This window comes from Herbaspirillum sp. GW103 (genome assembly GCF_000261365.1).
Taxonomy (GTDB): domain Bacteria; phylum Pseudomonadota; class Gammaproteobacteria; order Burkholderiales; family Burkholderiaceae_D; genus Herbaspirillum.
On the sequence record NZ_AJVC01000002.1, the window covers coordinates 340414 to 455756 of the forward strand.

90 protein-coding genes and 1 pseudogene (2 of these 91 only partly in view) are annotated in these 115343 nt (G+C 63.8%); 62 read left to right on the plus strand and 29 right to left on the minus strand.

Going from position 1 to position 115343, the window contains the following annotated elements; translation table 11 throughout:
* Positions 1 to 1024: the start of an ATP-dependent DNA helicase RecG gene (gene recG, locus GWL_RS03085; RefSeq protein ID WP_008326564.1), read on the minus strand. Its footprint begins 1085 nt before the window's first position; 1024 of the gene's 2109 nt are visible here — the first part of the coding sequence; the start codon lies at positions 1022 to 1024; the stop codon falls past the left edge of the window.
* Between the two features lie 223 nt (positions 1025 to 1247).
* Between recG and queA the strand changes: the two genes are divergently transcribed.
* Entirely contained in the window at positions 1248 to 2264 is a 1017-nt protein-coding gene (gene queA, locus GWL_RS03090; RefSeq protein WP_008326565.1) for a tRNA preQ1(34) S-adenosylmethionine ribosyltransferase-isomerase QueA, read from the plus strand.
* A gap of 28 nt (positions 2265 to 2292) precedes the next feature.
* A complete protein-coding gene (gene tgt, locus GWL_RS03095; RefSeq protein WP_008326566.1) occupies positions 2293 to 3423 on the plus strand; it encodes a tRNA guanosine(34) transglycosylase Tgt in 1131 nt (376 codons plus the stop codon).
* Between the two features lie 33 nt (positions 3424 to 3456).
* Here tgt and GWL_RS03100 read toward each other — a convergent pair whose 3' ends face one another.
* From GWL_RS03100 to GWL_RS03115, 4 genes are read right to left on the minus strand one after another with little or no spacing between them, the layout of a single operon-like run.
* Complete coding sequence (locus tag GWL_RS03100) at positions 3457 to 4938, minus strand: PAS domain S-box protein (protein ID WP_008326567.1); 1482 nt, start codon at positions 4936 to 4938, stop codon at positions 3457 to 3459.
* Positions 4925 to 5893: an HDOD domain-containing protein gene (locus GWL_RS03105; RefSeq protein ID WP_008326568.1), complete on the minus strand. Its 969-nt coding sequence runs from the start codon at positions 5891 to 5893 to the stop codon at positions 4925 to 4927. Before GWL_RS03105 ends, GWL_RS03100 begins: the two co-directional genes overlap by 14 nt.
* Positions 5890 to 6927, minus strand: a complete 1038-nt coding sequence (locus tag GWL_RS03110) for an HD domain-containing phosphohydrolase (RefSeq protein ID WP_008326569.1) — start codon at positions 6925 to 6927, stop codon at positions 5890 to 5892. Before GWL_RS03110 ends, GWL_RS03105 begins: the two co-directional genes overlap by 4 nt.
* The gene (locus GWL_RS03115; RefSeq protein ID WP_237713515.1) at positions 6924 to 9107 is read right to left on the minus strand and encodes an ATP-binding protein; all 2184 of its coding nucleotides are present in this window, start codon (positions 9105 to 9107) and stop codon (positions 6924 to 6926) included. Before GWL_RS03115 ends, GWL_RS03110 begins: the two co-directional genes overlap by 4 nt.
* A gap of 370 nt (positions 9108 to 9477) precedes the next feature.
* On the opposite strand from GWL_RS03115, the gene GWL_RS03120 reads away from it, so the two are divergent.
* Complete coding sequence (locus tag GWL_RS03120) at positions 9478 to 9777, plus strand: hypothetical protein (RefSeq protein WP_008326577.1); 300 nt, start codon at positions 9478 to 9480, stop codon at positions 9775 to 9777.
* 16 nt (positions 9778 to 9793) lie between these two features.
* Here GWL_RS03120 and chrA read toward each other — a convergent pair whose 3' ends face one another.
* Positions 9794 to 11038, minus strand: a complete 1245-nt coding sequence (gene chrA / locus GWL_RS03125) for a chromate efflux transporter (protein ID WP_008326579.1) — start codon at positions 11036 to 11038, stop codon at positions 9794 to 9796.
* Between the two features lie 308 nt (positions 11039 to 11346).
* Here chrA and yajC point away from each other — a divergent pair, with 308 nt between their 5' ends.
* The 4 genes from yajC to tcdA all read left to right on the plus strand — a co-directional run bounded on the left by yajC (position 11347) and on the right by tcdA (position 15698).
* Positions 11347 to 11625, plus strand: coding sequence for a preprotein translocase subunit YajC (yajC, locus tag GWL_RS03130; protein WP_008326581.1), 279 nt, complete (start codon positions 11347 to 11349; stop codon positions 11623 to 11625).
* A gap of 165 nt (positions 11626 to 11790) precedes the next feature.
* Complete coding sequence (gene secD, locus GWL_RS03135) at positions 11791 to 13695, plus strand: protein translocase subunit SecD (RefSeq protein WP_008326583.1); 1905 nt, start codon at positions 11791 to 11793, stop codon at positions 13693 to 13695.
* An 86-nt stretch (positions 13696 to 13781) separates the two neighbouring features.
* Complete coding sequence (gene secF / locus GWL_RS03140; protein ID WP_008326585.1) at positions 13782 to 14726, plus strand: protein translocase subunit SecF; 945 nt, start codon at positions 13782 to 13784, stop codon at positions 14724 to 14726.
* Positions 14727 to 14840: 114 nt separating this feature from the next.
* Positions 14841 to 15698, plus strand: coding sequence for a tRNA cyclic N6-threonylcarbamoyladenosine(37) synthase TcdA (gene tcdA / locus GWL_RS03145; protein ID WP_008326586.1), 858 nt, complete (start codon positions 14841 to 14843; stop codon positions 15696 to 15698).
* 20 nt (positions 15699 to 15718) lie between these two features.
* Here tcdA and GWL_RS03150 read toward each other — a convergent pair whose 3' ends face one another.
* Entirely contained in the window at positions 15719 to 16657 is a 939-nt protein-coding gene (locus GWL_RS03150) for a DMT family transporter (RefSeq protein WP_008326588.1), read from the minus strand.
* Positions 16658 to 16808: 151 nt separating this feature from the next.
* Complete coding sequence (locus GWL_RS03155; RefSeq protein ID WP_008326590.1) at positions 16809 to 17369, minus strand: DUF4337 domain-containing protein; 561 nt, start codon at positions 17367 to 17369, stop codon at positions 16809 to 16811.
* Positions 17370 to 17948: 579 nt separating this feature from the next.
* Here GWL_RS03155 and katG point away from each other — a divergent pair.
* Both katG and GWL_RS03165 read left to right on the plus strand, forming a co-directional pair.
* Positions 17949 to 20198: a catalase/peroxidase HPI gene (gene katG / locus GWL_RS03160; protein ID WP_008326591.1), complete on the plus strand. Its 2250-nt coding sequence runs from the start codon at positions 17949 to 17951 to the stop codon at positions 20196 to 20198.
* A gap of 164 nt (positions 20199 to 20362) precedes the next feature.
* Complete coding sequence (locus GWL_RS03165) at positions 20363 to 20953, plus strand: phosphonate degradation HD-domain oxygenase (protein ID WP_008326592.1); 591 nt, start codon at positions 20363 to 20365, stop codon at positions 20951 to 20953.
* Here GWL_RS03165 and GWL_RS03170 read toward each other — a convergent pair.
* From GWL_RS03170 to GWL_RS23240, 3 genes are all read right to left on the minus strand, one after another.
* Complete coding sequence (locus tag GWL_RS03170) at positions 20929 to 21696, minus strand: AraC family transcriptional regulator (RefSeq protein WP_008326593.1); 768 nt, start codon at positions 21694 to 21696, stop codon at positions 20929 to 20931. The genes GWL_RS03165 and GWL_RS03170 overlap by 25 nt on opposite strands.
* A 188-nt stretch (positions 21697 to 21884) precedes the next feature.
* Positions 21885 to 22667: a 3-hydroxybutyrate dehydrogenase gene (locus GWL_RS03175; protein WP_008326594.1), complete on the minus strand. Its 783-nt coding sequence runs from the start codon at positions 22665 to 22667 to the stop codon at positions 21885 to 21887.
* A 9-nt stretch (positions 22668 to 22676) separates the two neighbouring features.
* A complete protein-coding gene (locus tag GWL_RS23240) occupies positions 22677 to 23162 on the minus strand; it encodes a hypothetical protein (protein WP_157174187.1) in 486 nt (161 codons plus the stop codon).
* Between the two features lie 3 nt (positions 23163 to 23165).
* On the opposite strand from GWL_RS23240, the gene GWL_RS03180 reads away from it, so the two are divergent.
* From GWL_RS03180 to GWL_RS03205, 6 genes and pseudogenes are all read left to right on the plus strand, one after another.
* Positions 23166 to 23933: a GNAT family N-acetyltransferase gene (locus GWL_RS03180; protein ID WP_008326596.1), complete on the plus strand. Its 768-nt coding sequence runs from the start codon at positions 23166 to 23168 to the stop codon at positions 23931 to 23933.
* Entirely contained in the window at positions 23930 to 24820 is an 891-nt protein-coding gene (locus GWL_RS03185) for a UDP-2,3-diacylglucosamine diphosphatase (RefSeq protein WP_008326597.1), read from the plus strand. Before GWL_RS03180 ends, GWL_RS03185 begins: the two co-directional genes overlap by 4 nt.
* A gap of 50 nt (positions 24821 to 24870) precedes the next feature.
* A complete protein-coding gene (locus GWL_RS03190) occupies positions 24871 to 25920 on the plus strand; it encodes a glycosyltransferase family 1 protein (protein ID WP_008326598.1) in 1050 nt (349 codons plus the stop codon).
* 235 nt (positions 25921 to 26155) lie between these two features.
* A pseudogene (locus GWL_RS23815) lies at positions 26156 to 28093 on the plus strand (methyl-accepting chemotaxis protein).
* 319 nt (positions 28094 to 28412) lie between these two features.
* Positions 28413 to 30149 carry a methyl-accepting chemotaxis protein gene (locus GWL_RS03200; RefSeq protein WP_008326601.1) on the plus strand — a complete coding sequence of 579 codons (1737 nt, stop codon included), beginning with the start codon at positions 28413 to 28415 and terminating at the stop codon, positions 30147 to 30149.
* 391 nt (positions 30150 to 30540) lie between these two features.
* Complete coding sequence (locus GWL_RS03205; protein ID WP_008326602.1) at positions 30541 to 32301, plus strand: methyl-accepting chemotaxis protein; 1761 nt, start codon at positions 30541 to 30543, stop codon at positions 32299 to 32301.
* Between the two features lie 133 nt (positions 32302 to 32434).
* On the opposite strand, the gene sixA is transcribed toward GWL_RS03205, so the two are convergent.
* Together sixA and ppk1 are read right to left on the minus strand one after the other, a co-directional pair.
* The gene (sixA, locus tag GWL_RS03210) at positions 32435 to 32914 is read right to left on the minus strand and encodes a phosphohistidine phosphatase SixA (RefSeq protein ID WP_008326603.1); all 480 of its coding nucleotides are present in this window, start codon (positions 32912 to 32914) and stop codon (positions 32435 to 32437) included.
* A 41-nt stretch (positions 32915 to 32955) separates the two neighbouring features.
* Positions 32956 to 35076, minus strand: coding sequence for a polyphosphate kinase 1 (ppk1, locus tag GWL_RS03215; RefSeq protein ID WP_008326604.1), 2121 nt, complete (start codon positions 35074 to 35076; stop codon positions 32956 to 32958).
* A gap of 417 nt (positions 35077 to 35493) precedes the next feature.
* Between ppk1 and pstS the strand changes: the two genes are divergently transcribed.
* The 8 genes from pstS to GWL_RS03255 all read left to right on the plus strand — a co-directional run bounded on the left by pstS (position 35494) and on the right by GWL_RS03255 (position 44633).
* A complete protein-coding gene (pstS, locus tag GWL_RS03220; RefSeq protein ID WP_008326605.1) occupies positions 35494 to 36543 on the plus strand; it encodes a phosphate ABC transporter substrate-binding protein PstS in 1050 nt (349 codons plus the stop codon).
* A 140-nt stretch (positions 36544 to 36683) separates the two neighbouring features.
* Positions 36684 to 37721: a phosphate ABC transporter permease subunit PstC gene (pstC, locus tag GWL_RS03225; RefSeq protein WP_008326609.1), complete on the plus strand. Its 1038-nt coding sequence runs from the start codon at positions 36684 to 36686 to the stop codon at positions 37719 to 37721.
* The gene (gene pstA, locus GWL_RS03230; protein ID WP_008326611.1) at positions 37721 to 38617 is read left to right on the plus strand and encodes a phosphate ABC transporter permease PstA; all 897 of its coding nucleotides are present in this window, start codon (positions 37721 to 37723) and stop codon (positions 38615 to 38617) included. The genes pstC and pstA overlap by 1 nt, the downstream gene beginning before the upstream one ends.
* A 35-nt stretch (positions 38618 to 38652) precedes the next feature.
* Complete coding sequence (gene pstB / locus GWL_RS03235) at positions 38653 to 39453, plus strand: phosphate ABC transporter ATP-binding protein PstB (protein WP_008326612.1); 801 nt, start codon at positions 38653 to 38655, stop codon at positions 39451 to 39453.
* 179 nt (positions 39454 to 39632) lie between these two features.
* The gene (phoU, locus tag GWL_RS03240; RefSeq protein ID WP_008326613.1) at positions 39633 to 40340 is read left to right on the plus strand and encodes a phosphate signaling complex protein PhoU; all 708 of its coding nucleotides are present in this window, start codon (positions 39633 to 39635) and stop codon (positions 40338 to 40340) included.
* Between the two features lie 93 nt (positions 40341 to 40433).
* Positions 40434 to 41111 carry a response regulator gene (locus GWL_RS03245; protein ID WP_008326614.1) on the plus strand — a complete coding sequence of 226 codons (678 nt, stop codon included), beginning with the start codon at positions 40434 to 40436 and terminating at the stop codon, positions 41109 to 41111.
* Positions 41112 to 41200: 89 nt separating this feature from the next.
* A complete protein-coding gene (phoR, locus tag GWL_RS03250) occupies positions 41201 to 42511 on the plus strand; it encodes a phosphate regulon sensor histidine kinase PhoR (RefSeq protein WP_034349884.1) in 1311 nt (436 codons plus the stop codon).
* A 481-nt stretch (positions 42512 to 42992) separates the two neighbouring features.
* Entirely contained in the window at positions 42993 to 44633 is a 1641-nt protein-coding gene (locus tag GWL_RS03255) for a methyl-accepting chemotaxis protein (protein ID WP_008326616.1), read from the plus strand.
* A 157-nt stretch (positions 44634 to 44790) separates the two neighbouring features.
* Here the strand turns inward: GWL_RS03255 and GWL_RS03260 are convergent, their stop codons facing one another.
* The 4 genes from GWL_RS03260 to GWL_RS03275 all read right to left on the minus strand — a co-directional run bounded on the left by GWL_RS03260 (position 44791) and on the right by GWL_RS03275 (position 51127).
* A complete protein-coding gene (locus GWL_RS03260) occupies positions 44791 to 45543 on the minus strand; it encodes an SDR family NAD(P)-dependent oxidoreductase (RefSeq protein WP_008326617.1) in 753 nt (250 codons plus the stop codon).
* Positions 45544 to 45688: 145 nt separating this feature from the next.
* Positions 45689 to 46534, minus strand: coding sequence for an ureidoglycolate lyase (locus GWL_RS03265; RefSeq protein ID WP_008326618.1), 846 nt, complete (start codon positions 46532 to 46534; stop codon positions 45689 to 45691).
* A gap of 351 nt (positions 46535 to 46885) precedes the next feature.
* Complete coding sequence (locus tag GWL_RS22685; protein ID WP_008326620.1) at positions 46886 to 50029, minus strand: autotransporter domain-containing protein; 3144 nt, start codon at positions 50027 to 50029, stop codon at positions 46886 to 46888.
* Positions 50030 to 50215: 186 nt separating this feature from the next.
* On the minus strand, positions 50216 to 51127 hold the full coding sequence (locus GWL_RS03275) for a LysR family transcriptional regulator (protein ID WP_008326621.1): 912 nt from the start codon (positions 51125 to 51127) through the stop codon (positions 50216 to 50218).
* A 109-nt stretch (positions 51128 to 51236) separates the two neighbouring features.
* Here GWL_RS03275 and GWL_RS03280 point away from each other — a divergent pair, with 109 nt between their 5' ends.
* Together GWL_RS03280 and GWL_RS03285 are read left to right on the plus strand one after the other, a co-directional pair.
* Complete coding sequence (locus GWL_RS03280) at positions 51237 to 52007, plus strand: SDR family oxidoreductase (RefSeq protein ID WP_008326622.1); 771 nt, start codon at positions 51237 to 51239, stop codon at positions 52005 to 52007.
* 39 nt (positions 52008 to 52046) lie between these two features.
* On the plus strand, positions 52047 to 52955 hold the full coding sequence (locus tag GWL_RS03285; RefSeq protein ID WP_008326623.1) for an SDR family oxidoreductase: 909 nt from the start codon (positions 52047 to 52049) through the stop codon (positions 52953 to 52955).
* Positions 52956 to 52992: 37 nt separating this feature from the next.
* On the opposite strand, the gene GWL_RS03290 is transcribed toward GWL_RS03285, so the two are convergent.
* Positions 52993 to 54510: a lyase family protein gene (locus GWL_RS03290; protein WP_008326633.1), complete on the minus strand. Its 1518-nt coding sequence runs from the start codon at positions 54508 to 54510 to the stop codon at positions 52993 to 52995.
* A gap of 234 nt (positions 54511 to 54744) precedes the next feature.
* On the opposite strand from GWL_RS03290, the gene GWL_RS03295 reads away from it, so the two are divergent.
* The 14 genes from GWL_RS03295 (at position 54745) to GWL_RS03360 (ending at position 79194) form a co-directional block, all read left to right on the plus strand.
* Positions 54745 to 57069: an ATP-dependent DNA helicase gene (locus tag GWL_RS03295; protein WP_008326643.1), complete on the plus strand. Its 2325-nt coding sequence runs from the start codon at positions 54745 to 54747 to the stop codon at positions 57067 to 57069.
* 592 nt (positions 57070 to 57661) lie between these two features.
* A complete protein-coding gene (gene bcsQ / locus GWL_RS24070; RefSeq protein WP_008326656.1) occupies positions 57662 to 58975 on the plus strand; it encodes a cellulose biosynthesis protein BcsQ in 1314 nt (437 codons plus the stop codon).
* Positions 58976 to 59019: 44 nt separating this feature from the next.
* Positions 59020 to 61311 carry a UDP-forming cellulose synthase catalytic subunit gene (gene bcsA, locus GWL_RS03305; protein WP_081486021.1) on the plus strand — a complete coding sequence of 764 codons (2292 nt, stop codon included), beginning with the start codon at positions 59020 to 59022 and terminating at the stop codon, positions 61309 to 61311.
* A complete protein-coding gene (gene bcsB / locus GWL_RS03310) occupies positions 61311 to 63623 on the plus strand; it encodes a cellulose biosynthesis cyclic di-GMP-binding regulatory protein BcsB (RefSeq protein ID WP_008326658.1) in 2313 nt (770 codons plus the stop codon). The genes bcsA and bcsB overlap by 1 nt, the downstream gene beginning before the upstream one ends.
* Positions 63616 to 64839, plus strand: a complete 1224-nt coding sequence (gene bcsZ / locus GWL_RS03315; protein WP_008326659.1) for a cellulose synthase complex periplasmic endoglucanase BcsZ — start codon at positions 63616 to 63618, stop codon at positions 64837 to 64839. The genes bcsB and bcsZ overlap by 8 nt, the downstream gene beginning before the upstream one ends.
* Complete coding sequence (locus GWL_RS03320; RefSeq protein ID WP_008326660.1) at positions 64815 to 68855, plus strand: cellulose biosynthesis protein BcsC; 4041 nt, start codon at positions 64815 to 64817, stop codon at positions 68853 to 68855. The genes bcsZ and GWL_RS03320 overlap by 25 nt, the downstream gene beginning before the upstream one ends.
* A gap of 33 nt (positions 68856 to 68888) precedes the next feature.
* A complete protein-coding gene (locus tag GWL_RS03325) occupies positions 68889 to 69560 on the plus strand; it encodes an SGNH/GDSL hydrolase family protein (RefSeq protein ID WP_008326661.1) in 672 nt (223 codons plus the stop codon).
* On the plus strand, positions 69557 to 70225 hold the full coding sequence (locus GWL_RS03330) for an alginate O-acetyltransferase AlgF (protein ID WP_008326664.1): 669 nt from the start codon (positions 69557 to 69559) through the stop codon (positions 70223 to 70225). Before GWL_RS03325 ends, GWL_RS03330 begins: the two co-directional genes overlap by 4 nt.
* 30 nt (positions 70226 to 70255) lie before the next feature.
* Positions 70256 to 71674 carry an MBOAT family protein gene (locus GWL_RS03335; protein WP_008326667.1) on the plus strand — a complete coding sequence of 473 codons (1419 nt, stop codon included), beginning with the start codon at positions 70256 to 70258 and terminating at the stop codon, positions 71672 to 71674.
* A gap of 7 nt (positions 71675 to 71681) precedes the next feature.
* Positions 71682 to 72869, plus strand: coding sequence for a cell division protein FtsQ (locus GWL_RS03340; RefSeq protein ID WP_034349886.1), 1188 nt, complete (start codon positions 71682 to 71684; stop codon positions 72867 to 72869).
* A gap of 191 nt (positions 72870 to 73060) precedes the next feature.
* Positions 73061 to 74398 carry a hypothetical protein gene (locus tag GWL_RS03345; protein WP_008326677.1) on the plus strand — a complete coding sequence of 446 codons (1338 nt, stop codon included), beginning with the start codon at positions 73061 to 73063 and terminating at the stop codon, positions 74396 to 74398.
* The gene (locus GWL_RS03350; protein ID WP_034349888.1) at positions 74391 to 75110 is read left to right on the plus strand and encodes a hypothetical protein; all 720 of its coding nucleotides are present in this window, start codon (positions 74391 to 74393) and stop codon (positions 75108 to 75110) included. The genes GWL_RS03345 and GWL_RS03350 overlap by 8 nt, the downstream gene beginning before the upstream one ends.
* Complete coding sequence (locus GWL_RS03355; RefSeq protein WP_008326681.1) at positions 75110 to 77923, plus strand: ATP-binding protein; 2814 nt, start codon at positions 75110 to 75112, stop codon at positions 77921 to 77923. Before GWL_RS03350 ends, GWL_RS03355 begins: the two co-directional genes overlap by 1 nt.
* 128 nt (positions 77924 to 78051) lie before the next feature.
* Positions 78052 to 79194 carry a DUF2399 domain-containing protein gene (locus GWL_RS03360; RefSeq protein ID WP_008326686.1) on the plus strand — a complete coding sequence of 381 codons (1143 nt, stop codon included), beginning with the start codon at positions 78052 to 78054 and terminating at the stop codon, positions 79192 to 79194.
* A 37-nt stretch (positions 79195 to 79231) separates the two neighbouring features.
* Here GWL_RS03360 and pcaD read toward each other — a convergent pair whose 3' ends face one another.
* From pcaD to GWL_RS03375, 3 genes are all read right to left on the minus strand, one after another.
* Positions 79232 to 80017, minus strand: a complete 786-nt coding sequence (gene pcaD / locus GWL_RS03365) for a 3-oxoadipate enol-lactonase (RefSeq protein ID WP_008326687.1) — start codon at positions 80015 to 80017, stop codon at positions 79232 to 79234.
* A 77-nt stretch (positions 80018 to 80094) separates the two neighbouring features.
* Complete coding sequence (gene catC, locus GWL_RS03370; protein ID WP_008326688.1) at positions 80095 to 80382, minus strand: muconolactone Delta-isomerase; 288 nt, start codon at positions 80380 to 80382, stop codon at positions 80095 to 80097.
* A 175-nt stretch (positions 80383 to 80557) separates the two neighbouring features.
* A complete protein-coding gene (locus tag GWL_RS03375) occupies positions 80558 to 81511 on the minus strand; it encodes a LysR family transcriptional regulator (RefSeq protein ID WP_008326689.1) in 954 nt (317 codons plus the stop codon).
* Between the two features lie 144 nt (positions 81512 to 81655).
* On the opposite strand from GWL_RS03375, the gene GWL_RS03380 reads away from it, so the two are divergent.
* The 13 genes from GWL_RS03380 (at position 81656) to GWL_RS03440 (ending at position 95087) form a co-directional block, all read left to right on the plus strand.
* Positions 81656 to 82849 (plus strand): muconate/chloromuconate family cycloisomerase, encoded by a 1194-nt coding sequence (locus GWL_RS03380; protein WP_008326690.1) that lies wholly within the window; start codon positions 81656 to 81658, stop codon positions 82847 to 82849.
* Between the two features lie 49 nt (positions 82850 to 82898).
* Positions 82899 to 83834, plus strand: coding sequence for a catechol 1,2-dioxygenase (catA, locus tag GWL_RS03385; protein ID WP_008326691.1), 936 nt, complete (start codon positions 82899 to 82901; stop codon positions 83832 to 83834).
* 114 nt (positions 83835 to 83948) lie between these two features.
* Positions 83949 to 85325: a Rieske 2Fe-2S domain-containing protein gene (locus tag GWL_RS03390; protein ID WP_008326692.1), complete on the plus strand. Its 1377-nt coding sequence runs from the start codon at positions 83949 to 83951 to the stop codon at positions 85323 to 85325.
* On the plus strand, positions 85322 to 85816 hold the full coding sequence (benB, locus tag GWL_RS03395; RefSeq protein ID WP_008326693.1) for a benzoate 1,2-dioxygenase small subunit: 495 nt from the start codon (positions 85322 to 85324) through the stop codon (positions 85814 to 85816). The genes GWL_RS03390 and benB overlap by 4 nt, the downstream gene beginning before the upstream one ends.
* Positions 85817 to 85837: 21 nt before the next feature.
* Positions 85838 to 86863: a benzoate 1,2-dioxygenase electron transfer component BenC gene (gene benC, locus GWL_RS03400; RefSeq protein WP_008326694.1), complete on the plus strand. Its 1026-nt coding sequence runs from the start codon at positions 85838 to 85840 to the stop codon at positions 86861 to 86863.
* Positions 86860 to 87648 (plus strand): benzoate diol dehydrogenase BenD, encoded by a 789-nt coding sequence (gene benD, locus GWL_RS03405; protein ID WP_008326695.1) that lies wholly within the window; start codon positions 86860 to 86862, stop codon positions 87646 to 87648. Before benC ends, benD begins: the two co-directional genes overlap by 4 nt.
* Positions 87649 to 87682: 34 nt before the next feature.
* The gene (locus tag GWL_RS03410) at positions 87683 to 88093 is read left to right on the plus strand and encodes a RidA family protein (RefSeq protein WP_008326696.1); all 411 of its coding nucleotides are present in this window, start codon (positions 87683 to 87685) and stop codon (positions 88091 to 88093) included.
* A gap of 90 nt (positions 88094 to 88183) precedes the next feature.
* Positions 88184 to 89551: an aromatic acid/H+ symport family MFS transporter gene (locus tag GWL_RS03415; RefSeq protein WP_008326697.1), complete on the plus strand. Its 1368-nt coding sequence runs from the start codon at positions 88184 to 88186 to the stop codon at positions 89549 to 89551.
* 104 nt (positions 89552 to 89655) lie between these two features.
* Entirely contained in the window at positions 89656 to 90825 is a 1170-nt protein-coding gene (locus GWL_RS03420) for a benzoate/H(+) symporter BenE family transporter (RefSeq protein ID WP_008326698.1), read from the plus strand.
* Between the two features lie 17 nt (positions 90826 to 90842).
* The gene (locus tag GWL_RS03425) at positions 90843 to 92117 is read left to right on the plus strand and encodes a GTPase (RefSeq protein WP_008326699.1); all 1275 of its coding nucleotides are present in this window, start codon (positions 90843 to 90845) and stop codon (positions 92115 to 92117) included.
* The gene (locus GWL_RS03430; RefSeq protein WP_008326700.1) at positions 92114 to 93661 is read left to right on the plus strand and encodes a dynamin family protein; all 1548 of its coding nucleotides are present in this window, start codon (positions 92114 to 92116) and stop codon (positions 93659 to 93661) included. Before GWL_RS03425 ends, GWL_RS03430 begins: the two co-directional genes overlap by 4 nt.
* A gap of 172 nt (positions 93662 to 93833) precedes the next feature.
* Entirely contained in the window at positions 93834 to 94247 is a 414-nt protein-coding gene (locus tag GWL_RS03435; protein WP_008326701.1) for a hypothetical protein, read from the plus strand.
* Positions 94248 to 94457: 210 nt separating this feature from the next.
* Positions 94458 to 95087, plus strand: a complete 630-nt coding sequence (locus GWL_RS03440) for a DUF5666 domain-containing protein (RefSeq protein WP_008326702.1) — start codon at positions 94458 to 94460, stop codon at positions 95085 to 95087.
* A 23-nt stretch (positions 95088 to 95110) separates the two neighbouring features.
* On the opposite strand, the gene GWL_RS03445 is transcribed toward GWL_RS03440, so the two are convergent.
* Entirely contained in the window at positions 95111 to 95725 is a 615-nt protein-coding gene (locus GWL_RS03445) for an NTP transferase domain-containing protein (RefSeq protein WP_008326704.1), read from the minus strand.
* A 434-nt stretch (positions 95726 to 96159) separates the two neighbouring features.
* On the opposite strand from GWL_RS03445, the gene GWL_RS03450 reads away from it, so the two are divergent.
* Complete coding sequence (locus tag GWL_RS03450) at positions 96160 to 97707, plus strand: methyl-accepting chemotaxis protein (protein ID WP_008326706.1); 1548 nt, start codon at positions 96160 to 96162, stop codon at positions 97705 to 97707.
* Between the two features lie 124 nt (positions 97708 to 97831).
* Here GWL_RS03450 and GWL_RS03455 read toward each other — a convergent pair whose 3' ends face one another.
* The gene (locus GWL_RS03455; protein ID WP_008326707.1) at positions 97832 to 98464 is read right to left on the minus strand and encodes a response regulator transcription factor; all 633 of its coding nucleotides are present in this window, start codon (positions 98462 to 98464) and stop codon (positions 97832 to 97834) included.
* Positions 98465 to 98780: 316 nt separating this feature from the next.
* Here GWL_RS03455 and hpaC point away from each other — a divergent pair, with 316 nt between their 5' ends.
* Complete coding sequence (gene hpaC / locus GWL_RS03460) at positions 98781 to 99338, plus strand: 4-hydroxyphenylacetate 3-monooxygenase, reductase component (RefSeq protein ID WP_008326708.1); 558 nt, start codon at positions 98781 to 98783, stop codon at positions 99336 to 99338.
* A gap of 142 nt (positions 99339 to 99480) precedes the next feature.
* Here hpaC and GWL_RS03465 read toward each other — a convergent pair whose 3' ends face one another.
* The 4 genes from GWL_RS03465 to GWL_RS03480 all read right to left on the minus strand — a co-directional run bounded on the left by GWL_RS03465 (position 99481) and on the right by GWL_RS03480 (position 103521).
* Positions 99481 to 100443 (minus strand): PDR/VanB family oxidoreductase, encoded by a 963-nt coding sequence (locus GWL_RS03465; protein ID WP_008326711.1) that lies wholly within the window; start codon positions 100441 to 100443, stop codon positions 99481 to 99483.
* 51 nt (positions 100444 to 100494) lie between these two features.
* On the minus strand, positions 100495 to 100995 hold the full coding sequence (locus GWL_RS03470; protein ID WP_034349976.1) for an aromatic-ring-hydroxylating dioxygenase subunit beta: 501 nt from the start codon (positions 100993 to 100995) through the stop codon (positions 100495 to 100497).
* A gap of 5 nt (positions 100996 to 101000) precedes the next feature.
* Complete coding sequence (locus tag GWL_RS03475) at positions 101001 to 102287, minus strand: Rieske 2Fe-2S domain-containing protein (RefSeq protein WP_008326714.1); 1287 nt, start codon at positions 102285 to 102287, stop codon at positions 101001 to 101003.
* Between the two features lie 67 nt (positions 102288 to 102354).
* On the minus strand, positions 102355 to 103521 hold the full coding sequence (locus GWL_RS03480; RefSeq protein WP_008326716.1) for an amidase: 1167 nt from the start codon (positions 103519 to 103521) through the stop codon (positions 102355 to 102357).
* 349 nt (positions 103522 to 103870) lie between these two features.
* On the opposite strand from GWL_RS03480, the gene GWL_RS03485 reads away from it, so the two are divergent.
* On the plus strand, positions 103871 to 104800 hold the full coding sequence (locus tag GWL_RS03485) for a LysR family transcriptional regulator (protein ID WP_008326720.1): 930 nt from the start codon (positions 103871 to 103873) through the stop codon (positions 104798 to 104800).
* A 124-nt stretch (positions 104801 to 104924) separates the two neighbouring features.
* On the opposite strand, the gene GWL_RS03490 is transcribed toward GWL_RS03485, so the two are convergent.
* Both GWL_RS03490 and GWL_RS03495 read right to left on the minus strand, forming a co-directional pair.
* The gene (locus GWL_RS03490) at positions 104925 to 105983 is read right to left on the minus strand and encodes a porin (protein WP_008326721.1); all 1059 of its coding nucleotides are present in this window, start codon (positions 105981 to 105983) and stop codon (positions 104925 to 104927) included.
* A gap of 338 nt (positions 105984 to 106321) precedes the next feature.
* Complete coding sequence (locus tag GWL_RS03495; RefSeq protein WP_008326723.1) at positions 106322 to 107899, minus strand: ATP-binding protein; 1578 nt, start codon at positions 107897 to 107899, stop codon at positions 106322 to 106324.
* A 227-nt stretch (positions 107900 to 108126) separates the two neighbouring features.
* Between GWL_RS03495 and GWL_RS03500 the strand changes: the two genes are divergently transcribed.
* From GWL_RS03500 to GWL_RS03530, 7 genes are all read left to right on the plus strand, one after another.
* A complete protein-coding gene (locus GWL_RS03500) occupies positions 108127 to 109287 on the plus strand; it encodes an acyl-CoA dehydrogenase family protein (RefSeq protein ID WP_008326724.1) in 1161 nt (386 codons plus the stop codon).
* A 50-nt stretch (positions 109288 to 109337) separates the two neighbouring features.
* Entirely contained in the window at positions 109338 to 109709 is a 372-nt protein-coding gene (locus GWL_RS03505) for a hypothetical protein (RefSeq protein WP_008326725.1), read from the plus strand.
* Positions 109710 to 109711: 2 nt separating this feature from the next.
* Complete coding sequence (locus GWL_RS03510) at positions 109712 to 110455, plus strand: SDR family NAD(P)-dependent oxidoreductase (RefSeq protein WP_008326726.1); 744 nt, start codon at positions 109712 to 109714, stop codon at positions 110453 to 110455.
* 94 nt (positions 110456 to 110549) lie between these two features.
* The gene (locus GWL_RS03515) at positions 110550 to 111725 is read left to right on the plus strand and encodes an ABC transporter substrate-binding protein (protein ID WP_008326727.1); all 1176 of its coding nucleotides are present in this window, start codon (positions 110550 to 110552) and stop codon (positions 111723 to 111725) included.
* Positions 111726 to 111857: 132 nt separating this feature from the next.
* A complete protein-coding gene (locus GWL_RS03520) occupies positions 111858 to 112892 on the plus strand; it encodes a branched-chain amino acid ABC transporter permease (RefSeq protein WP_008326728.1) in 1035 nt (344 codons plus the stop codon).
* The gene (locus tag GWL_RS03525; protein ID WP_008326730.1) at positions 112889 to 114796 is read left to right on the plus strand and encodes an ATP-binding cassette domain-containing protein; all 1908 of its coding nucleotides are present in this window, start codon (positions 112889 to 112891) and stop codon (positions 114794 to 114796) included. The genes GWL_RS03520 and GWL_RS03525 overlap by 4 nt, the downstream gene beginning before the upstream one ends.
* Positions 114786 to 115343, plus strand: the 5' portion of a protein-coding gene (locus GWL_RS03530) for an ABC transporter ATP-binding protein (protein WP_008326737.1). It continues 192 nt past the right edge of the window; 558 of the gene's 750 nt are visible here — the first part of the coding sequence; its start codon is at positions 114786 to 114788; its stop codon lies off the right edge, out of view. The genes GWL_RS03525 and GWL_RS03530 overlap by 11 nt, the downstream gene beginning before the upstream one ends.

Consider the following 115343-nt stretch of genomic DNA (forward strand, 5'->3'; position numbering starts at 1 on the left):
TCTTGCGGAAGTGCTGTTCGGCCAGGATTTCGGTCGGTGCCATCAGCACCGCCTGGCAGCCGCTGTCGATGGCCTGCGCGGCGGCCAGCGCGGCCACCACCGTCTTGCCGCTGCCGACATCGCCCTGCAGCAGGCGCTGCATGGGGAAGGACTGGCGCAGGTCGGCGCGGATTTCGTCCAGCACGCGCTGTTGCGCGCCGGTCAGCTGGAAGGGCAGGACCTTGGTCAGTTCCTCGGTGATGCGGCCGGTCACCGGCAGCGCGCGCGAGGTCTTGGCCCGGCGCGCGGCCTGGGCGCGTTTGAGCGAGAGCTGCTGGGCCAGCAGTTCGTCGAACTTCATGCGGATCCAGGCGGGATGGGATCGTTCGATCAAGGCGTGCTCGTCCACGTCCGGTGGCGGGTTGTGCAGCAGCCGCACGGACGGTTCGAAACCGGCCAGGTTCAGAGTCTCCAGCATCGACGGGGGCAGCGTATCGCTCCAGTCCAGGCGGCTCATGGCATTGGCGATGGCCTTGCGCAGGTAGGCTTGCGAGAGCCCTTCGCCAGCCGGGTAAACCGGCGTGAGCACGTCCGGCAGCGGAGCGCCTTCATTGACCACCTTGTAAGAAGGATGGACCATCTCGGCACCGAAAAAGCCATGCCGCAATTCCCCGCGCACCCGTACCCGGGTGCCCTCGGCCAGCTGCTTGGTCTGGCTGCCGTAGAAGTTGATGAAGCGCATGGTCAATTGCCCGCTGTCGTCGCCGACTGTCACGATCAACTGCCGACGCGGGCGGAACTGCACCTCGCAGGCTGTCACGACGCCCTCCACCTGCACCGTCTGCAGGCCCCGCAGGGAGGCCTCGGCGATGCTCATGAGAGTGGTTTCATCCTCATAGCGCAGCGGCAGGTGCAGCACCAGGTCCATGTCGTTGTGCAGGCCCAGCTTGGCCAGCTTGTTTTCGGGCTTGGCGGCGGCCTTGGAAGCGGGAGCGGCTTTTTTCTTCGAGGCCGGCGGGCTGTTTTTCTTCGCGGTAGCGGGCATGCGGTCGGCGTTGGTTGGACGGAGGGCCATAATGGTTAGCCGCACGCGCATATGGGAAAAACGCGCAGACAGCGTAAAATAGCGGGTTACGCTATTTTACTGTGAATATTTACAGTATCAATCCCGCCGGCAACAGTTCTTGCCCGGGAACGCCCGGCGCCAGCCCCTCTGCCGCCGCCGCGCGCATCGCCTCCATCATTATTTTGCAAGCTTGTACTCGCGCATGTACTCATTATCCGACTTCGATTTCGAGCTCCCCCCCGAGCTGATCGCCCAGACCCCGCTGGCCGAGCGCAGCGCCTCGCGCCTGCTGCAGGTGCAAGGTGCGCAACTGACCGACCGCCGCTTCTCCGACATTGTCGACCTGCTGCAAGCCGGCGACCTGCTGGTCTTCAACGATACCCGCGTCATCAAGGCGCGCCTGTTCGGTGTGAAGGAAACCGGCGGCAAGATCGAGGCGCTGGTCGAGCGCATCCTCGATGCGCGCACCGTCCACGCCCAGGTACGGGCTTCCAAGTCGCCGCCACCGGGTACCCGCATCCGCCTGGCCGATGCCTTCGATGTGACCGTAGGTGAACGTTTCGGCGAATTCTATACCCTGCATTTCCCCGCGGATGCCTTCGAGCTGCTAGAACAGTACGGCAGCCTGCCGCTGCCGCCCTACATCGACCACGAGGCCGATGCCTATGACGAGACGCGCTACCAGACCGTCTACGCCAAGCAACCCGGCGCCGTGGCCGCACCGACTGCCGGCCTGCACTTCGATGAAGCCCTGCTGCAGCAATTGACCGCACGCGGCGTCAAGCAGTCCTTCGTGACCCTGCACGTGGGTGCCGGCACCTTCCAGCCGGTGCGGGTGGAAGACCTGTCGCAGCACAAGATGCACAGCGAGTGGTACACCATCTCGCCCGAGACAGTGGAGGCCGTGCGTGCCACCAAGGCGGCAGGGCGCCGTGTCATTGCAGTCGGCACCACCAGCATGCGCGCCCTGGAATCCGGTTCGCAGAGCGGTGAGCTCAAGGCCGGCAGCGATGACACCCAGCTCTTCATCACGCCCGGCTACACCTTCAAGACCGTCGACCAGCTGGTGACCAACTTCCACCTGCCCAAGTCGACCCTGCTGATGCTGGTGTCAGCCTTCGCCGGCTATGAACACATCCGCGCGGCCTATGCGCACGCCATTGCACAGAAATACCGTTTCTTCAGCTATGGCGATGCCATGCTGCTGACCCGTACCTGAGAAACCCGGAAAGAAAACAGAGAGCACCATGCTGGAATTCACCCTGCTGAAAACCGACGGAAAGGCCCGTCGCGGCCGCGTCAAACTGAACCACGGCACCGTCGAGACGCCCATCTTCATGCCGGTGGGCACCTATGGTTCGGTCAAGGCCATGTCGCCCTTGGAACTGAAGGAAATCAACGCCCAGATCATCCTCGGCAATACCTTTCACCTGTGGCTGCGCCCGGGGCTGGAAGTGGTCAGCAAGTTCGGCGGCCTGCACAAGTTCATCGGCTGGGACAAGCCCATCCTGACCGACTCCGGCGGCTTCCAGGTGTTTTCGCTGGGCGAGATGAGCAAGATCACGGAAGAGGGTGTGCATTTTGCTTCACCCATCAATGGTGACCGTCTGTTCCTCTCGCCGGAAATCTCCATGCAGATCCAGCGTGTGCTCAATTCCGACATCGTCATGCAGTTCGACGAATGCACGCCCTACGAGATCGATGGCCGTCCCGCCACGCGTGAAGAAGCCGGCAAGTCCATGCGCATGTCGCTGCGCTGGGCCAAGCGTTCCAAGGATGAATTCGACCGCGGCGAGAACCCGAATGCGCTCTTCGGCATCGTCCAGGGCGGCATGTTCGAAGGCCTGCGCGATGAATCGCTGGCCGGCCTGGAAGAACTGGGTTTCGATGGTTTCGCCATTGGCGGTCTGTCGGTGGGCGAGCCCAAGGAAGACATGATGCGTGTGCTGGAGCATGTCGGCCCGCGCCTGCCGGCCGACAAGCCGCACTACCTGATGGGCGTGGGCACGCCGGAAGACCTGGTGGAAGGCGTCTCCAACGGCGTGGACATGTTCGATTGCGTCATGCCGACCCGCAATGCCCGCAATGGCTGGATCTTCACGCGCTACGGCGACGTCAAGATCAAGAACGCCAAGTACAAGAACGACGACCGTCCCTTCGACGAGAGCTGTGACTGCTACGCCTGCAAGAACTTCTCGCGCGCCTACCTGCACCACCTGCATCGCGCCGGTGAAATCCTCGGTGCGCGCATGAATACGGTCCACAACCTGCACTACTACCTGCAACTGATGCAGGAAATGCGCGACGCCATCGACGCCGGCACCTTCCAGGAATTCGTCAGCAAGTTCAAGGAAGATCGGGCGCGCGGCGTCGACTGACGGGCACATCCGCGCTCGGGCGCATCCGGCGCATCAGGCGGCCTCCTCCAGACAGAGCGTGAAGCGACTGCCGGTACCGACCTGGCTTTGCACGGTGATCGCGCCGCCCATCAGGTTGGCCAGCTTCTGGCTCAGGTACAGACCCTGGCCCATGCCCTCATGCCTGCGCGAGGCCGTGGCATCGAGCTGGGTGAAGGCGCGAAAGAGTCTTTGCTGGTCATCTTCGCTGATCCCGCAGCCGGTATCACTGACTTCGATCCAGCTGGTCAGACCGGCCGCGTGGTGCTGCTGGCGCAACTGCACCTGCACCTGGCCGCGTTCGGTGAACTTGATGGCGTTGCCGATCAGGTTCAGCAGGATCTGCGCCAGTGCACGCCGGTTGGTGTGGATCCGGACTTCACCCGCATAGGGCGCCAGGTCCAGCTGCAAGCCTTTTTTGATCGCTGCCGGACGCAGTGTCGCCACGGCATGCTCGATCAGTTCCGAACACAGCAGGTCCTCGGGAATCAGATCGGCGTCCTCGGTTTCCAGGCGCGAGACATCCAGCAGGCCGGTGATCAACGTGAGCAGGTGCTGGGCACTGTCGTGCACGGTCTGCAACTGTTGCTCCTGCTCGGGGGTGAGCGGCCCGCCCATGCGCGCGAGCAGGATTTCGGTGAAACCCAGGATGGCATTCAAGGGGGTGCGCAGTTCGTGCGAAGTGTTGGCCAGGAAGCGGTCGCGTGACTGCGCGGCCTCTTGCAGGGCGCGGTTCTTCTCGGCCAGGTCCCGTTCGATGCGTTTGCGGTCGCTGATGTCGCGCACGGCGATCATGAGGAAGGTCTCGCCCTCGATGACCAGCGGGCTCAGGCTCACGTCGACCGGAAATTCGCTGCCATTGCGCTTCAGGCCGCACAGCTCTGGCGTGGGATTGCTGGCCGGTCCGGCCTGGCCGCTGAGATAGTCGGCCAGGTTCTGCGCGTGCATGGCCAAGAAGCGCTGGGGGATCAGGACATCGATGGCCCGCCCGGTCAGCTCGGCTACCTCCCAGCCGAACAGCTCGCCGGCGCGACGATTGGCCAGCACCACGCGGTCCAGTGCGTTGACGACCACGATACCGTCGGGCAGCCAGTCATAGAGCCCGTGGACGCTGGCCGCAATCAGGCTGATGTCGCGCAGGACGGTGGCCTCGCTGATGTCGCGCTTGCAGGACAGGACGAACTGCGGTGCCCCGCGTTCATCGCGCAACAGCTTGTTGGAAACCGACAGGTGCAGCAGCGAACCATCCTTGCGCCGGCGGATGGACTGGCATTCGGCCCGGCCCAGCGCCACCGTATCGGCAAACACCCGCTCTTCCTCGGCGCGTCGCTCGGGCGGCACGATGAAGTCCGACAGATGCTGGCCCAGCACTTCCTGGGCGGCATAGCCGAAGATCTGCTCGGCGCAGCGGTTCCAGTAGACTACGCCGCCCTGCATATCCATCAGCACATAGGCGTCCGGCGCTTCACTGAGCAGCAGTTGTTCAAGTTGCTGCATCGTCGCCGCCGACGGATTCCTGCAGACGCAGCAGTTTGTCGTGGACCTGGCCGGGCAGACCCTGCCACAGGGTCTTGGCGCTCAGGTGCATGGTCTGGGTCCAGTCCTGCCAGTCTTCCCCCGTGGCCTGATACAGGGCCGGGAAATCATGCGGCGCCAGTTGCAGTTGCGGCAGCGCCCGCGCGATCTTGGGCAGGGCCGCCTCGGCCACCTGCGGCGTGCCGCAACCCAGTTCGGCCATGGCCGCCGAGAGATACAGGGTCCAGATGATTTCCTGCGGGCGCGGCACCGGCCAGTCGTCCGGCAGCGCCGGTGCTTCGTAGTGCAGTACGGCATCACAGAACAGATCCGGAATCTTCCAGTCCTGCATCAGCGCCGCCGCGATATTGAGGTGGTTGAAGCCGAACAGCGACTGCTCCATCGCCAGTTGCGCCGAGGGCTCCAGCGGGCGCGTCAGCAACGAGGAGTAACCCCCGGGGTGGGCCGAAGCCAGCGTCAGCCTGCCGATGTTGGCCAACAGACCCGTGGTGAACATTTCGCCCAGCGGCGCCACGCGCGTATGACTGCTGATGGCCTGGGCGCTGCAGGCCATGGCGAAGCTGTGCGCCCAGAAGGCCGGCAACTTGAAGTTCACACACGAGGCCGGTGCCGTGGTTTCTGCCAGCGACAGCGCCAGGGCCAGCTGGCGTACCGCTTGCAGACCGACCAGCAGCAGGCTGTCCATGCTGACCGAGGCGATCGGACGCACGCGCTCGGCATTGAGTACGTTGACGATGCGGATGATGCGTCCGGACAGGGCCGGATCGGCCTGCACCAGATGGATCAGTTCGTGCATGTCGGGATCATCCTGCGCGCACAGGCGCATGATGGTCAGGCGCACCCCACCGGGCGAGGGCAGGGCTTGTGCACTGCGGAGCTTCTCGAACAGGGTGGGTTCAATGAAGGTGAGCATCATTTGCCGTCCTGGTTGCGGTTGTAGATATCGACCACTTCCTCCCAGCCGGCAAAGAAGGCTTCCACGCAGCGCGGATCGAAATGGCTGCCGGCATTGTCGCGCAGATAACGCGCGGCGTCTTCCAGGCTCCAGCCTTTTTTGTAGGGGCGCGACGAGGTCAGTGCGTCGAATACGTCGGCCACCGCCACGATACGGCCATACAGCGGGATCTGGTCAGCCTTGAGTGCATTGGGATAGCCGCTGCCGTCCCATTTCTCATGATGCGTCTGGGCGATCTGCGAGGCCGTCTGTAGCAGTGCCGACGGACTGCCGCGCAGGATGTCGGCGCCGATCTGGGCGTGCAGGCGCATGACCTTCAGTTCTTCCTCGTCCAGCCGTCCGGGTTTGAGCAGGATGTGGTCGGGGATCCCCATCTTGCCGATGTCGTGCATGGGCGAGGCCGCCAGCAGCAGGTCCTGTTCTTCCTTGGGCAAGCCCAGGTGGGCGGCAATGACGCGGGTGTAGTTGGACATGCGCACCAGGTGTTCGCCTGTTTCCGGATCGCGATAGCCGGCCGCGCGCGCCAGCAGATCCATGGAATTTAGGGCCATGGTCGAGCTCTGTTGCGTCTTATGTTGCACCTCCTCGGCCAGATGCTCGATCTGCTGGCTCATGGCCAGTTGCGACTTGCGCATGGCCAGCATGTTCTTCACGCGCGCCAGCAGCTCCACGCGGTTCACCGGCTTGGAGAGAAAATCATTGGCCGTCATCTGCAGCGCCTTGTGGCGCACCTGCAGGCCCATGTCGGCCGTGATCATGATGACCGGCGTCATCTCCTGCCCCGGCATGGCGCGAAAACGCGAAAGGAAATCCAGCCCGTCCATGCCCGGCATCATGTAGTCCAGCAGGATCAGATCGGGATCGTGGCTGCCGCACCAGTCCAGCGCTTCATACGCATCGGGACAGGTGCTGATGCTGGTATCGGGCAATTGCGCCAGCATGTGCGTAAATAGCGACAGATTGGTCTTGTCGTCGTCGACGATCAGAATCTTCATATGTTCCCCCGGCCCCTGTCTTGAAGGTGTTCGCGCAAGGCTGCGAAGGCGCTTGCGCACTCCTCGGCCAGCGTGCGGACCTGCGCCAGGTCGCCCTGGCGTGCCGCCGTTTCCATCTGTCTTCCACATTGTCCCAGTGCCTGGATACCCAGATTCAGGCAGCTACCGGCCAGCCGGTGGCCCAGTGCCTGGATCTCGCCCAGGAGCGGATCGGCGGCCTGGCAATGCCGTGCCAGATCGTCCATGACCGGCGTGGTGTGTTCAATGAACATCTCCAGCATCTGGCCGGCCAGTGCGGTGTCGTCACCGAAGAGTTCCTGCAGGCGGGCTTCGTCCACCACCACTGCTGCGGCGCCGGAGCCGTCTGCCGACGCCTGCGCCGGCGGCAGGTAATGCTCCAGCATCGTCGCCAGTTGCGAGCGCAGCAAGGGCTTGGTCAGATAATCGTCCATACCCGCCTCCAGGCATTGTTCGCGATCCCCCGCCATGGCATTGGCGGTCATCGCGACGATGGGGGTATGGGCCAGCTCACCCTGCAGGCGCCGGATGCGGCGCGTGGTTTCGTAGCCATCGAGCACCGGCATCTGGCAATCCATCAGGATCAGCGCGTACTTGCGCCGTGCCAGTTTCTCCAGCGCCTCCGCACCATTGGAGGCGATATCGACCGCGTAGCCCATGGCATTGAGCTGGTACACCGCCACCTTCTGGTTCATCACGTTGTCTTCCACCAGCAGGAGTTCGTGCTGTTCGTGCTGTTCCTGCAGCCCCGCCCGGGGCAGTGTCCTGCCCGGACGAACTGCCGGCGTCTGCATCGGGCCCGGTGCCTTGTCCTCCGGCAGCAGTGCCACTGCGCGCAACAGCTGTTGCTTGCGCAACGGCAACTGCAGTGCTGCCGCTGTTGATTTTCCGTCTATATTAAGGCCGTGTACGCCGTGGTCAAGCAGTACGCATGTCACTGCGGGGCGTTCGGCATGCAGGCGCGCCAGCACCGCAGCCGGCGGGATGTCCTGGATCTCGCTGCTGACGATGAGGGTGTCGATACCGCTGGCCGTGGCCGCCGGGCCGGTCAAGGCCGCCAGGGCGTCGCTGGCGTTGCTGTAGCGCACCGTTTCCAGTCCGGCGCCACGCAGATATTCGTGCAGCATGGCGGCGCTGGCGTCATGTGTTTCCAGCAGGGCCACCTGTCGCTTTTTGGCTGCATGCGGGCTGCTGGCGAAGCCGGGCGCTTGCGCCACGGGAATGCCCAGTTCGAACCAGAAGCAGGAGCCGCTTCCGGGCGTGCTCTCCACGCCTATCCTGCCGCCCATCAGTTCCACCAGGCGTTTGCAGATCGACAGGCCCAGTCCGGTGCCGCCGTATTGGCGCGTGACCGAGCTGTCGGCCTGGGAGAAGGGCGAGAAGAGCCGACGCAGGGTTTCCTCATCCATACCGATGCCGCTATCGCGCACCTCGAAACGCACCCGGCAGTGGTCCCCCGACACATGCAGCGCCTGGACCCGCAGCAGCACTTCCCCCACATGCGTGAACTTGAGCGCATTGCCCAGCAGGTTCAGCAGAATCTGGCGGATGCGCCCGGGGTCGCCCAGCAGCCGCACCGGCAGGCGCGGATCGACGTGGGCCAGCAGCCGCACGCGCTTTTCGCGCGCCTTGAAGGACAAGGCCTCGGCACTGGCTTCCACCACTTCCAGCAGATCGAATTCGACCACTGCGATATCCATCTTGCCGACATCGATCTTGGAGAAATCAAGCACGTCGTTGACGATGCCCAGCAGGGCCAGCGAGGAATCCTCGATGGCCTTGGCAAATTCCGCCTGCTGGGTATCCAGGCGCGTGGTGCGCAGCAGTCCGGCCATGCCCAGCACGGCATTCATGGGCGTGCGGATTTCATGGCTCATGGTGGAGAGGAAGGCGCCGCGCGTGAGCATGGCATGGTCAGCCGCCTCCTTGGCCAGGACCAGGTTGCGCGCGGCACGATGGTGGTCGCGCAACAGGCGCAGCAGGATCAGCGCGCGGATCAGCCACAGGGTCAGCAGACCCAGGATCAGCCAGGCCGGCAGGTTCGCCCGCCACAGTGCAGCCACCACCAGCACGGCAAAACCGGCCTCGGCCAGGCCCAGCAGCAGTCGCCCGTCGCGCGGGGTGGGGGCGCCTTGTGGCTCGCCCTGAGGGCTGACTGGCATCACGAGATTGTCTCCATGGGTCCCGACTCCGTTTCGATGGTGCCGGCGTACAAGGGGATGTTTCCCTTCCCGGCATAGATGGAATCAATTATAACGAATTGACTAATAAATCGCCGGAATTGTTTTATTTGTTCGCCGATTGTACGGCGAGTGTGGTCAAAATGTGGCACATCATTGTACTTGCCTGCTATTCAACTTTAGGGGTTCTGCCATGGCGCATCTGCCCGGACGGTATGCTGATGAGTTTGCAAAATAATCAATATTATCGTATTAGTCATATAAATTAATTTTATTGATTTATTCGATTAATTTATTTAAGATGTCTACGTAAGGAAACAATGCAGTGGCCCAACCCGAAAGGAGCCGCAACATGCGTCATCCCCCCTCGATGGCACGCGCCCGCCTGGCGCGCCCCGATCTTCAGCGCTGGACCTGTGCGCTGCTGCTGCTCACGCTGGGCTGTTGGGCCTGGCCGCACCTGTACGCGGCCACCACGGCCAGGCTGTCCATCTCGGCGCTGGTGGCCACGCGCTGCAATGTGGTGGTCCATGTCGTCAACGGCGTGGCCGCCGTTTCCAATACCTGTGGCGCGGTGCCTGCGGGCAGCCCGGACGGTCGGGCGCTGCTGCTGGTGAACCAGCAGGAACGTTCGGTGGTGGTAGTGTATTGAGCCGGGTGTATCCGGATCAGACGCCTGCCAGTGCGGACAGGCTGGTCGCCAGGACAGCCAGCAGTACGACCGCCCAGGACGGCAGCCGCAAGCGCACCAGGCCGACGAATGCGACCAGCGCGATGAGCAGGTCGCGCGTACTGAAAATGGCACTGGTCCACACCGGCCGGTAGAGCGCGGCCAGCAACAATCCCACCACGGCCGCGTTGACGCCCGCCAGCACGGCCTGCATTGCGGCCTGGCGACGGACCTCATCCCAGAATGGCAGCAATCCGGTCACCAGCAGGAAAGACGGGGCAAAGATCGCCAGCAGGCACAGCACGCCTCCGATCAGGCCATTGGGCCCGGCCGACATCACCACGCCCAGATAGGCCGCCAGCGTGAACAGCGGACCGGGGATCGCCTGGGCCGCCCCATAGCCGGCCAGGAAGACGTCCTTGTTCACCCAACCCGAGGGCACCAGTTCGGCCTGCAACAGCGGCAGCACCACATGACCGCCGCCGAAGACCAGCGAGCCGACACGGTAGAAGATGTTGATCTGCTGCAGCCACGGGGCGGGATAAAGCGCGGCCAGCAGCGGGATACCCGCCAGCAGACCGACGAACAGCAGCAGGCAGGCGCGTCCCGTGCGACGGCTGACCACCACGGGCAGCTGTTCCTGTCGTGCAATCCGGGGACCGTGCAGCAGCAGCCGTCCTGCCACGCCGGCGACCACGATCACCCCCAGCTGTACCAGACTGCCCTGCAAAGCCCAGGCCGCCAGCGCCGCCAGCGCCATGATGAGCAGGCGCAGCGGACCACGGCACAGCGTCTGCGCCATGCCCCACACCGCCTGCGCCACGATGGCGACGGCCACGATCTTCAGGCCGTGCACCACCTCTCCGGAAAGCCAGTGCGCATCCTTCAGCACCGACAACGCCACCACCATCAGCACTAGCGCCGAGGGCAGGGTAAAGCCCAGCCAGGCCGCCAGCGCACCGCGACAGCCGCCCCGGAGCAGGCCGATGGCCAGCCCCACCTGACTGCTGGAAGGGCCCGGCAGGAACTGGCACATCGCCACCAGGTCGGCATAGCTCTGTTCGGACAGCCAGCGCCGACGGGCCACGAATTCGTGACGGAAATAACCGAGATGAGCAGCCGGCCCCCCAAAGGAGCTCAGTCCCAGTCGCAGGAAGACCAGGAAGATGGTCCACGCCGGTTGGCGCGGCGTGGCAGGCAAGGCGGGCAGACCGGTGGGATCGGGAACAGGGGCGGCGGGCATGCGGCAGTCAGCGTTCGGATGGGGTTGCGCGATGGCGCCTATATTAGGCGGCTTGGGGGCGAAATGAAGCTTTTTTCATGTGCCTTGCCATTTCTCGCGGCCTGCGGGGATTTTCCCGTCTGAGCAGGTGATAAAAAAGCCCGATTTTGCCTGGCTTCCCCTTGATCTGAGGCAATACATCCCGATTTGGCGGTTTGGTGCCTGCGCAGTGCTAGAATGCAGGGCTATTTTTCAATCAACCTTTGGAGCCTTACGTGTTTATTTCCGACGCATACGCGCAAACGGCCGCAGCAGCCCCTGGTGGCGCGATGGGCAACCTGGCCAGCTTCCTGCCGATCATCCTGATGTTCGTGGTCCTGTACTTCCTGATGATCCGCCCGCAGATGAAGCGTCAGAAAGAACAGAAAGCCATGATGGACGCACTGGGCAAGGGCGATGAAGTCGTCACCTCGGGCGGTCTCTTGGGTCGCATCACCAAGGTGGCCGATGGTTACATCACCATCGAAGTCGCCGAAGGCACTGAAGTCGTCGTGCAAAAGGGCGCCGTGACCACCCTGCTGCCCAAGGGCACCATCAAGGGCCTGTAATCCGGCCGTACCGGTTGGCCGGCCTGAACCGGCGAACCCATGGGCGCATCGCTGATGCGCCCATGTCGTTAGAACGGCGCGCGGCATCTTCCGGTTGCGCGCGCCGGTTCTGAACAGGGCGGCAGGTCCCTGCCTCCCTCTCCCGCAAGCAAGAAGCACAAGACCATGAATCGTTACTCTCTCTGGAAATACGCACTGATCGTCCTGGCCCTGCTGTTCGGCGTGATCTATACCGTCCCGAACTTCTTCGGCGAATCTCCCGCGGTGCAGATCAGCAGCGGCAAGTCGACCCTGAAGGTCGAGCCGGCCCTGGCCGGCCGCGTCGATCAGATCCTGAAACAAGGCAATCTCGGCGCAGAGAGTGTGGCGTTCGACAACAGCGGTTCGCAGCCCTCGGTGCGCGCCCGTTTCGCCAGCACCGACATCCAGTTCAAGGCCAAGGCCCTGCTGGAAAAGGAACTCAATACCGACCCCAGCGACCCGACCTACATCGTCGCCTTCAACCTGTTGCCCAATACCCCGCAATGGCTGCAGAGTCTGCATGCCTTCCCGATGTACCTGGGTCTGGACTTGCGCGGCGGCGTGCACTTCCTGATGCAGGTCGACATCAAGGCAGTCCTGAACAAGCGCCTGCAAGGCCTGCAAGCGAGCGTGCGCAGCCTGCTGCGTGACAAGAACATCCGCCACAGCGGCATCAACCGCGTGGGCGACAGCATCGAGATTTCCTTCCGCGATGCCGATACCCGCGACAAGGCCCGCGCCGCCCTGGGCGAGCTGCAGGAAATGCTGCTCACCGACGCCGGCAGCGGCGATGATCTCAAGCTCATCGCCACCCTCCGTCCGGAAGCCCTGAAGCAGACTCAGGAAGACGGCGTCAAGCAGAACATCAGCACCCTGTCCAAGCGCGTCAACGAGCTGGGCGTGGCCGAGCCGCTGATCCAGCGCCAGGGCGCCGACCGCATCGTGGTCGAGCTGCCGGGCGTGCAGGACGTCTCGCGCGCCAAGGACATCATCGGCCGTACCGCCACCCTGGAAGTGCGCATGGTCGATGAAAGCGTAGTGCGCGGCACCGAGGAAACCTCGGCCATTCCGTTCGGCTCCGAACTGTTCAAGGTTGGCAAGGGCGCGCCCGTGGTGCTCAACAAGGAACCGGTGTTGACCGGCGACTACATCTCCAACGCCTCGGCCAGCTTCGATGAAAACCACCAGCCGGCGGTGAGCATTGACTTGAACGGCGACGGCGGCCGCAAGATGCGCGAAGCCACCCGTGACAAGGTGGGCAAGGCCATGGCCATCGTGCTCTTCGAAAAGGGCAAGGGTGAAGTCCTGACGGTGGCTACCATCCGCTCCGAACTGGGTTCGCGCTTCCAGATCACCGGCATGGGTTCGCCCGAAGCCGCCAGCGACCTGGCCCTGCTGCTGCGCGCCGGTTCCCTGGCCGCACCGATGGAAATCATCGAAGAACGCACCATCGGCCCGCAACTGGGCGCCGACAACATCAAGAAGGGCTTTGATTCGGTGCTGTATGGCTTCGTGGCCATGGCCATCTTCATGGTCATCTACTACCAGCTGTTCGGTTTCTTCAGCGCCCTGGCACTGTCGGTGAACGTGCTGCTGCTGGTGGCGCTGCTGTCGACCCTGCAGGTGACGCTGACCCTGCCCGGTATTGCGGCTATCGCACTGGCGCTCGGTATGGCGATCGACTCCAACGTGCTGATCAACGAGCGCATCCGTGAAGAACTGCGCGCCGGCAATTCGCCGCAGGCAGCGATTGCCGCCGGTTTTGACCGTGCGTGGGCGACCATCCTGGACTCCAACGTGACCACCCTGATCGCCGGTCTGGCGCTGCTGATCTTCGGTTCCGGCGCCATTCGCGGCTTTGCCGTGGTGCACTGCCTGGGCATCCTGACCTCGATGTTCTCGGCCGTGTTCTTCTCGCGTGGCGTGGTCAACCTCTGGTATGGCCGCAAGAAGCGTCTGTCCAGCCTGGCCATCGGCCAGATCTGGAAGCCGCAGGGCGAGGCGCTGACCACCTCCGGCAAGGCCTCGGCCAAGCGCAACGCCAAGTAAGCACGGCCACACCACGACATAGCAGCACAGCCAGATTTTGAGCCGGCCTCCCAGATGACGACGGGGCCGGCACCGAAAGGATAGTGATGGAATTTTTCCGCATCAAAAAAGACATTCCCTTCATGCGTCATGCTCTGATCTTCAATGCGATCTCGGCACTGACCTTCGTGGCCGCGGTGTTCTTCCTGTTCTCCAAGGGATTGCACTTCTCCATTGAATTTACCGGTGGCACGGTCATGGAAGTGGCCTACAACAAGCCGGCCGACCTGGAGAAGATCCGCAAGTCCATCGAAGGACTGGGTTACCGCGATACCCTGGTGCAAAGCTTCGGCACCGCCCAGGACGTGATGATCCGCCTGCCCGCACAGGCCGGCGTGAACGCCAGTCAGCAAAGCGAGAAGGTCAACGCCGCCCTGCGCGCCGATGATCCGGACGTGCGCCTGCAGCGCGTGGAATTCGTCGGTCCCCAGGTCGGTGACGAACTGGCTCACGACGGCCTGCTGGCGCTGGCCATGGTGGTGCTGGGCATCGTGATCTACCTGGCCTTCCGCTTCGAATGGAAGTTCGCGGTGGCGGCGGTGATCGCCAACCTGCACGACATCGTCATCATCCTGGGCTTCTTCTCCTTCTTCCAGTGGGAGTTCTCGCTCACCGTGCTGGCGGCGATTCTGGCCGTGCTGGGTTACTCGGTCAATGAATCGGTGGTGGTGTTCGACCGTGTGCGCGAAGCCTTCCGCGACCGTCGTTTCGGCAAGCTGTCCACGCCGGAAGTACTGAACCACGCCATCACCAGTACCATGTCGCGTACCGTCATCACCCACGGCAGTACTGAAATGATGGTGCTGGCGATGTTCTTCTTCGGTGGCCCGACACTGCACTACTTCGCCCTGGCGCTGACCATCGGCATCCTGTTCGGTATCTATTCCTCGGTGTTCGTGGCCGCCGCCCTGGCCATGTGGCTGGGGGTGAAGCGCGAAGACCTGATCAAGCCGGTCAAGGTCAAGGACGAGAACGGCGGCGCGGTGGTCTGATTCAAGGATTGTCGTACGACGCAAAAAGGGCCGCCGCGTTGACGCTGCGGCCCTTTTTCATGAGAGGCCCTTCCGGAGTGGACAGGTCCGATAACACTGCATTGAAGTTTGAACATGAGCACATCCATCGATCTGAACGATATCGACCATGAACGCCGCTTCGGCGGCGTCGCCCGCCTGTATGGCGCCGCCGCCCTGCAACGCTTCCGCCAGGCGCGCGTCTGCGTGGTCGGGGTAGGAGGGGTGGGCTCGTGGATCGTCGAAGCGCTGGCGCGCAGCGCCATCGGCCACCTGACCCTGATCGACCTGGACAACCTGGCCGAATCCAACGTCAACCGCCAGATCCATGCCTTGACCACCACGCTGGGCCAGGCCAAGGTGACAGCGCTGCATGAACGCATCCGCCTGATCAATCCAAGCTGCGTGGTCACCGAGGTGGAGGATTTCGTCGATCCGGAGAACGTCGAGCAGATGCTGGGAGGAGGTCGTTTCGATTACGTCATCGATGCCATCGACAACGTGCCGGCCAAGGTGGCCATGATCGCCTGGTGCCGCAGCCACGGCATGCCCATGGTGACCATCGGCAGTGCGGGCGGGCAGATCGATCCGACCCGGATTGAAATCCGCGACCTCTGCCGCACCGAGCAGGAACCGCTCTTGGCCAAGGTGCGCAAGCGTTTGCGGTCACAGCATGGTTTCCCGCGCGGGACCAAGAACAAATTCCACATCGACGCAGTGTTCTCCACCGAACCGCTGCGCTTTCCGGAACTGGCCGAAGGCGAAGCCTGTGAAGTTCTTCCGGCAGCAGACATGGATGTGGGCGAGGACGCCGCCGACAGCACGCAAGCCGGCGTGACCGGTCTGAACTGCGCCGGCTTCGGCTCGGCCATGGTGGTTACGGCCACCTTCGGCCTGGTGGCCGCGGCACACGTCTTGAAGAAGCTGGCCGAACAGCCTGCCGTGCAGCCGTAGCGCGGGCAGGGCGCGGGGCGTCAGTGCCCGCCGCCCTCATCGACCCGGTGCGCCGACACGCACAGCAAGACGCTCACGCTCACCAGCACCATGGCCGCGATCTCCAGCAGCGTCGGCCAGCGCTGTTCCCACAGGAAGCCGTAGAGCAGGGCGAACAAGGTCTCGAACAGGATCATCTGCCCGATCATGGTCAGCGGCAGCAGGCGGCTGGCCTTGTTCCAGCAGGCATTGCCGAAGAGCGAGGCGAAGATCGCCACCCCGGCCGAGACCGCCACGAAGTGCATCCACTGATCGCCCGGATGCGGCTGCAGCATCACGGTAAAGGCCGGTACGGCGATGAACAGCGACAGCAGCCCGGTGACCACGCCGATCAGCAGATTCCAATCGTGTGCAGAAACTTCATGCAGGCGTCCAAGCCAGCGGCTGTTACCCACCGCATAAGTGGTCCAGGAGGCCAATGCGGCCAGGGCGCAGAAGAAACCGATGACACTTTCCTTCATATCGCCCCCAGCCGCCCCGGCCAGCGACTGCCAGGCCACGCAGGCAATGCCTGCCAGGCCCAGGGCCAGTGAGGGGGCCAGCTTGCGCAGCGAGACGGCACCGTGACCACGGCTGCCGATGATGCTCACCGCCACCGGCAGGAAGCCGATCACCAGCGAGGTCATCGCCATGCCGCCCAGTTGCACGGCACTGGCCAGGAATACGTAATAGACCACATTGCCCAAGAGGCTCAGCCACACCAGCGCACGCCATTCGGCACGGCCCAGATGGGGCAGCAGTTTTCTGATGCGCGGGGCGATCAGCAGGGCGGCGAACAGGCCGTAGGCGAGATAACGCCCGGCGGTCAGTTGCCAGGGAGAGAAGGCGCGGGTCAGTTCAGGTGCCAGGAAGACCAGGCCCCAGGCGGCGCCGGCCAGCGCGCCATAGAAAATGCCTTGCAGAATCGGGTTGGAACGCATCGGGATCAACGCCTGCCATGTTGCAAAGGGAGGCAGTATGCCGCAGCCGCACGGCCAAGGATTGTTGCAGGCTACGGTTTTGTTGCGATCGGGTACGAAAGAAAAACGCCGACACGTGGCCGGCGTCTTTGCATGCAAACGGTCCAGCCGTTCAGACCACGGAGCCGAACAGTCCTGCACCGATAAAGGCCAGCGCCACCACGCCGATACCCATGGACAGATAGGCCAGTACCGCCACCCCCGTGATGATGGTGGCCGAGGCCAGCACGATGGCCACTTGCAGCATGCCGGCGGCCATTTCCATCTTCTCGTATTTCTCCATGTAGGCATGCGCCTCGTGTTCGGCTTCGCGCGCCTTGTGGGACAGCTCCTTCTTGCCTTCACCGCTCTTCTCGTCACTGTCGTAATGGGCGATGGCGTCGTCGAGCTTGGCTACGGCCGCATTGATGCGCTCATCCTTGGGATTGCCCAGCAGCGTGAGCTGCTGCCTGGCCAGTTGCGCCGCATTGCCACGGACCGACTTGGCCTGGAAGAAAGACCACAGGTTGGCCGCCTCCTGGTGTTTCAGGATGACCTCGGTCTGGTAAGACTTGGAGAGGGTTTCGGTAACGGCCAGCACCAACGCCAGGATGGCGATGAGCAGGGCCAGCTTCTTGTTGCCGGAGGCATGGGCGTGCTCGGCGTGTTCCAGGTTTTCGGTGGCTTCCGTCATGATGGTTCTTGTAATGTGGGAAAAATGAGGGCAGCCCGGTGCCAGGGCAGCGACTCAACAACGATTCATATTCGTATCGGTTGACCTGAATCGTCATGAAACTCGTATTTTCTCGTGGCGCGGCTGCGTCTGCTTGGCTTGAGAGGATTGCACTCAGGGGCAATGTTCATCGCGAACATTCGCATTTCCTCGCGAGGCATCCTGTTCCGAGTGCAAGCCTCAGGCTGGGCGGTTGGGTGCACGTGCAAATGGCGTGCCCTGCAGAAGGGTTTGCCTTTGGCTACACTGTTGAGTCACAAATTCTGAAGGATTGGGATTGGATTTATTGACCGGCGTTATACAAAAAGACAATCACCTGATTGTTTTTGATGAATTACATTAATGGTTCTTCGCAAGCATGACCGGGACAAGGCGAAGCTGGCCCCGCAGTACGGCGTCATGGTGCCGTAGCAGAACGCAGCCAGTCTATTGCCGAATCATCAAGCCGCCATTTGCCAGTCAGTCTGGTAGTGGCCACAGGATGCCCGTCCCCCGGTCCGGGCGTCATGACCATCGGGTCGATCAACAGGAGAGAACGCAATGTCCAATGAAGCCAAATGCCCCTTCAACCACACCGCCGGCGGCGGCACCAGCAACCGTGACTGGTGGCCCAAGCAGTTGCGCGTGGATCTGCTGGCCCAGCATTCTTCCAAGTCCGACCCCATGGGTGAGGATTTCAATTACGCCGAGGCTTTCAAGAGCCTGGACCTGGCGGCGCTCAAGGCTGACCTGGCCAAGGTGATGACTGATTCGCAGGACTGGTGGCCGGCTGACTTCGGTCACTATGGTCCGCTGTTCATCCGCATGGCCTGGCACAGTGCCGGCACCTATCGCATCGGCGATGGTCGTGGCGGTGCCGGCCGTGGCCAGCAGCGTTTTGCGCCGCTCAACAGCTGGCCTGACAACGTCAACCTGGACAAGGCGCGCCGCCTGCTGTGGCCGGTCAAGCAGAAATACGGCAACAAGATTTCCTGGGCCGACCTGCTGATTTTGACCGGCAACGTGGCGCTGGAAACCATGGGTTTCAAGACCTTCGGTTTCGCCGGTGGTCGCAAGGATGTGTGGGAACCGGATCTGGACGTCTACTGGGGAACCGAATCGACCTGGCTGGGTGGCGATGACCGCTACGGCCGTGGCAAGGCCGGCGCTGCCCACGGCGAAATCACCGCCGACGCCGACCGTCACGGCAATGAGCAGAGCCGCACCGCCCCCACCGGGCGCAACCTGGAGAACCCGCTGGCAGCTGTGCAGATGGGCCTGATCTACGTGAACCCGGAAGGCCCGGAAGGCAACCCCGACCCGGTGGCCGCCGCCCATGACATCCGCGAAACCTTCGCCCGCATGGCGATGAACGATGAAGAAACCGTGGCCCTGATCGCCGGTGGCCACACCTTCGGCAAGACCCACGGTGCAGGCGATGCCAAGCACGTGGGTCGTGAGCCGGAAGGCGAGGAGATGGAAAGCCAGGGCCTGGGCTGGAAGAGCAGCTTCGGCAGCGGCGTGGGTGGCGACACCATCAGCTCCGGCCTGGAAGTGACCTGGACCCAGACCCCGGCCCAGTGGAGCAATTACTTCTTCGAGAACCTGTTCAACTATGAGTGGGAGCTGACCAAGAGCCCGGCCGGCGCGCACCAGTGGGTGGCCAAGGGCGCCGATGCGGTGATCCCGCATGCCCATGGCGGTGCGCCGGTACGTCCGACCATGCTGACGACGGACTTGTCGCTGCGCTTCGATCCGGCCTATGAAAAGATCTCGCGCCGCTTCCTGAAAAACCCCGACCAGTTCGCCGATGCCTTCGCCCGCGCCTGGTTCAAGCTGACCCACCGCGATCTGGGCCCGCGTTCGCGCTACCTCGGTCCGGAAGTGCCGGCCGAAGAACTGATCTGGCAAGATCCGCTGCCCAAGGCGGAGGCCGCACCCATCGACGCGGCGGATGTTGCGGCATTGAAGGGCAAGGTTCTGGCGTCGGGCTTGTCGGTGAGCGAACTGGTCTCGACCGCCTGGGCCTCGGCCTCCACCTTCCGTGGCGGTGACATGCGTGGCGGTGCCAACGGTGCCCGCATTCGCCTGGCCCCGCAAAAGGATTGGGCCGCCAACCAGCCGGCCCAGCTGGCCAAGGTCTTGAAGGTGCTGGAAGGCATTCAGGCCGGGTTCAACCAGGGTGCCAAGAAGGTCTCGCTGGCTGACCTGATCGTGCTGGCCGGTAGTGCTGCCATCGAAAAGGCGGCCAAGGATGCTGGTGTGGCCGTATCCGTTCCCTTCAGCGCCGGCCGCGTGGATGCTTCGCAGGAACAGACCGACGTGGCCTCCTTCGAGCCGCTGGAACCTGTCATCGATGGCTTCCGCAACTACCAGAAGCAGCGCTATGCCGTGCGTGCCGAAGACATGCTGATCGACAAGGCACAGCAACTGACCCTGACCGCGCCGGAAATGACGGTTCTCGTAGGTGGCCTGCGCGTGCTGGGCAACAACGTCGGTGGCAGCACCAAGGGCGTGTTCACGTCCAGGGTTGGTGTGCTGTCCAATGACTTCTTCGTCAATCTGCTGGACATGGGGACCGAGTGGAAATCCACTTCGCCCGCCCAGGAAGAGTTCGAAGGCCGCGACCGCAAGAGCGGCGCCGTCAAGTGGACCGGTACCCGCGTCGACCTGGTGTTCGGTTCCAATGCCGTGCTGCGCGCCCTGGCCGAGGTCTATGCCAGCGCCGACGCCAAGGAAAAGTTCGTCAGGGACTTCGTGGCGGCCTGGGTCAAGGTGATGGATCTGGATCGCTATGATCTGAAGAAGTAAGCAATCAAGCAATCAAGCAATCAAGCAGTGAAGCGATGAGGGACGGCGGGCCGCAAGGCTCGCCGTTTTTCTTTGCGTATTCGCATGTCATGGAGATGTCATGGAGTGCGCCGTTGCAGCGTCTATAGTGGCGTTCGGACTTTTCTTCACCTGCGAGGCGCATGATGGCTCTGAGCCTGGACGACATCGCCGTGCTGTTCACGCGGCACGGTCACACCCAATACACCGGCGAGCCGGTCACGCAACTGGAGCATGCGTTGCAATCAGCGTGGCTGGCAGAGCAGGAGGGCGCGGCCCCCAGCCTGATCGTGGCAAGTCTCCTGCACGATCTCGGCCATCTGCTGGAAGACCTGGGCCAGACGCCTACCCTGGCCGGTATCGATGACCTGCACCAGTACCGCGTGCTGCCCTTCCTGCGCGGCCTGTTCGATGACGCCGTGCTGGTCCCCATCGCGCTGCATGTGGATGCCAAGCGCTACCTGTGCGCCACCGATCCGGATTACTTCGCGCAGCTCTCCGCCGATTCGGTGCGCAGCCTGCAATTGCAGGGCGGGATCTTCGATGTGGAACAGGCTGCGGCGTTCATTGACCGGCCCTATGCAGAGGAGGCGGTCAGGTTGCGGCGCTGGGATGATCGCGCCAAGACGGCAGGGTTGACTACGCCCGATTACGCCCACTTTGCCGGCTACTTCAGCCAGTGCCTGCGGGCCTCGGCCAAGAGCGGCCGCCCTCAGGACAGGCAAGCCTTCCGATAGGCCGACGGGGTGGTGCCGCGCAGCTTGCGCAGCGCATGGGTCATGGCGCTCTGATCGCCATAGCCGCAGCGCTGGGCAATCAGGGCCAGCGGCAGGCTGCTCGTGCGCAGCAGCTGGCAAGCCCGGGCTACCCGCACTTCGGCCAGCCAGGCGCGCGGCGAGGTGTGCAGTTGAGCACGAAACCATTCATGCAGGCGGCTCGGCGAGATCGCCGCCAGCTCGGCCATCTGTGCCACCGTCCACGGATGTTCTGCCCGCGCCTCCACGCGCGCCAGCATCAGGTGCAGCCGCGAGAGCGTGCGGGGTGGCTGCTGCGTGAGCGTATCCAGCAGCAAAGGCACCCAATGCTGCAGCACCGTGTCGGCCGGGCGCGTATGTGCCAGCGTGACGGCCATGAATTCCACCAGCCTTCCCGCTGCCGCCGACAAGGGCAGGAAAGGGCGTTGCGCCAGCACCTCCAGTTGCAGGCTGCTGACCGTGGCCGGGGCCAGGTCCAGCACCAGCGAACGATTCTCACCGCCCGCACGGGTGGCATGGCGGGCTCCGGGCTCGACGAAGGCGGCCGTGGCGGTATCGGCCAGACCTTCGCGGCCGGCGATGTCCATCGCCAGGCGGCCCGCCAGCGGGAGCACCAGTTGTGCAAAATCATGCCGGTGCGCCAGCGATTCGTCGCGATAGCTGCGCAGATGCAGCTGCGCCAGGGAGGCGGCAGTGTCAGCAGGCGGCAGAGAGGGCTGGGTCATGGTGCGGACGAGGACGGGCAATGCTCGCATGATAGCGGACTTCGATAGCCGGATTTACGCTATTGCTTTCATATGGCATCGGTGTGAGCTGAATAGATTTGCCTGACATCCGTGTTTGCGGGCAGCAAGAAAAAGCCGCCGGGCAGGTGCGACGGCGGCTTCGAGAGGGGCGTCAGGGCAGGTGAACTTTACTGCATATGCCAGCCATGACTGACCACCACGGACTGGCCGGTCAGGGCATTGGTCGGGAAGGCCGCCAGGAACACGGCGGTCTGGGCCACGTCCTGGGTGGTGGTGAATTCGCCGTCCACGGTGTCTTTCAGCATGATCTTCTTGATGACTTCCTCTTCGCTGATGCCGAATTCCTTGGCCTGCTCGGGGATCTGCTTTTCCACCAGCGGGGTACGTACGAAGCCGGGGCAGATCACGTTGCTGCGGATCTTGTCCTTGGCGCCTTCCTTGGCCACCGTCTTGGCCAGGCCCAGCAGGCCGTGCTTGGCGGTGACGTAGGGTGCTTTCAGCGGCGAGGCCAGGTGCGAGTGCACCGAGCCCATGTAGATGATGGAGCCGCCACGGCCCTGCTTGATCATGGCCTTCATGGCCGCGCGCGTGGTCAGGAAGGCGCCATCGAGGTGGATCGCCAGCATCTTGCGCCAGTTCTCCAGCGACAGTTCGGTCACCGGGCTGATGATCTGGATGCCGGCATTGCTGATCATGATGTCCAGTCCGCCATAGGTGTTCACGGCATCGGCCACGCCCTTGTCGACCTGGGTTTCATCGGTCACGTTCATGGCCACGGCCATGGCGGTGCCGCCATTCTTGACGATCTCTTCAGCCGTGGCCTTGGCCGCTTCCAGGGCCAGGTCGGCGATGACCACCTTGGCGCCCTGCTTGGCGTATTCGAGCGCGATTTCCTTGCCGATGCCGCTGGCCGAACCGGTAATGAGAGCGACTTTATCCTTGAGTAGCATGATCTTCCTTTATGTTTCGAGTTGACGGACATTGCAAAGCTCGGCCGCCACGACTGCCCGCGCTGCTGCGCTCGACACTGCATGGCGGCCATCAATCCCTGGTTTCGATGAACTGCGCATCGAAAGATTCCACGGGTGCCGAATCGTCCTTGCACCCGTTTTCCTTGCCCTCGCGCGTACGCCTGCTCCCGACAGGGAGGTCTCCCGGCGCCGCTTTGTCATGCCATTGTAACGCCGGGCAGCTTCTTGTTGCTGCACCGCCAAAAGAGCCGCAAAGGTCATGTGCGTGAAACATTCGCTGGTTAGTCTGTGCAGCGTTATCCCGGGGACATCGGCTGTTTCTCGAAAATTATCAATCAATTCTTCGTCTTCATTCGAGACAGCCGCAATTCTGAGGGGGATACCGGAAGCAGGTCGGTCGAGCTCGCTTATGTTGTTTGGCTGACCTGGCTGAAGTCTTCCAAGGTCTCCTTCAAACATCACCACAAAGGACAATGCATGAGACTGCTTACCATTCCTGCCGATGCCAATCCGAGTTTTGCCAAGCTCAATCTGAGCCTGGCGAGCACCCCGGAAGAAGTGCGCGAAGTACAGCGCCTGCGCTACAAGGTCTTCATCGAAGCGATGAACCTGTCGGCCCTGGCCAACCCGGAAGGCCTGGACAAGGATGAGTTCGACGACTACTGCGATCACCTGATCGTGCGCGACAGCAAGACCCTTTCGGTGGTCGGCACCTATCGCGTGTTGAGCCCGCACGGTGCGCGCCGCATGGGCAAGTTCTACTCGGAACAGGAATTCGATCTCTCGCGCCTGGACAACATCCGCGGCGTCATCGCCGAAGCCGGCCGTGCCTGCATCCACCCGGACTACCGCAGCGGCGGCGTCATCATGATGCTGTGGGCGGGTCTTGCTGCCTACATGCGCAAGGAACGCTGCGAATACCTGATGGGTTGCGCCAGCGTGAGCCTGGCCGATGGTGGCCACAATGCTGCTGCGCTCTACCACGCTTTCCGCGAGAAGAACCTGGCCCCGCCGGACTATCGCGTCACGCCGCTGTTGCCCTTCCCGCTGGAAGACCGCCAGGCCGGCGTCGAACCGCAGATCCCGCCGCTGCTGCGCGGCTACCTGCGCAGCGGTGCCTGGGTGTGCGGCGAACCGGCCTGGGATCCTGATTTCCACTCGGCCGATTTCTTCCTGCTGCTGCCGCTCTCCAAGCTCGACAGCCGCTATGCCCGCCACTACCTCAAGGATTCGAGGACCGCATGAAGCCACGCGAACAGTTCATGGAAAAAGCCCAGGGGCTGTTCGCCGACCTGGGTCCCGACCAAGACGCCGGTGATGACGAAGCCAAGCGCGATCCGCTGCGCTTTCGCACCATCTGGATTTCCGACATCCACCTGGGCACCACCGGCTGCCAGGCCGAGCGCCTGCTGGAATTCCTGCGTGCCACCGAGTCCGAGACGCTCTATCTGGTGGGTGACATCATCGACGGCTGGCAGTTGAAGCGTCGCTGGTACTGGGACCAGTCCCACAACAACGTGGTGCAGACCGTGTTGAAGAAAGCCAAGAAGGGCACCAATGTCATCTTCGTGCCCGGCAACCACGACGAAGTGATCCGTCAGTTCATCGACCTCGATTTCGGCGGCATCAAGATCCGCGACGAACTGGTGCACGTGACCGCCGAAGGCAAGCGCATGCTGGTGCTGCACGGCGACCGCTTCGATGGCGTGATCGCCTGCGCCAAGTGGCTGGCCTATGTGGGCGACAGCCTCTACACCATGATCCTCAAGTTCAACCAGTGGTTCAACAGCTGGCGTGCCCGTGCCGGGCTGCCGTACTGGTCGCTCTCGCAGTACCTCAAATCCAAGGTCAAGAATGCGGTGAACTACATCACCTCCTTCGAAGATGCACTGGCCGACGAGGCCAAGAAGAAGGGACTGGATGGCGTCATCTGCGGCCACATCCACAAGCCCGAGATCCGCGACATCGGCGGTGTGGTCTACTGCAACGATGGTGACTGGGTGGAGAGCCTGTCGGCCCTGGTGGAAGAGCCGAACGGCGAACTGCGTCTGGTGACCTGGCAGGAAATCATGCAGAAGAAACGCGCCGGCAAGGAAGCGCGCCAGGCCGCACGCGAACTGGCCACCGCCTGAGGTTGGTCGGTTCATCGCGAATCATATCGTTTATATTGTTTATATAGTTTATGCGCATTGCCATCATCAGCGACGCCGGAGAGCCGCAAGTCAACGGCGTCGTCAACACCTTGCGCTCCACCGTGCGCTGCCTGCGCGGTTTCGGCCATGAAGTGCTGCTGCTCTCGCCGCGCGACTTCCGCACCTTCGCCTGCCCGACCTATCCGGAAATCCGCCTGGCCTACAAGCCCTATGCCCGCATCGCGGCGGCGCTCGAATCCTTCCAGCCGGACTGCATCCACATTGCCACCGAAGGGCCGATGGGACTGGCGGCGCGGCGCTACTGCGTGCGCCACAAGCTCAGTTTCACCACCGCCTATCACACCCGTTTCCCGGAATACCTGGCCGCGCGCAAGCTGCTGCCCAAGGCCATCACCTATGGCCTGCTGCGCTGGTTCCATGGGCGTTCCGAAGCCATCATGGTGCCGACACCGGCCATGAAGACGGCGCTGGAAGAAGAGGGTTTCCGCAACGTTGTCCTGTGGGGGAGGGGTGTGGATACCAGCCACTTCCGTCCGGCCTCGGAAGACCATGCCTGCATCAAACGCCCGCTGTTTCTGTACGTCGGCCGGGTAGCGGTGGAAAAGAACATCGAAGCCTTCCTCAAGCTGGACCTGCCCGGCACCAAGTGGGTGGTCGGCGACGGCCCGCAACTGGAAGACCTGACGGCACGCTATCCGGAAGTGCGCTTCCTGGGCGCCAAGGGGCATGATGAATTGCCGGCCTATTACAACTGCGCCGACGTCTTCGTCTTCCCCAGCAAGACCGATACCTTCGGCCTGGTGCTGCTGGAAGCCATGGCCTGTGGCATCCCGGTGGCGGCCTATCCTGTCGAAGGGCCCATCGATGTGGTCGACAACGGTGTCTCCGGTGTGCTGCGCCACGATCTCCATCAAGCCTGCCTGCAAGCCCTGAAGCTGGACCATGAAGCCGTGCGCGCCCATGCGGCGACGCGCTCCTGGGAGTCCGCGACCCAACAGTTCCTGCAGCATCTGCACCTGGCGCACCGCAGTGCGCCGGACCAGGCCGCCACCATCAAGCCGCTGCGCGAGAGCCGCTGATCCCTGGCGCAGACGCGGCCGCCCCAGGGCGGTTGCGTGTGCTGTCGACTCCTGATCTTCTCCTTTTTGTCCTGCGTTTTCCTGCCGTCCGGCGTCGTCGCTGGCCAGCTGGCAGCGCATGGTTCGCATCGTTGGAACGGTTTTTGCTCGACCTAAAAAGTCACGTGTACAGGTGGATTTACAGTGACGACGCCGAGGCATCGAGCAGACGAAAACAAACGAACAGGAGGGGGATATGAGGACATTGCTTGCCAATCTGAAACTGTGGCAGAAGTTTGCCTTGCTGGGCGGTCTGGGCATGTTGCTCTTTGGCGTGCCCACCGCTTTGTATCTACAGAGCAGCGAACGGGTGATCCGCTTCAAGCAGGAAGAGATCGCGGGTGTGCAGCCCATCCAGCGCCTGTTGCGCAGCCTGCAACTGCTGCAGCAGCATCGCGGCATGTCCGCCGTAGTGCTCAACGGTGCGCAGCAGACCGAAGCGGCGCGCCAGGCCAAGGCAGGGGAAGTCGACCAGGCCCTGCAGGCGCTGTTGCCGGACCTGCAGGGCTTGCAGCAGTCCGATCCGGCAGCCGTGACGCTGTTCATGGCGCAGCGCGATGCCTGGGTCAAGGTGCGCGATGCGGTGGCCGCCCGGCAACTGACGGCGCCCCGCAGTTTTGCCGCCCATAGTGCAGTGATCATGGCCTTGTTCGATCTCAACGATCGCATGCTCGATCATTATCGCTACACCGTCGATCCTGATTTCGACAGTACCCAGCTCATCAATGCGGCCTTCATCGCCATGCCGGGCGTGACCGAGGATCTGGGCCGCGCCCGTGCGCGCGGCGCCACCCTGTTGCTGAAGAAGGAAGTCCGTCGCGAGGACCGTCTGGAACTGGTGGCCCTGCTGGAGCGCGCCCAGGATCGCCTGGACATGGCCCGCAAGGCCTTCGCCAAAGCCGTCATCGCCAGTCCGTCACTGGAGGCGCAACTGGGCAGCAGCATGGCCAGCGCCGGTCAGCTGGGTCAGGAGGTCATCAAGCTGGCGCGCGAGCAGGTACTGCTGCCGCAGGAGCCGGGCTATGACGCGCAGACGTATTTCCAGCGCTTTACCTAGGCCATCGACGTGCAATTCAAGACCATCGCGGAGGTCACGGCAGTACTGGCGACCCGGCTGGACCAACAGAACGCTGCCCTGCGCCGCGAGCAACTCACGGTGCTGGCCGCCATCCTCCTGCTGGCGTTGCTGGCGGCCTGGCTGGGCGTGCTGATCACACGCTCGGTCACCCGGCCGCTGCAAGCCTCGGTGGCGCTGGCCGGGCGGGTGGCCAGTTACGACCTGACCGCTCGCAGCCCGGTGCAGGGCCGCGACGAATCGGCGCAATTGCTGGGCTCGCTCAATGCCATGACCCGCAGTCTGGGCGGCATCGTCATGCAGGTGCGCAGCAGTGTTGAGCTGATGCAGCATGCCAGCGGCGAGATCGCCCTGGGCAATGCCGATCTCTCGCGCCGGACCGAAGCCCAGGCCTCCAACCTGGAGGAAACCGCCAGCGCCATGGAGCAGCTCACCTCGACAGTCCAGAACAATGCCGAGAACGCCCGCCAGGCCGACCAGCTGGCCGGTTCCGCCGCACGACTGGCCGAGCAGGGCGGTATCGTGGTCGATGGTGTGGTCACCACCATGACGCAGATCCGGGAGAGTTCGCGGCGCATCGTCGAGATCATCGGCGTGATCGACGGCATTGCCTTCCAGACCAATATCCTCGCGCTCAACGCCGCAGTGGAAGCGGCCCGCGCCGGTGAGCAGGGCCGCGGTTTTGCGGTGGTGGCCTCCGAAGTCCGCTCGCTGGCGCAACGCAGTGCGGCCGCCGCCAAGGAAATCAAGGAACTCATCGGTGATTCGGTCCAGAAGGTCGATGCCGGTGGCCGACTGGTCGACCAGGCCGGTGCCACCATGGGCGATATCGTCGGATCGGTGCGGCAGGTGGCAGGCATCATGAGCGAGATCACCCAGGCCAGCCAGGAGCAGAGCAACGGGATCACCCAGATCTCGGATGCCATCGCCCAGATGGAAGCCATTACCCAGCAGAATGCCGCCCTGGTGGAGCAGGCTGCGGCCGCTTCGGAAAGCCTGCAGCAACAGGCCGGGGTGCTGCGCGAGGCGATGGCGGTGTTCCGCACCGAAGGGGCATGACCGGCTGAAGACAAGGGTTCTCTGGTATTTTCTTTAACTATGCAAAACAAACATGCCGACATGCTCACAAAGCATTGGCATGCCGACCAGCGCCTCTTCTAAGATGCGCCACGCTCGCGTGCGCCTGTTGCCGCGTCCATGACAAAAAGACCATGAGGGACCATGCCTGCTCCGCCGTATGCGGCAGGGCAGGCATGAATCATGCTCCTGCGTGAGCGCAAGAACACGCAATTAAAAAGAGCAACGTGCGCGGTGCCTCTGTGCCCGTGCCGACATCTGCAGCATTGTCGACGTTTGCGTTACCAGGAAGAGAGCATCCATGATCCAACATCTCAAGATCGGCAGTCGCCTGGCCTTCGGCTTCTGCCTCATCCTGCTGCTGGCCACCGCCATCCTGCTGATCGGTCTGTGGCGCATGGCCGAGCTGGAAAACAGCAGCGAATACGTGATTGACCAGAAGGTCAGCGCCATGACCGCCGCCATGAACATGCGCGAGGCCGGCAGCCAGCTGGCCCTGGCTCTGCGCAAGGTGGTCACGCCCACCGACGCCGCCGAGGGCAAGGCCGAGGATGCCCACCTGGGGCAGATTCTGAAGGCCTATGCCGGTTATGAACAGCAGATCACCGCGCTCTCTACCGAGGGGCAGGGCAAGTCATTGCTGGCGGCCACCAATGACCAGAGCAAGAAGCTGTTCCCGCTGGTCGAGCAGATCCGCCAGCAGGTGGCCAGCAACAATTACTTCGATGCCGCCCAGCAGTTGAAGAGTGATTTCCTGCCTGCCCACGACAAGTGGATGGCCAGCGTGGCCGCGCTGGCCGCGTTCCAGCAGGAGGACATGAAGCAGGCCCACGCCGAGGCCAAGGACAGCTATCGCAAGGCCCAGATCGGCATGCTGGCCATGGGAGGGCTGACGCTGGCGCTGGGTTTCTTCCTCACCTTCGTCATCACGCGCTCCATCGTCAATCCGCTCAAGCGTGCCGGACAGATTGCGGAAACGATTTCCCGTGGCGACCTGAGTCACGACTTCCACGACCGGGGCCGCGATGAAGCCGCGCAACTGGTCAATGCCCTGGATGCCATGCAGGGCAATCTGGCCAGCACGCTCAACGAGGTCAAGGAAAGCGCAGCCGTCATCGCCGTGGCTTCGCATGAAATCGCGCGCGGCAACGTCGATCTTTCCAACCGCACCGAGTCGCAGGCCTCCAGCCTGGAAGAAACCGCCAGCTCGATGGAGCAGCTCACCTCCACCGTGCAGCAGAACGCCGCCAACGCGCAGCAGGCCAACCAGCTGGTGCTGTCGGCCTCGGACTACGCTACCAAGGGCGGCCGCGTGGTGGGCGATGTGGTGGCCACCATGGGATCGATCAAGGAAAGCTCGGGCAAGATCGTCGACATCATCGGTGTCATCGATGGCATCGCCTTCCAGACCAACATCCTGGCCTTGAATGCCGCCGTCGAAGCCGCGCGGGCGGGCGAGCAGGGCCGCGGTTTTGCGGTGGTGGCCTCCGAAGTGCGCGGGCTGGCCCAGCGCAGTGCCGCCGCCGCCAAGGAAATCAAACAACTCATCAGTGACTCGGTGGACAAGGTCGATGCCGGCGGCAAGCTGGTCGACGAAGCCGGCGCCACCATGAGCGAGATCGTGGCCTCGGTCAAGCACGTGGCCGACATCATGGGCGAGATCACGGCCGCCAGCCAGGAGCAGAGTGCCGGCATCGCCGAGGTCAACAACGCCATCGCCCAGATCGACGAGATCACCCAGCAGAATGCCGCCCTGGTCGAGCAGGCCGCCGCCGCCGCCGAAAGTCTGCAGGAGCAATCCGATGTGCTGGCCCGTGCGGTGGGCGTGTTCAGGCTGAAGACGGCGCAGCAGGTGCCACCGCAGAAGTCGGCGTTCGTACCGACCATGAGCAGTCCGCCAACGACACGCACCGTCAACCCGGCACCGGCGGTGAGCGCGGCGAAGAGTCCGCCGGTGGCTGCTCTGCCGGCTGCGGCGAGCTCGGCCAAACGCAAGCCTGCCGCCGTGACGCGGGATGATGATTTCGAGGAATTCTGATCGGCTGTGCGGTGGTCCGACTGTATTGGTCGGTGAATTCATGATGTAACTTCAGTGAACCGTCAATCAACAAAAAATCAACAGAAATGCAGCTCAACGTGCAAGCGCCGCTACCCGTGAAGGTGGCGGCGCTTTTTTATTTTCAGCGGGTGGCAAGCACGTTTCGTGAGAATTCAAGATAATTGCGAAGTTGCCGTAAAGCTATATCAAACGTTGCAGACGGATCGTTCCGGCAAGGGGCGGGCGGTCAACTGCAGCACCGGGGGGAAAGAGCGCGACGTCGCGCAAGGGGCCACACAGGCCCTGCGACGATCACGCCAGTTGCGCGCAGCCCGCTGCCCCCGGGGATCCGCAGAACGGCATCTTTCCCTTCATCCACCGGAACCAGTCCATGTCCCTCAAGAACCTCTCGATCAAGGCGCAGCTTGCCATTGCCGTCCTTGTGCTTTCCCTCCTGCTGCTGGCGCTGGGCCTGTCGGGCCAGCTGGGCATGTCTGCGGCCGTGAGCATCAACCGCCAGCTTTCCGAAGAACGCATTCCCAAGACCGTTGCCGCCGACAATACCCTGATCTGGATCGGCCGCCAGCGTACCTCGCTGGACCAGGCCGCCATGACCAATGACCCCGCCTGGGCCGAGCGCATGATGGGCATGGATGCCAATGCGCGCAAGGAAGCCCTGCAGTGGTGGGGCAAGTACACCGCGCTGCCCCAGACCGAAGACGGCAAGGTGCTGGTCAAGAAGGTCTCCGACGGCATCGAGAAGACCGAACAGGAACTGGTTCGCTTCGCCGAGGTAATCAAGGGCGGTGACCGCCAGGCTATCGCCGACCAGGCGCGCAAGGTCGGCACCATTTATACCGTCATGCAGCTCGACGGCCAGGCCCTGAGCAAGTATGAGACCGAGCAGGCGGCCCAGAGCGTGGAATCGACCATGGCGCGCTTCGAAGCCTCGCGCCTGTTCTCCATCGTGGCCATCGTCGCCGGTCTGCTGCTGGCTTTCTTCAGCTGGTGGTCGCTGCGTCGTGCCATCGGCGAGCCGATGCAGCGCGCATTGCACCACTTCGATGCCATTGCCGGCGGCGACCTGACCCAGCCGGTGCATGTGCATTCGAAGAATGAAATGGGCCAGTTGCTGCAAGGCCTCTCACGCATGCAGGAGAGCCTCACGCGTACCGTGCGCGCCGTGCGCGGCGGCAGCGATGCGATTGCCACGGCCACCCGCGAGATCGCCTCGGGCAACCTGGACCTGTCCGCGCGTACCGAGCAGCAGGCCGCCGCGCTGGAGGAAACCGCTTCCAGCATGGAAGAGCTGACCAGTACCGTGAAGCACAACGCCGACAATGCCCGCCAGGCCACCACACTGGCGGTCAATGCTTCCACCATCGCCGCCGACGGCAATACCGTGGTGGGCCGCGTGGTGCAGACCATGGAAGAGATCCGCGAGAGTTCGGCACGCATCACCGACATCGTCAGCATCATCGACGGCATCGCCTTCCAGACCAATATCCTGGCCCTCAATGCGGCGGTGGAAGCCGCGCGCGCCGGTGAGCAGGGGCGCGGTTTTGCCGTGGTGGCCACCGAGGTGCGCGCGCTGGCGCAGCGCTCCTCCAGTGCCGCCAAGGAAATCAAGGAACTGATCATGCACTCGGTGGAGCGCGTACAGGCGGGCTCCGAGCTGGTCGGCCAGGCCGGCGACACCATGAATGACGTGATCCAGGCGGTGCAGCGCGTGACCGACATCATGAGCGAGATCTCGGCAGCCTCCAACGAGCAGAGCGCCGGTATCGATCAGGTCTCGCGGGCGGTCACGCAGATGGATGAAGCGACCCAGCAGAATGCTGCCCTGGTGGAACAGGCCAGTGCCGCCGCCAAGTCGCTGGAACAACAGGCCCAGGCGCTGATGCAGGAAGTGGCGATCTTCCGTGTGGGGCAGGGCGAGACGGCGACTGTGCGGCCCCCGGTCCAGGCACAGCGCCCGGCGCCCAAGCCGGCTGCCACGCCAGTCAAGCCTGCGGCACCGGCGTCGTCGGCGGCGCCCAAGGTCGCCCCGGTGCTCAAGCGGGCGGCCTTGCCGCCGGTTGCGGACAACAAGGCCAAGCCAGCCTCACGCGTCCCGAGCGGGGGCGATGACGGCGACTGGGAAACCTTCTGAGGCCGTCCGTTTTTTTGCAATTCACTTCACCTCTCTGCATGAAGCATCGCCGCAGCCCGCCTGGACGGGGTGCGGCGATTTTTTTGTTCACTTTGGGGCTATGGCGGCTTGATCCAGCCATCCGGTGCGGCTTTCAACGGGGAGGATGCTTGCCGGGACTGTTCAGCAATTCGGGTGCGACCACGGCCTTGAGATAGTTGGTGGTGATATCTCCACGCTCGCGCTGGGCGATCCACCATACATTGCCCTTGCGCAGGGACCACTCCTGTGGCTGGCCCGAGATCAGGCGCGCGGCCACCTGTCCCAGCGTCGGCTGGTGGCCCACGATGAGCACCGGTTCGCGGCTGTCGGGCCAGTTGGCCGCGCGCAGCAGGTCGTCGGCGCTCATGTTGGGGGCCAGGTCGGCCACCACCTTGTACTTGCGTTTCAAGGCTTCCACCGTCTGCAGGGTACGCGTGGCCGGACTGACCAGGATGCGGCAGCTTTCGGGCAGGTTGCGGTCCAGCCATTCGGCCATCTTGGCGGCCTGCTTGTGACCCTTGGGGGTCAGGGCGCGGCCCTCGTCGGGCTCACCCAGCTCGGCCTCGGCATGACGCCACAGAATCAGGTCCATCTCAGCTCCTTGAGGAAATCAGCAGGCGGCCACCGGCAGCATCACACAGGTTCTTCCGGTGGTGTCGCCGGAATGCCCAGCGTGGTCATCAGGTGCTGCTGGGCGTTGAAACACTGCTGCTTGTTGCGCGCTTTCTTGAGGGTGTAGACACCGTTGACGTCAAGGTGCCAGGCGTGGGTGTTGTCCTTCAGGTAGGGATTGAGTCCTTCGTTGATCACGCGCTTCTTGAGGACCTTGTCCAGCACCGGGAAGGCGACTTCGATGCGGCGGAACAGATTGCGGTTCATCCAGTCCGCGCTGGCCAGGTAGACATCGTGCTTGAGGTCGTTGCGGAAGTAATAGATACGCGAGTGTTCCAGATAGCGCCCGATGATGGAACGCACCTTGATGTTTTCCGACAGCCCCGGCACGCCCGGACGCAGCGCGCAGGCACCACGCACGATCAGGTCGATCTTGACGCCGTCGGCCGAGGCCGCATAGAGCGCGCGGATCACGGATTCATCCAGCAGCGCATTCATCTTGGCAATGATGCGGGCAGGTCGTCCCTCGCGGGCGATCTGGCTCTCGTTGCGGATGGCACGGATGATTTCCTTCTGCAGCGAGAACGGCGCCAGCCACAGGTGCACGAGATTGCGCGGCTTGGTCAGGCTGGTGAGATGGATGAAGACTTCGTTGACCTCGGCCGTGAGTTCCTGGTTGGAGGTCAAGAGGCCAAAGTCGGTGTAGAACTTGGTGGTGTTGGGGTGATAGTTGCCCGTGCCCAGGTGCGCATAGAAACGCAGGTTCTGGTCCTCGCCACGGCGGATCACCAGCGCCAGTTTGGCGTGGGTCTTCAGACCGACCACGCCGTAGACGACCTGGGCGCCGGCCTGCTCCAGCTTCACCGCCCAGTTGATGTTGGCTTCCTCGTCGAAGCGCGCCATCAGCTCCACGATCACCGTCACTTCCTTGCCGTGTTGGGCGGCGTAGATCAGGGCTTCCATCAGGTCCGAGTTCATGCCGGTGCGGTAGATGGTCTGCTTGATGGCCAGCACCCTCGGATCATGCGCAGCCGTGCGGATGAAGTCCACCACCGGCTGGAAGGACTGGAAGGGGTGGTGCAGCAGCACGTCCTTCTTGTCCAGCGCGGCGAAGATGTTTTCATTGGCCAGCTGCGGCGGCAGGGTGGGGGAGAAGGGCGGGAAGCGCAGCTCCGGCTGGTTTACCAGGTTGGCGATCTCACCCAGGCGCACCATGTTCACCGGACCCTGCACCGCATAGAGACGGTTGCGCTCGATGTTGAACTGGTTCAGCAGGAACTGCGCCAGGTGTTCCGGGCAATTGGCCGCCACTTCCAGGCGTACCGCCACGCCGAACTGGCGACTTTGCAATTCGGTCTCCAGCGCCTGGCGCAGGTTCTTGACCTCTTCTTCATCAACCCACAGGTCGCTGTTGCGGGTGACGCGGAATTGCGAATAGGCGGTGATGTCGCGGCCCGGGAAGAGGTCCGCAATATGCGCATGGATCACCGAGGACAGCAGGCAGAACGACGACTGCCCCTTGGCCGACAGATGGTCCGGCAGCTTGATCACGCGCGGCAGCACACGCGGTGCCTTGACGATGACCACCGCCGTGCCGCGTCCGAAGGCATCCTTGCCGGAGAGCTCGATGATGAAATTGAGGCTCTTGTTGTGCACCTGCGGGAAGGGGTGCGCCGGATCGAGCCCGATGGGCGTCAACAGCGGGCGCACGTGCTGTTCGAAATAGTGCTTCACCCAGGCGCGCTGGGCATCATTGCGGTCGTCATGGCGCAGCAGGTGGATGCCATTGGCGGCCAGCTGCGGCAGGATCTCATCGTTCAAGAGTTCATATTGGCGCGTGACGATGCGGTGGCATTCTGCGCTGGTACGTTCCAGTGCGGCGCGCAGTTCGGGCGGATCGATGTTTTCGCCCTCGATGCGATTGGCCAGCAGGCTGGCGATGCGCACTTCAAAGAATTCATCGAGATTGCTGCTGCAAATGCACAGATAGCGCAGGCGCTCCAGCAGCGGCACGCTGTCGTCTTCGGCCTGGGCCAATACGCGGCGGTTGAAGGCCAGCTGCGACAGTTCACGGTTGAGGTAAATCGTATTGGCAGGAAGTTCAGGTTGGGTACTGCTTTCCGGCTTTGCTTTTCTGGTCATCAATGGTCCCTGTCCATCCACTTTGAGCGGGCAGTGTATTTAGGAGGTATGACGAGTTTATGACAACACCTGTGAGGCATTGTTACACTTTCCCAGTATAAATCCATCTCAATATGATGACAAAATCATATTTGTCAGATGGCAACCCTGCCTGCTGCCCGCCCTGGGGCAGGACATCAAACTGTCAGGAAAGCCGCATGGCGCCTGGCAAACTGGTTTTTCGGGCGCTTGCCAGAGTTCGCCTGAAGTGATCTTTCTGATAGTTATCGACCTGCTGCGATCTGATCTGGATGACAAGTTCGGGTCATAAACTCGTCACAATAGCTGGTTAAAGTTCGCCCTGTCTCGAAAGTCATCCCTCTCGATGTGATGTTTCTCGGTGACTATCCTCTCTTCAAAATCATAGGAGTAGCAGAAATGGGGTTTAACCATCTGATCAAGTCTGTTGCAATCGCAGTAGCTGGCGCGTTCGCCTTCAGCGGTGCAGTGCATGCAGCAGAAATCACTGGCGCTGGCGCCTCCTTCCCGTACCCGGTCTACGCCAAGTGGGCCGAGCAGTACAAGGCCGCCACCGGCAACAGCCTGAACTACCAGTCCATCGGCTCTGGCGGCGGTATCAAGCAGATCAAGGCCAAGACCGTCGATTTCGGCGCCTCCGATGCCCCGCTGCCGCAAACTGAACTGGCTCAAGCCGGCCTGACCCAGTTCCCCGCCGTGGTGGGTGGCGTGGTCCCCGTGGTCAACCTGGACGGCGTGACTCCCGGCCAGATCAAGCTGTCGGGCCAAGTGCTGGGCGATATCTACGCCGGCAAGATCACCAAGTGGAATGCACCGGAAATCACCGCCCTGAACCCGGGCGTGAAGCTGCCGGCTGAAGACATCACCGTCGTCTACCGTTCGGACGCTTCGGGCACTTCCTACGTGTTCACCTCCTATCTGTCCAAGGCCAACGCCGACTTCAAGAGCAAGATCGGTGCCGGTACTGCCGTGAAGTGGCCCACCGGCGTGGGTGGCAAGGGTAACGAAGGCGTTGCCGCCAACGTGCAGAAGGTCAAGGGCGCGATCGGCTACGTCGAGTACGCCTACGTCAAGAAGAACAAGCTGAACTACACCCAGCTCAAGAACAAGGATGGTCACTTCGTCTCCCCGGACGACACCTCCTTCAAGGCTGCTACCGCCCACGGTGACTGGGCCAAGACCCCTGGCTTCGCCGTTGATTTCACCGACGCTGCCGGCAAGGATTCCTGGCCGATCTCCAGCGCCACCTTCATCCTGCTGCACAAGCAACAGGATGGCGATGGCGCCAAGGGCCGCGAAGTCCTGAAGTTCTTCGACTGGGCCTACAAGAACGGTGGCAAGACTGCTTCCGAACTGGACTACGTGCCCCTGCCGGAATCGGTCACCAAGCTGGTGGAAGAGTCCTGGAAGAGCAACTTGAAGGACAGCAGCGGCAAGGCCATCTGGTAATTCCGGCCAAGCCGTGCCGGGCTTGAGGGCCCGGCCAATCAAGCCTCTCCCCACGGAGTATTCGGGTCATCGCAGCGAAAACGAGCAACTCTGGACAACAGAGCATTCGCGGCGATGGCCCGTTTTAATGGTGAATTCAAATGAGCGCTAATTATTCCACCACGGCAATGTCGAACACCGAAGTCAAAAAATCCCCGACAGAGACTGAAAGTGCGCAAGCCGCGCGCGAGAAGTTGATGGCCGTCATGCGCCGCCAGCGACTGCAGGACTTCCTTTTCCACAAGATCACTCTGATCTTCGCCCTGTCCGTGCTGCTGATGCTGGGCGGGATCATCGTTTCCCTCATCATCGGCGCCGCGCCTGCCTTCCAGGCATTCGGACCAGGCTTCATCACGCGTGTCGAATGGGATCCGACCAACAACGAATTCGGCGCCATGATCGCCATCGTCGGCACGCTGTCGACCTCGATCATCGCCCTGCTGATCGCCTTCCCGGTCAGCTTCGGTATCGCGCTCTTCCTGACCGAAATCTGCCCCGCCAGGCTGCGCCGCCCGCTGGGCACCTGCGTGGAACTGCTGGCCGGCGTGCCCTCCATCATCTACGGCATGTGGGGCCTGTTCGTGTTTGCGCCGCTCTTTGCCGAATACGGCCAGCCCTTCCTGAAGGCCACCCTGGGCCAGATCCCCGGCGTTGGTGTGCTGTTCTCGGGCCCCACCATGGGCATCGGCATCCTCACCGCCGGCCTGATCCTGTCGGTCATGATCATCCCCTTCATTTCGTCGGTGATGCGCGACGTCTTCGAAGTCGTGCCCGCCGTGCTGAAGGAATCGGCCTATGGCCTGGGCTGCACCCGCTGGGAAGTGGTGCGCAAGGTGGTGCTGCCCTACACCAAGACCGGCGTGGTCGGCGGCGTCATGCTGGGCCTGGGTCGTGCGCTGGGCGAGACCATGGCGGTGACCTTCGTGATCGGTAACTCGCACCGCCTGTCCTGGTCGCTGTTCTCGGCCGGCAACTCGATCGCCTCGACCCTGGCCAATGAAATCGCCGAAGCCTCCAGCAAGCTGCACGTGTCCTCGCTGTTTGCGCTGGGCCTGATCCTGTTCGTCATCACCTTCATCGTTCTGTCCGCTGCCAAGATCATGCTCATGGGCATGACCCGCAAGGAAGGAGCCAAATAATGAGCCAGACCGCACAAGCCGGCATCAAGAGCGCCGATCAGGCGCAAGCCGTCAATCCCGTCTATCGTCGCCGCCTGCTGCAGCATCGCATGGGCATGCTGTTCTCCTTCCTGGCCATGGGCCTGGGCCTGTTCGTGCTGGCCTGGATCCTGCTGACCCTGGTCTTCAAGGGCGTGGCCGCCCTGAACCTGGGCCTGCTGACCGAAAACACGCCCGGTCCGGGCGACGCTGGCGGCGGCCTGTTGAACCCCATCGTCGGTTCGCTGATGATGGTCGGTATCAGTACCCTCATCAGCACCCCCATCGGTATCCTGGCCGGTGTCTACCTGGCCGAATACGGTGAGGAAAGCAAGCTGGCCCAGGTGACCCGCTTCGTCACCGACATCATGTTGTCGGCACCGTCGATCGTCATCGGTCTGTTCATCTACGCCATCTACGTGGCCAACGTGAACCACTTTTCGGGCTGGGCCGGTACCTTCGCCATCTCGCTGATTGCCATTCCGGTGGTGGTGCGCACCACCGACAACATGTTGAAGCTGGTCCCCAGCGGCCTGCGCGAAGCGGCTTTCGCCCTGGGCGCGCCGCGCTGGAAGGTGGCCATCATCGTGCGCCTGCGCGCCGTCAAGGCCGGTGTGGTGACCGGCGTGCTGCTGGCCGTGGCGCGTATCTCGGGCGAGACCGCTCCGCTGCTGTTCACCGCCCTGAACAACCAGTTCTTCAGCACCAACATGAACCGTCCGATCGCCAACCTGCCGGTGGTGATCAACCAGTTCGCCATGAGCCCGTATGACAACTGGGTCTCGCTGGCATGGGGCGGCGCCTTGCTGATCACCTTCAGCGTGCTGCTGCTTAACGTGCTCTCGCGTACCCTGTTCAAACAACAAATCCCCGGCTAATTCTCCAAGTGACCGACATGACTACTGCTCATCAAATGGCAAGCCACGCTCCGACCGCACCTCTGAACGCCGCTGCGGCCCAGAAGGCCACGCTGGAAGTCTCGCAACTGAACTTCTATTACGGCGGATTCCAGGGTTTGAAGAACATCAACCTCAACATCTACGAAGGCAAGGTGACCGCCTTCATCGGTCCCTCGGGCTGTGGCAAGTCGACGCTGCTGCGTACCTTCAACCGCATGTATGACCTGTACCCCGGCCAGCGCGCCGAGGGCAAGATCCTCTATGCCGGCAACAACATCCTCGAACCTGGTCAGGATCTGAACATGCTGCGCGCCAAGGTCGGCATGGTGTTCCAGAAACCGACGCCGTTCCCGATGTCGGTGTACGACAACATCGCCTTCGGTATCCGCCTGTATGAAAACCTGCCCAAGGGCGAAATGGACGAGCGCGTCGAATGGGCGCTCAACAAGGCGGCACTGTGGGGTGAAGTCAAGGACAAGCTGCACAAGAGCGGCCTGTCGCTCTCCGGCGGTCAGCAACAACGCCTGTGCATTGCGCGCGGTGTGGCAGTCAAGCCGGAAGTGCTGCTGCTGGATGAACCGACCTCGGCACTGGATCCGATTTCGACGGCCAAGGTGGAAGAACTGATCGGTGAATTGAAGAACGACTACACCATTGCCATCGTGACCCACAACATGCAGCAGGCGGCGCGTTGCTCGGATTACACCGCCTACATGTACCTGGGCGAGCTGGTGGAGTTTGGTGAGACTGACCAGATTTTCATGAATCCGGTGCGCAAGGAAACCCAAGACTACATCACCGGCCGCTTTGGCTAATAGGGTACGGCCTGGGCTACTGCGCATCCCGATCTCTGCGCTGCGATGCTCGCCGTACCCCAGTACGGCTGCGCTTCTCCCGCAGACCTCGGGATTGCTCGCTACGCCCATGCCGCACCCCGAACCGTAGTCATTGCATTGTATATATTATTTATAGAATTTCTTTTTAGGGACGTCACATGACCGGCGATCATTCCTCCAAACAGTATGACCAGGATCTGGAGCAGATCCGCTCCAAGGTGCTTGCCATGGGCGGCATGGTGGAACACCAGTTCCAGGATGCGATTGCGGCCTTCCGCAACGGCAACCTCGATGTCGCCCATCGCGTGATGAAGGACGACGAAGCCGTCAATCGCCTCGAAGTCGAGCTCGATGATGCCTGCAGCCATCTCATCGTGCGTCGCCAGCCGACCGCCAATGACCTGCGTACCGTCATGGCCACCATCAAGATCATCACCGACCTGGAACGCGTGGGCGACGAGGCGACCAAGATCGCCCGTACCGCCATCCACCTGCACAAGCGCGGTATCGGCCTGGTCTCGCACTACGAAACCGTGAGCCTGATCGCCGAACAGGCCATGGACCAGCTGCGCAGCGCCCTGGATGCCTTCGCCCGCCTCGATGACCAGCAGGCCGCCGAACTGATCAAGCAGGATGAACGCATCGACCACGGCTTCCGCTCCATCACCCGCAGCCTCATCACCTTCATGATGGAAGACCCGCGCACCATCTCCGGTTCCATCGATACCCTGTGGGTGGCCAAGGCCATCGAACGTATCGGCGACCATGCCAAGAACATCGCGGAATACGTGGTCTACGTGGTCGGTGGCAAGGATATCCGCCATACCGACTTCGCTTCGGCCAAGACGACCCAGGAAGAAGACTAAGCACGACGGCACCGGCGGTGGCAGCGGGGGAACGGCAGCCACCACCGGATTGCGGAGGGGAGACCCGCGATACTGCTAACAAGCCTGACTATCATGACCACTATCCTCATCGTCGAAGACGAACCCTCCATTGCCGAACTGATTGCCTTTACCCTGAAGGAGGCAGGCTGGTCCAGCTTCGTGGTCTCCAATGCGGCGGCGGCCTGGGACTTCGTCCAGCATCGCGCACCGCAACTGGTGCTGCTGGACTGGATGCTGCCGGATCGCAGCGGCCTGCACCTGCTCTCGCGCATCCGCGCCGACCGCCAGTTGCAGCAACTCTCAGTCATCATGCTCACTGCCAAGAGCATGGAAGAAGACAAGATCGCCGGTCTCGACAACGGCGCCGATGACTACATCACCAAGCCCTTCTCCCCGCGCGAACTGACCGCGCGCATCAAGGCGCTGTTGCGTCGCAAGAGCCCGGAACATGCGCAGGAGGTGATGTCGGCCGGTCCCGTCACGCTCGATCCGGCCAGTTGCTCGGTGAGCCTGTCGGGGGCGCGTATCGATATCGGCCACGCCGAATACAAGCTGCTCAAGTTCTTCCTGGCCCATCCTGACCGCGTGTTCTCGCGCAGCCAGTTGCTCGACCGCGTCTGGGGGGACCACGTGGTGATCGAGGAACGTACCGTCGATGTACACGTGCTGCGCCTGCGCAAGGCCCTGCGCGATGCCGAGCACCTCATCAAGACGGTGCGCAGCGTCGGCTATATGCTCTCGACCAAGTAAGATCAAAGACCAATCCGCCCGCGTCAGTCATAATCAGGACAATTACAAATTCGGCGCGCGGGCGCTTCCAAGATTTATCTGTCAAATCAATGAGTCCACAACTTCTGTTCTGGATTCCTGCTGTATTGCGCCTGGTGTTATGCCTGGCCGGAGCGGGAGTCGTCGCTTTCTTTTTTGGTCCCATCATCGGACTGGTCACGGCGGTACTGGGCGTGGGCGCGATGATGATCGCCCACCTGCATTACCTGCTGCGCCTGTCCACCTGGCTGGACGATTCCGGCCAGTCACGCCTGCCCGATGGCTGGGGCGCCTGGACCGATGTGTATGCGCGCCTGTACCGCATGCGCCGTGACGACGAAAGGAACCAGGCCGAACTGGCCGAGTGGCTGGCGCGCTTTCGCCAGGCCATGAGCCTGCTGCCGGACGGTGTGGTGATCATGGATGACGTGCTCTTCCTGGAGTGGTGCAATCCGGCCGCGCAGTCGCACCTGGGCCTGAAGCTGGATCGCGACAAGGGCATGCGCGTGACCAACCTGATCCGCAATCCTGCCTTCATCGATTACATCATCCTGGGCCGCTACGAGCAGCCGCTCACGCTGGCTCTGCATGAGCGCAAGCTGATCATCCAGATCATTCCCTTCGAGAACCGGCGCCAGATCCTGGTCACCCACGACGTGACCGAATCCCAGCGCATCGACATGATGCGCCGTGACTTCGTGGCCAATGCCTCGCACGAGCTGCGCACGCCCCTGACGGTCATCAACGGTTTCCTGGAAATCGCCCTGGCCCAGCCCAACCTGGAGGAAGCCACCCGCATGGCGCACCTCAAGCTCATGACCGAGCAGGGCCAGCGCATGCAGAACCTGATCGACGACATGCTCACGCTCACGCGCCTGGAGTCGATCGACTACCCCTTGCGCTCCGAAGTGCTGCGCGTGCGTCCGCTGCTGGAGCGTATCGCCGAGGAAGGGCGGGCCTTGTCGGCGGGCAAGCACGATATCCGTCTCGTCGTCGAGGGGCCGGATCTGAAGGGCAATGCCGAGGAATTGCGCAGTGCCTTCACCAACCTGGTCACCAACGCCGTGCGCTATACCCCGGAAGGCGGCACCATCACCCTGCGCTGGCAGAGCGACGAGCAGGGCGCGCATTTTGCGGTGCAGGATACCGGCATCGGCATCAGCCCCGAACACATCTCGCGCCTGACCGAACGCTTCTATCGCGTCGACAAGAGCCGCTCGCGCGAGACCCAGGGCACCGGACTGGGCCTGGCCATCGTGCGTCACGTGCTGCTGCGCCACCATGCCACGCTGGAGATCGCCTCGGTGCCGGATCACGGCAGTACCTTCACGGTGCACTTCCCGACGACCCAGACCATCGCCGATTATGCTGCGCAGCAATGAGCGCTGCGCGGCGCTCAAACCAAATGGAAAGGATGCTTCGGCATCCTTTTTTTCTCTTTGAATTCGCCCTCCCGGCGTACCATGGCGCCATAGCTCATCGCTGACGCGACGTCAGTAAGTGAAACTACGAATGCCTGTCACTCTGCCTTGCTGGTGACAATGTCGCCTCGCGATCCGGTGCGCTTGCGGGGGCGTCTGCCCGGATAGGCCGTGATGCAAGCCTGTGATCATTGCCGGAGAAAGTGCATGTGCGAATCTCGCGCGGGCTTTACCTTGCTTGATGCCACACGGCCCATGGTGCTGTGTGCAAGTGGCAACCTGAAGCGGCTGTGGTCATTCCTTAGCCGTGTCGGAAGCTTGTTGTCAGGAAATTCCTGATCGCGTTGCGGTGCTCTTGGTTGCACCATGCAGCCGAAGCGCCCGAGGCCGGTATGCGTCATGCCCGGTCTCTCCCTCCATCCACTGCGCAAAAGAGAAAACGATGAGCTATTTCGCCAACATGAAGATAGGTCGCCGCCTGGGCCTGGGTTTTGCCGTCATCCTCGCTGCTGCCAGCGTTGTGGTGGCACTCTCGATCTGGCGTCTGCAAGGCATTGCCGAAGCCACCAGGGAGATGATGCAGGAGCCGCTGACCAAGGAGCGCCTGGTCTCGGACTGGTACCGCACCATCCACACCAGCGTGCGCCGCACCACGGCCATTGCCAAGAGTGCCGATCCCAGCCTGGCCGCCTTCTTTGCCGCAGACGCGGCAGAGGCCAGCCGCATGTCCACCTCGCAGCAGAAGGCTATCGAGGCCCTGATCGAGTCGCCGGAAGAGAAGGCCGTCTTCGCCAGGCTGGGCCAGGTGCGCAAGGATTACATCAAGTACCGTGACGCCATCTCCAAGGCCAAGGCCGATGGCCAGCCTGAGGAAGCGGCCAAGATCCTGGCCGGCCCCTTTGACGTGGCCGCCAAGGGCTATATCGATGAGTTGCAACAATTGCTCAACTTGCAGCGTGCCAACATCGACCAGGTAGCCGCCCACATCCAGAGCGTCTATCAGGAAAGCCGCAACCTGATGATCGGCCTGGCCATCCTGCAGGTGGCACTGGGCTGGCTGTTTGCACGCAGCCTGGCGCTGGGTATCACGCGACCGCTGGAAAAGGCGGTCAATGTGGCCGAATCGGTCGCCGCCGGGGATCTCACCACCCGCGTCGACGAAACCCTGGTCGCCCGCAAGGATGAAACCGGCAAGCTGATGCACGCGCTGGAGGCCATGACCGGCAACCTGGCCCGCATCGTCGGCCAGGTGCGCAGCGGCACTGATGCCATCGGCACGGCCTCGCGCGAAATCGCCACCGGCAACCTGGACCTGTCGGCGCGTACCGAACGCCAGGCCGGTGCCCTGGAAGAAACCGCCTCGGCCATGGAAGAACTGACTTCCACCGTGGCCCAGAATGCCGACAACGCCCGCCAGGCCAACCAGCTGGCAGCCTCGGCTTCGTCGGTGGCGCAGCATGGCGGGGAGGTGGTGTCGCAGGTCATTTCCACCATGGGGTCGATCAACGAATCCTCGCGCAAGATCGTCGACATCATCAGCGTCATCGACGGCATTGCCTTCCAGACCAATATCCTGGCACTGAACGCGGCGGTGGAAGCCGCGCGCGCCGGTGAACAGGGCAGGGGCTTTGCGGTGGTGGCTTCGGAAGTGCGTTCGCTGGCCCAGCGGTCGGCCTCGGCCGCCAAGGAAATCAAGACCCTCATCGATGACTCGGTGGCCAAGGTCGGCTCCGGCAGCGAACTGGTCAGTCGCGCCGGCACCACCATGGACGAAGTGGTGACCAGCGTGCGCCAGGTCGCCGATATCGTGGCCGAGATCACCGCCGCCAGCAGCGAGCAGAGCGACGGCATCAGCCAGGTCAACCTGGCCATCACCGACATGGACCAGACCACGCAGCAGAATGCCGCCCTGGTCGAACAGGCCGCCGCCGCAGCCGAAGCCATGCAGGAACAGGCCGCGCGCCTGTCCGACGTGGTCAGCCAGTTCAAGGTGCATGCCCAGGACCAGGTCGGCTACGCCAGCGCCGAACCGGCCAGCCGCGCACCGGTGGATATCACGCCGCCGCGACCGGCCTTGCCCTGAGGGGATGGCGAGGTCACAAACAATTGACCAGGAATCGCCCTTCATATCCGGGCGGGTTCCTGGTCTTGGGTAGGCCGAAAGTACGGAGGCTTGCAGCGCAACTGAAGCAATCTGCTTCAGATCGGCCGGGCATGTCCGCCAGCCCGGCCCGGCGCCATCAGTAGGTGGCCCGACCGCCCGAGAGGTCGAACACGGAGGCGGTGGTGAAGGAATTTTCCTCGGACACCAGCCAGGCCACCATCGCCGCCAGCTCTTCCACCTTCACGAAGCGTGCGCGCGGGATCTTGGAGAGCATGTAGTCGATGTGCGCCTGGGTGCATTGCTCCAGGATGCGGGTTTGCGCCGCAGCCGGGGTGATGGCGTTGACGGCGATGTTGCGGGTTGCGGTTTCCTTGCCCAGGCTCTTGGTGAGGGCGATCATGCCGGCCTTGGCCGCGCTGTAGGCGGAGGCGGTGGGATTGCCTTCCTTGCCGGCGATGGAGGCGATGTTGACGATGCGCCCATAGTTTTGCGCGATCATGCGCTGGACCACCACCTGATTGACGTAGAAGGCCCCGTTGAGATCGATGTCGATCACGCGGCGCCATTCTTCGGGCGAATAGTCCGCCACCGGATTGTTCTGGCCGGCGATGCCGGCGCTGTGCACCAGGATGTCGATGGACTGGGTCAGTTTTTCGGTGGCTTCGATGGCTTGCTGCACGTCGGCCTGGCTGGAGATATCCACGCGGATGGTCTCGACATTGCCCAGCGGCTCCAGCCTGGCGCGGGCCTCGGCCAGGGCTTTTTCGTCCATGTCCCAGAGGACCACCTTGGCGCGGCCTTGCAGCAGGCGTTCGGCCACGGCATAGCCGAAGCCCTGGGCACCGCCGGTGATGATGGCGCTGCGGCCCTGGAAATCGTAGTGATTCATTGTGTCTTCTCCTTCCCTGTTGCGGTCGATTGGATCGCGCAGGCGCAGTCGTGCCCGCGCTTGGTCATTCTTGTTCTTGTGCCTGGATGGGATACTGCCGCGCTGCCGACGGGCAGCGCGGGGTGACGCGGTGAACCGTGACGGATCAGGCGTCGATGGTCTTCTGCTGCTGTTCGCCCAGGCCGTCGATGCCCAGGCGCATGGTCTGGCCGGCGCGCAGGTAGACCGCTTCCGGCTTGACGCCCATGCCCACGCCCGGCGGCGTGCCGGTGGAGATGACGTCGCCCGGCTGCAGGCTCATGAAGCGCGACAGGTAGGAGACGATATGCGCCACACCGAAGATCATGGTGCTGGTATTGCCGTTCTGGTAGCGCTTGCCATCCACTTCCAGCCACATGCCCAGCTTCTGCGGGTCGGCGATTTCGTCGCGGGTGACCAGCCAGGGGCCGATGGGGCCGAAGGTATCGCAGCCCTTGCCCTTGTCCCAGGTGCCGCCGCGTTCGATCTGGTATTCGCGTTCGGAGACGTCGTTGACCACGCAGTAACCGGCCACGTGGGACATGGCATCCTTCTCGTCGATATAGGTGCCGCCCTTGCCGATGACCACGCCCAGTTCGACTTCCCAATCGGTTTTCCTGGAGCCGCGCGGGATCTTCACGTTGTCGTTGGGACCGACCACGGCCGAGGTCCACTTGTTGAAGACGACCGGTTCGGCGGGGATGGGCAGGTTGGATTCGGCGGCGTGATCGGCGTAGTTCAGGCCGATGCAGATGAACTTGCCGATGTTGCCCACGCAGGCGCCGATACGCGGCGAGCCCTCGACCACGGGCAGGCTGTTGATGTCCAGCTGGCGGATTTTCTCCAGCGATGCGTCATCCAGTACGGCGCCGTTGACATCCTTGAGATGGGCGGACAGGTCGCGGATCTTGCCGGACTGGTCGAGGATGCCGGGCTTTTCCTGCCCCACCGGGCCGTAACGCAGTAATTTCATCGTGTTTCCTTTGAGAAAGAATTGTCTCTGATTGACACCGTGGCGCCGTTGCGCGGCCTCAGATTGCCGAGGGCGGGCGACAGGCCGGTGGCCTTCGTTCTTGGGAAACTGGATATTACCAGTTTATTGGTAAGACCAATAGGTGGTTGATGGGGGAGGGGTGCTGCATGGGGCAGCCTGCGCTGTTGTTGATCGCAATTTTCCGGAAAACCGCGAGGGCCGAAATCGCTGACTTGGCTGCTCAAGTCTTGCCGATCCAGGCAAAGAAATCTCCCAATGACAAGCGCTGAAACAAGGCCGCTTCTTCCCGTTCACTGTCCTCCGCAAAAAACGCCGCACAGCACCCGCTGATCAGAATTGATAACGCAAGCGCAAATCCCCGGTCTGGGCCGTATAACCTGGCGCGACTTCCATCGTGTAGCGCGCCGTGATCGTCAGATTCTGCCGATTGACGAGCGTGGCGCTCAAGGCGAATACTCCGCTGTCGCGCAGCGGAGTGGCGCCGCTGCTGACAAAGGTGGAAGTTCCGGTGGTGTCGTCAGCAAAGCTTGAAATCGTGCGCAGCGCATTGCTGCGGTACTCGTGGCGCCATCCAATCTGAATGGCTGGCGACAATTCTCCATAGGCTGTGTCGACCATGCGCTCCAGCTTGAGCCCCACTTCGCTCTTGAGCGAATTGGCCGATACCCCGTCTACCCGCAGCGCCGCACCGTTGCCGCCGGTTTCGGTGTAGGCATCCTGACGCAGATTGCTGTAGCTGATCTTGCCGATGGGGGTCAACGTGGTACGGGACCAGATCTGGTCCAGACGCACAGGCAGACCCGCTTCCAATGACACGATGTTCTGCAGTCCCTGGAAACGCCCGCTGGCAATACTGGAGAAACCGGTGAAATCAATGACGCGTGCCGTATCGTAATGATGCTTGATGACACCAATGCTGGCATCGGCATACCACCGGTCAGCCGTGTAGCCGGCGTAGGCCATCGCCCCGTAGGAATCCACGTGAGAAGAACTGCCGGCGTTGTCATCGCGGCCCACGACCGAGTTGCTGACGTAGCTGGCCAGCGCGCCGACGCGCCAGCGCTCTTCCACGCTGCGATCCAGGCCCATCAGAAGGCCACTGTAGCTGGCGCGGAATCCGCTGACGTTATCGCGCATGCTCTGCCGGGCGCTTCCGGCCAGTGCTTGCCCCCACCAGGCCCAGTGACCCGCGGATTCGCCGGTGGCGATGCCGGAGCCGCTGCCGGCTTGCGCCACGCGCAAACCATCAACGTGCGCAGAAATGACGTCGACAATTTTATTGGTCGCACTGGAGACCGCCTGGTTGGCCGCCACCGTCCCGGCCGCCGGACTCAGTTGCGCCCCCGCCTTGTTGGCCTCGCTTGTCGAGCCCAGTGCCAGAGCGGCGTTGAGCACGTTGAGCAAACGCTGGTTGGCACCGCCGTAGTTGATCAGCCCGTTGAAGGCGGATTGCGCATTGCTGGTGGTGGCGGGGTTGACGGCATCGCCCAGACTCAGCACCAGTGCCGTGCGGCCGTTATCGATGACATTGGCACCGCTGACCGTGAAGCCGCTGGCCACATAGTTCAGGTTGGCGGGATCATAGTTGGTGGTGCCACTGGTGGAGATGGCCACATAGCGCTGTCCGCGCGCAAAGGAATACGTGCTGTCCAGTTTCTTGAGCGAGATGGTGGTGCCGGCGGCCAGCGTCGTATTTCCATCGACCTGCAGGGAACCGTAGCCGCTATCACCGCTGTTGCCATTGGTGGTGGCGCCATTGGCCACGCCCAGGATCAATCCGGCAGCGGCCGCTTGCGTGTAGTTGCCGGTAATGTCCAGACGATTGTTGATCTGCAGCTGACTGCCGCTGTTGTTTACCGTATGTGTGCCGGCATTGATATGGTCATTGAGCAGCAGGTTGCCCGAGCTCAGTACCACGTCTGCGGCAGTGCTGGTGATGGTGCCGATGCCGTTGTTGTAGCCCGTGAGCACGCCCAAGCCCGAACCGCTTGCCCCGGAAATGGTGAGCGCGGCGGCCGCCGTGTTCTCGATGTCGCCAGCCAGCGTGCCGGTATTGGCAATGGTGCTGGCGCCCCCACTGAGGATCAGCGATTTGCCCTGGGAACGGATGGTGCCGCTGTTGCTGATGTTGTTGGCGGAGGAATCCAGATAGGCAGCATAGTCCACACCGCTGATGGTGCCGCTGTTGGTCAGACTGGCATTGCCGGTGATCGTGTTGCTGGCCGATGCCGAGGTGTCGTTGATGCTGTCGTTGCCCAGACCGGCGCCGCTGGTCATGGCCACGCCGGCCTTGCCGCTTACCTGTCCGGCATTGGTGATGCTGGCATTGCCTTGGGGGGTGTGGGCGACGATGGCAACGTCACTGTTGGCCGTCGCCGTTGCGCCGCCGCTATTGGTGATGGTGATGTCGCCGACATAGTCCACCGCTGCCCGCATGGCGGAGAAACCCGCGGTACCGGCGGACCCCGAGACCAGCTTGCCCGCGGTGGCGGTGCCGCTGTTGCTGATGGTGGCATTGCCGCGCTCGGTGAAGGCGACGATGGCGTTGTTGTCATCGGTGGTCGCGGTGCCGCTGTTGCTGATGGTCGTATTGCCAGCCTGCGACCACGCAACCAGTGCCTGTGCCGTGGTCGAATGTGCGCTGCCGGCATTGCTGGCCTGCGCCAGGCCGTAGTAGTTGATGACGCGAATGGCCGCCTGATAGGCCTCCACTGTGCCTGTCGCGGTATTGTTGATGCTGACGGTGACTTCAGGCCCGCTGGTGCCGGTGATGTTGTAGCTGCCATCCACGGTCACCGCCCGTGAATTGCCGTCCGCATACAGACCCCGTCCATTGGTGGCGGTGACGCTGCCGCTGTTGACCACGGTGGCTGCGCCCAGGTTGGTGGAGGCGCTCAGGCCATATCCTCCGCTGCTGGGATTGTTGCTGCTGTCCACGCCAAGCGATGTGACAGTGGCGGCGCTGTTGATACTGACATCGCCCGCGCCATCGTTGTGGGCGAATACGGCGGCCCCATACTGGACGTGCGAATTGATCGTCACTCCCTGGCCCAGGTTGATGGTGGAGTTGACCGTGTTGCCGTCATTGTTGGCGGCAGTGGACGTGCCAAGCGTGATCCCGATGCCACCATTGACGTTGGACTGGCCTGCTGTGCTGGAAAGCGAGGTGGTACCCGTGACGTTGAGGGTCTGATTGTAGGTTTGACCGGAGCTGTTCGACGGCGGGGCGTAGTAGATGCCAACCGAGCTTGTACCGTCCACCGTCACGCTGGAGCTGCCGGTGTTGGGAGCAATGGTGATTGCCGTACTGTCGCATTGCGTGACGGTGGCGTTTGTCGCACTGCAGGCCGCTTGCGCCTGCGGTGCGACCAGGCCGCATAACACCAGCGCCGCCGTGCAACGTGCCAGCGCAAAGCCGGCGGGGTGGTGATGATAGTTCAGCCGCACCGCGCGCGACGAATGGACTTCGGTCATGTGAGTCTCCCCTGAGAATGGAATCGAATTGAGTTTGATATTGTTTTTATGTCAATTTTTACGTTACCAATTCTAACGTAAACTCACACATTCATCGGGAACTCCGCTCGTCAAGTGTCAAGCGATGCCGCTTCTCGACAGTTCTTCAGTTCTTGCTGTGGATTTCGTTTCAATTCCCGCTGGCAGTCAGCCCAGGGCGGTGGCCATATACTGCGTGGCATAGTCCACGAAGGCGCGCACACGCAGCGGCAAGGTGCGGCGTACGGGATAGACCACGTGCGCGGGCAGGCTGCGTGCCTCCCAGCGGGGCAGCAGTCGCACCAATCGTCCCGAGACCAGGTCTTCCTCGATCAGCCAGGTCGGCAGGGCTGCCACGCCCAGATCCATGCGTGCCGCCTCGCGCAGACTGGTGACGCCTTCCGAGACCAGGACCGGCTGCACCTGCAACCGGCGTTGCTGGTCAGCTTCGCCATACAGCATGATTTCCCGTGTACCACCGAAGTTGGGCGAGGCCAGGATCAGCCAGGGCCAGGCCTGCAGATCCTCGGGCCGACGACACCGCCTGTGCGCCGCGATCAGCCCGGGAGAGGCTACCACGTGGCGTCTGATCGGCCCCAGCGAACGGGCCACCACGCGCTCATCGCTGAAGGTCCCGGCGACGATGCCGACATCGCACCCCTCCTCGATCATGTGCACCGGACGGTTGGAATAGGACAGTTCCATGGTCACGCCAGGATGCGCCTGGATGAAGCTGCTGATGAGCCGGCTGACCACGGTCTGTCCGAAGTCGATGGTGGAAAACACCCGGATGTTGCCCTGCAGCCCGCTCTGTTCCTGCCGTAGCCGCTGCTGGGCCTCCTCGGCCAGTTCGATCAGGGCGCGGGCGTCCTGAAGGAAGCGCTGCCCGCACTCGGTCAGGCTCATGCGATGGGTATCCCGACGCAGCAATTCGGTTCCACATTGCTCTTCCAGGGCCCCGAGCTGGCGGCTCAGGGTGGGTTGGGTCATGTGCAGGGCGCGGGCGGCGGCGGAGATGCTGCCACAGTCGACGATGGTGACGAAGCTGCGCAGCAGTTGCAGGTCGTTGAACATGGTCATGCAAAAAGTGGATAAGCGATATGCCGATTATACGGCTACAGGAGATCCGGTCAGGATGGGATGATGCTTTCATTCGCTTCACCCACCCACCTCTTCAAGGAGAACCAGCATGAACACCATCCAATCTCAAACCACCCGCCCCTCCAGCCAGCAGGTCGCCATCGTCACCGGCGCCTCGCGCGGCATCGGCGCTGCCATCGCCCTGCGGCTGGCAGCCCAGGGCATCGCCATCGTCGTCAACTATGCCGGCCGCAAGGATGACGCCGATCGTGTCGTAGCCGAGATTGCCGCAGCCGGCGGGCGGGCTGCCGCCATTCAGGCCGACGTTGCCGTGCCGGCTCAGGTGGCGGCTCTGTTCGACCAGACCTGCACGCTCTTTGGTGGCGTCGATATTCTGGTCAACAATGCCGGCATCATCCAGCCCGGCCTGACCATGCTGGCCGATACGGATGACGAGCTCTTCGACAAGCTGCTGGCCATCAACATCAAGGGCAGCTTCAACACCATGCGCATCGCCGCCAAGCGCTTGCGCGAGGGCGGACGCATCGTCAATTTCTCCAGCAGCATGAAGACCATGGCCTCGCCTGGCTACTCCATCTACGCGGCCACCAAGGCGGCCGTCGAGACCATGACCAATGTCTTCGCCAAGGAACTGCGTGGCCGCAACATCACCGTCAACGCCGTCGCTCCGGGACCGACCGCGACCGAGCTATTCCTCAAGGACAAGACCCCGGAACAGATCGAGCGCCTGGCCAAGCTGCCGCCGCTGGAACGTCTGGCCCAGCCGGACGATATCTCCGGGATCGTGGCCTTCCTGATCGGCCCCGACGGCAGCTGGATCAACGGCCAGACCGTGCGTGCCAATGGCGGCTCGATCTGAGCGCGGCGCTTCATCACCCGACAAGCAAAGGAGATTTTCATGGACAAGGTGATCCTCATCACCGGCGCCTCCAGCGGCTTCGGCCGCCTGACCGCCGAAGCGCTGGCCCGCGCCGGGCACGTCGTCTACGCCTCGATGCGCGCCACCGCCGGGCGCAATGCGGCAGTAGTGCAGCAGATGGCAAGCTTCGCCGCGGTGCATGCCGCTGACTTGCGTGCGATCGAACTGGATGTCCAGTCACAGGACTCCATCGACACGGCAGTCGATGACATCATCGCCGCGCACGGACGCATCGACGTACTGATCCACAATGCCGGCCACATGGCCTTCGGCCCGGCCGAGGCCTTCTCGCCGGAACAGTTCGCGCAACTCTATGACGTCAACGTCGTGAGTACCCAGCGCCTCAACCGGGCCGTGTTGCCGCATATGCGGTCGCGCCGGGAAGGCTTGCTGGTCTGGGTGTCGAGCAGCAGTTCGGCCGGTGGTACACCGCCTTACCTGGCACCCTATTTCGCGGCCAAGGCAGCCATGGATGCGCTGGCCGTGCAATATGCTCGCGAGCTCGCGCGCTGGGGTATCGAGAGCAGCATCATCGTGCCCGGCGCCTTCACTTCCGGTACCAATCACTTTGCGCATGCCGGCAGTCCTGCTGATGAAGCGGTGCTGGCACAGTACGAGCAAGGGCCGTACGCGGGCTTGGGGGAGCAGATCCAGCAAGCCTTTGCCGCCCTCGTGCCAGCCGACGCCGACGCGGGGCAGGTCGCCCAGGCCATCGTCGCCGTACTCGCCCAGCCGTTCGGGCGGCGGCCATTCCGGGTTCACATCGATCCCGCCCAGGACGGCGCCGATGTCGGTTTCGGCGTACTGGACCGCTTGCGTGCGGAAATGCTGCATCGGGTCGGCATGTCAGATCTGCTTGCGCCGCGACACCAGCAAGCGCATGCCTGATGCGCTTGTCATTGGCTGATGGTTGGTCCGGCGGGCTTTACTTCACGCCCGCCGCCACCGCCATCCGATCAAAATCTGCATCCAGCTTTTGCAGCGAGCCGGCAATGTGCTGCTGTCTGGCCTTGATCCAGGCGTCCTGTTGCGCCACTCTTGCCGTGGCTTCGCGCAGCATGCGATCCATCTCGGCCGGCTGCGGACCGCCGACGGTCGCGCGATTGCGCACGATGGCCACGGGATCGAGCGTGCTGCGAAATTCCTGTTCCGACATCGGCAGGCTCTGCGGGAATTCCGAATTGAGCACCGCTTCGTGATAGATGCGCTGCGCCTGGTCATAAGGGAAATCCAGCGGACGGATATCGTTGGCCTTGGCATACTCCACCACCTCCGAGGCAAAGTGGTGACCCACCCGGAACGGCAGCTTGTACTTGCGCATGAGCACATCGGCCAGCTCCTGGGATGCGGTCCAGTCACTGTTGAGTTCTTCCAGCGCGCGCTTGGGATCGATGACCAGCGCCCCCAGAATGCTCTCCCAGTTCTTCAGTACCTTGACCGTGTTGAGCACCATCTCCTTGTTGGGTTTGACATCCTTGGCATCGCTCATGCCGGGCGGCAGGTTGTGCGCCACGATGAGCACGCCCATGCCATCGGCAATGACCCGCGAGGCATCGCGCCGGGTACCGTTGAGCAGGCCCGGATTGCGTTTCTGCGGCATGGCCGAGGACACGTAGGTATTGGCGCCGCCTTCCTGCAACAGGATCCATGGACGCGGCTGGGCATATTGCGTCATCACGTCCTGAATGTAGGCGCCCGCATGCAGGGCGATGGACGAGACCAGGGCGCCCACTTCCACCGGGGCATCCACCGGCGAGAGCTGCGCGGCGTCATAGGCGTTGTCGACAATGGCCGCAAAGCCCAGGTAGTCCGCCATGCGCTGGCGGTTCAGCGGCCAGCTGGTGCCATTGAGGACGGTGGTCCCCATGGCCGAGCGGTCCAGGCGCACATAGGCTTCGCGCAGACGCTGGGCGTCGCGGTCCAGTGCGGCCGCGAAGCCCAGCAGGTAGTGACCGTAGCTGTTGGGTTGCGCGGCCACGCCATTGGTGTAGTTGGGCACGATGGTGTCGCGCTGGCTGGCAGCCAGCTTTACCAGCGCGGCGGTGGTGGCGTTGAGCTGGCTGGCCAGGGTCAGCAGGTCTTCGCGCAGGATGGCCGCGCGCAGGGTGGAAAGCATGTCCTGGCTGGAGCGCCCCGCATGCAGCAGCGTGATCTGCGGGCCGGCGGCCTGGATCAGCAGCGGCTCGAAGGTGATCACCAGTGTCGGCCGTTTGGCCCCGGGCAGCTCGCCATCGGCCAGCACCTTGCGGATACCCTTGACGAACAGCGGCGTCATCGACTTGTCCAGCAAGCCTTCGTCGGTATTGATGACCGCCGTGGCCTTGTTGATTTCACCCAGCCAGAAGAATTCATCGTGGCGCGTGTGCTGCTGCGCGTGCAACGGGGGCGCGCTGCCCAACAGGGCGGCGCACAGCGCAAAGGCGAGGGTAGAAGGCTTGGGCAAGGCGGTCTCCTGGAGCAATGTTGGAATGTGCAGCGCCCATGATAGCGGTCATCGGCCCTTCGCGTGGAGGCAGCCACGTCACATCCTTCATACGCAGTCACGCCAATCTGTAGCGATTTGTCAGGACACGATATACTGTGCATTCATACAGTCATCTCGCCACGCCATCTCAGCCGCAATGCCCGCCGTCCCCGATCACCGCTTCTACTCCCTGAGCAATTTCCAGCAGGCGGCATGAGCGAGTCCACCCTTACCCCCATCGTTGTGGTGCAGGACAGGAGCGTGCCGCGCTATACCGTCTCGGTACGCGCCTTGTGCGAATTCACCGCCAAGGCGGGCGATCTGGACCAGCGTTTCACCCCCACGCCGACTGCCCGGGAAGGCATGGCCGGTCACCTCATCGTGGCGCAGCGGCGCGGGCAGGGCTACCAGAGCGAAGTGAATCTTTCGGCGCAGCATGGGGCGCTGCACGTGCGTGGACGCGCCGATGGCTATGACCCCATGCGCACGCGGCTGGAAGAAGTGAAGACCTATCGCGGTCAGCTCGCCAGCCTGCCGGACAACCACCGTCACCTGCACTGGGCGCAGTTGCGCGTCTACGGGCACCTGATGTGCGAGAAGCTGGGACTGGCGCACATCCATCTGGCACTGGTGTATTTCGATATCGGCAGCCAGCAGGAAACGCTGCTGGAAGAGATCCGCAGCCGTGAAGAACTGGCCGCACTCTTTGCCGCCCAATGCGAGCGCTTCATGCGCTGGGCCGAGCAGGAACTGGCGCATCGCCACGCGCGTGATGCGGCCTTGCAGGCCCTGCGCTTTCCGCATGGGGATTTTCGTCCCGGCCAGCGGCAACTGGCCGAGGCCGTCTTTCGCGCCCACACGGCCCGGCGCAGCCTGCTGGCACAGGCGCCCACCGGCATCGGCAAGACACTGGGTACGCTGTTCCCGGCGTTGAAGGCGGCACCGTTGCAGCGGCTGGACAAGATCTTCTTCCTCGCCGCCAAGACGCCGGGCCGGCAGCTGGCGCTGGATGCCGCGACCACCTTGAAGGAGCACGGCAGGCTGCCGCTGCGCGTGCTGGAACTGTGCGCCCGCGACAAGACCTGCGAATATCCCGACCGGCTGTGCCGGGGCGATTCCTGTCCCCTGGCCCAGGGTTTCTACGATCGCCTGCCGGCGGCCCGCGCGGCCTGTCTGACGCAGCCGCTGCTGGATCGCGACCAGTTGCGCAGCGTGGCCCTGCAACACCAGGTCTGCCCCTACTACCTGGGCAGCGAGATGACGCGCTGGAGCGACCTCATCGTCGGCGACTACAACTACTGGTTCGATGGCGGCGCCATGCTCTACGCAATGGCCCAGGCGCATGACTGGCGCGTGAGCGTGCTGGCCGACGAGGCCCACAACCTGGTCTCCCGCGCCCGCAGCATGTACAGCGCGCAACTGAGTCGCGCGGCCCTGCGTGCGGCACGCGCGGTGGCCCCGCCGGCGGTGGCCAAGCCGCTGGAACGACTGGGCCGCGCCTGGACCGCCACCGGCAAGAAGGCCGACTTGCCCTATCAGGTGCTGGAGGCGCCACCGGCCAGACTGGTCGAAGCGCTCGCCGGCAGCGTGGGCGCCATCAGCGACTACCTGGCTCAGGTGGCGGTGCCGCTGGAGGCGCCGCTGCGGGATTTCTACTTCGATGCCATGGCCTTCGTCAGGCTGGCCGAATCCTTCGGTCCGCATTCACTGTTTGACCTCACGCGGGAAGATGAACGCAACACCGTGCTGTGCATTCGCAACGTGGTGCCCGCACCCTTCCTCGGACCACGCTTTGCCTGCGCGCATGCCACCATCCTGTTCTCGGCCACGCTGGCGCCGTGGAACTACTTTGCCGATCTGCTGGGCATGCCCGCCAGTACCGCCTGGGTCGACGTGGCGTCGCCCTTCCAGGCCAGCCAGTTGCAGATACGGGTGGCGCACCGGATCGCCACCACCTGGCAGCGCCGCGCCGCCTCCATCGCGCCCATTGGCGAACTGATGGCGCGCCAGTATGCAGAGCGTCCCGGCAATTACCTGGCGTTCTTCTCCAGCTTCGATTATCTGCAACAGGCGCATGGCGCCTTCGCCCATGCCCACCCGGAGATTCCCACCTGGCAGCAGTCGCGCCGCATGTCCGAAACCGACCGCGATGCCTTCCTGGCCCGTTTCGAAAGAGGCGGGCAGGGTATCGGTTTCGCGGTCTTGGGCGGTTCCTTCGGGGAGGGCGTGGATCTGCCCGGCGAGCGTCTCATCGGTGCCTTCGTGGCAACCCTCGGGCTGCCGCAGTTCAATCCGGTCAACGAGCAGATGCGCCAACGCATGGAGCAATTGTTTGGTTGCGGCTACGACTACGCCTACCTCTACCCCGGCATGCAGAAAGTAGTGCAGGCGGCCGGCCGCGTCATTCGTACCGAGAGCGACTACGGCACCGTGTGGCTGATCGACCAGCGTTTTGGCCGACCCGAAGTGCAGGCCCTGCTGCCCGCCTGGTGGCAACTCGATCCACCATCGGCAGCAACGCCCCGAGACCCTCGGTAGCCGCTGCGCTGCAGGGGCTGCACGGACTTGTCAGGTTTTTCCCGAGTGACAAGTTTTTTTGAATGGATAGCATAGGCGGTGTTGGTACGGGTAGGGCAAATTCGCCACATCTTCCTGCAAGATGGGAGGTGCGGCGCTGACCGGCACAGGCTGGGCGATCTGGCCGAAAGGGCCAGGTGGCCGGTGTGTCAAATCCGCGTCGCGGCAGGAACAAATTGTCGCTGACAAGCGACAAGACGAGCCGCTGACATGTAAGATTCCGCCTCTTCCTTCATGTATTCCCGTCAAGAAATGAGTGTTGTGTCTTGTCGGCTTTTTACATTTTTGACAACGAAGAAGGTTGCGGTATCAGGATTTGTTTGTTTTAATGACAACTCGGAGTGTGGTCGAAAATACAACATTCCTGCGCTTGGTCCGTACGGAGCATCACTCCGTAGGCAGAGGGGAACGCACCGCCGATAGAGCGGATTAACGAATATAGCAGGGGGATGGCAGCATATGGGGAAACTTACCGCTTTTTAACAAGGTTGCAGGCAGGTCGTGCGCACCCGGTCAAAAGCCGCCGGTAGCAGGACTGGGCAGGGAGTCAAGCATGGGAAACGATATCTCCAACTTGCTGAGCAAGTTCGGGGCAACGGTGGACGGATACCTCGAGATCGAGGCTGCGATCAACTACAAGGAGCCGTCGCGCAAGCCCAAGGCGCCGCTGGTGGTGGCGCAGCAGGGCGCCGCCGTGACGGCAGCCGGGTCGGTGGACGGCAGTGCCGGGGCCGAGCCGGCACCGGTAGTGGCGGCCAGCGCAGCGGCTCCCTTGCTGGCGGACCCTGTGCCTTCTTCTTTGCAACGCATTGAGCCCGTGATGGATCCCGTCACGGCACCGTCGCCCGCTCCCGTGGCCGCCAGGCTGGCTCCGGTTGCCCCGCTTGCCCGTCCGGCACCTGCACCGACCGCCCCGACCGCGACCCCGGCTGCGGGCTCACCCGATGCTTCTGCGAGCGTTCCCGTCCAAGCTGCCTCCACCACCGAGCCCGCCGTTCCCACCCTGTTGCGCTCCATGCTGGGCGAGGCCGCGCGCGAACGCGAAGCCCAGCAGCGCGCCAGCAATGACGACACCGGCCAGCCCCAACTGGCCGTGCCGCCTGCTACACCGGCGCAGGTGATTGCCGTGGTCTCGCCCAAGGGCGGGGTCGGCAAGACCACCCTGTGTTCGGCGCTGGCCTGCAGCCTGGCGCGTCATGGCCGTGTGGTCGCCATCGACCTGGACCCGCAGAATGCCTTGCAATATCACCTGGGCGTGAGTGCCGAGGCCGTGGCCCGGCAGACTGCCGCGGCCGCCAGCGGGGACTGGCGCAGCAGCCTGGCCGTCGGTACTTCCGGTACGCAGGTGTTGAGTCATACCGTGGTGGCTGCCGCCGGGGAAGCGGCGCTGGCACGGCAGATGAGCGTGGATGGCCAATGGCTGCTGCGCCAGCTGCACGCGCTGCAATTGCAGGCGGGTGACGTGGTCCTGCTGGATCTGCCGGCCGGCCAGACCCCTTATCTGGAGCAGGCCCTGCAGGCGGCCGATCAGGTGCTGGCGGTGGTCACGCCCGATGCCGGTTCCTTCCTGGCACTGGAGCACATGCGCCAGGTCCTGCATGGCCGCAACAATTGCCGCTACGTGGTCAACAAGTACGACGGCAGCCGCAGCTTCTGCCAGGACATGCTGGAAGTCCTCAAGCGCTGGATGGGGCCGCGCCTGGCCGGTGTGGTCGCGCTCGATCACGCCATCAGCGAAGGTCTGGCCTACGGCTTCAATCCGCTGGTCAAGGCCGGGCATTCGCCGGTCTATGATCAGTTGCAGGGCGTCAGCGAAGTGCTGCGCGCCGCTGTGCTCAAGGCGGCCGCCGCAGGTGCACGCGCATGAACCATGGACCACAGGCAACATCGCCATCGCAACGCCAGCCCGACATGAAATCCCCCGCCACGCTGTCCCCCCATCCACCAGGACAGGAGCCCTCGGCCCGCCCGTCGGCCAATCGCCTGCAGCAATGGATACAGCGCGTCGGCGAGCGCCTCGAAGGTCTGCCACGCGGCCCGCGCCGCCTGGTGCAATGGGCCGTGATGCTGTTTGCCACGCTGCTGGCCCTGCTCATCATTTCGGTGCCGCTGGATTTCACCGCGCAGTGCGTCTTTGCCATCGGCTGCTTCGTCGCCGCGCTGGTGTTGCGCAAGCAGTCGGGGCGCTTCCCGGTACTGGTGCTGATCACGCTCTCGCTGATCGTCTCGATGCGCTACATGTACTGGCGCATCACCTCCACGCTGGCCTTTGAAAGCTGGCTGGACATCGTCTTCGGCTATGGCCTGCTGGCCGCCGAAATGTATTCCCTGCTGGTATTGACGCTGGGTTACCTGCAGACCGCCTGGCCCTTGCGCCGCAAGCCGCAGATGCTGACCATGCCGCCCTCGCAATGGCCGACGGTGGATATCTTCATTCCCTCGTACAACGAATCGCTGGACATCGTCTCGCTGACCATCTTCGCCGCCCAGGCCATCGACTGGCCCCAGGACAAGCTGCGCGTGCACGTGCTCGATGATGGCCGACGTGAGCAATTCCGCGAGTTCTGCGACAACATCGGCGTGAACTATCTGGTCCGTTCCAACAACAAGCATGCCAAGGCCGGCAATCTCAACGAAGCGCTCAAGGTCACCGATGGCGAATTCGTCGCCATCTTCGATGCCGACCACGTGCCGACGCGTTCCTTCCTGCAGATCTGCATGGGCTGGTTCTACAAGGACCCCAAGCTGGCCATGCTGCAGACGCCGCACTTCTTCTTCTCGCCCGATCCCTTCGAGAAGAACCTCAATACCTTCCGCTCGGTGCCCAATGAGGGCGAGCTGTTCTATGGTCTGGTGCAGGATGGCAATGACCTGTGGAATGCCGCCTTCTTCTGCGGCTCCTGCGCCGTCATGCGTCGCACTGCCCTGACGGAAATCGGCGGCATCGCCACCGAGACCCTGACCGAGGACGCTCACACGGCGCTGAAGATGAACCGCGCCGGCTACAACACCGCCTATCTCGCCATCCCCCAGGCGGCCGGCCTGGCCACCGAGAACCTGGCGCGCCACATCCGCCAGCGCGTGCGCTGGGCACGTGGCATGGCGCAGATCTTCCGGGTGGACAATCCCTTGAAGGGACGCGGGCTGCGACTGGGCCAGCGGCTGTGCTATCTCAACGCCATGCTGCACTTCTTCTATGGCTTGCCGCGCCTGATCTTCCTGACCGCGCCGCTGACCTACCTGTTCTTCGGTGCCCATATCTTCCACGCCTCGGCCCTGATGATCACGGCCTACGTGCTGCCCCACGTGCTGCACGCCAGCCTGACCAACTCGCGCATCCAGGGACGCTTCCGCCATTCCTTCTGGAACGAGGTCTACGAGACCGTACTGGCCTGGTACATCCTGGGGCCGGTGCTGCTGGCGCTGATCAATCCCAAGCTGGGCGGCTTCAACGTCACCGACAAGGGCGGCATCATCACCGACGACCATTTCGACTGGAAGCTGGCGCGTCCCTACATGTTGCTGCTGGCGCTGAACGTGGCCGGCCTGGGCTTCGGCATCTGGCAACTGATCCACGGCGACCCCAATGCCGTGACCACCATCCTCATCAACATGGCGTGGACGCTCTACAACGTCATCATCAGCAGTGCTGCCATGGCCGTCGCCTCCGAAACCCGCCAGGTGCGCAGCGAGCCGCGTGTGGCGGCCGAGCTGCCGGTGCGCATCAAGTGCGATGATGGCAGCCTCATCGAAGGCACTACGCTGGACTTCTCGCAGAAAGGCATCGGCCTGCGCCTGCCGGCCGGGGCGACCATCGCGCGCAATGCCCGCATCGAGGTCACGCTGTTCCGCAATGATCAGGAGAAAGTGTTCCCGGCAGTGGTGGTGTTCAGCCGCAACGACATGGTCGGTGCGCAGTTCCACGAACTGACGCTGCGCCAGCAAAGCGAACTGGTGCGCCTGACCTTTTCGCGCGCCGACATCTGGGCCAACAACTGGGGCAAGAGCCGTCCCGATACCCCGCTCAAGGCCCTGCGCGAAGTGGCCGGCATCGGCATGAATGGTATCCGGCAAATGTTCAAGGCGCTGGCGATCCAGCTGCGCCGCCGGCCCGCCGAAGCACGCGCGCCTGCCTCGGCAGCAGCCTCCGCCTCATCGGCAGCTCCCGCACCTGCCATGGATAACACTCTGGAAAAACAATAATGAAAACGAAGCAGCCTCAAGCGCAGCGCGCCCTGTTGCGCCAACGCTCCCTGTGTCTGATGCTGGCGGCGGTGATGACCGCCGGCAGCCTGCCGCTGCCGGTGCTGGCGGCCTCTGCTGGCAGTCCCGCGAGTGCGGCCACGGCCACGCCCGGCCTGCCCGCACCGGTTCCGGTAGCCGGCGACCCTTACGTGTTCACCTTCAAGCAGCTGGGGCGCAATGGCTCGATGAACCTGCATGGCGTGGACGCTACCGACAGCCTCAACTTCGACGTGCCGGTCTCGCTGGTGACCACCGGCGCCCACGTGACGCTGTATTACACCTATTCCCCGGCCTTGCTGCCGGACCTCTCGCAGATCAACGTGATGGTCAACGACGTGGTGGCCGGCAGCATCCCGCTGCCCAAGGAAGGCTCGGGCAGCATGCAGACCGCCAAGGTCGACATCCCGCCCAAGCTCATTACCGAATTCAATCGGCTGAGCCTGCAATTCATCGGCCACTACACCATGGGCTGCGAGGATCCCCTGCATTCCAGCCTGTGGGCGCGCGTGGCCAATGGCTCCACGCTGGACCTGCAGACCACGCCCTTGCCGCAGAAGGATGACCTGGCGCAGATGCCATTGCCCTTCTTCGACCGGCGCGACATCCGCATGCTGAGTCTGCCCTTCGTCTTCGCGGGGAACCCTGACAACGGTACGCTGGAAGCGGCGGGTACGCTTTCTTCCTGGTTCGGCGCGCTGGCCGCTTATCGCGGCGCGCGTTTCCCGGTGCAGATCAATGCCTTGCCGCCGCGCGGCAATGCCGTGGTGATGGTGGCCGGCGAGGCCCCCACCAGTGTGGCCGGACTCGAGGTGGCCGCCCCCAAGGGGCCGACGCTGACCGTGCTGCCCAATCCGAATGATGCCAATGGCAAGCTGCTGGTGGTGTCCGGTCGCAACGTGGGCGAACTCAGGCAGGCCGCCGCCGCGCTGGCGCTGGGCAGCAAGGGCCTCTCGGGCAGCTCGGCAGTGATCGACAAGCTGCAGCCGCTGGCGCCGCGCCAGCCGTATGACGCGCCCAACTGGTTGCCCACCGATCGCGCAGTCAAGCTCTCCGAACTGATCGATCCCAAGCGCCTCAACGTGTCCGGTTACAACCCCGGCGAGATCACCATCCCCCTCAATTTCCCGCCGGCTCTCTCCAACTGGCGCCAGGATGGCGCGAAGCTGAAACTGGTCTATCGCTATACGCCCCAGCCCAAGTCCACCAACTCGTCCTTCCTGGTCAGCTTCAATGATGGCCTGATCAAGTCCGACATCCTGCTGCCCAAGGACAAGCTGGACAAGAGCCTGCTGGCTTCGATCAAGGATGAGGCCCTCACGCGCGAGATGGATCTGCGCCTGCCGCTGAACCTGGCCGGTCCGCAATCGCGCCTGCAACTGCGCTACATGTATGACTTCGTCAAGCAGGGCGAATGTCAGGACATCATCATCGACAACGTGCGCGGCAGCATCGATCCCGATTCCACCATCGACCTGCGTGGTTACGATCACTTCATGGCCATGCCCAACCTGGGCGTGTTCAAGGATGCCGGTTTCCCCTTCACGCGCATGGCCGATCTCTCGGAGTCGGCCGTGGTGTTGCCCGACAATGCCAGCACCGACGATCTCGCTGCCTACCTGACGCTGCTGGGCCGCTTCGGCAGCGCCACCGGATACCCCGCCACGGGCGTGGTGGTGACCCAGGCCGCCCAGGTCGACAAGGTCGCCTCGCGCGACCTGCTGGTACTGGCCTCGGGCCAGAACCAGCCATTGCTCAAGCAGTGGGCCGATCATCTGCCGGCGGCGGTGACGGGGGACAAGCAGCGCTTCGATGTGGGTGATTTCGCCCTGCGCGTACGCAGCTGGCTCAAGCTCGCCGACGATGACCAGGCCAAGCGCCGTGCGCGCCTGGCACTGGCCTTCACGGGCGGCGAACCGACCTCTTATCTGACCGGTTTCGAGTCACCGCTCGACAGTGGTCGCAGCGTCGTGGTGCTGGCCGGTGGCGACGCCACGGGCCTGGACCAGATCCTCGCGGCCATGGCCAGCAAGGATCCCGAAGCCGAGACCATCCAGGGCAGCCTGGTGGCCGTGCGCGGCACCACCATCGATCCGCTGCTGGCTGAAGAACAGTATTTCACGGGCAGCATGTCACCGCTGCGCATGCTGCGCTGGTGGCTGTCGCGCCACGTCCTGGCCATGTTCGTGCTCATTGCCGGTGGCATCCTGATGCTCGGCGGCCTGGCCTACCTGACCCTGCGCGCCAAGGCGAGAAAGCGTCTCAATGCCTGAGCTGTCGTTTCAATTTCGACGCCGCAGCCTGGTCAAGGCCATGGCCGCGCTGGCGCTCGGTGGCGTAGCCGGCGTGGTTGAGGCCGCGCCCGCGTCCTCCGCGTGTGCAGTCACGGACTGGCCGGCCTGGCAAGCCTGGGCCAGCGGCCACGTGCAGCCCGATGGGCGGGTCCTGCATTCCAGCCTGCTGCCCAATCACACCACCTCCGAAGGTCAGTCCTACAACCTGTTGCTGGCACTGATCGCCAACGATGCACAACGCTTCGAGCAGATCTGGAGCTGGACCCGCGACAACATGATGGGCGCCGATGCCGCCAACCGCCTGCCGGGCTGGCTGTGGGGGCAGGGCGCCGATGGCAGGTGGCAATTGCAGGATGCCAATTCGGCTTCCGATGCCGACCTGTGGATCGTCTACGCCCTGCTGGAAGGCGCACGCCTGTGGCAGCGCCCGACCTACCGCAGCGATGCCCGGCGCCTGCTCGACAGCATCGAAGCGCGCCTGGTGGTGGACCTGCCGGGCCTGGGCAAGATGGTGTTGCCGGGACCGCAGGGCTTCAACCAGCACAACCAGGTCTGGACGCTCAATCCCAGCTATCTGCCGCTGCCGCTGCTGCGCCGACTGCACAAGGAGCGCCCCAAGGGGCCCTGGCAGCAGATCGCCAGCAATACCGTGCGCATGATCCAGGCCACCAGCCCCAAGGGCTTCGTGGCCGATTGGGTCGGCTACAAGATGACGGCGGTACAGGCCGGTCAGTTCATGGTCGATCCGGCCAAGGGCGAGCTGGGCAGCTATGACGCCATTCGCGTCTACCTGTGGGCCGGCATGACCTCGCCGCGCGACCCCGATGCCACCGCGCTGCTGGCCGCACTGGACGGCATGCGCCAACGCATCCTCGCCACCGGCGCTGCGCCCGAGAAGGTGGCCGTGACCACCGGCGTGGCCGAAGGCCAGGGGCCCTTCGGGTTTGGTGCGGCCCTGGTCCCCTACCTGCAGGCCAAGGGGGAAACCACCCTGGCCGCGCAATGGCAGGCGCGCGCCGCACAGCAACTGGAAAGCGGACTGGCGCAACCCAGCGCGCAACCTGAAATCCTTTACTACAACGTCATGCTGGGCCTGTTCGGAATCGGATGGGCCGAGAAGCGATACCAGTTCCGCGATGACGGAACACTCAATCTGTCCTGGGAGAAGTCATGCGCACGCGCCGTACCACGCTAGCCATCGGAGTGCTGACCGCGCTGCTGGGGGCCCATGCCGCACCGGTCCTGGCCGAGTCCGCGGAGATCGAGGCCCAGTTGGTGGAGCAGGGCCAGTACTGGCAGGCGCGCAACAACAACCAGCGCGCCGCCGAGGTGTGGCAGAAGGTGCTGCAGCTGGACAAGTCCCAGGTCAATGCGCTGTACGGCATGGGTCTGATCGGCGTCAAGCAGAACCGACCACAGCAGGCCAACGACTATCTGGAACGCCTGCAGGCCCTCTCGCCCCAGCCCTGGCAGGCCCGCCAGCTGGCGCAGGACATCGCCCTGGCGCGCCCGGAAAACCAGGCCCTGCTGGCCGAAGCGCGGCGCCTGGTCGATGCCGGCGAGCGTGACCGCGCCACCGATACCTTCCGCAAGATGTTCAACGGCCTCATCCCTTCGGGGTCGGTGGGCCGCGAGTATTACAACAACCTGGCCTTCAACGATGCCAGCTGGCCGGAGGCACGCAAGGGCATGGAACGCCTGTTGCGCGAGACACCGGGCGACAGCATCCTGGCCCTGTTCTACGGCAAGCAGCTGGCGCGCCATGAAGACACCCGGGTGGAAGGCATCCGCGTACTTTCGCGCCTGACCAAGCAGGTGGACATCGCCGGTGATGCCGATGAAAGCTGGCGTCTGGCACTGACCTGGCTGGGGCCGCCGACACCGGCGCAGGTGCCGCTGTTCGAGGACTTCCTCAAGGTGCATCCGGACGACAAGGACATCCGCGATCTGCTGGCCAAGGGCCGGGCGCAGGTGGCCGCCGCGCAGACGCCCACGGTGCTCTCGCGCGGCTTGCAGGCGCTCGAGAAGGGGGATTTGCAGGAAGCCGAAAAAGCCTTCCAGGAGCGTCTTTCCACCCATCCCGATGAAGCCGATGCGCTCGGTGGCCTGGGCGTGGTGCGTCAGCAGCAGAACCGCCTGGCCGAGGCCGAACCGCTGCTCGCACGCGCCGTCGCCAGGGGCGGCAGCGGCTGGAAGAAGGCGCTGCAAAGTGTGCGCTACTGGTTGCTGATCCAGCGCGGCCGCGACTTGCAGGCACGCGGCCAGAGCGCCCAGGCGCAAGATGCACTGACCCAGGCCCTGCGCCTGGATCCGAACAATACCGACGGCCTGGTGGCCATTGCCGACATCGAAGCCACGGCCGGCCGACTGGAGGCTGCCGCAGGCCATTATCGCCAGGTGCTGGCGGTGCAGCCGGCCCAGGTGGGCGCCATTCGCGGGCTGGTCAACGTGCTCTCGCAAAGCGGCCGTGCCGACGAAGCGCTGCGCCTGCTCGACAAGCTCACCCCGCAGCAGCAGGCCGAGTTCGGCGACCAGGGCCGCCTGCGCGCCCTGCGCGCCACTCAGCAGGCCAACCTGGCCGAACAGCGCGGAGACCTCAATGCCGCCCTGGAGGCCATGCGCGAAGCCGTACGCAACGACCCCGACAATGTCTGGACCACCTTCGATCTGGCGCGCCTGTATGTCAAGTCCGGTCAGTCGCGCCAGGCACGCGTGACCATCGACGACTTCACCCGCGCGCATCGCGACAACGTCGATGCGCTCTACGCCAGTGCCTTGCTCTCGGTGGAGATGGCGCAGTGGCAAGATGCGCAGGACACGCTGAGGCGCATCCCCGAGGCCCGTCGCACCGCCGCCATGACCGAGCTGATGCGCCAGGTCACGCTGACCATCCAGGTCGGCCATGCCACCGAGCTGGTCAAGACCGGTCAGCGTCAGGAAGCCCTGGCCCTGCTGGACCGCGTGCAGCCCGATGCAGCCGGCAATGCCGAACGTACCGGCACGCTGGCCTCGGCCTATGTCGATGCCGGTGACACCCCGCGCGCGCTGGCGCTGATGCAGCCGCTCATCGCGCCGCCGGCCACGCCGACCATCGGCACCCGCCTGCAATACGCCTCGGTTCTGCTCAAGGCCGGTGAGGATGCCCAGGTCTACGGCGTACTGACGGCCTTGCAGAACCAGAACATGGAGGTGGCCACCCGCAAGCAATACGACGACCTGCGCTTCCTGTACCGTGTGCGCCAGGCCGAACGCCTGCGCGAGGGCGGCGACCTGGCCGCAGCCTACGACACGCTGGCCCCGGCCCTCTCGCAGCGCCCCAGCGATGTCGGTGCCGTCTCGGCGCTGGCCCGCATGTTCAATGCCGCCGGCGACAACGCCCGTGCCCTGGCGCTCTACAAGCCGCTGGCCGCGCGCAATCCGCGCGACGTCAATGTCTTGCTGGGCGCGGCGGACACAGCCATGCAGGCGCGCGAGAACGACTATGCGATCAGTCTGCTGGAGCAGGTCGGCAAGCTCGACAGCACCGACCCCGCCACGCTGACCGAAGCCGCGCGCATCTATCGGGCGCTGGGCAAGGTCGGTGAAGCTACGGCGCTGTTGCGCCGGGCGGTGGCCATCGAAAACGGCGCGCGCCAGCGCACCCTGGCCGCGCGCGGCAATGGCTTCGACCCGGCTGTCAATCCCTTCCGTACCCGACGTACTCTGCCGGGCAACGAGAACGTGGCTGCCATTCCGCCGCCGGCGGAAACCCTGCTGCGCCCGGCCATGATGGCGGCCGCAGCACCGGCTGCCAGCGATGTACTGCCCACTCCCGCAGCGGCGCGTGCCAGCACGTCCACGGCAGCGCCGGCGGTGGCCTATGGCCAGACGCTCGGTCCCGTGTTCAGCAATGCAGCACCGGCCCAGATGGCCCAGACCACCCAGCCTGCCGCGATGCGCGGCTACGCACAGCCGCCGGTGCAAGCCGCGGCCACTGGCACCGCCTTGCCCGGCGCGGCCAGTGCAGCCCAGCGCGCTTTGCTGGCGTTGCAGGGGCAGGGCGACCAGCCCGCTGACAACCTGAGCCCGGCACAGCGTGCACTCAACGACATCCTGCAGGCCCGCAGTCCCTACGTCACGCAAGGCGTGGTGGTGCGCGGCAATGCCAGCGAATCCGGTCTGAGCCGCATCAACGACATCGAAGCCCCGCTGGAAGCCAACATGCCCGTCGGTAACGGCCGCGTGGCCGTGCGCGTGACCCCGGTCTCGCTGGATGCCGGCGCCATGACCGATGAGGCGGCCAGCCGCTTTGGCGGCGGCGGCTCCAGTGCTACCGGAGTGGGCAAGCAGAGCGCCAGCGGGGTAGGCGTGGCGGTGGCCTATGAGCGTCCCGACGATGGCATCAAGGCCGACATCGGCACCACGCCCAGCGGTTTCAAGTATTCCAACGTGGTCGGTGGCGTCAGTGTGGAGCAGCCGCTGGGCGGCAGCAGCACCAACCGTTTCGGCGTGACGGTCTCGCGGCGTGCCGTCAACGACAGCATCACGTCCTTTGCCGGCAGCACCGATACGCGCGTGGGCCGCTCCTGGGGCGGCGTGACCGCCAACGGCGGACGTGCCGAGATGAGTTCGGACGATGCCCGCACCGGCGTCTACGCCTATGGCGCCCTGCACAGCCTGCAGGGCCACAACGTGGAATCGAACACGCGCGTGGAACTGGGCGGCGGCGCCTACCAGTACCTGACCAACGGCAACGACGAGAAGATGACGGCAGGCGTCTCGGCCACCCTTATCAGCTACGCCAACAACCAGAACTTCTACACCTATGGTCACGGCGGTTACTTCAGTCCGCAAGCCTACCTGGGACTGGGCGTGCCGGTGACCTGGGCCAAGCGCACCGACCGCTTCAGCTTCCAGCTCAAGGGCTCGGCTGGGGTGCAGTACTTCCGCCAGGATGGTGCCGATTACTTCCCCACCGATGCCGCCCTGCAAGCGGCCAGCGGCAAGAGCTACGCCCAGCAGACCAAGACCGGCATCGGCTACAGCCTGGAAGGCAGCGGCGAATACCGCTTCGCGCCGCGCCTGTTCGTGGGCGGCACGCTGCGTCTGAACAATTCGAGCGACTTCCGCGAACTCAATGTCGCCATGTACCTGCGTTATACCCTGGAGGACATGCAGGGCAGTTTCCTGACCTTGCCGGTCAGCCCGTATCGTTCGCCGTATTCCAACTGATTTGACTGAACACTTTTTGATAGAGAGATCGCCATGGCAGCTGCATCCATCCTCGCTGGTCTGAGTATCCTGGTCCTGGGCGAAAGCCACATGAGCCTGGCCGACCACCTCACCGAACCCCTCAACGCCAAGCTGGTCCAGATGGGCGCCAAGGTCCATTCCATCGGCGCCTGCGGCGCCAGCGCCGGCGACTGGCTGACCACCAAGAAGGTCGATTGCGGCGCCGAGCAGATCGACAACGGCAAGATCCAGATCAAGGGGCGCGATGCCACCACCACGCCCATCACCGAGCTCATCGCCAAGGACAAGCCGGACCTGGTCGTGCTGGTCATCGGCGACACCATGGCCTCCTACGACAAGCCCGACTTCCCCAAGGCCTGGGCCTGGCAAAGCGTGACCAGCCTGACCAAGGCCATCGCCGCCACCGGCACCAAGTGCGCCTGGGTCGGCCCGGCCTGGGGCAAGGCCGGCGGCATGTACCACAAGAACGATGCGCGTACCGAACTGATGTCGCGCTTCCTGGCGGCCAACGTGGCGCCCTGCACCTACATCGATTCGCTGACCATGTCCAAGCCCGGCCAGTGGATCACCACCGATGGCCAGCACTTCACCGTGGCCGGCTACAAGTCCTGGGGCGCAGCCATCGGCGATGCGCTGGGCAAGCTGCCGGCCGCTGCCGTGAGTGCCAAGGGCGGCAAGAAATGAGCGCGCTGCGCGTACTGGCGGCCAGCATCGCCCTGCTGGGCTGCGGCGTAGCGATGGCAGCCGATATTCCCTTGTATCCGACCGGCCCGGCCGAGGATGCCGCCTTCATCCGCTTCATCAACGCCACCAGCGAGCCGCTGCAAGTGGTGGCCCGCAAGGGCCAGCCGCCCTTGAAGCTGGAGGCCGCCAAGCCGGTCTCGTCGTTCTTCCCGGTGCAGGCCAAGTCCACCATCAAGGGCACGCTCACCGTCGGTGCCAGGAGCCTCGAGCTGGGCGTGCAAGCCAAGCCGGGCGAGTTCGCCACCGTGGTGGTGCTGCCTGACGCCAAGGGCATCCGCCAGGTGACGGTCCAGGACAATCCGGATGACTTCAATGGCCTCAAGGCCTCGCTGGCCTTCTTCAACCTGGACGCCTCCTGCAGCGGTGCCGCATTGCGTCCGGCTGGCCGTACTGCCGACCTGTTCAAGGGCGTGGCGCAAGGCAGCCTGCAGCGGCGCTCCATCAATCCGGTCAAGCTCGCGGTGCAACTGGTCTGCGGCGGCAGCAACACCGGTCCTGCCCTGGATCTGGGCGAGCTCAAGGCGGGCGAGCGCTACAGCGTGCTGCTGCTGCCCTCGGCCAGTGGTCCGCGATTGCTGGCGACCACCGACAAGCTGGCCAATTGAGTGACTCATCGACGTTGACTGCGCCACGCCATGGTCTTTGCCTCGCTTGAATTCCTCACGCTGTTCCTGCCGCTGTTCCTGCTGGTCTATGCACTGGCGCCGCAGCGCGCGCGCAATGGCGTGCTGCTGGCGGGCAGCTGGCTGTTCTACGGCTGGCTGAGCCCGCTGTTCCTGTCGCTGCACGTGGTGCTGACCATCGTGGCCTGGGTCGGCGGGCTGTTGGTCGATCGGGCCCGGGAGCAGGGCGGCCAGCGCCGTCCCGTGCTGCTGATCGCTCTGGTGGTCTTCAATACGGCCGTGCTGGTCTGGTACAAGTACGCCAACATCGTCGCCGCCACCCTGAGCGAGGTGATGCAGCATTACGGTGCCCTGCCGCTGGCCTGGCAGAAGGTGGCGCTGCCGGCCGGACTGTCCTTCATCGTGCTGCAGGCCATCTCCTACCTGGTGGACGTGCAGCGCCGCACGGTGGCGGTGGAGCGCAGCTTCATCAATTACGCCACCTACATTTCCATGTTCGGGCACTCCATTGCCGGACCCATCATCCGTTATGACTGGGTACAGCGCGAGTTGCGCCAGCGCTGGTTCAACCGGGAGAATTTCTCCCTGGGTGCGCGCCGCTTCATGGTCGGCATGGCCATGAAGGTGCTGGTGGCCGATACCCTCTCGCCGCTGGTCGATGCCGCCTTCCACCTGGAACATCCGGCGCTGGTGGATGCCTGGATCGGCTGCCTGGCGTATTCGATGCAGCTGTTCTTCGATTTCTCCGGTTACAGCGCCATGGCCATCGGCCTGGGCCTGATGCTGGGCTTCCACTTTCCCGAGAACTTCAACCATCCTTATCTGGCCGGCAGCATCCAGGATTTCTGGCGGCGCTGGCACATCTCGCTCTCCAGCTGGTTGCGCGATTATCTCTACATCGGCCTGGGCGGCAACCGCCACGGGGTCTGGAAGACCTATCGCAACCTGTTCCTGACCATGGCCATCGCCGGACTCTGGCACGGCGGCGACAGCTGGAACTACCTGCTGTGGGGCTCGGCCCACGGTGTGGCGCTGTGCATCGATCGCGCCTGGTCGCGCTCGTCGCTGCCGGCCATCCCCTCCTGGCTGGGCCATGTGCTCACGCTGCTGTTCGTGTGCCTGGCCTGGACCCTGTTCCGCGCCCCCGATTTCGACACCGCCCTGGCCATGTATGCGGGCCAGTTCGGCCTGCATGGACATGGCCTGAGCGATGCGCTGGCCGTGATGCTGCGTCCGGTACAGGCGCTGGCTGTACTGCTGGGCCTGTTCTGGATTGTGGCACCGCTGTGGCAGTCGGCGCTGGAGGCACGCTGGGGCAGGCGCGCGCTCTATCTCTGGTTCGTGCAGCTGTGGCCGATTGCGGCCTTCCTGCTCTCCTTCGCACTGATCGCCAGCCGCGAGACCGTTCCTTTCCTTTATTTCCAGTTCTGAGTCCACGATGAGCACGCCTCCCGTTTCCGCTGCGCATACGCCCCCTGAGCCCAGCGCCATGGCGCGCCGGGCCAGCCGCTGGGCCGGTAGCGCGCTGGCCGCCGTGCTGTGTGCCGGATTGCTCTCCTGCGGCTGGCTGGTGTATGCCGGCAAGATCGACTGGCTGCCCGCCCGCTGGACGCGCGAGGATGCCTTGCACGGCGAGCTCACGCATCTGCTGGCCAAGCAGCTCTCCAATGCCTGGCTGCCTGACCAGGCCGCCAGACTGGAACGTGCCGGCAGCTGGTTGCTGCTGGGCGATACCGGCCCGCGCGTGCGGGTGGGCTGTCCCGGCTGGCTGTTCCTGGCCGAAGAATTGCAGGTCAATCACCACGCCCAGGCCAATGCCCAGGCCAAGCGCGCCGCCGTGCTGGCGATCCGCCAGGCGCTGGCGCGTCGTGGCATCGGGCTGCTGGTGGCAGTGGTGCCGGACAAGAGTCGCATTGCCGCCAATGCCTTGTGTGGCCTGACGCGCCCCCCCGAATTGAATACCCGCGCAGCGCTCTGGGTGGCCAGTCTGCAGCAGGCCGGCGTGAACGCCATCGATCTGGCCGCCACGCTGGCGCCGCTGGGAACGGCGGCCTATCTGCATACCGATACCCACTGGAACGAGGCTGGTGCCCGCGCGGCGGCCCAGGTGATTGCCGCGCGCATCGTCGCATCCGGTTTCCATGCCACGCCCGAGCAAGCCTACTCCGCCCAGCCCGGCCCCATGGCGCGTCGTCCCGGTGACCTGGTGCATCTGGCCGGTCTGGACTGGCTGCCGCTGCGCTGGCAACCGACTCCGGAAAGCGTGGCCGCCACGGTCTTCACGGAAGTGCCCGGTGCAGGGGCCGGGCAGGGCGCTGCCACCAAGGGCGGCGATGATCTCGACGACCTGTTGGGCGACAGCCAACTGCCCAACGTGGCCTTGATCGGCACCTCCTTCTCGCGCAATTCCAACTTCCTGGGCTTCCTGCAGCAAGCCCTGGGCGCGAAGATCGGCAGCTTCGCCAGGGATGGCGGCAAGTTCTCCGGCAGCGCCCGCGAGTACTTCGCCAACCCGGCCTTTACCCAGACCCCGCCCAAGCTGGTGCTATGGGAAATCCCCGAGCGTGACCTGCAGACGCCCTATGAGCCCATCACCCTGGCACCTGGTCCCGTGAGCCAGCATTAAGCCTGGCTGAATGCTGTCACTACGGGCATTAATGTTGCATTAATGTAATAAATCATTTCCTTTCCGCTGCATTTTCCGTTGCCCCATCGTCCGCTTTGCTGGAGGCTGTCCCGCGGGCCTGCTAAACTTGCCGGTCCGCCCACTGACCGGGCCAGGACCCAGGCTTGTGCCTGGTCAACCGCCACGACAAATTGACAGAAGAATTCGACCCCGCTCCCCTTGCGGACGAGCATGAATCCGGCTCCTTCGAGAGCTACTTCCGCGATCCTTCGCAAGCCGCCGAAGCGCCCCTGGCCTGGGGCCTGGGCCAGCGGCTGGACGTGCTGGACGCGCTGCGCGGCCTGGTCTCCGGCGGCCAGGCGGCGGCGCGCCTGCGCATCTGGATGTTCCTCGAACTGGCGGCGCAGCCGCAGGGCCGCCTGCAGCGCGAGGACCTGAACCAGCTCTTCTATGCCTTGAAGCCCGAGGCCATGGAAGCGGCCTTGAAGCGCCTGCGCGACCTGGACCTCCTGGTCTGGGATGCCACCGGCCAGGATTACCAGCTCTCGCCCATCGCCCAGCAGGTGCAAGCCCTGCTGGCTCCGCTCACGCGCGCCGTCGGCGAGGATGACGAGATGGCCGCGCTGCTCTCTCAGGTCGCCGGTGCGCAGGCACTGGGCCTGTCCGACGCCAGCCAGATCCGTCACCTGCATGCCCAGCTGGCGCGCCTGCACGACCAGTTCGCCGATGCCATCGCCAGCGGTTCGGAAGCCCTGCTGCGCCAGGCTCAGCCGCGTTTCGAGCGGGCCTTGAAACTGGTCAACCGCGCCGGTGAAGCGCTGACTGCGCTCATCCGCAGCGAGCACGCCGACGCCCGTCTGGAGCGCGAAGCGCGTGCCCTCGGCAATGGCCAGGCACGCCTCTTGACCATGGCCAGCCAGTTCACCCGCGCCCTGCAACAGGCTGACCGCCAGCGCGTCACCCTGGGCAGCACCGGCGTGACCAGTTCGGATGTGCGGCGCTGGCTGCAGGCGCATGCGGACTTGTCCTCGCTGATGGGGGAAGCGCTCTCCATGGGCGTAAAACCGGTCTTCGTCAGTGGCCATGAATTGCTGGACGTGGCCGAAGGCGAGTTCGAGCGCGACCGCCCCGATGCCCAACGCTCGCAAGGTTTGCCGCCTCCGGCCCAGGCCGTGGAAGGCAAGATCGAGGCCCTGCGCATGCCCGCCGAGCTGGGCGAGCTGATTGAACAACTCACGCGCCTGGGCGTCCTGCCGGAAGGCGAGGAGGCCGCCGAGCTGCAACCGCAGCCGCTGAGCACGGTGGTGCTGGGCGGCAGTTTCGGCAAGGCGGCCTATCGCCTGCAACTGCTGCCGCTCCTGGGCGACGCCCAGGCGCGCACCCTGCAAGGGCAGACCGGCGACCTGGCACGCCTGCCGTGGCAAGCCGGTTTCCTGCCGCGTGTCGATAAAGTCGATGACCCCGATGTCGCCGCCATGAGCGCCGGGGCCGTCCATCCAGATCCATCCCGGGAAAGACCGAATGAGTGAGACCCTAGACGAGGCCGGCCTGTTGGCCGCCGAACTGCTGGCACGCCGCTGGCTGCCCCGCAAGCACCCGCGCGTGCGCCGCGCCCTGGTCGATGCCGACCTGTGGCAAGCCCTGCAGGACCGCCTGGCCCAGGTCGGCCTGCGCCTGGTGGACAACATCCACGCCGACCACATCAGCGTGGTGCTGGTGCGTCCGGCCGAATCCGCCGTCTTCGGCGAAGCCGGCATGAATGCCAACAACAACCTCGACCTGCCGCGTGACGCCATCTCGCTCTTGGTAGTGCTGTGGGCACTGATCGTATTGCCCAAGCGCGAGCGCCAGTCGGCGCGCGCTGCCGGCGACGACGCCCAGCAGCAGGACGAGATGTTCCAGACCGAAAAGCCCATGCCCAGCGCCGCCGAGGTCAGCCCGGTGGTGTCCTATACGGCACTGCTGGCCGACTTCGGCAACCAGCTCGGCAAGAAGACGCGCATGGACACCAACCTGCGTCGCCTGGAAGCCCACGGCTTCATCGTGCGCCGTGGCGTGGACATCGCCGAAGGTCCCTTGCTGGACCTGCTGCTGGACTACGATGCCCTGGCCCCACGCATTCTTGACGGTGCCTTAGGCGACGTGCTGGCCCGCGCCACCGTGCGCGACGAGAGTGGTGCCGCGCAGGCCGAGGCCGACGCCGATGCTGCCGATGAATCATCCGAAGAGGGAGACGCCTGATGTTCCACCTGCAATCGCTGGAACTGTTGCAGTGGGATTATTGCCAGCGCCTGACGCTGCCCCTGGACGGTTCCATCATCACCATCGCCGGGCCCAACGGGTCCGGCAAGACCACGCTGCTCGATGCCATGCGCACCCTGCTGGGCCTGGATTGCTCGGGCGGGCGCAGCTACAAGACCTATGCCCGCCACGCCAATGCCGATACCACCTGGCTGCGCGCGACGGTGGACAACCGCCCGCATGGCCGCCAGAGCTCGACCCGCCCGTTCGCGCGCAACCTGCTCTATGCGGACCAGGTCACGCTGGCCTGCCGCATCGAACGCAACGGCGGCGACTGGCAGCGTCGCTACTGCATGAGCGATGGCGACGTCGCCATCGAAACCCTGGCGCAATTGCCCGAGAAGGATTGGCTGGGCCTGGACCACTGGCGCAAGCGTCTGGAAGGAGCCGGCCTGTCGCGCGCGATTGCCCGCGTGCTGGCGCTGGAGCAGGGCCAGACCGACCGCCTGTGCGAATTCTCTCCCAAGGAATTGCTGCGCCTGGTCTTTGAAGTCTTTGGTGACCAGGAAGTCCTGGACCGCTACGAAGAAGCCCGTCGCCATCAACGCGACCTGGCCGCCGAGGTCACGCTGGCCGAACAGGAACTGGCCTACAGCGAAGCGCAACTGGCACAGCTGGACAGCCGCGTGACCCTGTATCGCCAATACCAGGGCAAGCTGCGCGAGCGCGAGATGTTGTCCACCGAAGTCATTCCGGTATTGCGCTGGCACGAGGAGCGGCAGGGCACGGCCACGCGCCTGCGCGAACTGCATCGCCAGCGCCTGCACCACCATCATCTGCGCCGCCAGCGCAGCAGTGACACCCTGCTGCTGTCCTCGCTGCTGACACAGCAACAGGCTGCGCGCGAGAAGGTCGCCACGCTGGAGCGCGACAAGGCCGATGCCCAGCAGGCCCAGCAAAAGGCGCGCGACGCCGAAAAACCCGTGGAAGAACTGGTCAAGCAGGCCGATGAACTGCTGGCCCTGTCTGCCGTGGAAGGTGATGCCACGCAACTGCTGGCGCGCGTGGATGAACTGGAACAGCAGAAGAACACGCTGCACGACCGCTGGCGCGATCTGGAGCAGCAGCGCAAGGACGCCAGCGGCGCGCTGGAGCGCCTGACCGGACAACGCCAGGCCCCGCGCCCGAACGACGTGCAGCAGTTCACGCGGGCCTTGCGTCAGGCCGGCATTGCGCATCACCTGCTGGCCGACGTGATCGAGATTGCCGATGATCACTGGCGTGCCGCAGCCGAAGGCGTCTTGCGCGCCTCGTGCTGGGTAGTGGTGCTGGACGATCCCAAGGATGAAGCTGCCGCCATGGCCCTGGCCGAGCGCGAGCGCTATCGTCACTACGTCGTAGCCGACGCCGCCACGGCCAGCGCGCAGCCGCCGGCAGAGAGTCTCCTGGCGGTGCTGCGTTTCTCGGCCAAGGCACCGTCCTGGCTGCTGCGCCAGCTGGCGCAGATCCGCCGCGTGGCCGATACCGTGGAAGGTGCGCGCAGCGGCGGCGAATGGATCACGCCGCAAGCCTACTGGCGCGATGGCCGCGGCGGGCGCAGCGTATGGCGCGATCCGGGCGACTACCAGTTCGGCGCGGCGGCACTGGCGGCGCGTCAGACCTCCATCCAGAAACGCCTGGCCACGCTGGACGAGCAATTGACGGACGTGGTCCTGAAGCAGAGCGACATCAAGCGCCAGCTCGACGCCGCCAAGAAAGCCACCGAGGGCCACCTCGCCGCAGAGGCGCTGGCGAAGCGAAGTGAAGAATTCGAACAGGCACGCCGCCAGTTGCCGGCCCTGCGTCAGGCGCGGGTGGCTGCCAGTGAACGTTGGGGTCAGCTGGATGCCCGGCACGCCGAGGCCATCGAACAGCGCACCATCCTCGATGGCAAGCTCGATGCCCTGCAACGCCGCCTGCGCGACAGCGAAGGGGATCTTGCCGGACAGGAGCGCGAATGGCGTGCACGTCACGATGAGCAGCGCGCCCGTGCGCTGGCCTCGCGCGCACAGAAGAGCCGCTTCCCGGCGCACTGGATTGTCGCGGCGACGGTGCAGGCTTTGTACGAGAAATACACCAACGCCAAGCAGGCCGAGTTGCGCATGGCTTCGGTGGAGAATGAACTGGAGAGCGGCCAGTGGGAGAAGGACGGTACGGTTGAGGACAAGCACCTCATCATGCAGGGCACGGTGGGCAACCAGCGCAATGAACTGGATGCGCGCAAGATCAGCAATCACCAGGCCGAGGAAGCCGTGGGCAATGCCCGCGAACGCTACATCGACGTGCTGCGCGCCACCGTGCGTCGCTATCGCAAGAACATCGTCGACCTGGGCGCGCTGGCCGGGGTGGTGGTCAGCGCCGACCTGCCGCATCTGGACAATGACGACACCATCCTGCGCCAGGCCGAACTGAAGGTCAGTTTCAACTTCGACGGCAAGGGCGAGATCGGCCTGAACGACGGTGAAGCCTCGGGTGGCCAGCAGGTCATCAAGTCGCTGATCCTTCTGGTGGGCTTGTTGAAGGACGACGACATGCCGGGTGGTTTCGTCTTCATCGACGAACCCTTTGCCCACCTGGACGTGCGCAACATCCAGCTGGTCGGCAACTTCCTCAAATCGACCCGAGCGCAATACGTGCTCACCACGCCGATCACGCACAACGTCGAAGTCTTCGAGCCGGCCGATATCACGCTGGTCACGTCGAAGAAACCGCGCGAGGCGCGCTGGGCGCCGCCCATTGGCGTGTTGCAGCGGCGCTTGCGGTTGGATGCGTAAGAGGGGGCAGCATGAGTCATTTGGTCGCGAGGCCCATCGGTAAAAGACGTCGAGACGGTACAGAGTTTCAGGTGCGGGAGGCATCAGGAGCGGTTCCCTCGGTGCTGAGACATTTCGAGCCGAATCAAATGGCTGCACTGCGCCTGTGGGTGGACGAAGATGACTCCAAGCCGCACAAGCGAGAGAGCTTGCTGAAGATTGCCATGAAGAAGATCGACGGTTTTAGACTTGAAGACGGCGATCTGTTGGCCGAGCATCTTTTGCACGATGGCTGGGTGATCTGCACTGAGATCAGAAAACCAAAGTGTGACTGGCAATGGGTGAGTCTTGCCTGGCGCGACTTGACCAAACTGCAGTCCTTGTTGGGGGTGAGTGGCACCCTCGGACGCCAGCAACAACGCCAGACGCATCTGTCTCAAGCCAAAGAGCAGCTCATCGCCCGTCTCGACAGTTTTGCGCAAGGCGATACCGATCCTTACCTTAACGATGAGTTGGCCCAGGCCATTGAAGAGCTGGAAAAAGCCAAGACGCTCACGCCCGATGCCTTGAAGCGACGCCTGGATCTGATGTTCCAGGTGGCGCACTGGCGCGATAGTGGTCAGCAGGGGATGCGTCAGGACTTTGCCTTGTCCGTGCGGGATGGGACCAAGGCCATCGAGGCCAATGAATGGAAGTGGCTGGATACGGTCTTCGATCTTGAACGCCTGGGTATCAGCCGCTTTGCCCAGACCGCATGGCTGGCAGGGGAGGTGGAGCTGTGCTGGTCAAATCGCAAGATGGAATTGTCCGCCGTCCATTTTCTGGGCATTCCGCTCAAGGACATGCAGCACCTGGAGCGGCTGGAGGGGGTGCAGCAATGGTGGCTGATCGAGAACCGGACCAGTTTTGAACGCAATGCGCGCAAGCTTCCTCACGGTACGCTTCTGCTCTGGATGCCGGGACGCCCCTCGTTGGGATGGCAGGCGATGATGGTCCATTTGCTGACCAAGGCGCCATGCCCGGCCTGGATCAGCGCTGATGCCGATCCGGCTGGCGTGGATATCGCGTGTGCGGTCGGTCGTCTGTGGGAGCAAGCCGGCCTGACCTGGGAAGCGCATCAGATGAGCAGTGTCGAGTTGACACAGACCAAACAGAAGTGGGACTTGACGCCACGAGATCGCTTGCTGCTGCAAAACTTGCTGGCGCGTGAAGCACTGCCGGCCACACTGCGCACCTTGTGCGAAACCATGCAACGCGAAGACCGCAAGGCCGAGCAGGAAGCCTGGCTTTAAGTTTTTATCGGGGGACTGGAGCCCCCGCTTCACCTTCTCACATTCCTTCCGTCAGGAACTGCACCACCGCCTGCGTGAAGGCACGGGGCTGCTGCTGGTTGGAAATGTGGGCCGCATCGAATTCCACATACAGCGCTCCGGGGATGCTGGCGCGCATGAACTGTGCATCGGCCGGGGGCGTCGGCACGTCGCCACTGCCGGCGATGACCAGCGTGGGCGCACGGATGCCTGCAATCGCTTCCCTCAGATCATTGTCGCGCACCGCGGCACAGGCGCCTGCGTAGCCTTCGGCCGGGGTGGCCAGCAGCATGGCGGTCAGGTCCTGGACCTGCTGCGGATGCTGCTCTGCATACTCGGGCGTCAGCCAGCGCGAGACCACGGCGGCGGCGATGGCAGAGAGGCCATCACGCTGCACCGTCTCGATGCGACTGTTCCAGGCGTCCGCCGTGCCGATCCTGGCGCCCGTGTTGCAGAGGATCAGTTTGTTCACCCGCTCGGGATGATGCACCGCCAGCCACATGAAGGTGCTGCCGCCCATGGAGAGTCCGCAGAAGTGCGCTTGCGCAATCTCCAGCTGGTCCAGCAGGGCGATCACATCGCTGCCCAACTGGGCGATGGTGTAAGGGCCGGGCGTGACCTCGGACTGGCCGTGACCACGCGTGTCGTAGCGCAGCACGCGGAAGTGCTTGCTCAGTTCGGCAATCTGCGGATCCCACATCGCCAGCGAGGTGCCCAGCGAGTTGGACAGCACCAGCACCGGCAGGGCGGCGTCGCCGTCGAGCTGGTAATGCAGTTTGATTCCGTTCAGGGTTGCGAAGGGCATGAGTAAATCCTTGGCCCGCGCCACCGGACGGTGGGTGCGGGCGTGTGTGAATCAAAAAGCGTCAGATGCGCCGGGAATCAGCCAATCTGCGCGATGGCCGAGGGATGCTGGGTCAGCGGTGTGACCGAAATGGTCATGAACGGGTAGAGCGGCAGGGCCGAGAGGATGTTGTGCAGCTCATCATTGCCGGACACATCGAAGATGCTCACGTTGGCATACTGACCGACCACGCGCCACAGGTCGCGCCACTTGCCTTCACGCTGCAGCTTCTGTGACATCTCCTTCTCATCCTTCTTCAACTGGTCGGCCACGGCCTTGTCGAGCGTGGCGGGAATGTTGACCTGCATTTGAACCATGAACAGCATGATGTTTGCTCCGTTGTCGTTATAGGGGATGTTGCGATGTTCGATAGTCGAACATAAATCCTTTATTCGCACAAACCAGTGTAGGCGTCCGTGCTTGGACCTGTCAACTTGGGCAGACGGTTTTCTCCGCGTCAACAGCGATCCGCCTGTCGCTGCGGCGCCGTCTCCATGCGGCTCAGTCGCGTCGTTCGGGAATCGGAAAGCCGGTGGCCGGGAAGGAGCTGGTCTCGATATCGAGCCAGGCCGGGCGCTCGGCATACATGTCGGCCACCAGTTGCTTGATGGCCTCGATGTACCAGGCATTGTCGTTGATGCGGTGGGTCAGGATGATGGGTGAGGTCGCGCGGGGATCGTCGATGAGCCGGTAATGCAGGTCATTGCGCAGCCGTGCCGAGGCCGGGATCAGGCACAGCCCCGATTCGGCCGCCACCAGGCCCAGCGCGGTCTGGATCTCGCGCACTTCATGCACTTCGGCCGGATGGATGTCCTGGTCGTTGAGCAGACTCAGGATGTGGTCGGCGAAACTGGGGCGCGGCTCCTTCGGATAGACGATCAGCTTCTGCCCGTGGACTTCCTTGAGGTTCACGCGCTGCTGGCTGGCCGCCAGCGGGAAGGAGGGCGGGATCGCCAGCACCAGTTTTTCCTCGCGCAGGACGATGCGCGCCACCGTCGCGTCATTGCTGCGGATACGCCCGAAGCCGACGTCGATGCGGCCCGACTTGAGGGCCGCAAACTGCTGCATCGAGGTCAGTTCCAGCAACTGGATGTCCACCTCCGGGTAGTGCTGGCGCAGCTTGCGCACCAGCACCGGCAGTCCGCCATAGAGGGTCGAGGCGACGAAGCCGATGGACAGCGTCTGGCGCTGGTTCAGGCCGATCTGCTGGGTGGCGTTCTTGAGTTGTTCCAGGCGATTGAGGATCTGCAACGCCTGCTCATAGAACACCCGACCGGCTTCGGTCAGGCGCAGCGGACGGCTGTTGCGCAAGATCAGCTGCACCCCCAGTTCTTCCTCCAGCAGCTGGATCTGGCGCGACAGCGGCGGTTGCGCGATGTGCAGCTGTTCCGAGGCGCGCGTGAAGTTGCGCGTATTGGCCACGGCCACGAAGTATTTCAGTTGTCTGATGTCCATGGCGGAAAATCATATCTCACAGAAACTAATGATGTCTAATCCTTTGATTTTTATAGGAGGCATTGGAAACTATATAAAAAAGGTATGAAACTAGACGAATTTAGTGTTGGCAATGGCAGGGCTTCCGGGTGTTCAATGCAGTCCATGGATACCCAAGCACACTTTCATAGCGCAGCCCCGGCCCTGATCGACCGGGTCGAGACCTTCCTGGTCGATCTGCCGACCATCCGTCCGCATCAATTGTCCATGGCGACGATGAACGGCCAGACCCTGATGCTGGTACGTCTGTACTGCTCCGACGGTACCGTCGGCGTGGGGGAGGGCACCACCATCGGTGGCCTGGCCTATGGTGCCGAATCGCCCGAGGGCATGAAGCTGGCCATCGATACCTACTTCGCACCGCTGCTGCTGGGGGCCGACGCCAGCCTGATCCCGGCCATCATGGCGCGCCTGAACAAGGCCATCCAGGATAACCGCTTCGCCAAGTGCGCCATCGAGACTGCGCTCTTCGATGCCCTGGGCCAGCGCACCGGCCTGCCGGTCTCGCAGCTGCTCGGCGGCCGTGCCCGCGAAAGCCTGCCGGTCGCCTGGACCCTGGCCTCGGGCGACACCGCCAAAGATATCGACGAAGCCGAACGCATGCTGGCCGCGCGTCGTCACAGGATTTTCAAGCTCAAGATCGGTCGCCGCGACGTCGATGCCGATGTGGCCCATGTGGCCGCCATCAAGAAGGCGCTCGGTGATCGTGGCGCGGTGCGGGTGGATGTGAACATGGCCTGGAGCGAACTGGAGGCCCAGCGCGGTCTGGCCGGTCTGGTCGATGCCGGCTGCGAACTGGTGGAACAACCGGTGGCTTCGGCCCAGGCGCTGGCGCGCCTGAAGGGCAAGCACGCCATCGCCATCATGGCCGATGAGTCGCTCACCGGTCCGGCCTCGGCCTTTGCGCTGGCGCGCATCGGCGGGGCGGACGTGTTTGCGATCAAGATCGAACAATCCGGTGGCCTGCGTGCGGCCCAGCAGGTGGCCGCCATCGGCGACGCGGCCGGCATCGAGCTGTATGGCGGCACCATGCTGGAAGGGGCCATCGGCACCATCGCCTCGGCGCATGCTTTTGCCACCTTCCGTGAATTGCAGTGGGGGACGGAATTGTTCGGCCCGCTGCTGCTGACCGAGGAAATCCTGGCCGAGCCTTTGCGCTATCAGGATTTCGAACTGGCCATTCCCAACCGCCCTGGCCTGGGCATCGTGCTGGACGAAGAGCGTGTGCAATACTTCCGGCGCGACCGCAGGCAAGGGGCGACAGTGACAGCAGTGAGGCCGGCCACCCTGGCCGGATAAAACAAGAAAAGCACTTTCCCCATCAACAAGATCAATTAGGAGACTCAACATGGCAGCCAAGATTTTCAGCACCCCCGAAGTTCAGGACTTCCTGCGTCTGGCCAGCGGCCTCGATACCGAAGGCGGCAGCCCGCGCACCAAGCAGATCGTGCATCGCATCCTGTCCGATTTGTTCAAGACCATCGAAGACCTGGAGATTACCTCCGACGAATACTGGGCTGGCGTGGCCTACATCAACCGTCTGGGCGCGGCCAGCGAAGCCGGTTTGCTCTCGCCCGGCCTGGGCCTGGATCGTTTCCTGGACATGCGCATGGATGCCGAAGACGCTGCCCTGGGCATCACCGGCGGTACCCCGCGCACCATCGAAGGACCGCTGTACGTGGCCGGCGCGCCGGTGACGCAGGGCTTCGCGCGCCTCGACGACGGCAGCGACCAGAGCGGCCAGACCATCATCATGCACGGCACCGTCTACGGCGCTGACGGCAAGCCCATGGCGGGCGCGCAGGTCGAAGTCTGGCACGCCAACACCAAGGGTTTCTATTCGCACTTCGATCCCACCGGTGAGCAGAAGCCCTTCAACATGCGCCGCACCATCATCACCGATGCCCAGGGCCGCTACAAATTCCGCAGCATCATGCCGGCCGCCTATGGCTGCCCGCCGGCCGGCCCGACCCAGGGCCTGCTGAACCAGCTGGGCCGCCACGGCAACCGTCCGGCGCACATCCACTTCTTCGTCACGGCCGAGGGCCATCGCAAGCTGACCACGCAGATCAACATCGACGGTGATCCGCTGATCTATGACGACTTCGCCTATGCCACCCGCGAGGGCCTGGTGCCGCCGCTGGTCGAGCGCACCGATGCGGCCAGCATCAAGGCCGAAGGACTGGAAGGCCCGTTCGCCGAGATCGTCTTCGACATCAGCCTGACCGCACTGGTCAACGGTGCCGACAACCAGATCGTCGACCGCCCGCGCCTGGCCGCCTGATCCCCTGATCGTTCTGCGCCAGCCGGGCTGGCGCATGACTGTCCACTCCCCGCCGACAGACTTGCCGCGATGCCTTGCAGCGCGGCGGGCGGGGTGCACCTTGGAGAACCTGACATGACCACCCTTGCCGCCGCCGACAAGTACGAAGAGGTCGAACGCCTGCTCGACACCGCCCTGGACGAAGACGCCACCAACGGCATCTTCCGCTGCCGCCGCGACATCTTCACCAATGCCGACCTGTTCGAGCTGGAGATGAAGCACCTGTTCGAATCGAACTGGGTCTATCTGGCCCATGAAAGCCAGGTCCCCGAGATCAACGATTACTACACCACCTGGATCGGCCGCCAGCCGGTGGTCGTCACCCGTGACAAGAACGGCGAACTGCATGCCGTCATCAATGCCTGCGCCCACAAGGGCGCCATGCTGTGCCGTCGCAAGCACGGCAACAAGAGCAGCTTCACTTGTCCCTTCCATGGCTGGACCTTCTCCAACAGCGGCAAGCTGTTGAAGGTCAAGGACGAGAAGACCACCGAGTATCCGGTCTCCTTCAACAAGAACGGTTCGCACGACCTGACCCGGGTGGCGCGCTTCCAGAACTATCGCGGCTTCCTTTTCGGCAGTCTGTCGGAGGACGTGTTGCCGCTGGAAGACTACCTGGGCGAGACCCGCGTCATCATCGACCAGATCGTCGATCAGGCCCCCAACGGCCTGGAAGTCCTGCGCGGCAATTCCAGCTACCTCTATGACGGCAACTGGAAAATGCAGATGGAAAATGGTTGCGATGGTTACCATGTCAGCTCGGTGCACTGGAACTACGCGGCCACCATGAGCCGCCGCAAGGAAGGCGGCACCAAGGCCACCGACGCCAACAACTGGAGCAAGGCGGTGGCCGGGGTATATGGTTTCGAGAACGGTCACATCCTGCTGTGGACCAATACCCTGAACCCGGAAGTGCGCCCGATCTGGAACCAGCGCGAAGAACTGGCCGCCCGCGTGGGACAGGCGCGCGCCGATACCATCGTGGCACAGACGCGCAACCTGTGCCTGTATCCCAACGTGTTCCTGATGGACCAGTTCGGTACGCAGATCCGCGTGGCCCGTCCGATCAGCGTGAACCAGACCGAGATCAGCATCTTCTGCTTCGGCCCCAAGGGCGAGAGCGCCGAAGACCGCCGCGTGCGCATCCGCCAGTACGAGGATTTCTTCAACGTCTCCGGCATGGGCACGGCCGATGACCTGGAAGAATTCCGCGCCTGCCAGGCTGGCTACGCCGGTTCGACCGTGCGCTACAACGACATGAGCCGGGGCGCGCCGCTGTGGAAGCAGGGCCCGGACGAGAATGCGAAGAAGATGGGCATGAATCCCAAACTGAGCGGCGAGCGCAGCGAAGACGAAGGTCTCTTCGTCTGCCAGCACCACTACTGGACCGAGCAGATGCGCAAGGCCGTCAGCAAGGAGCGCGCAGCCGCAGGGCAAGGAGAGCAAGCATGAGCCAGCCGACCCAACTCGATACCGTCTGCGCCTTCCTCTATCGCGAAGCCCGTTACCTCGACGAGCGCCAGTGGGAAGCCTGGCTGGAACTGTACACCACGGACGTCGAATACTGGATGCCGGCCTGGGACGATGACGATCAGCTCACCGAAGATCCGCAGCGCGAGATCTCGCTGATGTATTACGCCAATCGCGATGGTCTGGAAGACCGCGTCTTCCGCATCAAGACCGAGCGTTCCAGCGCCTCCATGCCGGAGCCGCGTACCAGCCACATGATCGCCAACGTGGAGATCCTGGAAGAGCACGACGATGCCGTGGAGGTGCGCTACAACTTCCACACCCTGTCGCACCGCTACAAGATCACCGACCAGTTCTTCGGCACCACCCTGGTGAGCTTGCGCAAGACCGAGGATGGCCTGCGGATCGCGCGCAAGAAGATCGCCCTGAAGAACGACTACATCCGCCAGGTCATCGACGTCTATCACGTCTGACCAGAGCGCAGGAGACACGACATGAGCAGCTATCGCATCGCCCTCAACTTCGAAGACGGGGTGACCCGCATCATTGACTGCGGTCCCAAGGAAAAAGTCCTGGACGCGGCGTTCCGTCAACGCATCAACCTGCCCATGGATTGCTCCGACGGCGTGTGCGGCACCTGCAAGTGCCGCGCCGAGAGCGGACAGTATGACCTGGGCGACGACTACATCGACGACGCCCTCAGCAGCGATGAAGCCGAGCAGGGACTGGTGCTGACCTGCCAGATGATCCCGCAATCCGATTGCGTGGTCGCCGTGCCGGTGGCCTCGACCGCCTGCAAGACCGGCAGCGCGAAATTCGCTGGCAAGGTGGCCGAGGTCAGCGCCTTCGGTGAGGCCGCCTTCGAACTGGTGCTGGAGGTGGCCGCCGATGCCCCGGCTTTCCTGCCGGGGCAATACGTCAACATCACGGTGCCGGGCAGTGGCCAGCATCGTTCGTATTCCTTCAGCTCGCCCTCGGGCGCCAAGCGCATGAGCTTCCTCATCAAGAACGTCCCCGGTGGCCTGATGAGTGGCTGGCTGGCCAGGGCCGGCAGCGGTGACGCGCTGGAGATGACCGGCCCGCTGGGCAGCTTCTACCTGCGCCCGGTCGACAAGCCCGTGCTGATGCTGGCCGGTGGTACCGGGCTGGCGCCGTTCCTGTCGATGCTCGAAGAGATGGTGCAGCGGGGTGGGCAGCACCCGGTACACCTGATCTATGGCGTCACGCGCGACCAGGACCTGGTATTGGTGGATCGTCTTGAAGACCTGACCAAGCGTTTGCCCGGGTTCAGTTTCACCACCTGTGTGGCCGATGCCGCGACCACGCATCCGCGCCAGGGCTACGTGACCCAGCACATGCCTGCCGAGGTTCTGCATGACGGCCAGGTCGATGTCTATCTGTGCGGTCCGCCGCCGATGGTGGAGGCGGTGCAGAAGCACTTCCAGTCGCAGGGCATCGCCCCGGCCAGCTTCCATTACGAGAAGTTCGTCACCAGCCAGCCGGTGGCGGTGGCGGCATGAGCGCAGCGCTCACGCGTGGACGCTTCGCGGGCAAGGTGGCCGTCGTCACCGGCGCGGCCCAGGGCATCCTGCAGGGCGTAGCCATGGGCATCGCCGCCGAAGGCGGCCAGGTCGTGATGGTGGACCGGGCCGACTTCATCCATGACGTTGCGATGCAGGCACCGGACGGACGGGCTACCGGCTGGGTCGCCGACCTCGAAACCTATGCCGGCGCACAGGCCGCGATGGCGCGTGCGATCCAGCTGCATGGTCGCATCGACCTGCTGGTCAATGGCGTGGGTGGCGCCATCCGCATGCGGCCCTTTGCCGAATTCGAGGCCGCCCAGATCGATGCCGAGATCCGCCGCTCGCTCATGCCCACCCTCTACGGCTGCCATGCCGTGCTGCCGCACATGCTGCGGCAGGGGCGGGGCACCATCGTCAATGTCTCTTCCAATGCCACGCGCGGCATACGCCGGGTACCCTATTCGGCGGCCAAGGGCGGTGTGAATGCCATGACCATGGCACTGGCGATGGAATACGGTGAACAGGGCATCCGCGTGGTGGCGACCGCGCCCGGTGGCACGCAAGCACCGCCGCGCCGCGTACCGCGCAATGCGGAAGGCGACAGCGTGCAGGAACAGGCGTGGATGCAGCAGGCCGTGCAGCAGGTCACCGATTCCACCTTCTTCAAGCGCTACGCCACGTTGCAGGAGCAGGTCGCGCCCATCCTCTTCATGGCCTCCGATGAGGCCAGCTATATCACCGGGGCGGTGCTGCCGGTGGCCGGTGGTGACAACGGCTGAGCCGCTTGTCCCTCTACACTGAAACGGAGAAACCATGTCTGAACGCCAGGCCATCATTCCCAAGGGAATGGAAGATGTCTACGAAAAAATCGGTTATGCACCCGGCGTATTGGTCGGCGATGTGCTCTACGTTTCCGGCCAGATCGGACGCGGTCCCGACATGCAGCTGGTCGAGCCGCGCGAGGCGCAGATCGTGCAGGCTTTCGAGAATCTGAAACGGGTGGTGGAAACCGCCGGCGGCACCCTGGACGACATCGTCGACCTCTCCACCTTCCATACCGACATGCGCGACCTGCCCTTGTTCATCAAGGTCCGCAACCAGTACCTGAGAAGCTATCCACTGCCTGCCTGGACGGCGACCGGTGCCCACATGCTGGGTGGTGGTCCCGGCTACCTCATCGAGATCAAGGCGGTGGCGCATTTGCGCAAGAAGAGAACTGCCTGACTCGTACCGGACCACGGCAAGAAAAATGCTGGGCATGACAACACAAAACAACGCCAATCCCGCAAGACAAACGACAACGGAGGAGACCCCATGAAAACCCAGGAAGTGAGCCAGATCATCGATGGCGCGCGTTTCACGCAATTCCACTGGATGGTGATGTGCCTGTGCGCATTGCTGCTGGTGTTCGACGGTTATGACCTGTTCATCTACGGCGCCGTGCTGCCGGTATTGATGAAAGAGTGGACCTTGTCACCCGTGCAGGCCGGTGCATTGGGCAGCTATGCACTGTTCGGCATGATGTTCGGTGCCTTCATCTTCGGCCCCCTGGCCGACCGCATCGGCCGCAAGAAGGGCGTGGCGATCAGCTTCGTGCTCTTCAGCCTTTCCACCTTCGCCAGCGGCTTTGCCAGTTCGCCCAACGAGTTCGGCATCTTCCGCTTCCTGGCCGGGCTGGGTTGCGGCGGTCTGATGCCCAATGCCGTGGCCCTGATGAATGAATACGCCCCCAAGCGCCTGCGCAGCACCCTGGTGGCCATCATGTTCAGCGGCTATTCGCTGGGTGGCGTGTTGTGTGCGGGCCTGGGCATCTGGATGCTGCCCCGCTTCGGCTGGCAATCGATGTTCTTCGCTGCGGCCGTGCCGCTGGTGCTGCTGCCGCTGATCCTGTGGAAGCTGCCGGAATCGGTCGGCTTCCTGCTGCGTGCCGGCAAGCAGGAGCAGGCGCGCGCCATGCTGGCGCAGGTGGCGCCGCACGCCGCGCCTGGTGCCGATGTACAACTGGTGCAAGGCGAGGCCAAGCCCTCTGGCGCACCGATGCTGGAGCTCTTCAAGCAGGACCGCACCGTCGGCACGCTGATGATCTGGATCGCCTTCTTCTGCTGCCTGCTGATGGTCTATGCACTCGGTTCCTGGCTGCCCAAGCTCATGGCCAGCGCCGGTTACAGCCTGGGTTCGTCGCTGTCCTTCCTGCTGGCGCTCAACTTCGGTGGCGTGGTCGGCGCCATCGGCGGCGGCTGGCTGGGTGACCGCTTCACCCTGCCCAAGGTGGTGGTGAGCTTCTTCGCGGTCGGCACCGTCGCCATCGCCCTGCTGGGGTTCAACAGCCCCACGCCGGTGCTGTACCTGCTCATCATCGTGGCGGGCGCGACCACCATCGGTACCCAGATCCTGTTGTATGCCAATACCGCCCAGTTCTATCCGCTGGCGATCCGTTCCACCGGTCTGGGCTGGGCTTCCGGTGTGGGTCGCTCGGGTGCCATCGTCGGCCCCTTGCTGGGGGGCGCACTGATGGCGGCGGCGCTGCCGCTGAGCATGAATTTCCTGGTCTTTGCGATTCCCGGCCTGGTGGCGGCGCTGGCCTTCGGCATCTTCCTGCTGCGCTATCGTCACGGGCAGCGCGCCGTGGCGGCCGAGGCGACATCGACCGTGTCGGCTGCCACGATCTCGCGCAGCGTTTAAGCTAGTCATTCAAGCCGGTTCGGCGCCCCGGAGCATCGCTCCATCGGGCGCCGGACTTTTTCCCTTTTGTACGCTGGTGCGGTTGCCTCTGCAAGGAAGCTTCAATGGTTCAACGACAAGGCTCGCTCACCGCCTGGGTGGCGGGGTTTCTGGCAGTACTGATCTCCTACGCCGGCCCGCTGGTGATCTTCGTGCAGGCCGCCCATGCCGGCCAGGTGCCGCAGGCGCAACTGGTGTCCTGGGTGTGGGGGATTTCCATGGGGGCGGGCGTGAGCGGGTTGCTGCTGAGCTGGTGGTTCAAGATGCCCATCATCACGGCCTGGTCGGCCCCGGGCACGGCGCTCTTGCTGAGTCTCTTTCCCGCCATCGGCATGCCGGAAGTAGTCGGCGCCTACCTGATGGCCGCCGTGATCCTGATCGTCATCGGCGTGACCGGCTACTTTGAAAAAATCCTCGCCATCATCCCCAAGGGCATCGCCGCCGGCATGATGGCCGGCATCCTGTTCCAGTTCGGGGTGCAGGCCTTCCGCTCCAGCACCAATGCCCCGCTGATGGTCTCGGCCATGTTGGGCGCCTATCTCGCGGGACGCCGCTGGTGGCCGCGCTACGGCATCGTGGTGGTGGCGCTGACCGGTTTTGCGGTGGCCTTCGCAAGCGGCAGGACCGAACTCGGCGTGTTGCACCTGGAACTGGCGCGGCCCGTCTTCATCGCCCCGCACTTCAGCGTGGGCGTGTTCTTCAGCCTGACGGTGCCGCTCGTGCTGGTGAGCCTGACCGGCCAGTTCCTGCCGGGCATGGCGGTGCTGCAACTGGCGGGCTACCATCCGCCCACGCGCGCCGTGGTCACCGGGACCGCGCTGGCCTCGCTGGTGACGGCCTGCTTCGGCGGCATCACCATCGTGCTGGCCGCCATCACGGCGGCGCTCTGTACCGGCAAGGATGCCCATCCCGAGCCCGGCAGACGCTACGTGGCCGGCATCGCCAACGGCGTCTTCTATCTCATCGGCGGCACCTTCGCGGCATCCATCGTGACGCTCTTTGCCGCCTTTCCCAAGGAACTGATCGCAGCCCTGGCCGGGCTGGCACTGATCGGCGCCATCGTGTCCAACATCCGCCTGATGAGCGAGGACGGCATCCACGCCGAGCCCGCCGTCATCACCTTCCTCGCTACCGCGTCCGGCATGACCCTGTTCGGACTGGGCGCGGCCTTCTGGGGCGTGGTCATCGGCATGGCTGCGCACTGGCTGATCGGCCGCCCCACACAGAAAAAATGAACACAAGGAGACCCCCGATGAAATCGCCGCATGATGATGTCTTCGATCCGCTGGCCCGCGAGGTGCTGGCCGTGGCGCCGGGCCGCGCGCATGACCTGGCGCGCCTGCGCGTGCTGGCGCAAGTTCACGCCGTGCCGACCGTGACGGTGGTCGGCAAGTACAACCACGGCAAGAGCCGCCTGCTCAACGAACTGATGGGGCGCGACGTCTTTGCCGTGGCCGACCGGCGCGAGACGGTCACGCTGTCCGAGCATCATCATGCCGAACTGCGCTGGCTGGATGCGCCGGGACTGGATGCCGATGTCGCCCTGCAGGATGACAACCACGCCCAGGAAGCTACCTGGCTGCAGGCCGACGTGCGTCTGTTCGTGCATGCGGCCAAGGAGGGCGAACTCGATGCGGCCGAACGTCAGCTGTTGCAGGCTCTGCGCGCGGACCAGCAGCGCACGCGGCGACAGACCCTGTTCGTGCTCACGCAAGTGGACCAGATGAGCGACGAAGACCAACTGGCCAAGGTCAGCGCCGCCATTGTTGCGCAGGCGCCGGGGCTCGCCCTGCATCCGGTATCCTCGACACGCCATCGCAGCGGCGTGGAAGGCGGAAAATCCCTGCTGCTGCAACGTAGCGGCATCCCTGCACTGCAGGCGCTGCTGCGGGAGGTGGTGGAGCAGGTCCCGGGCGCTCGCCAACATGAACGCAGCTTGCTCTTCACGGAGATCGGCCAGCAGCTGCAGCAGCAGCAGGCTGTGCTGGAGAGCGGGCTGCAGACACTGCGCCAGCGCCAGCAACAACAACGCCAGGATTTCGAGCAGGGACTGCAGGCCGTGCTGGAAAAAGTGCATCAGGACCTGCTGCCGGTCGTCGAATTTCAAGGGGACGATCCTGCCCTGGTGCCCGATACCGCCGCCGACGAATTCAAGCTCACCGCAGGCAAGCGTGAACGGGCGCGCATCCATGTCGCCTATTCCCGCGCCTGCATCGCCATTCGTGCGCACCTGATCCAGCATGGCGTGGAAGGTCTGCCGGCCAGTCAGCAGACCTCGGTGGCCAGTCTGGATACGGTGATGGTGGCCGTGCTGGGCATCTCCATCAAATACCGGGCCGACCTGCGCCGCCGTTTCTGCGAACCGGCAGGGCAGGCGCAACTTGCGCAATCCTTCCTGCATTACTACGAACTGTCCGAAGATCGCCAGGCCCTGCAGCAGCAGATCGCCAACAGCCAGTCCGATCTGCACGCGCATGCCCGCGCGCGACAGGCCCTGGCGCGGCTGCAAGACGGGGAGGGCGCATGAGCCGCGAAGAACAGCGTTTCATCGATGCCATCGGCCGCACCGGCCAGGGCGAGGCCGACCTGCAGCCCCTGCTGGCGGCGCTGCGCGACTGGCTGGCCGCGCTGGGCCAGGCACTGGCGCAAGCGGCGCTGCCCGGCGGCGGCTTGCAGTCTGTCTGCCCCATGGCGCGCCACATCGCCGCCTTGCAGGAAGACCGGATACGACAGGCACGCCGCCGTGAAGAACAATGGATTGCGCTCGCCCCCGCACGCGCGCTGGCCCAGCGCTTCGAGGGCAAGCTCATGCTGCTGGTGTTCGGCAAGTTCAATGCCGGTAAAAGCTCGCTATGCAACTTTCTCGCGCAGCGCTTCGGCCAGCGCCACCAGACGGTGCAGTATTTCCATCTGCAAGGCGGGCTATTGGTGGAGAGTGAAGTTCCTTTCCCTGAAGGCGCCACCGAAACCACGGCACGCCTGCAGGGCGTTTGCCTGGGCCAGGGCCTGGTACTGCTCGACACCCCCGGCCTGCACTCGGCCACCGACGAGAATGCGGCGCTGACGCAGCGTTTCCTCGACAGTGCCGATGCCGTACTGTGGCTGACCAGTTCGACTTCGCCAGGACAAGTCCAGGAGCTCGATGAACTGGCGCGCGAACTGCGCCGTGGCAAGCCGCTGCTGCCGGTGCTCACGCGCAGCGACGTGATCGATGAGGATGAGGTGGACGGGCAGATCGTCAAGATCCTGCGCAACAAATCCGACGCCAACCGCGCCGACCAGGAAGCCGACGTGCGCGCCCGCGCTGCCGACAAGCTGCAATCGCTGGGCGTGGCGGTGCATCAGTTGAAGACGCCGGTGTCGGTCTCCGCGCATGTGGCCCGGACCGCCGGTGCCGATGCCCAGGCGATGCAGGGGGCCGGCTTCGAGCGCCTGTATGCGGCGCTCGCCGAGTTGCTGGCGCCTGCCCTGTCCTATCGCGACCGCAAGCCGGCGGAGGTCCTGCTGCATCATCTGCAGGAGGATGTGCTGGCGCCCCTGCAAGCGCAGACTCTGCCCGCGCTGCAGGGCTTGCAGCAGCTGGTGCAGGATGAACTGGATGCACTGCCGGCCCGGCGTGCGCGCATCGTGCAACTGGCCTGGCGCGAGGTGATGCCGGGTCTGCCGGCCCTGCTGGAGCAGCATGCCGCCAGCGATGAGGTGGACGCTGTACTGGCCAGCCTGCACGCGCAACTGATGCACGCCTTCGAACGCCACGCACGCGCGGTACTGGACAGCCATGTGCTTCCGGCACCGGTACCGGTGGCATTGGTTCTGCCGACCGGAAGCGGCTATGAACGCGTGGCCGGGGATCTGCCGCCGTCCTACGAAAAACTGTATGAGGCGATCGGACAAAGTGTACTGGCCGTGCTGGAGGAACTGGCCGATGAAGTGGCCAGCTACTGTACTGCCCGGATGGCTTCACTGTCTGATGCAGTGTCCGTGCAGCGGGCGCTGATCGAAGAGCATGCGCGGCGGCTGGCGCAGCTGGAAGAAGATCTGCGTCAGCCACAGGCCATGGCGGCGCGCTGACGTCGCTGTCTGGCGAGATGGCGGCTCGCCTGGAATCTTTTGGCGTGTTAAGGATCGCTTAATTTTGTCGACCTACAGTAAAGCATCGACGGTCAGCTCAGCAGTGGGCTGGCCCCGACGCTGCGCCATGGAGCGGCAGCACTTTCATCCTGAACCACGACAAGGAGCCATCATGGACATCACCAAGATCACCGCCATCAGTGCCATCGTCTTCGGCCTCGCCGGCATGGCTGCGCCATTGACCTACGCCCAGGACATGCAGGGCACGGTCGCCTACATGAACGGCGGCATCGGTGCCGGCGAGCAGGCCAAGCTGCGCGAGGCGGCCAAGGACTACAACCTGCGCCTGCTGTTTTCCGAAGCCAAGGATGGCGCCTACGTCAGCAACGTCAAGCTCGATGTCACCGATCATCACGACAAGAGCGTCTTTCATCTGCCCAGTGCCGGTCCCATGACCAACCTCAAGCTGCCAGCGGGACAGTACCAGGTCACCGCCATCTACAACGGCGTCAAGAAGACCAGCAAGGTCAGCGTGGGTGAAAAGCCCGTCTCCTTGAGCTTCAACTGGGTGCATCAGGATAACTGAGTCCGCCTTCCCCCTTGGCCAGCCTCGGCCACCCCTCAATACCTGCCTGAACGCCGCCACCCTGCGCCATGAGCGCGGTGGCGGTGCTCGCGCCCAAGCGGTCAGGCCAGAAGAATGACAATTTTGTCATCCGACCGTCATTCGAATGTCGTGTTGTTTTGCCTAGAATCGATTCCGTCTATACGTGACATCATTCAGGTACCTCTTCCCATGATCAAGACCATTTTCCACCAAGTGTTTCGTGGCGCACTGATCCCGGTGCTGCTGGCCAGTCATCTGGTGGCATCCCCGGCCATGGCGCAGACAGCGGCCCAGGTCGGCATCCGGGGCAGCATCGTCTCGGTGGGCAAGGACCAACTGGTGGTCAAGAACAACGAGGGTGGCCAGCAGAACGTGGTGCTGGACAAGGACACCCGCGTGGCCGCCATCTCCATTGCCGACATCAATGACATCAAGCCCGGCAGCTATATCGGCGCGGCCGGCATCACCCAGCCGGACGGTTCGCAGAGGGCGCTGGAGGTGCACGTTTTCCCGCCCGCCATGGCCGGTACCGGCGAGGGCCATCGTCCTTTCGACCTGGCCCCCAACAGCACCATGACCAATGGCACCGTGGGCGATGTCGTGGCCAGCCACGGCCGTACCCTCACGCTGAAGTACAGGAACGGCGAGCAGAAGATCGTGGTACCCGAGGGGGTACCGGTGGTCAGCATCGAACCCGGTGATCGCTCGCTGCTGGCGGCTGGTGTGAAGGTGGTGGTGCGCGCGCGCAAGAATGTCGATGGCAGCCTGACGGCCATCAGCATCAGCGCCGGCAAGAACGGCATTACCCCGCCCATGTAGGCAGCTGCCGCGATCCACCTTGATCAGCGGGATCTGAAGAGCGTACCGCGTAATCGGTGCAGATCCTCCGGCGTATCTACGTCGGCGAAGATCCCCGCATCCTCCACCGCAATCTCCACCAGCGCCGGGCTTTCCAGCAAGGCCCGCGCGCCGCGATCTCCCCGCAGTGACAGCAAGGCCGGCAGATGCACCTGCGCAAAGCCGGCCGGATTGCCGCGCCGTCCCTGCATCACCGGCACCACCATCGACGCCCCCGCCGCCAGCGCATCGCGCAACTGTCGCAAGGTATCCGGCTGCACGCGTGGCATGTCGGCCAGTGCCACCAGCCATGCCGACGCATCTGCACTCTGCTGCAGAGCGCAGCGCAAGGAGGCGCTCATCTCGCGCGCAGCCTCCTGCGCCGTCAGGCAGACCGTGCAGCCAGCCTGTCGCAGGGCCTCGGCCAAGGGGCCCTCCGCATGCACCACCGCCAGTACCGGCATCACTTCCAGCAAGGCCGCAGCAGTAGCAGTGGCCACCATGCCGGGACGGCCATCGTGATGAATGAAGGGCTGCAACAGTTTTTCTTCATGATCGCCAAAGCGGCTGCCACGGCCGGCGGCCAGCAGCAGGGCGATGGGGGCGGTCGGCGTGGTCATGGTGCGCAAGGATCCGGAAACGGGGAGGCAAGGCGCCATTGTGCCCAACTTTGGGCCGACATGCGGCCAAGCAAGACCAGGACTATTGATGGAACGCCAACAAGGCAGCAGCTGAAACGCCCGCCATCCCCTCCGCCCCCAAAAAAATTAATGTTTTACATTTCATAATGTTTCCACCCGGCCAGTTTGGGATATCCTTGCCTGGCAAGGGTTTGCGGGCTTGCGTTGCCGTTTCGGCATACCATGTTTCTTCATTTTGAACTGGTCGCCAGGCCAGCGCACTCCTAGAATCGACCGCATGCAGGGCGGCGGTCACTGGAAGGCCAAGGGGTTGGCACCAGTCTTGCTGGTACGCATCAGGGGGCAAGCCGGACGGTCAGGGAAAGTCCGTCTTTCGGGGCGCCATAGTCAACATGGTTGGGATGGAAAGAAGCATGATCAAGAACATACGTATCGGCTCGCGTCTGGGGGCGGGCTTTGCCGTGGTGCTGGTGTTTTCCATGGTGGTTGCGGCGGTGGGCATCTGGCGCCTCAAGACGGTGGCCTACCAGACGCAGGAGATGATGGATGTGCCGCTGAAGACGGAACGGCTGGTGTCGCAATGGAATACCTTGCTGCTCATCGCCATCCAGCGCACCACCACCGTGGTCAAGAGCCATGATCCCGAGCTTGAAGCCTTCCTGGCCAAGGAAGCCGCCGCCTCCAGCAAGGAGTCCGCGCAAACCTTGAAGAGCGTCGAGCAACTGCTCAACAGCGAGGACGAGAAAAAACTCTTCGCAGCCATCAACGTGGCGCGCAAGCAGTTCCTCACCATCCGCGACCAGATCTATGCGGCCAAGAAGCTGGGCGATGCGGCCAAGGTGGAGGAGCTCTACCAGCAGCAATACGTGGGCATTGCCAACCATACCCAGGCCGCCATGCGCGCCTTGCTGGATTTCGAACGGGCGCGCATCGATGAGATTTCCGCCGACATTGCCCGCGATGCCGCCAGCAGTCAATGGCAGATCTTCGCGCTGGAAGTCGTGATCCTGATCTGCGGTATTGCCTTTGCGCTGCTGCTCACACGCAGCATCACCCGGCCGGTACATGCGGCGCTGGCCATCTCGCAACGCGTGGCCGCCGGTGACCTGACCTCGCGCGCCGCCCCCATGGGCCGCGACGAACTGGGCCAGCTGGTAGCTTCGTTGCAAGGCATGAGCGAGCGACTGCATGGTGTGGTCTCCACGGTGCGCCTGGGGGCCGACAGCATCGCCGTGGCCTCGGGGCAGATCGCCAATGGCAACCTGGACCTGTCGGCGCGCACCGAAGAGCAGGCCGGTGCGCTGGAAGAAACGGCCGCCTCCATCGAGCAGCTCACCTCCAGCGTGCGTACCAATTCCGAGAACGCGCATCAGGCCAATGACCTCGTCAAGACCGCTGCTTCCATCGCCGGCCAGGGCGGGCAGGTGATGCAGGAGCTCATCGATACCATGGGCAACATCAATACGTCGTCGCGCAAGATCGTCGACATCATCGGCGTCATCGATGGCATCGCCTTCCAGACCAACATCCTCGCGCTCAATGCCGCCGTGGAAGCGGCGCGTGCAGGCGAACAGGGACGCGGCTTTGCCGTGGTGGCATCCGAAGTGCGCGCGCTGGCGCAGCGTTCGGCCTCGGCCGCCAAGGAGATCAAGCAGTTGATCGATGACTCGGTCTCCAAGGTCGATGCCGGCAGCGGCCTGGTGGAGCGCGCGGGCAAGACCATGCAGGAGGTGGTGGGCAGCGTGCAGGGCGCGCATACCCTGGTGGGCGACATCAGCACCGCCAGCCGCGAACAGGCCGAAGGCATCCACCAGGTCAACCAGGCAGTGGCCCAGATGGATGGCGTGACCCAGCAGAATGCGGCGCTGGTGGAGCAGGCTGCGGCCGCGGCCAAGTCGCTGGAAGACCAGGCGGCGCAACTGAAGCGGGCGGTGGCTTTCTTTGCCTTGCAGGCCGCGTAAGCCAATCGCAGGCAACAGGAAACATCGACAAGGGCCGCAGCATGCTGCGGCCCTTGTCATGCAGGCTCAGGAAAGAGGGTAGAGGGTCGAGGGAAGAGGGAAGATCAGGACAGTTCAGCAGCGATTAGGCCGCCCTGAGAAATTCAGGCCCGAAGTCCATCAGCACATCGCGCACCAGCGTTGCCGTGCTCTGGCAGCCGAGCTTGTCCTTGACGCTGGCGCGATGCACGTCCACCGTCTTGACGCTGATGTTGAGGTCGCGCGCGATGAGCTTGCTGGACTGGCCCATGATGACCTTCTCCAGGATCTCGCGCTCGCGTGCCGTGAGCGTTTTCAGGCGCGCCTTCAGTAGCTGGCGGCGCTCGCGGGCCTGCATGTTGCCGGCCACGTGCTTAAGCGTCATCTGGATGCGTTCGAGCATCTGCTGCGAGTTGTAGGGCTTTTCCAGGAAGTCGACCGCGCCATTGTGCAGGGCGCGCACCGACATGGGGATGTCGCCATGCCCCGAGACGAAGATCACGGGGATGTCGGCCCCGATTTCCTTGAGGCGATCCTGCAGCTGGAAGCCGCTGATCTCGGGCATGCGCACATCCAGAATCAGGCAGGACAGGCTGTTGGCGTCATAGGCCTTGAGAAAGGCCTCGGGACCCTCGAAGCATTCGGTCCGGATATTGACCGAGCTCAGCAGCCAGGCCAGCGAGGTCCGAACGGCCTCGTCATCGTCGACGATGTAGACCACCGGCGGGTTGGTTTCCATCTGCACTCCTCGTCTCGTCAAAATGGAGCCGGCTTGCACCGGCACTATTTCCGACCCTCTCGATGTCTTGATGGTCTGGTCGGCACAAATCAAATCCTTGCGCTTTGACTTATGCAAAAAACAGGCCTGAAATTCTTGGGATCAGCGCCACTGTAACACCCTCCTCCTGACGATGGTCTAGGTATTTTTACCTAGATCTTTTGCCGCAATCCCCTGTGGGGCGGGCGTGTGGCCCGGATTGTCTGCACCATGCTCATGCCTTAACCTGCTGTCATCGAGCGCCGTGCTTCATCGGCGTGCATCACAGGGAGATTCCATGCACAGCACCGCCATCCAGAAAGAAAAAACCGCCGCACCCATCGCCTGCGCCGCCCTTGCGCCCGAGCAGCTGGAATTTCGCAATGCCATGGCGCATCTGCCGGCGGCGGTGTCCATCATCACCACCGATGGCCAGGGAGGCCGTTGCGGCATCACTGCGTCGGCGGTCTGTTCGGTCACCGATACCCCGCCCACGATCCTGGTCTGCATCAATCGCGGCAGTGCCATGCACGACGTGTTCAAGAAGAATGGTCGCCTGTGCGTGAATGTGCTCTCCGACGAGCTGGAACAACTGGCCATGCACTTCTCCGGTGCCACCAAGGTCCCGATGGAAGAGCGCTTCGGTTGGGATATCTGGGAAGAACCCGGCGAACTGGGGCAGCCGGTGCTGGCCGACGCGCTGGTCAAGCTGCAGGGACGCATCCGCGAGTTCAAGGAGGTGGGCACGCACTCGGTGATGTTCGTGGAGCTGGCCGAGGTCAAGGTCAATGAGAAGAAGGACAGCCTCATCTACTTCAACCGGCTGTTCCACAAGGTCAAGCGTACGGCGCTGTAAATTCTTTACCCGTCATCAAAGATGAATGCCATTCAGCACAATGCTGAATGGCATTCATGCTTTTACGTCCGGCTATTTGAGAACAGTGTGCGCGCAGAGTGTGCGAAAACCGTTCGGACCAGGACAGACGCCAGTGTGTGCGTCAAAGATCCAGCACCAGCATCCCCGACCTGGCCCGCGAGACACAGGTGCAGATCTGGTCATTGGCCGCCTTTTCCTTCCTGGACAGGCAATTGTCGCGATGATCCGGCTCGCCCTCCAGCAGCGGTACCACGCAGGTGCCGCAGATGCCTTCGCGGCAGGAGGTATCGATGACGATGCCCTCGCGCGCCAGGATATCGACGATGGGAATACCTACCGGAATCTGCACTACCTTGCCCGAGCTGGCCAGCTTGACTTCGAAGGCCGCATCACCACCGACTTCGGCAGAAGTGGCCGGGGCCGCCGGTGCGGCGAAGTGTTCAAGGTGGATCGCCTCTTCGCTGCGGCTGGCCGCTGCGCACTTGACCACCGCTTCCATGAAAGGCGCCGGGCCACAGGTGTAGACGTGGGCTTCCTTGCTGCCGGCTTCCAGGCAAGCCGTGAGGTAGTGCGCCATCTGCGCCGGCATCACCGCATAGTGGAAACGCACCTGCGCGGCGAAGGGGGCATTGTCCAGCAGATCGGCAAAGGCCGCATGCTCGCGTGCCCGCACGAAGTAATGCAGTGTGAAGGGCTTCTGGTCAGCCCAGAGGCGATAGGCCATCGCCAGCAGAGGGGTCACGCCGATGCCTGCACCGAAGAGCAGATGTTCCGGTGCGCTGGTGTCGAGCGCGAAGAGGTTGCGCGGCGTACCCACTTCCAGTTCCATGCCCGGCTTGACGGCATCATGCAAGGCCGCCGAGCCGCCGCGCGAAGCCGCTTCACGCTTGACCGCGATGGTATAGCCGCAGCGGTCTTCCAGCGGGCCGCACAGCGAGTATTGGCGCATGATCCCGGTCGGCCCGGTGACGTCGATGTGGGCCCCCGGCTCGTAGGCTGGCAGCGGGGCGCCATCGGCGCGCACCAGGCGGAAGGAACGGATGTCGCCGGTTTCATCGGTGAGGGTGTCTACGATCAGTTTCATGAGGCCAATACTCGTCGGTTCATTTCAAGTGCGAATGTGCGGTGCGCACGCTCAGAGCAGGAAGCCCAGCGCGTTGAGGCTGTCCATGGAGTTGATGAGGCGGATCACCTTCTGCTCGATCTTCGGACCCTGGGGCGTGAAGCGCAGGCGATGCGTGAGGTTGGCCACGAACATCGTGTGCTGCTGGCGCTTGTAGCCCACCAGCACCTGGGCCGAGGTGATTTCGACCAGCTCCTCCGACAGGTGCACCGGGACGAAGCGCGACACCGTGCGCACGGTCGCCGCCGCATCCACGGCCGACATCGCGTGGCCCGAGGTCAGGCGTTCGATGCGGATCTTGCGCATGTGGGCATTGTCGTAGGCGTAGTTCAGCGTGGCCGCATAGTCGGTGGTCTCGGGATCGATGGGCACCACGTAGTAACCATCCTCGGTCCACAGGGACTGCCAGGCGGCATAGTCCTTTCGGTCCAATAGTTCAGCTTCCTTCCAGATGAAGGCGATGGCACGCGCCATGGGCGCGGGGATGCCTTGCAGAGTGTCTTGTTGGTTCATATCGATCATTTCTCCATCATCTTTTTCCACATGGCATAGGCTTCGCGCATGCCGGTTTCATCGGTCGAGTGCGACACCTTGTCGCCGTTGTCGTCCACCCATTCGCGGTTCAGGCCGCGATTGACCAGGATGGGCGCATTGCGACCGGCGTAGGAGCCGGTCTGTACGCGTTCCCAGGCTTCGGCGTCATCGGGGCTGCCAAAGCCGAACGGACCCTGGAAGTGTTCGTGGATGCGCAGGCGTTCGCGGTTGGCGATTTCGGGGCCGCCGTCCATGCCCAGGGCCACGTGGCGGATCTGTGTCTCGCCCACCGACACCGGATGCAGCACCCGGAAGAAGGACATCGACATGGCCACATTGGGGAACAGGTTCAGGTTGAAGCCGGCGCCGTGCAGCGAGCGCACGATGCGGCGCACCTGTTCGGGCGGCATGGTTCTGGAGAGTTCTTCGGTGACGTGGGCGAAGCGCTCCTGCAGTTGTTCGCTGCCATCGTCCACATCCAGGTCCACGTGTTCGGGCACCATGATCATGACGCTGTGGCCATTGCCCAGCGAGCGGGTGATGGACTGGTCATCGGTCATGAAGGAGAGCATCTCGGAAGTTTCTTCATCGACCGACGACAGGAAGGTCTTGTGCACCACCGGGAAGTGATAGCCGTCAGTGGTGTTTTCCAGCTGGATCTTCCAGTTGCCCTTGAAGCTGAACTTGTGCTCGCCCTGGACCTTGATGGGGAATCCGGCCCCTTGCTTCATGAACAGGTCGATCCATTTCTTGGCATGGCCGAGAAAGTCCGACAGCGGTTCGATCTCCTGGTTGAAGGAGGCGAAGATCATGCCGTTGTAGCTCTCCGCACGCAGGCTCTGCAGGGGCAGGTCGGCCTTTTCGATGACCTCTTCATAGCCTTCCGGATAGGGCAGGCCGCGCAGCTTGCCATCCAGGCCATAGGACCAGCTGTGATACGGGCAGGTGAAACCGGTGGCATTGCCCTTGTGCTTTTCGCACACGGTGGCGCCACGGTGGCGGCAGCGGTTTTCCAGCACGTTGACCTTGCCGGTCTTGTCGCGTACTACGATGACCGGCTGGCGGCCGATCTGGGCAGTCTTGAAGTCGCCCGGGTTCCTGATCTCGCTTTCATGGGCGACCCAGATCCAGGTCTTGTAGAAGATCTTGTCCATCTCCGCTTCGAAGATGGCCGGATCGGTGTAGAGCGAAGGATCCACCACCGCATCCTGTACCAGATCGGCATAGGAGGAATCGGTCTTGCGCGGGTGGAAGCGTAGCGGTGCATTCATGGCTTTCTCCAGTGGCTTGCAGTCGTTGTCAGTGTTGATCTTGGCGAGCTGATGTGATCAGTGATGCTCATGCCTGCTGGCTGAGCACGCGCTCCAGGTGCAGGCCGAGCGCGCAGATGCGTTCGTCATCGCCCTTGCGGCCCACCAGTTGCAGCCCGGCCTTGAGCGGGCTGCCGGCGATGGGCACCGGAATGCTCAGGGCCGGATGGCCGGACAGGTTGAAGGGCCGCACCAGCGAAGACAGCATCAGCACCGAGGCACCCTGGCCGATCGCCGCCAGCGTCGGCGGCAGGGCCGGCAGCGTCGGCAGCAGCAGCGCATCGGCGTCAGCCAGCGCAGCATCGACTTCGGCGCTGAAGGCGGCGCGCACGGCTTCGGCCTGGGCCACGGCTTCATCGCTGGTGGTGGCCGCCGCCGAGAGGCGTTTCTCGATATCCGCCCCCAGCTTGCCCAGGCCCAGCAGATGACCGAAGGCATCATGGGTCTCGCGGTTGATGAGGGTCATGCCGGCTTCAAAGGCGGCGTGCATGTGGTGCGGGGTCCAGGCAGCGCCTTGCCAGCCGCTGGCGGCGAAGGCGGTGGCGACGGCCTCTGCGATCTCGGGATCGGCCTGTACCGTCACCAGTTTTACGCCGGCCTGTGCTACCGCTGCGGTAGCGGCAGCGCGGTCGAAACCGGGGGCGATGCTGGCCATGGCGCTGATGATGAGGTCCATGCTGCGCGCAAACGGGCCCACGCAATCCAGACTGCTCACCGCCGGATACGCCCCGGCGCGGCTGACGCGTCCAAAGGTCGGCTTCAATCCGATCACGCCGCAGCAGGCTGCGGGCAGGCGGATCGAGCCGCCGGTATCGCTGCCGATGGACATATCCACCAGCCCCGCGCCCACGGCCGAGGCCGAGCCGCTGGAGGAGCCACCGGTCATGCGGCTTGCGTCCTGTGGATTGACGGCGGTGCCGTTCCAGTCATTGATGCCGGTCATGCCATAGGCCAGTTCGTGCATGTTGGCGCGGGCGGTGATTTGCCAGCCGGCCTCCAGCAACTTGCGGACCACATCGGCGTGGGCCGTGGCCGGTGGTGCGTCGGCCAGCGCGGCGCTGCCGCCGCAGGTGGGTTGGCCGGCGATGTCGATGCAATCCTTGATGGCCACCGTCGGGCCGCTGCCCCCCAGGTGGAAGCGCGAGAGCAGGGCGTTGCCGGTGCCGGGGACGGTGCGCGGGGTGGCGTTGCTCATCCTGCGGCTCCCAGGCAGACGATGCGGGCCTGTTCTTGCAGGGTGGACTGCTCGCGGCGCTTGCGGGCCGAAACAGGGGCTGACACTGTTGTCTGCCGGGGAGAGGAAGACATGGGCTGAGGGTTCATGGCGCTGCCGTTCAAATGGGGGCGTACAGGCTGGCAATCCACGCGGGAAGCGGGATGCAGGCGGGTTCCTTGGCTGATATGAAGCATTCTAAAAGTCGCCTTAAAATAGATCAAATTGATGTAAAATATTTTTCACATAAGCGGCATGGATAGTGATGACCGCTTTTCCTTGATATCGCTGATCGGCCCCAGGCCCTGCGCGACCCCTTCCGGAGACTGCTATGGCGACCTTCAACAACATGGACCTGAACCTGCTGCGGGTCTTCCAGGCCATCGCCGATGAACGCAGCCTGACCCTGGCCGGCAATCGCCTGCACCTGTCACAGCCAGCGGTGAGCTACGCCCTGGGACGGCTGCGCCAGATCTTCGATGACCCGCTCTTCATCCGCACCAAGGAGGGCATGCAGCCCACCCCCGCCGCGCTGGAACTGTCCAAGCCCATCAATCGCGCGCTGCAGGCGGTGCAGGATGCGTTGCGCTATACCGAGCGCTTCGATCCGGCCGCCAGTACGCGCGTCTTTCGCGCCTCGATGACCGACGTGGCCGAAATGATGTTCCTGCCGCAGCTGTGCGAACTGCTGACGGCGCAGGCACCGCACACGCGACTGCAGGTGGAGCAGGTGTCGCCGGCGCATCTGGAAGAAGCCCTGCGCACGGGACAGCTCGATTTCGCCTTCGGCAACCTGCCGGCCCTGAAGGCGGTGACCTGCCACGAACTGCTGTTTCGCGAAACCTATGTCTGCATGATGCGCAAGCGGCCTGCGCTGCCTGCGCGGGAACAGTTGCAGCTGGACGAATTCCTGTCGCTCTCGCACGTACTGGTGGAGTCCGCCGAGAGCAGTCATCACCAGGTCGAGAACTCCTTCCGCAATCTCGGGGTGCAGCGCAAGATCAGCCTGTCGATCCCGCACTTCACGGTGCTGCCGCGCATCCTCGGCAAGTCCGATCTGGTGGCGACCGTCCCGGCGCGTATCGCCAGGCTCTTTCACAGCGAACACCCGGATGTATTCCTCTCCTACGAACTGCCGGTCAAACTGCCGGCGGTGGACATCACCCTGCACTGGCACCCGGCCTTCGATGCCGATGCCGGCAACAGCTGGTTGCGCCAGATCGTCATCGACATGCTGCAGAGCTACGGTCGCAGCAGCTGATCGCCTCCCGTGCAAGGCAGAAGGCCCGCCAGTGCGGCGGGCCGTTCTCCTGCGGGAAGACCGCCGGATGTCGGCCGCGGTCTTCCCTCCTCAAGTCGTCCGTCGTCGTCCGTCGTCGCTCGTTTCAGAAGCGATGACGAATGCCCAGGCGCACTGCGCTCTGGTTGCCGGTCGATGACTGGATGCCGCCACCGAAGACCGGATAGGCGTTGTAGCCCTTGTCGCGGTCATACACGGCGCTCAGGTACAGGTCGGTGCGCCTGGAGATCTTGTAGTCCACCGTCGCCACCAGCGCCTGGGCATTGCCCACGGCCTGGTTGCGCTTCTGGAACTGGTAGGCCGCTGCCAGATCCCACAGCGGCGTCAACGCATAGACCGTGCCCAGTTCATAGGTGGTGGCCTTGGCACTGGTACTGGTGTTCTTGACCTGAGTGATGACGCCGAAGGGTGTGAAGGCACCGATCCGGTAGCGCGCGCCGCCGCCGTAGATGCGCGTGGAGAAGCTGCCGGTGCTGTCCTTGACGTCGGTGTAGGCCAGTGCACCGCTGAAGGCGCCGCTGTCGTACTGGCCCACGGCGCTGACGGTGCGGCCCGCATTGTTGTTGCCAGCCGTTTCGCCCAGGCCGACCATGGCACCGAAGCTCAGGCCACCGAACTTGGCGCTGTTGTACTTGATCGAGTTGTTGGTGCGGTCGCCGCCATAGATGTGGTTGTTCAAGGCCGTGCCGTGGGCGGCATCGGCATGCAGACCCCAGCCCAGGGAGCCGGCCGGCGACAAGGCGCCCATTGCGTACTGACCACCGATATTGGCCATGAAGTCATACTGGCGGCCCACGCTGATCGATCCCCATTGCTTGCTGCCCAGGCCGACGAAGGACTGGCGGCCGAACAGCAGGCCACCCTGGCCGAGACTGCCGTCATCGGCACCGAAGCCGGTCTCCAGCGTGAAGAAGGCGTTGAGCCCCCCGCCCAGATCTTCTGTGCCCTTGAAGCCGATGCGGCTGCCCTGGGCGATGCCGCTATCCATGCGCAGCAGCGAAGCGCTGCCGCCGCCGGACTTGGTGGCGTTGGAGTAGTAGGTCAGGCCCAGATCGATCAGGCCATAGATGGAGACGCTGCTCTGTGCATGTGCCATCCCCGTGCCGGCCGCGAGCAAGGCGGCGGCCAGTAGTTTCTTCTTCATGTGACAAGGCTCCCTGTGGTGTTGCAGTGTGATGGTCGCGCAGCGTGCCGGGTGAGTCCGGTGCGCAGCGGCGAACGCAGCCTGGTGCGGTGGAGGTCTGCGTGGCGTGCATGACAAGTCGTCATGTGTGCCCATCATAGGAAGCGCATTTGCGTCAGATCAAATTGATGCAGCCGATAGCGGGAATAAGCGTCATTCATGTACGCGGCCGATGTGGCATCGACTCTCGAATCCGGTGCATGAATCGGCCTTCAGGCGGGACAATCGTGCAGAACCTCACCATGCAAGTGCGCACAATCACCAAGCCGGCGCGTCGCTTGTGGACCCTAAAGCTATCTTTAGGTGTGGCGTTGGACCAACGGCAGCGTGAAGCAGAAGCGAGTGCCGCGTGGCTTGTCCTCTTGCACGTGCGCTGCTGCACCCTGCACCTCTCCGGGTTGTGCCCAGATGTCGCCGCGATGGCGGGCAATGATGTTCTTGCACAGTGCCAGGCCGATGCCGTTGCCGCTGACCTTGGAAGAGAAGAAGCCATCGAAGAGCCGCTCGCGATGACCGGCATCGATACCGCGTCCTTCGTCGGCCACGGTCAGCAGGGCATTGCCGCCGCTACGGGCAGTACCGATGCGTACATGGCGCGCACCCTCGGGGAATGCCGTCATCTCCTCGATGGCATTGAAGGCGAGATTCAAGATCACCTGGCCGATCAGTACCTTCTCGCAACTCACCATCAAGGGCTGCGTCTGCGTTTCGATGTGCAGGTGTACCTTGCTTTCGGCGGCCTTCATTTCGATGAACCAGCGCACCTCCTCGAGGACCGCGTTGAGGTCGATGAGCCCCTCGCTCTGCTCCAGTCGAACCACGTATTCGCGCACGCTCTTGATGATGGTGGCCGCGTGGTCAACCTGGCGGCTGGCGCTTTCCAGTCCCCATACGATCTGCCCGGCCTGTTCGCCCAGAGCCTGGCTGTGGCGGATGCGCAGGACCGAGCCTTCGAGGAAGTTGCGGATCGCCGCCAGCGGCTGCGACAGCTCATGCGCGATGGCCGTCGCCATCTCGCCCATGGCATTGTGACGCGCCAGGTATTCCAGCGCGGCCTGGTCGCGGCGTCGCGCCTCCTCGGCCTCAACCTGGTCCGTGATGTCATGGAAGTGCAGCAGATGGCCCTTGAGGTCGTTTTCGATCTCGATGTAGCGGCACACCGCATGATGCCAGCGCACCAGCCCATCCTTGCGCAGGATCTGGTAGCGCAGCGGGAAGCTGATCGCGTCCGGCAGCGACAGCGTGAGCAACTCCAGCAATTCCTCGCGCGACTCCGGCAGGCATTGCTCGACGAAGTTCTTGGGCGGATTCTGGCCCGGCCGTACCCCCAGCAGCTTGCGCCCGGCGTCGCTCAGGTATTCGATGCCGCCGTCGGAACGCAGGACCGTCACGCCCTCGTCGGAGTCCTGCATGAATTCCTTGAGGCGGCTCTCGAGCTTCTTCATCTCGCGCCGTATCTGTTCCTCGCGCGCAATATCGCGGAACTGCACCATGATGACGTCGCGCTCGGTCAGCGGCACCAGCGTGGCAATGGCTTCCGACAGGATCTCGTCACCGTTCTTGGCGCGGTAGCACCACTCAACCATGTTGCTGCCATGGAGCACGGCATCGTGCAGCCACTTGCGGCCGATCTCGCGACGGTATTCGTGCGACTGCCGGCTCATGTCCGGGGCCTTCAGGGGCAGCAGTTCTTCCAGCGTGAATCCCAGCACCTGGCAGGCCGAGGGATTGGCCCAGAGGATGGACTTGGTGCGGGCGTCATGCAGGATGATGCACATGGGCAGCGCCTCCATCATGCGGCGGAAATCGTCGAGCCCGAAGCGGATGGTGTCCTCGGGCAGAGCAGGGGAAGGTGGGGCGGCGGATTGTTCGGACATCGCTTCTCTCGGTCATCGCTTCATGATCTGCCGGAGGGTGTTTGCTCCATGGATGGGTTCACGCAAACAAGGGCACACCGGCTTCGCAGTTCGGGAACAGGCCTAGGGGTTTTCTTTAGAAGACTTCACCTATTCCCCTAAAAAAAACTGCAGCGCTCCCGATTGAACCGGGAGGGGCCGCTCCCTACACTCGACTTCATTCTGATGCAAGCCACCTGGAGAATGCAATGTCCGTGATGGAAAACCCGGCCGCGCTGGCGGTCCGTGAAGAAGATGCCCTGGTCCCGCTGCTGGCCGAGATCCGCGCTCGCCGCGACGAATTCGCCGCGCAGCGCTTCGTGCCCAGGGATTTCATCGCGCAGTTGAAGAAGGTCGGGGTCTATCGCGCCGCCACCCCGCAGTGCTTTGGCGGCAGCGGCATGTCGCCCATGGATTTCCTGCAGCTGATCGAACGGATCTCGGTGGCCGATGCGTCGGTGGGTTGGGTCGCCAGTTTCGGTTCGGCCTCGGTCTACCTGGCCGCCTTGCCCAAGCAAACGCAGGCCAGGCTCTACGCCAACGGTCCGGACCTGACCTTCGCCGGTGGCCTGTTCCCGCTGCAGCCAGCGACCCAGGTTGACGGCGGCTGGATGGTCAATGGCACCTGGAAATTCGGCAGCGGCTGCAAGGGCGCCGATGTCCTGGGCGTGGGTATCGGAGCGGCCATGCCCGGCCAGGCCGGCTCCAAGCCGCGCACCGCCGTGCTGCCGCCGGAGCAGGTCGAGATCATCGACAACTGGGACGTGATGGGACTGGTCGGCACCGGCAGCCATGACCTCAAGGTCAGCCAGCAATTCGTTGCAGATGAGTGGACCTTCATCCGTGGCGGTGCTGCCACCATCGATGAACCGCTGTACCGTTATCCGACCATCGCCTATGCCGCCCAGGTGCTGGCCGTGGTGAACCTGGGCGTGGGACGCGCCGCCATCGACGAGATCAACCAGATGTCCGGCGGTCGTGTGGCCATTACCGGTGCGCCCAAGCTGGCCGACCGTTCCTATGTGCGCATCGAGGTCGCCAAGGCCGAAGCGAAATTGCGTTCGGCGCGCGCCTTCCTCTATGACGCCACCAGCGAAGTCTGGAATTGCATCCTCGCAGGCAACCCCGTCACGCCCGAGCAGGTCAGCCTGCTGCGCCTGACTGCCGTGGAAATTGCCAAGGTCGGCAATGAAGTCACACAGGCCATGTTCGGTCTGGCCGGCACCACTGCCATCTACAGCAACCACCCGCTGCAGCGCTACCTGCGCGATGCCGCCGTGGTCAAGCAGCACGCCTTTCTGGGCGAGGGCATCTATGACGGTGCCGGTGCGGTCACGCTGGGCGTGCCGCCGATGCCGGGCTTCCTGTAAGCCGCTGCCTTCTCGCATTTTTATTCTCTCGTTTTCAGCCCGGAGCCTCCATGAGCCAAATTCCAGACAATGACAAAGAACCGCTGCGCGTCCTCTTCTGTGTCGGCGTGACGCAAAACTTCTTCGACCTGCCCGCCACCGAGACCGGTCCGGTGTGGCAGGCCTATGGCCAGATGATGACCGCCCTGGCCACCATGGACGGCATCAAGGTGCTGGGCACCATGGATGACGATCGCCTGATGGTGGGCAAGTCCGACGACGCTCCCTGGACCTTCTACATCATGGCCGACGTGGTCGACCTCGATACGGTGGTGGCTGCCTGCAACCTGTTCCGCACCACCATGGTTGGTGAACACCGTCTGTGGAAGTACGGCAAGATCGAAGCCCGCGTGGGTCGTGCCCTGATCATTCAGGGCGGCTGATCATGGACAAGAAGATTGCCCTGGTCACCGGCGCCGCACGCGGCCTCGGTGAAAGCATCGCGCGCAAGATGCACGCGGCCGGCTACAAGGTGGCGCTGGCCGACATCGACCTGGAGCAGGTCTCGGCAGTGGCCGCCAGTCTCGACGCAAGCGGCGCCACCGCCATGCCGCTGGCGCTGGATGTGCGCCGCAAGCCCGACTTCATCGCCGCCTGCGATGCCATCGAACTGCGCTGGGGCGGGGCGGCGGTGCTGGTCAACAATGCCGGCCGCTCGCGCGTGGCACCACTCATGGAGATCACTCCCGAGGAGTGGGACGAGGTCACGGCCATCAACATGAAAGGCACGTTTCTTGCGTGCCAGGTGTTCGGCAAACGCTTTGCCGATCGCGGCTACGGACGCATCATCAACATCGCCTCGCTGGCCGGACAGAACGGCGGTACCGCCACCGGTGCGCACTATGCCGCGGCCAAGGGAGCGGTGCTGACGCTGACCAAGGTCTTTGCACGGGAACTGGCGGGGGCGGGGGTGACCGTCAACGCCATCTCGCCGGGTCCGCTGGATTTGCCCATCGTGCGCGAGATCGTCCCGGCCGACAAGCTGGCCGCCACCATCGCCACCATTCCGGTCAAGACGCTGGGCGAACCCGACTTCATCGCCGACGCGGTCCTGCTGCTGGCGTCGCCCGAGGCGGGCTCGGCCACCGGTGCCTGCCTCGACATCAATGGCGGGCTCTACATGCGTTGAGCGGAGCGGCCCTGCGCCGATGTCAGATTGCTGTCCCAGATCGGTGGCGTAGTGGGAAAGCCCGCCATCATCTCAACCAACAAGGGAGAAACACATGCTGCACAAACGTCTGATTGCCACCGCCGCCACTGCCGTCCTGGCCGCTGCCGGAACCCTCGCCAGCGTCGCCGGCAATGCTGCCTTTGCCCAGGTCAGGATCGGGGTCGTGACCTCCTCGACCGGGCCGGTTTCGCTGGTGGGTATTCCGCAAAAGAATACCGTGCCGCTGCTGCCGACCAAGGCCGGTGATCTCAAGATCGAATACATCTCGCTGGACGATGCCAGCGATCCGACCAAGTCGGTCACCGAAGTCAAGAAGCTGATCTCCGAATACAACGTCGATGCCATCATCGGCCCCAGCGGTTCGCCCAATGCCATGGGCGTGATCTCCTTTGTCGCCGAGGCGGGCGTACCCCTGCTGGCCCCGGTCGGTACCGCCGCCGTGGTCCTGCCGATGACGGAGCAGAAGAAGTGGGTCTTCAAGACCACCCAGAACGATGATCTGATTGCCAGCGCGCTGGTGGCGCAGATGGTCAAGAGCAAGATCAGGACGGTGGGTTTCATCACCATCAACGATCCCTTCGGTGAGAACTGGGCCAAGGTCTTCAGTGAGCTGGCCGCCAAGAACAACATCAAGATCGTCGCCAACGAGCGCTATCAGCGCACCGATACCTCGGTGACCGCGCAGACCCTGAAGATCCTCGCGGCCAACCCCGATGCGGTGCTGGTGGCCGCACCGGGTGCCGCCACGGTCCTGCCGCAGACCACGCTGTATGACCAGGGCTACAAGGGCAAGATGTACCAGACCCACGGCGCGGCCTTGCCGGCCTTCCTGCAACTGGGCAAGAACAAGGTCGAGGGCACCATCCTGGCGGCCAGCCTGATGCTGGTGCTGCCGGAGATCCCGGACAGCAATCCCTCCAAGAAGGTCGCCACCGACTACATCGACGCCTACAAGAAGATGTACAACGCCGTGCCCGCCACCTTCGGCGCCAACGTGTATGACGCCGGCCTGCTGCTGGAGAAGGCCATTCCCGTCGCTGCCAAAAAGGCCAAGCCGGGCAGCAGGGAATTCCGGGCCGCCCTGCGTGATGCACTGGAGAATACCAGGGAAGTGGTAGGCACCCAGGGCGTCTACAACATGAGCCCGGCCGACCACAGCGGGTTCGATGAGCGCGGACGCGAACTGATCACCGTCAAGGGTGGCAACTGGACCCTGCTCAAGCCATAAGGACCTTGCCTGCTCCGTCGGCCCCGGCCTCCACGCCGGACCGCCGGAGCGTTTCACCTCCACACGCATCCCGAACCTGGCGCGTCGTCTCCGCTGGATGGCAGCGCGCGCCGGCTCCACAAGGAAGTCGCAATGAATCTCCAAATCGTGGCGCTGCTGGGACAGGACGGCATCACCAACGGCGCCATCTATGCGCTCCTGGCGCTGTCCATTGTCCTGGTCTTCACCGTCACCCGTATTCTGCTGATCCCGCAGGGAGAGTTTGTCTCCTTCGGCGCGCTGACCATGGGCATGATGCAGAACGGCCAGTCGCTGACCGTGGCCTGGCTGCTGGTGGCCATGTGCCTGGGCGCCTGCGCCTTCGATCTCTACGACATGTGGCGCACCAGCCGCCGTCGGCCCGGTCTGTGGCTGCCGGCCAAGCTGGTCTATGCCCTGGTCGTGGCGGGTGTCGCCCTCAATGTCAACTTCTCCACCCTGCCCATGCTGGCGCAGATCGTCATGACCCTGCTGCTGCTGGTGCCGATGGGGCCGCTCATGTACCGCATGGCCTTCCAGCCCATCGCCTCAGCCTCGCCGCTGGTGCTGCTGATCGTCTCCATTGCCGTGCATGTGGCCCTGGTCGGGGTGGCGCTGCTGGTGTTCGGCCCCGAAGGCGCACGCACTGCTCCCTTCACCGACGCCAGTCTGGAAGTAGGCAGCCTGCGCTTGTCCAGCCAGGCGCTGTGGGTGATCTGCGTATCGCTGCTGTTGATCGTCGGGCTGTTCCTCATGTTCGAGCGCACGCTCTATGGCAAGGCCCTGCGCGCCGCAGCGCTGAACCGGATGGGCGCGCGCCTCATGGGTATTTCCCCGGTGTTCGCGGGCAAGGCCATGTTCCTGCTGGCCTCGCTCATTGGCGTAATGTCCGGTGTGCTGATTGCCCCCATCACCACGATCTACTATGACTCGGGCTTCCTGATCAGCCTCAAGGGCTTCGTCGGGTCCATCATCGGCGGGCTGGTCAGCTATCCGGTGGCAGCCCTCGGTGCGCTGGCCATCGGTCTGATCGAATCCTTCTCCACCTTCTGGGCCAGTGCCTACAAGGAAATCATCGTCTTCGTGCTGATCATCCCCATCCTGCTATGGCGTTCTCTGTCGACCCGTCACGTGGAGGAAGAAGAATGAAACCCGCTGCTTCCGCCTCTTCTTCCAAACGTTCGCAGGCACGCTTGTCCTCGCGCGTGGCGCTGGGCCTGTTCGTGGTCCTGCTGGCGGCCGCCCCGTTCGTGCTGCCGCCGTTCACCATGACCTTGTTGAACAACATCGGCCTGGCCTCGCTGGTGGTGCTGGGACTGGTGCTGCTGACCGGTGTGGCCGGCCTGACCAGCTTCGGGCAGGCGGCTTTCGTCGGTCTCGGTGCCTACTTCTCGGCGGCACTGTCGGCCAAGATCCTGCCGTTGCCCGCGGCCCTGTTGTGGATGCAGTCGCCTTGGGTGGCCCTGGTGGTGGCACTGGTGCTCACCGCCTTGCTGGCCTATGCCGTGGGCAGCGTCACGCTCAAGCTCTCCGGCCACTACCTGCCGCTGGGCACCATTGCGTGGGGCATCAGCCTGTATTTCATCTTCGGTACGCTGGAGAGCATGGGCGGCCAGACCGGCATGTCCGGCATTCCCTCCATCAGCTTCTTCGGCATCGTGCTCAGTTCGGACCGCGCCATGTTTGGTCTGATCTGGGTGGCCGTGCTGTCGGGCGTGGCGGCCTTGAGCAATCTGCTGGATTCGCGCGAGGGCCGAGCCATCCGCGCGCTCAAGGGGGGCATCGTGATGGCCGAGGCCATGGGCATCGATACGGCGCGCATGCGTATCGTGGTGTTCGTCATCGCGGCCGTGCTGGCGGCGCTCTCGGGCTGGCTGTACGTGCACATGCAGCGCTTCGTCAATCCGTCTCCCTTCGGCCTGGGCTTTGGCATCGACTACCTCTTCATGGCGGTGCTGGGCGGGGCCAGCCATGTCTGGGGTGCGGTGCTGGGTTCCACCCTCATCGTGGTACTCAAGGAGTGGCTGCAGGGCATCCTGCCGGTGGTGCTGGGGCGCTCGGGCAACTTCGAGACCATCGTCTTCGGGCTCTTGATCGTGGTGCTGCTGCAGCGTTCGCGCGATGGCCTCTGGCCTTATCTGGCGCGGCTGGTGCCGGTGCGCAGTCGGCGGCTGGAGATCGATCCGCAAGCCGAAGCGCTGCCGCGCCGCCCCATGCCTGCGCCGCAGGAGGTGGTGCTGGATGTGCGGGAGGTGACCCGCAAGTTCGGCGGCCTGGTGGCCAACAACAACATGAGCCTGAAGGTAATGGCCGGTGAAGTGCTGGCCCTGATCGGCCCCAATGGCGCGGGCAAGTCCACGCTCTTCAACCAGATTTCCGGTGTCGATACACCGACCTCGGGCAGCGTGCAGTTCCGTGGCCATGAGGTCACCGGTCGCGGTGCGCGTCATATCGCCGGGCTGGGCATGAGCCGCAGTTTCCAGCACGTGCGCCTGATGCCGCGCATGACGGTGCTGGAGAACGTTGCCATCGGTGCCTACCTGCGCGGCCAGCGCGGGGTGCTTGCCTCCATGCTGCGCCTGGATCGCCAGGAAGAAGCCCGCATCCTTGCCGAAGCCGCCCGCCAGATCGAGCGGGTCGGCCTGAAGGCGCAGATGTTCGAACAGGCGGGTGCGCTCTCGCTGGGTCAGCAGCGCATCCTGGAAATCGCCCGTGCCCTGGCCGCCGATCCCTGCCTGCTGCTGCTCGATGAGCCCGCTGCCGGCCTGCGCCTGGGAGAGAAGCAGGCGCTGGGCGAGCTGCTGCGCAAGCTGCGCGGCGAGGGTATGGCCATCCTGCTGGTGGAGCACGACATGGATTTCGTCATGGAACTGGTGGACCGCATCGTGGTGATGGACTTCGGCCAGAAGATCGCCGAGGGCCTGCCGGAAGAGATCCAGAACAACCGCGCCGTGCTGGAAGCCTATCTGGGCGTGGCCGACGAGGAACAGGCTGCGCCCGCCGACACGGCCATGGGCCAGGCCATTGCAGCAGGAGCACATCATGGGCAATAAGGTATTGGAAGTGCGCGATCTGTCGGCCGCCTATGGCCGGGTGCAGGTACTGACCGGGATCGACCTGTCGGTGGAGCAGGGCAAGATCGTCACCGTGATCGGCCCCAATGGCGCGGGCAAGACCACGCTGCTCTCGGCCATCATGGGGGTGCTCCCCTCGCGCGGCGCGATGGCCTTTGACGGGACCATCCGCCATTCGCCGGAAGTGGAAGAGATGGTGGCTGCCGGCATGACCCTGGTGCCGGAGAAGCGTGAGCTGTTCGCGGAGATGAACATCGAGGACAACCTGATGCTGGGCGCTTTCCAGCGTTACCGCACCGGCCAGCGCGATCACGCGGCCACGCTGGAAGAAGTCTATACGCTCTTTCCGCGCCTGCGCGAGCGCCGTAGCCAGCAGGCCGGCACGCTCTCCGGCGGTGAGCGCCAGATGCTGGCGGTGGGCCGTGCACTGATGGCCAAGCCGCGCCTGTTGATGCTGGATGAACCGAGCCTGGGTCTGGCGCCGCTGATCGTGCGCGAGATCTTCCGCATCATCGCCGAGCTGCGC

Bases quoted from the DNA above. Each gene is read 5' to 3' on its own strand.
- pstC (WP_008326609.1), top strand. From the start codon at position 36,684: ATGAGCGCTAATTATTCCACCACGGCAATGTCGAACACCGAAGTCAAA.
- GWL_RS03350 (WP_034349888.1), top strand. From the start codon at position 74,391: ATGAGTGAGACCCTAGACGAGGCCGGCCTGTTGGCCGCCGAACTGCTG.
- GWL_RS03525 (WP_008326730.1), top strand. From the start codon at position 112,889: ATGAAACCCGCTGCTTCCGCCTCTTCTTCCAAACGTTCGCAGGCACGC.
- GWL_RS03190 (WP_008326598.1), top strand. From the start codon at position 24,871: ATGCGCATTGCCATCATCAGCGACGCCGGAGAGCCGCAAGTCAACGGC.
- sixA (WP_008326603.1), bottom strand. From the start codon at position 32,914: ATGGACCTGATTCTGTGGCGTCATGCCGAGGCCGAGCTGGGTGAGCCC.
- GWL_RS03285 (WP_008326623.1), top strand. From the start codon at position 52,047: ATGGACAAGGTGATCCTCATCACCGGCGCCTCCAGCGGCTTCGGCCGC.
- benB (WP_008326693.1), top strand. From the start codon at position 85,322: ATGAGCCAGCCGACCCAACTCGATACCGTCTGCGCCTTCCTCTATCGC.
- GWL_RS03470 (WP_034349976.1), bottom strand. From the start codon at position 100,995: ATGAACCAACAAGACACTCTGCAAGGCATCCCCGCGCCCATGGCGCGT.
- GWL_RS03520 (WP_008326728.1), top strand. From the start codon at position 111,858: ATGAATCTCCAAATCGTGGCGCTGCTGGGACAGGACGGCATCACCAAC.
- GWL_RS03260 (WP_008326617.1), bottom strand. From the start codon at position 45,543: ATGAATCACTACGATTTCCAGGGCCGCAGCGCCATCATCACCGGCGGT.
- GWL_RS03515 (WP_008326727.1), top strand. From the start codon at position 110,550: ATGCTGCACAAACGTCTGATTGCCACCGCCGCCACTGCCGTCCTGGCC.
- GWL_RS03115 (WP_237713515.1), bottom strand. From the start codon at position 9,107: ATGCCAGTCAGCCCTCAGGGCGAGCCACAAGGCGCCCCCACCCCGCGC.
- GWL_RS03375 (WP_008326689.1), bottom strand. From the start codon at position 81,511: ATGGACATCAGACAACTGAAATACTTCGTGGCCGTGGCCAATACGCGC.
- pstS (WP_008326605.1), top strand. From the start codon at position 35,494: ATGGGGTTTAACCATCTGATCAAGTCTGTTGCAATCGCAGTAGCTGGC.
- GWL_RS03295 (WP_008326643.1), top strand. From the start codon at position 54,745: ATGAGCGAGTCCACCCTTACCCCCATCGTTGTGGTGCAGGACAGGAGC.
- bcsA (WP_081486021.1), top strand. From the start codon at position 59,020: ATGAAATCCCCCGCCACGCTGTCCCCCCATCCACCAGGACAGGAGCCC.
- catC (WP_008326688.1), bottom strand. From the start codon at position 80,382: ATGCTGTTCATGGTTCAAATGCAGGTCAACATTCCCGCCACGCTCGAC.
- GWL_RS03445 (WP_008326704.1), bottom strand. From the start codon at position 95,725: ATGACCACGCCGACCGCCCCCATCGCCCTGCTGCTGGCCGCCGGCCGT.
- GWL_RS03155 (WP_008326590.1), bottom strand. From the start codon at position 17,369: ATGACGGAAGCCACCGAAAACCTGGAACACGCCGAGCACGCCCATGCC.
- GWL_RS03390 (WP_008326692.1), top strand. From the start codon at position 83,949: ATGACCACCCTTGCCGCCGCCGACAAGTACGAAGAGGTCGAACGCCTG.
- GWL_RS03200 (WP_008326601.1), top strand. From the start codon at position 28,413: ATGATCCAACATCTCAAGATCGGCAGTCGCCTGGCCTTCGGCTTCTGC.
- GWL_RS03320 (WP_008326660.1), top strand. From the start codon at position 64,815: ATGCGCACGCGCCGTACCACGCTAGCCATCGGAGTGCTGACCGCGCTG.
- GWL_RS03175 (WP_008326594.1), bottom strand. From the start codon at position 22,667: ATGCTACTCAAGGATAAAGTCGCTCTCATTACCGGTTCGGCCAGCGGC.
- GWL_RS03150 (WP_008326588.1), bottom strand. From the start codon at position 16,657: ATGCGTTCCAACCCGATTCTGCAAGGCATTTTCTATGGCGCGCTGGCC.
- benC (WP_008326694.1), top strand. From the start codon at position 85,838: ATGAGCAGCTATCGCATCGCCCTCAACTTCGAAGACGGGGTGACCCGC.
- GWL_RS03205 (WP_008326602.1), top strand. From the start codon at position 30,541: ATGTCCCTCAAGAACCTCTCGATCAAGGCGCAGCTTGCCATTGCCGTC.
- GWL_RS03340 (WP_034349886.1), top strand. From the start codon at position 71,682: ATGAGCACGCCTCCCGTTTCCGCTGCGCATACGCCCCCTGAGCCCAGC.
- yajC (WP_008326581.1), top strand. From the start codon at position 11,347: ATGGGCAACCTGGCCAGCTTCCTGCCGATCATCCTGATGTTCGTGGTC.
- GWL_RS03355 (WP_008326681.1), top strand. From the start codon at position 75,110: ATGTTCCACCTGCAATCGCTGGAACTGTTGCAGTGGGATTATTGCCAG.
- GWL_RS03105 (WP_008326568.1), bottom strand. From the start codon at position 5,893: ATGATGCTCACCTTCATTGAACCCACCCTGTTCGAGAAGCTCCGCAGT.
- GWL_RS03410 (WP_008326696.1), top strand. From the start codon at position 87,683: ATGTCTGAACGCCAGGCCATCATTCCCAAGGGAATGGAAGATGTCTAC.
- secF (WP_008326585.1), top strand. From the start codon at position 13,782: ATGGAATTTTTCCGCATCAAAAAAGACATTCCCTTCATGCGTCATGCT.
- GWL_RS03165 (WP_008326592.1), top strand. From the start codon at position 20,363: ATGGCTCTGAGCCTGGACGACATCGCCGTGCTGTTCACGCGGCACGGT.
- hpaC (WP_008326708.1), top strand. From the start codon at position 98,781: ATGCACAGCACCGCCATCCAGAAAGAAAAAACCGCCGCACCCATCGCC.
- tcdA (WP_008326586.1), top strand. From the start codon at position 14,841: ATGAGCACATCCATCGATCTGAACGATATCGACCATGAACGCCGCTTC.
- GWL_RS03480 (WP_008326716.1), bottom strand. From the start codon at position 103,521: ATGAGCAACGCCACCCCGCGCACCGTCCCCGGCACCGGCAACGCCCTG.
- GWL_RS03330 (WP_008326664.1), top strand. From the start codon at position 69,557: ATGAGCGCGCTGCGCGTACTGGCGGCCAGCATCGCCCTGCTGGGCTGC.
- benD (WP_008326695.1), top strand. From the start codon at position 86,860: ATGAGCGCAGCGCTCACGCGTGGACGCTTCGCGGGCAAGGTGGCCGTC.
- GWL_RS03120 (WP_008326577.1), top strand. From the start codon at position 9,478: ATGCGTCATCCCCCCTCGATGGCACGCGCCCGCCTGGCGCGCCCCGAT.
- tgt (WP_008326566.1), top strand. From the start codon at position 2,293: ATGCTGGAATTCACCCTGCTGAAAACCGACGGAAAGGCCCGTCGCGGC.
- GWL_RS03360 (WP_008326686.1), top strand. From the start codon at position 78,052: ATGGCTGCACTGCGCCTGTGGGTGGACGAAGATGACTCCAAGCCGCAC.
- katG (WP_008326591.1), top strand. From the start codon at position 17,949: ATGTCCAATGAAGCCAAATGCCCCTTCAACCACACCGCCGGCGGCGGC.
- phoR (WP_034349884.1), top strand. From the start codon at position 41,201: ATGAGTCCACAACTTCTGTTCTGGATTCCTGCTGTATTGCGCCTGGTG.
- GWL_RS03510 (WP_008326726.1), top strand. From the start codon at position 109,712: ATGGACAAGAAGATTGCCCTGGTCACCGGCGCCGCACGCGGCCTCGGT.
- GWL_RS03450 (WP_008326706.1), top strand. From the start codon at position 96,160: ATGATCAAGAACATACGTATCGGCTCGCGTCTGGGGGCGGGCTTTGCC.
- GWL_RS03505 (WP_008326725.1), top strand. From the start codon at position 109,338: ATGAGCCAAATTCCAGACAATGACAAAGAACCGCTGCGCGTCCTCTTC.
- GWL_RS03110 (WP_008326569.1), bottom strand. From the start codon at position 6,927: ATGAAGATTCTGATCGTCGACGACGACAAGACCAATCTGTCGCTATTT.
- catA (WP_008326691.1), top strand. From the start codon at position 82,899: ATGGCAGCCAAGATTTTCAGCACCCCCGAAGTTCAGGACTTCCTGCGT.
- GWL_RS03485 (WP_008326720.1), top strand. From the start codon at position 103,871: ATGGCGACCTTCAACAACATGGACCTGAACCTGCTGCGGGTCTTCCAG.
- bcsZ (WP_008326659.1), top strand. From the start codon at position 63,616: ATGCCTGAGCTGTCGTTTCAATTTCGACGCCGCAGCCTGGTCAAGGCC.
- GWL_RS03475 (WP_008326714.1), bottom strand. From the start codon at position 102,287: ATGAATGCACCGCTACGCTTCCACCCGCGCAAGACCGATTCCTCCTAT.
- GWL_RS03425 (WP_008326699.1), top strand. From the start codon at position 90,843: ATGAAATCGCCGCATGATGATGTCTTCGATCCGCTGGCCCGCGAGGTG.
- GWL_RS03185 (WP_008326597.1), top strand. From the start codon at position 23,930: ATGAAGCCACGCGAACAGTTCATGGAAAAAGCCCAGGGGCTGTTCGCC.
- GWL_RS03495 (WP_008326723.1), bottom strand. From the start codon at position 107,899: ATGTCCGAACAATCCGCCGCCCCACCTTCCCCTGCTCTGCCCGAGGAC.
- GWL_RS03335 (WP_008326667.1), top strand. From the start codon at position 70,256: ATGGTCTTTGCCTCGCTTGAATTCCTCACGCTGTTCCTGCCGCTGTTC.
- GWL_RS03455 (WP_008326707.1), bottom strand. From the start codon at position 98,464: ATGGAAACCAACCCGCCGGTGGTCTACATCGTCGACGATGACGAGGCC.
- GWL_RS03440 (WP_008326702.1), top strand. From the start codon at position 94,458: ATGATCAAGACCATTTTCCACCAAGTGTTTCGTGGCGCACTGATCCCG.
- GWL_RS03265 (WP_008326618.1), bottom strand. From the start codon at position 46,534: ATGAAATTACTGCGTTACGGCCCGGTGGGGCAGGAAAAGCCCGGCATC.
- GWL_RS03255 (WP_008326616.1), top strand. From the start codon at position 42,993: ATGAGCTATTTCGCCAACATGAAGATAGGTCGCCGCCTGGGCCTGGGT.
- GWL_RS03415 (WP_008326697.1), top strand. From the start codon at position 88,184: ATGAAAACCCAGGAAGTGAGCCAGATCATCGATGGCGCGCGTTTCACG.
- GWL_RS03275 (WP_008326621.1), bottom strand. From the start codon at position 51,127: ATGACCATGTTCAACGACCTGCAACTGCTGCGCAGCTTCGTCACCATC.
- phoU (WP_008326613.1), top strand. From the start codon at position 39,633: ATGACCGGCGATCATTCCTCCAAACAGTATGACCAGGATCTGGAGCAG.
- GWL_RS03245 (WP_008326614.1), top strand. From the start codon at position 40,434: ATGACCACTATCCTCATCGTCGAAGACGAACCCTCCATTGCCGAACTG.
- GWL_RS03430 (WP_008326700.1), top strand. From the start codon at position 92,114: ATGAGCCGCGAAGAACAGCGTTTCATCGATGCCATCGGCCGCACCGGC.
- pstB (WP_008326612.1), top strand. From the start codon at position 38,653: ATGGCAAGCCACGCTCCGACCGCACCTCTGAACGCCGCTGCGGCCCAG.
- secD (WP_008326583.1), top strand. From the start codon at position 11,791: ATGAATCGTTACTCTCTCTGGAAATACGCACTGATCGTCCTGGCCCTG.
- GWL_RS03500 (WP_008326724.1), top strand. From the start codon at position 108,127: ATGTCCGTGATGGAAAACCCGGCCGCGCTGGCGGTCCGTGAAGAAGAT.
- bcsB (WP_008326658.1), top strand. From the start codon at position 61,311: ATGAAAACGAAGCAGCCTCAAGCGCAGCGCGCCCTGTTGCGCCAACGC.
- GWL_RS03100 (WP_008326567.1), bottom strand. From the start codon at position 4,938: ATGCAGCAACTTGAACAACTGCTGCTCAGTGAAGCGCCGGACGCCTAT.
- GWL_RS22685 (WP_008326620.1), bottom strand. From the start codon at position 50,029: ATGACCGAAGTCCATTCGTCGCGCGCGGTGCGGCTGAACTATCATCAC.
- GWL_RS03280 (WP_008326622.1), top strand. From the start codon at position 51,237: ATGAACACCATCCAATCTCAAACCACCCGCCCCTCCAGCCAGCAGGTC.
- GWL_RS03180 (WP_008326596.1), top strand. From the start codon at position 23,166: ATGAGACTGCTTACCATTCCTGCCGATGCCAATCCGAGTTTTGCCAAG.
- pstA (WP_008326611.1), top strand. From the start codon at position 37,721: ATGAGCCAGACCGCACAAGCCGGCATCAAGAGCGCCGATCAGGCGCAA.
- queA (WP_008326565.1), top strand. From the start codon at position 1,248: ATGTACTCATTATCCGACTTCGATTTCGAGCTCCCCCCCGAGCTGATC.
- GWL_RS03435 (WP_008326701.1), top strand. From the start codon at position 93,834: ATGGACATCACCAAGATCACCGCCATCAGTGCCATCGTCTTCGGCCTC.
- GWL_RS03465 (WP_008326711.1), bottom strand. From the start codon at position 100,443: ATGAAACTGATCGTAGACACCCTCACCGATGAAACCGGCGACATCCGT.
- ppk1 (WP_008326604.1), bottom strand. From the start codon at position 35,076: ATGACCAGAAAAGCAAAGCCGGAAAGCAGTACCCAACCTGAACTTCCT.
- chrA (WP_008326579.1), bottom strand. From the start codon at position 11,038: ATGCCCGCCGCCCCTGTTCCCGATCCCACCGGTCTGCCCGCCTTGCCT.
- GWL_RS03380 (WP_008326690.1), top strand. From the start codon at position 81,656: ATGGATACCCAAGCACACTTTCATAGCGCAGCCCCGGCCCTGATCGAC.
- GWL_RS03325 (WP_008326661.1), top strand. From the start codon at position 68,889: ATGGCAGCTGCATCCATCCTCGCTGGTCTGAGTATCCTGGTCCTGGGC.
- pcaD (WP_008326687.1), bottom strand. From the start codon at position 80,017: ATGCCCTTCGCAACCCTGAACGGAATCAAACTGCATTACCAGCTCGAC.
- GWL_RS03420 (WP_008326698.1), top strand. From the start codon at position 89,656: ATGGTTCAACGACAAGGCTCGCTCACCGCCTGGGTGGCGGGGTTTCTG.
- bcsQ (WP_008326656.1), top strand. From the start codon at position 57,662: ATGGGAAACGATATCTCCAACTTGCTGAGCAAGTTCGGGGCAACGGTG.
- GWL_RS03170 (WP_008326593.1), bottom strand. From the start codon at position 21,696: ATGACCCAGCCCTCTCTGCCGCCTGCTGACACTGCCGCCTCCCTGGCG.
- GWL_RS03490 (WP_008326721.1), bottom strand. From the start codon at position 105,983: ATGAAGAAGAAACTACTGGCCGCCGCCTTGCTCGCGGCCGGCACGGGG.